This window comes from Flindersiella endophytica (genome assembly GCF_054779015.1).
The window spans coordinates 338,387-449,913 of sequence record NZ_BAAGYY010000013.1; the positions used below are offsets into that span (position 1 = coordinate 338,387).

Below are 111,527 nucleotides of genomic sequence, written 5' to 3' on the forward strand. Positions count from 1 at the left end.
CAGCCGCCGCAGTACGGGCGGCAACCGCAGCAGCAGCCCTACTACGGCCAGCAGGACGACCGTTACTGAGCGGCCACGTCGGCGACGCCGCCCACCTCGGCCACCGTCCTGCCGTTCTCCGGCCGGAACACCACCCGGATCGGGTCGCCCGCCCGGATCCTGCCGCCGGACACCACCGCGAGGTACGCTCCCGGCCGGCCGGCCGCCAGGAACCGCCGGTGGAACTTCGGGATGCCCATCCCGAACGCCAGGTTCGCACACGAGTCGCACGGCATCCGCACCTCGACCACCACGTCCCGGCCGATCCGCCAGCGCTCACCGATCCGAGCGCCGTTGACGTCCAGCCCGCTCGTCGTGAGGTTCTCGCCGAACCGCCCGGGTCCGATCTCCCGCCCCAGTTCGGCCGTCCACCACTCCAGGTCTTCGCTCGCGAACGCGTACAGCGCCTTGTCCACTCCCCCGTGCTGCTTGCTGCACTGCTTGTCCCCGGCCAGTCCGAGCCGACCGACCTCGACCGGCCCGTCGACCGGCCGCTTGTCGATCGCTGTGTAGCGGGACGGACCGCGCACGACCTCGTGTACGACATTGACGGCCAGCAGCCGCGCGCTCATGCGGGCTCGGCGATCCAGTGGATCGGATCCTCGTCGAGATCGCGGACGCCCGCGTCGTGCAGGGCGCCGGCCACCAGCGTCCGCCGGTGCGCGGCGTAGGTGATCACGTGCGCGATCATCCCGCCGTAGGTGTAGACGCCCGTCTCCTCCGGCGTGGCGCCCGGACACAGCACCATGTCCTCCAGCCGCGACTCCTCGCAGGCCCGGCGCACCTCGGCCACGAACCGCGGCCCGACCCCGGCCAGCCGCTGCCGCATCGAGGAGACACTTTCGCCTTGCTCCACAGCGAAGTCGTATGCCTGGCCGGCCATCATCGCCGTCCACATGTCGAGCTGACCGACCAAGCGGGACAGCAGTGAACGCAGCGTCGGGTCGTCGTCGACGCCTTCGACCGACAGCGAGATCGGCTCACCGAGTTGCGAGTCGCTCAACCCTGCGGCGCGCGAGAGCATCTGGTCGATCAGCCACACGTTGTGCTCGACGATCCTGACCACGAGGTCCATGGAGGTCACCTTTCGGCGGGCCGGCAGGCGCAACCCGCCGGGTGGGTGGAAGTGCACGTCGTTCGGTGCTTCCAGCTCGATCCGCGCGGGATGCCGGCGCCACTGCACCGGCGCCTCGCCGTACGCGCGGGCGAAGGCTCGGGTGAACGCCTCGTGCGAGGAGTACCCAGCCTCGACCGCCACGTCGAGGATCGTGCGGTCGCTCGTCGCCAGGCGATAGGCCGCCCGTTCGAGCAGCACCCGGCGCCGCAACCGGGCCGGCGGCTCACCGGCGGCGGAGGCGATCACCCGGTCGGCATGGAAGCGCGACAGGTGCAGCCGCCGCGCCAGCTCGGCCCCAGTCACGCAGGGGTCGTCGAGCACGTCGGCCAGAAGGTCGACGAAGGCGCTGAGCACGTCGGCTGTCTCGGTCATGACGTCATTGTGTGCCCTGGGCGCCGAGCCCCGTTTGATCGATTTTGCCGTCCCGCCCGAACGCCAGCGTCCGCAGCGCCGTGCTCTCGATGAAGAAACGGTCGTGGCTGACCAGGATCACCGCGCCCGGGAAGTGCAGCAGCGCACGCTCCATCACCTGCGTGCTCGTGATGTCGAGGTGGTTGGTCGGCTCGTCCAGGATGATCACGGACGCGCCGGACAGCAGGCACTGCGCCAGCGCGACTCTGGCCTGCTGGCCGCCCGACAGCGTGCCGAGCTTCTGCTGCAAGTCCATCTCGGAGAACCGGAACAGCCCGAGGAAACGGTTGACCTGCTTGCGCGGAGCGGCATAGGCCAGGCTGTCGGGCGGCAGCGCGTTCACCGAGTGGCTCACCGTGTCGTCGGGATCGAGCTCGGCCAGCACCTGGTTGTAGTACGCGAACCTCGCGCCCTTGCTCCAGACGATCCGGCCGGTGTCGGGTGTCTCCTGGCCGGTGAGGACGTCGAGCAACGTCGTCTTGCCCGAGCCGTTGGGCCCGACGATCGCGATCCTGTCGCCGCGATGCACGGAGAAACTCACGTCCTCGAAGAGCGGGTCGCCGCCGTACCCCTTGCCGATGCCCTCCACCCAGCACAGATCGCCCGGCACTTTGAGGTTCTGGTAGATGCCGGTGACGATCCGGTCGACCGGGCGTGGCGTCACGCTCTTCTTGATGTTGGCCAGCCGGCGGGAAAGCTTCCGTTCGGTGAGCGCCTCCTGCTCGTAGACCAGCAGCTCTTCCTCGTGGGCGAACTGCCGCTCGAGCGTCTTCAGCCGCAACTGCTTCTTGCGGACGTACTCGGAGTAGCCACCGTCGTACTCCTGCAGGTGGAAGTTCTCGACCTCGATCACACGGTTGACGACCATGTCGAGGAAGTGCCGGTCGTGCGACACGACCAGCAACGCGCCACGAAACTGCTGGAACCACTGTTCCAGCCAGCGCAGACCGGTGAGGTCGAGGTAGTTGGTCGGCTCGTCCATCAGCAGGACGTCCGGTTGCTGCAGCAGGATCCTGGCCAGCGCGGCGCGGTTGCGCCAGCCGCCGGACAGCTGCGCGACCGGCAGCTTGCGGTGCACGTCGTGGAAGCCGAGCTCGCTCAGCACGGTGTCGATCCGGTTCTGGTACGTCCAGCCGTCAACGGCGTCCATCCGCTCCAGCAGGGCGGCTTGCCTGTGCAGCAGCGCATCGTCGGCCGAACGTTCGAGCGCGCGGGCCACGTCGTCGAGCTCGTCCTCGATCGCCTTGATATCGGCGAACAACGCCGAAAGGATCTCCTCGATCGTCTCCTGGCCGTCCAGCTCGGAGAACTGCGAGAAGTACCCGATCGTGACGCCCTGTGTGATGTCGACCGTGCCGGCATCCGGCTGCTCGCGGCCGAGGATCAGGTTGAGCACCGTGGTCTTGCCGGCCCCGTTCTTCCCGATCAGACCCACCTTGTCGCCCGCCGACAGCCGCAGGAAGACCTCCCGCAGCACCGGACGACGGCCGAACCGTTTGTCGATGCCTGCCAGCCGCACGAAGCTCACGTTGCGTACTCCTCCCAGGTCGCCACGAATAGCCGACCAGCTCGCCACGACCGGTGCAAGCGAATTACGGCCCGGATACCCCGAAACATCTGAAGAGACACGCCATCTAGGGGTCCATCGGAATGTCGGTGCCCAGATGTAGTGTCTCTTCTCGCCGATGGTTCGTCCGGCCTGCCAGGCCGGACGAGGCAAGAGGGAACCCGGTGGGATTCCGGGACTGCCCCCGCAGCGGTGAGCGAGAACGAACGCCGTCACTGTCTGCTATCGACGTAGCCGCGCGCGAGGCTGCGACGAGAGCAGAGGGTCGAGCACTGGATGTGGACGCACGTCTGGGAAGCGACGGCAACTAGGTGGCTCAGCCAGGCCAGGCCGAGTGTGCTCGCGAGTCCGAAGACCTGCCCTCGGTACGCACGCGCCCGTGTGCGTCCCACACGCTTGAGCTCGCGAGGAGAGAGCACGTGTCCACATCATCTGTGTCATTTTCTGGGACTCAGCATGCCGTCCTACGCCGTGACGGCTCCACTTCACCGTTCGATCCCAGCAAGATCTCCGTCGCCCTGACCAAGGCCTTCCTGGCCGTCGAGGGCGACTCGGCGGAGACCTCCGCCCGGATCCATCAGACCGTCGCCGAGCTGACCGAGCAGGTCACCGGCTCGCTCACCCGGCACGCTCGCACCCTCCACATCGAAGACATCCAGGATCAGGTCGAGCTCGCGCTGATGCGCGGCGAGCACCACAGGGTCGCCCGGGCCTATGTGCTCTATCGCGACGAGCACGCCCGCGAACGCGAGCGCCAACGCGCCGCTGCCGAGTCGTCCGCCGCGCCGGTCCAGGAGCCCGTGATCCGGGTCAAGGGCGCCGGCGGCGAGCTGGCGCCACTCGACTCCGCCCGACTGCGGCGGGTCGTCGACGAGGCCTGCGAAGGGCTGGCCGGCGCCGCCGCCGGCACCGTGCTGGCCGAGATCCAGCGCAACCTCTACGACGGCATCAGCCTCGCCGAGCTCGAGCTCGCGCAGGTGATGGCCGCGCGCACGTTCGTCGAGACCGACCCCGACTACAGCCTGCTGTCGGCCCGGCTGCTGCTCGACAAGCTGCGCAGGGAGGCGTTGACGTTCCTCGCCGGCGCGCCCGACGAGGCGACGCAGCAGCAGATGACGCAGCGCTACGCCGACTACTTCCAGGCTTACGTCCACCGCGCGATCGAGGTCGAGCTGCTCGACCCGGAGCTCGCCACGTTCGATCTCGACCGGATCGGTGCGGCGTTGCTGCCCGAGCGCGATCTCGCGTTCCAGTTCCTCGGGCTGCAGACGCTCTACGACCGCTACTTCCTGCACTCCGACGGCGTTCGCTTCGAGCTGCCGCAGGCGTTCTTCATGCGGGTGGCGATGGGCCTTGCCATGCGCGAGGGCGACCGCGAAGCTCGCGCGATCGAGTTCTACCGGCTGCTGTCGTCGTTCGACTTCATGGCGTCCACGCCGACGCTGTTCAACGCCGGCACCACCCGCCCGCAGCTGTCGTCCTGCTTCCTCACCACCGTGAGCGACGATCTCGACGGCATCTTCCAGAGCATCAAGAACAACGCGCTGCTGGCGAAATACTCCGGTGGTCTCGGCAACGACTGGACCCCCGTCCGCGGCATGGGCGCCCACATCAAGGGCACCAACGGCAAGTCGCAGGGTCTCGTGCCGTTCCTGAAGGTCGCCAACGACACTGCCGTAGCCGTCAATCAGTGCTTCGCGCCTGAGACGCAGGTCTACACCGCTGACGGCGTCAAAGAGATCCAAGCCGTCGAGATCGGTGACCTCGTCCTTGGAATCAGCGGGAACTACCGCCAGGTAACCCAGACGTTCGTCTACGAGCAAGTCGACCCGATGGTCGAGATCAACGTCGAACACTCGATCGAGCCGGTCAGGGTCACGGCTGGCCATCCGTTCTACGCGATCCAAGGCGTTCCCATGGAACAGGATTGCGAGCGCACGTACGAATGGCTGGCGAAGAGCAAGGTTCGACCAGACTGGGTGGAGGCCGGGAAGCTCTGCAAGGGTGACTACATCGCACAGGTCGTGCCCAGGGAGGTCGTCCTGGTCCCTGGACTAAGTGTCGAGGACGCGCGGCTCTACGGGATCTTGCTGGGCGACGGCCATCTCTCGAAGGACGGGCTCGAGTGGGGCGTGTGCGGAAACCCGCAACGTGACACTCACCTGTCGTTCGTCCGTGCCTATCTCACCGATCGCGGCATCCACTTCTGGGAGGCGAGCCGCGACGACAGCTACGCGACCATCAGGTGGGCCTCCGGGCGAGGCGTACTGAAGGACCCGGCGACGGGCCGCATCACCGGACCGAACGAGCCAACCCTTCCGTTCGGCTACACCGACCTCTACGACGATGAGCACAACAAACACATCTCTCGTCGTCTCGCGCACCTTCCGCCTGAACAGACCCGTGCGCTGGTCCATGGATTGCTCGAGACCGACGGAGGCGTGTCCCGCGGAGTTGAGATCTACTTCACCACCACCTCGAAGACCTTGGCGGCGGGCATCCGCTACCAACTCCTGCGTCTGGGCATACCGACCGCTGGGCAGTATCGCGAGCGAGACACGAGCCATGTGGGTTATCGGTCGGATGGATCCGAGGTAACGTTCCGAGGGCTCACAAAGGCGTTCGACATCCGGGTCCCGGCCGTTCCCGGCATCGCCGAACTGGTCGGCGCCAAACCCATCCACAAACGCAACTGGCTTGAACACGCCGGGATGGTCTTCTCACGGATCCGTGACGTGCACGACTTCGCTCTCACACCAACCGTGTTCGACCTCGAGGTCGAGGGTGACGAGTCATATATGACGGTGGCCGGACTCGCACACAACGGCGGCCGCCGCAAGGGTGCCGCCTGCGCCTACCTCGAGACCTGGCACATCGACGTCGAGGAGTTCCTCGACCTGCGCAAGAACACCGGCGACGACCGGCGGCGCACCCACGACATGAACACCGCCAACTGGGTGCCCGACCTCTTCCTGCAGCGCGTCGAGGCCGACGCGCAGTGGACGTTGTTCTCGCCCGACGAGACCTCCGACCTGCACGACCTCTACGGCACGGCCTTCGCCGAGCGCTACGCCGACTACGAGGCGATGGCCGACCGCGGCGAGATCCGGGTCTTCCGGCGCGTGCGTGCTGTCGAGTTGTGGCGCCGGATGCTGACGATGCTGTTCGAGACCGGGCACCCGTGGATCACGTTCAAGGACCCGTGCAACCTGCGGTCGCCGCAGCAGCACATCGGTGTCGTGCACTCGTCCAACCTGTGCACGGAGATCACGCTCAACACCGACATCGAGGAAGTCGCGGTCTGCAACCTGGGTTCGGTCAACCTCGCCAACCACGTCGGGCCGGACGGGCTCGACCAGGAGCAGCTGGGCCGCACGATCAACACCGCGCTGCGGATGCTCGACAACGTGATCGACATCAACTTCTACACCATTCCGGAGGCGCGGCGGTCCAACCTGCGGCACCGGCCGGTCGGGCTCGGGCTGATGGGCTTCCAGGACGCGTTGTTCAAGTTGCGGATCCCCTTGTCGTCCGAGGCAGCGGTCGAGTTCGCCGATGCCAGCATGGAGGCGATCAGCTACCACGCGATCGCCGCATCGTCGGAGCTGGCGGCGGAGCGTGGGCCGTACGACAGCTTCGAGGGATCGCTTTGGAGCAACGGCGTGCTGCCGATCGACTCGATCAGCCTGGTCGGCGCGGCCCGCGGCGGTGACCTCACGATGGACACCACCACGCGGCTCGACTGGGACGGGCTGCGCGAGCGGGTGCTCACGGCCGGCATGCGCAACTCCAACGTGATGGCGATCGCGCCGACGGCCACGATCTCCAACATCTGTGGCGTCGGGCAGTCGATCGAGCCGCTCTACCGCAACCTTTATGTGAAGTCCAACATGTCGGGTGACTTCACCGTCATCAACCCCTACCTCGTGCGTGACCTGAAGCAGCGCGGCCTGTGGGACGAGGTGATGGTGAGCGACCTGAAATACTTCGACGGTGCGCTCGGCCCGATCGACCGGATTCCCGCCGATCTGAAGGCGTTGTACGCCACGGCGTTCGAGGTCGAGCCGGCGTGGCTCATCCAGGCTGCCTCCCGGCGGCAGAAGTGGATCGACCAGGCGCAGTCGCTCAACCTCTACGTCGCGGCACCGAGCGGCCGCAAGCTCGACGAGCTCTACCGGTTGGCGTGGCGCAGCGGCTTGAAGACCACTTACTACCTCCGTTCGTCCTCGGCGACGCACGTGGAGAAGAGCACGCTGCGCGGCACCGACGGCAAGCTCAACGCCGTCTCGCCGGTGGCGGTGGTCGCTGCCGAGCCCACGCCCGAACCCCAGATCGTCGAGGGCGCCGTGTGCTCGATCGACGACCCCGAATGCGAAGCCTGCCAGTAAAGGCCGATTGGAGACAGCTTTCATGAACGACACCACCGGCCTCGGCGAGATCGACCGCAACGCCTCGCGGGTTTCCGTCGACGACAAGGCGATGATCAACGCCCGTGCCGACGTCAACCAGCTGCTGCCGTTGAAATACCGCTGGGCCTGGGAGAAATACCTCGCGGGCTGCAACAACCACTGGATGCCGACCGAGGTCTCGATGCAGGCCGACATCGCGCTCTGGAAGTCACCCGACGGCCTGACCGCCGACGAACGGCTGATGCTGAAGCGCAACCTCGGCTTCTTCGCGACGTCGGAGTCGCTGGTCGCCAACAACATCGTGCTGGCGGTCTACCGGCACCTCACCAACCCCGAGTGCCGGCAGTATCTCCTGCGGCAGGCGTTCGAGGAAGCCGTGCACACGCACACGTTCGAGTACATCTGCGAGAGCCTCGGCCTCGACGAGGGCGAGCTGTTCAACATGTACCGCGAGGTTCCCTCGATCACCGACAAGGCGGCGTGGGCGCTCGAATACACCCAGCACCTGGAGGACCCGTCGTTCCGCACCGGCACGCCGGAGGCCGACCAGGCGTTCCTGCGTGACCTGGTGGCGTTCTACGTCATCTTCGAGGGCATGTGGTTCTACACCGGCTTCGCGCAGATCCTGTCGCTCGGGCGGCGCAACAAGATGGTCGGGATCGCCGAGCAGTACCAATACATCCTGCGCGACGAGTCGATCCACCTCAACTTCGGCATCGACACGATCAACCAGATCAAGCTGGAGAACCCGCAGCTTTGGAGCGAGTCGTTCCAGGCCGAGGTGCGCACGATGCTGGCCGAGGCGTGTGAGCTGGAGGTCGCCTACGGCCGCGACACCATGCCACGTGGGATCCTCGGGCTCAACTCCGAGCTCTGCGAGCAGTACATGCACGTCATCACCAACCGGCGATGCGCGCAGCTCGGGCTCGAGCCGGTCTTCCCGGCCGCCGAGAATCCGTTCCCGTGGATGTCGGAGATGATGGATCTGAAGAAGGAGAAGAACTTCTTCGAGACCCGCGTGATCGAATACCAGTCCGGCGGCGCGCTGTCCTGGGACTAACGCGTCTGCCCCGCGTCGCCGTTGATCCGGTCCAGGATCACGGCGGCGCGGTCCGGCAGGCCGGCGGGCGGGACGTCGACGAGCTCGTAGCCGAACTCCCGGTAGACGTCCTCGTGGGTGCGCTCGAACGTCAACGAGTCCTCGAAACTGATCCGCCGGGCGGCTGTCGGCTCGACGTAGCCGAGATTGCGGACGAAGAAGACCTCGCGGGCGTAGAACCGCTTCGTCTCGAGCCGTTCGATCTCGGCCGCCAGCGCGGCGGGGATCGGATAGCCGAGATGGACCGCGAGCGCGTACGTGCAGATCGGCGAGCGGTCGTAGAACTGCGTGAGCCCGGTTGCCCCGGCGGTGCGTTGGCGCTGCTGTTGCAGGGCGAGGATCTCCTCGACGAACAACGGTGAACGCCACGGCTCGATCTCGCCGAGCGCGTGCCGCAGGGCGATCGTCGCCGTCGCCGCCTCTTCGACGACTGGGAACCCCTCGTGCTCCAGGTACCTCAGCAGTGCGGTCTTGCCCGAGCCGGGCGTGCCGGTCAGCACATACCTCATGGCGATCTTCCTTACGACGTGCGGCGATCCAGCGATCCGGTGCGCCGCGGCGATCAGAATCCGAACGAGTTGTGTGGTTCGGCGTCGATGCGGAACAACCGGGCCAGCCGCCCGATCGCGCCTTCGGCGTGCGGAGTGATGTGGCCCGCGTACGCCAGGTCGCGCGCCGACATGCCACCGAGGTAGAGCGAGCTCAGCGCCGCCACGGCGATCGTCACATCCGCCCGTTGATCGGTGGGACCGCAGGTCACCGAGTCGCCGTCCGTTCGCAGCAGCCAGGTCCCGTTGTTCGCCGGGCACATCCGGTCATCGTCGATGCGGAACGTCAGCTCGCCGGGCACGTCGTACGAGCGTTGCGTCAGGGCGACCGGCACGTCGAGAAGCCGTGCCCACAGGTTGTCCGATTGACGGGTGACGCGCATCGCCCGCGGGTTGGCGAGCATCCACCGCAGCGGCTCGTCCCGAGGACGTCCAGCCGCCACGACTGTCTTGGTGAGATCGAAGTCGATGAGCAGACTCCACAACGCGCGGTAGGCAACCGGATGGCTGGCCTCCAGCGCCTCGACGACCAGCGTCCCGGCCGCTTGGGCGGTCGGCGACCACGGCAACCGGAAGTTGGCGACGCCCTCCACCTCACCGTGCTGGTTTCGATACACGAGATACCGCAACGGCCCGTTCGTGCCGTCCGCGTCGTCCGAGAGCCGGTCCCAGTGCCCAGGCCTGGGCGCGAGCTCGCCGACCCGATCGCGGCGGACCGCCGCGTGGACCACGGGCCACGCCTGCTTCGCCTCCGCGGCACCGGTCAGCTCCAGCGACCCCGGCTCGGACTCGACCGGACGCAGGACTGCCTCGTGCCGGGCCAGTTCCCACCGAGTCCGGTAGGTCGCCGGTGAGTACCCGAAGCGGCCGTAGATGCTGCCCTCGCTCGCGCTGAGCATCGCAAGCGGTTCGCCCCGCTCCAGGGCGGCGTCGAACATGGCCTGCATCATCCTGCGCAAGTAGCCGCGTCGCCGATGCGTCGCGATCACGCCGGTGGCGGTGACGCCGGCCATCGTCACCGTCCGCCCACCGGGGACCGTCACGTCGAAGGAGATGGTGGCCGACGCGCCGACACACCTGCCGTCGTCGAAGGTCGCGATCGGGTGGAAGGACTCGTCCCTGACGTCGGCCTCCGCCCACTTCTCCAGCTGCGCCAGAGTCGCCGGAGGGTTCTGCGGTGCCCATGGGCCGAGGCCGCCATGCCACGCGGCGTCCGCCGGCTCCCAGCTGGGCAGCCCGTTCGCGTACGGCAGCACTCTGTAGTAGCCGGCCATCTCGTCCGGACGCGGCGGACGAACCTCAGTCATCGTGCGGGACATTCTCGACCTCTCCGATCGGGGTTTGCGGCAACTGATGCCGGCGGCCAGGCACACCGGCTCAGTGCACAGCGCTCTGGAAGCCGGCTCGATACGCGGTGGGGCTGGTGCCGACGATGCGCCTGAACCGTTCGCGAAATGCGGTCGGTGAGCCGAAACCGACCTCGGCGGCGATCCGGTCGACGGGCTGGCTGGTCGCTTCGAGCAGCTGCTGGGCCCTCCGGATCCGAGCACGCAACAACCACTGTAGCGGTGTGCTGCCGGTCTGCTCGCGGAAGCGGCGATTCAACGTGCGAGTGCTGAGGCAGGCCTGCGCGGCGATGTCCTCCAGGCTGAGATCCTTCGCACAGTTGTCGTCGAGCCAGGCCAAGAGGGGTTCCAGCACCGAGCCGCGCGGGGTGGGAGGCGGGTCGGTGACGATGAACTGCGCCTGCCCGCCCTCGCGCTCCAGCGGCATCACCGACATCCGCGCGGCAGCGGCGGCCACCGTCGCGCCGTAGTCGCGGCGGACGAGGTGCAGGCACAGGTCCAGGCCGGCCGCGGCGCCGGCGGAGGTGAGGAACTGCCCGTTGTCGACGTAGAGCACGTTCGGATCGACGTCGATCCTGGGGTACAGCTCGGCCAAGCGGGCGGCCGCCATCCAGTGTGTCGTCGCGCACAGGCCGTCCAGCAGACCGGTCGCCGCGAGCGTGAACGCGCCCGAGCAGATCGATGCGATCCGCGTACCGCCGGCGGCGGCCTGTCGCAGCGCGTCGATCACCGCACGTGAGGTGGCCCGCGGTTCGGAAAGCCCAGGAACGATGATCGTGCCGGCCTCGGCGAGCAGCTCCAGTCCGGCCGGCGGATGCAGGGTGAACCTGCCGGCGTCGATGCTGCGCTTCGGCCCGCAGACCTCGACGCGGTAAGCGGGCCGGCCGTCGGCCAGCCGTACCCGGCTGAACACCTCGATCGGCGTCGCCAGATCGAACGGGATCACCTTGTCCAGTGCGAGGACCGCCACCGTGTGCACGGCGACCAGCATAGGAGCGAGCTGGCGAGAATCCGTCGGAAGGTGGCAATCCAGCCAGTTCCGGAACGAGCCCGCCGGCGAATAGCGTCGGCGCGTGACGAAGCTCCTGCTCTCCATCCATGTCCTCGCGGCGATCCTCGCCGTCGGCCCGGTGGCGGTGGCGGCCAGCATGTTCCCCGCCGCCCTGCGCCGAGCGGACTCGAGCCTCACCATCCCGCGTAGCCTGCACCGGATCTGCCGGGTCTACGCCACGGTCGGCGTGGCGGTGCCGGTGTTCGGGCTGGCGACCGCCAGCAGTCTCGGCGTGCTCACAGACGCGTGGTTGCTGATCTCGATCGGGCTCACGACAGCGGCTGCCGCTGTGCTCGGCCTGCTGGTGCTGCCCGGCCAGCGCAGCGCGCTCGCCGGCGGTCCCGCGGCCGCCGGGCGGCTGGCGATGTACACCGGCACGTTCAACCTGCTCTGGGCCGTCGTCACCGTGCTGATGATCATCCGGCCCGGCTCGACGACGGGAGCCTGACCGCGATGAGCCCTGCCAGGCAAGCGCTTCGCGTCGTGGCATTCGTCGAGCTGGCGACGCTGCTGCTCCTCCTGATCAACCTCGCCACTGTGCACTGGGAGCCGATCTCGTCCCTGGCCGGCCCGACGCACGGTTGCGCGTACCTGCTCGTCGTCATCCTCACCTGGCGGCAGCCCGGCGCCGACCCGCGAACCAAAGCCATCGCTGTGCTCCCCGCCGTGGGCGGGTTGCTCGTGCTCCGCCGGCTACCGGACGGGCTACCTAACGAGCCGAGCGATACGTCAGGCGACGCAGCAGCACCTCGAACGGACCTCTGAGCCCGCGCCGCCGCATCAGCTCGGCCAGCCCGACCGTCAACAGCCACGTGCACACGGCGACCACCGCCGTCAGCGCGACGCCGATCCGCGAGCCCAGCCCGAAGAGGTACGGCGGGACAGCACCGCCCACACCACCGACTGCGACAGGTAGCAGCTCATCGAGCGCTGTCCCACCGCCGAGACCGCCCGGACGCCAGCGTGCGGTCCTTCCAGCGCACCGCGCCGGCGAACATCACCGCCAGCACGCCGTACGCCGCGATGATGTCGCCGTAGAAGAGCAGGAGGCCGTGCAGGAACCCGAACACGATCATCCACCGGCCGCGCCGCCGCAGCAGCTTGCGCGGCGCCGGCCACTCGACGCCGCGGGCCTGCTGGCGTTGGAAGATCTGCACCAGGCCTACCCGAACAAGGCTCCGGCTTTCGGAGGAGGAATCCCTTAAGGGCTCTACGGTCGCAGCACCGCGGCGCCGTTGACCCGGTCGGCGGCGAGGTCGTCGAGCGCCTGGTCCGCGCGGCTCAGGTCGTACGGCGTGACCGCCAGCCGCAGCCCGTGCGCGGTCGCGGCAGCCAGGAACGCCCGGCCGTCGTCGCGCGTGTTGGCCGTGACGCTGCGGATGGTGCGCTCCTGGAACAGGTGCCTGTCGTAGTTCAGGCTCGGGATGTCGGAGAGGTAGATCCCGGCGATGCTCAACGTCCCACCGCGGTCCAGCGCCTCGAGCGCGACCGGCACCAGCGTGCCGACGGGTGCGAACAGGATCGCCGCGTCGAGCGGAACCGGTGGCGCGTCGTAGGCGCCACCGGCCGACGCGGCGCCCAGCTCGAGCGCCAGCGCCTGGGCCGCGGTCGATCGGGTCAGCACGTGCACCTCCGCGCCTTCGGCGATCGCCACCTGCGCGGCCAGGTGCGCCGAGGCGCCGAAACCGTAGACGCCGAGCCGGCCGCCGGCCGGCAGGTCCGCGCGGCGCAGTGCGCGGAAACCGATGATCCCGGCGCACAGCAGCGGCGCCAGCTCGAGGTCGGAGTAGCCGTCCGGCAGCGCATAGGCGTAGCCGGCCGGCACGGTGGCATACTCGGCGTACCCGCCGTCGGCGTCCCACCCGGTGTACTGCGACGAGGGACAGAGATTCTCCTGCGCACGCAGGCAGTACGCGCACGAGCCGCAGGTGTGCCGCAGCCACGCGATCCCCACCCGCGAGCCGACGACCGACGAGTCCGCGACCCCGGCGCCCGCGGCGACCACCTCGCCGACGACCTCGTGGCCAGGCACGACCGGCCGCTTGTGCGGCGGCAGCTCGTGGTCGCGTACGTGCAGGTCGGTCCTGCACACGCCGCACGCCAGCACGCGCACCAGTAGCTCACCCGGCCCTGGCTCGGGCACCGGCAGCTCCACGGCCTCCAGCCGCTTCGGCCGGTCGACGATCCACGCCCGCATGCCCGGAGTCTAGGCCGTCGCGCTCCGCATCGTGTGACGATGCGGTGGTGCGCCCAGCTGCCCTGGAACGACCACTCTGGTGGTCCCGGTCAGCCAGGTCCGGAACATGGTGGCGGACTGCTTGTTCTCGCGGACGACGGTGGCGCGGGCGCTGCGGAGTTCGCCGCCGGCTGCCGCTCCGTCGAGACTTCCGAAGCCCGGCTTCTCGTTGCTGTGCTGGACGATCAACGGATCAAAGGCCCGACGGCCCTGAGCCTTCCAAGCGCTGTTCGTGCAGACGCTCGGCATACTCAGGTGCCACGCAGACCGGGGCGAAGTGGCTTCCAGGAGTGACGACGGGACCGGCGCGCCCGCCTACGTTCGGCTGTCATGGAGCCTTCGCTTCTGGTCACCGTGCTGGCCGCACCGATCCGGACCTCGACCTGGCGGCGCGTGGCGTACGCGGTCGTCGCGTTGCCTGGTGTGTTCGTCGCTCCGGTGTGGTCGGCACGGAGGTTGCTGGACGCCTCGGCCGGCGGACCGGTGCCGTCGGGGCGGCGGATCCTGCACGCGGTGGCGAGCATTCCGCTGAACCTGGTGACTCTGGTCGTGACCGGCTACGTGCTGGCCGGCATCGTGCTCAACCTGGCGTACCCGATCCGCGTCCACGGCTTTCCCGGTGTGCTGGCGGATCCGCTGACTCCGTCCGGCGCGCTCGACGGTGCGTGGGGCGGGCCGACGCTCGCAGGCGCGTGGGCATTCCACGGCCTGGTTGGGGGCGTTGTGCTGTTCGGCATCGGCGGGGCGTGGCTGATCCGCGGGCTGACGTGGCTGCAGCGGCGGCTGTTCGAACGGATGTCGCGGACGTGAGCCCGGGCCGGTGCGTGATATGACCGTTGGGTGAGCACCGAACCTGTCGCGATCGTCGTGCCGTTCCATCTGCTCGACCGGATGCCGGAGTCGGAGTTCCCGGTCACGGGCGAGCGCCTTGTCGCGCCGGAGCTTCCGGCCGCGGGCGCACCCTGGGAACGGCTCGCCGTGCTGTACGAAGCGGTGGCCCAGCAGGTCGCCGACGCTTCGTCGCAGGGCTCCGCGGTCGCCGTCCTGTCCGGCGACTGCACCACCTCGCTCGGCACGGTTGCCGGGTTGCAGCGCAGCGGGCGGTTCGACTCGCTCGGCGTGGTCTGGTTCGACGCCCACGGCGACCTGCACACGCCGCGGAGCACGACGTCGGGCTATCTCGGCGGCATGCCGCTGCGGATGCTGATCGGCGACGGCGATCCGACGGTGGCCGAGCGGACCGGCCTACGTCCGCTCGGTGCCTCGAACGTCGTCCTGGCCGACGCGCGCGACCTGGATCCACCGGAACGTGAGTACCTCGCGCACTCCCCCGTACGTCACGTCCCGGTCGAGGCGGTCGCCAGCCAGGAGGTGCTGCCGGACGGACCGCTCTACCTCCACGTCGACCTGGACGTCCTGGATCCGTCGCACGTGCCGGGGCTGAGCATCCCGGCCGCCGGCGGCACCGACCCGGCGACGCTCGCCGACGCGCTCGCCGCGGTGCTGACGACCGGGCGGGTGGCCGGCCTGGGAATCGCGTGCACGTGGACGCCGGGCCGCGACGCCGTACCCGCGGTACGCGGTCTGGTTTCCGAACTGCTCTCCCAGCTCTAGCCCTACTGGGACAAGGCCAGCGCCAGCGACCCCACCGCCAGCAACAGAAACGGCGCCGGATAGCCCAGCTGGTGGTAGACGCGGGCCCGGACCAGGGCGCCCACCGCGCCGACGAAGTACAGCACCAGGCCGGTCGCCGCCGCGACGCCGATCCAGTGGATGCCGAGCAAACCCAGCAGCAGCCCGATCGCCCCCGCGAGCTTCAGCAGACCCAGCATGGGCAGCCACGACTCCGGGATCCCCGCCTCGGCACCGTTCTTCAGCAGGAACGCGGGACGGACGACGTCGACACCTGCCGCGAACAGGTTGGCGACGACCGTCGCGACGGTGACGGCGACATAGGCGGCGAACATCGGCAGCTCCTCGGCAGACGGCTCTTCTGAAAGCCTGTCCGTGGCCCTGCCGCCCGTCCAATACCTGCTTCTATAACCTGATCGCATGGATGTGCACACCCGGCTGTTGCGCTACTTCGTGGCCGTGGCCGAGGAGGGCAACCTGACCCGTGCTGCGGAACGGCTCTACGTGTCGCAGCCGGCGTTGACCAAGCAGATCAAGCAGCTGGAGCAGCAGCTCGGCATGTCACTGTTCACCCGTTCCCGCGAAGGTATGACGCTTACCGAACCCGGCGAGGCTCTGGCTGCCCGGGTCCCGGACCTGCTGGCCGGCTGGGACCGCGTTCTCGGCGCGACGAAGGCGGCGGCCGACCAAGCCGCTCGCGTGCTGCGGGTCGGCTATCTCGCCAGCGCGGCGAACGAGGCCACTCAGCCGATCATCGCCGGATTCTCGGCGCTCCGGCCGGGGTGGCGGGTCGACATGCGGCAGGCCGACTGGTCGAACCCGACCGCCGGCCTGGCCGGCGGCGACGTCGACGTCGCGCTGCTACGGCTGCCGTTCCCCGGCCAGGACGCCCTGCGCGTGGCGGAGCTGCTGACCGAGGACCGCTGCGTCGCGATGTCGGCGGCCCACCCACTGGCCACCCGTGAACGCATCGACTTCCGCGAGCTGTGGGACGAGCCGTTCGTCGCCGCTCCACCGGAGTTGGGCGAGTGGCGCGACTACTGGCTCGCCACGGACGCACGGGAAGGCCGCCCACCCCAGATCGGTGCCGTCACCGAGCAGCAGTTCGACTGGCTGAACGCGATCGCCAACGGCTACGGCGTCGCACTGGCACCCGAGTCGGCGGCCCGCTTCTACCCCTACCCCGGCATCACCTACGTTCCGGTCACCGGTGTCAGCCCGGTGCGGGTCGCCGTCGCGTGGACGCCCGCCGCCGAGCGCAACCCCGTCGTCCGCGACTTCATCCAGTGCTGCCTGTTGGAATGCAGGCCCTAGACTTTGGCGGCTGGGAGGTGCTTCAGCAGGAAGATCGCCGGCTCGTCGGTGACGTGCTGGGCACCCTGGTCGTCGAGGTAGTGCCAGGCACCGCGGTACTCCATGGCCGCGTGGTATCCCAGCCGCTCGTACAGGCGTGCCGCCCGGGAGTTGTCCAGGTCGACGCTGATCCCGACCCGTCGGAAGCCGCGCCTTTCCGCCCTGGCCTCGGCCTCCCGGACGAGTGCCGTACCGATTCCGCGGCCTCGAAGTCGGGGCTCGACATGCAGCCCGTAGATCTCCGGACAGTCCGGGAACGCCGCCCGGACCGCGGGGTCCGTGCAGCCCTGCCAGAGCACCGCACCAGAACCGGCTAGCCTGGCTTCGAGCCAGCCGAGCAGGTAGGTCTCCTCGCCGGCCAGCTGCCGTTCCAGCTTCCGCGCGTGCTCACGGTTCAGGCCACTGGGTGACAGCCGCTCCAGCGCCTCCAAGTCGCCGGCCGTGCACTCCCGGATCAGCATCCGGGCAACCTACATCTACGGGCGGCCGAGTAGGCAGTCGCCGCAGAGGCCGCCGCCCGGGAGGCGGTAGTAGAGGCAGCACGAGCGGCGGACGAAGCCGCGAGTGGTGAGGTCGCACGTGCCGGCCAGTGGTCCGGTGGCGAGCTGGGTGCGGGCCAGTTCGTCGCACCGTTGGGCGAGCCCGGGCCTGACACGGCTCAGGACCTTGAGCGTTCCGACCAGCGCCGAGGCCGCGTTGCCGCGCAGGATGTGGGCGGAGAGGCCGATCTCGGTACGGATCGTGGTGGCCAGCGGCTCGAGCAGGTCAGGCCACACGTCGGAGACGGTGCCGTCGATGGTCGGGTCGTCGGCGTAGCAGCCTTCGGTGGGATGCCACCACGTGCGTTCCGGCACGAGCCCGATGCCCGTCCCGAGCAGGTGTGCGGCGACGACTGGGGACCAGAGCCGGGCCGCCAGGCCCTGGAAGAAGATCGAGGCGGCGACCCGCCGATCGGCGGTCGAGAGTCGCTCGCCGACGTAGGCGACCGACTGCTCGAGCGCCGCGCCGCCCGACCGCAGCTCTGCGAGCGAGACCGCTCCGGACGCGCCCGGCCGGCCGGCTGACATCGAGAAGTAGCCGCCGATGGTGGCTATCTCCGCGAGCAGCTCGGCCGGCGAACGTTCCATGCCGCAAGTCCTATCACCGCCGGTTGACCCGGGTCGACCACAACCCCAGCAACAGCAGCAGGACGAGCGCGGAGACCAGCGCCTGCCGCTCGATGAGACCCAGCGGCAGTACGTCGGACAGTCGCCGCCCGGACAGCCGGAGCACGCCGTAGACCGTCATGAACGTCGTCAGCGAGCCGAGCACGCCCAGCGCGGCGATCCGTACCGCGCGCGCCATCGCCGCACACCCCGCGCGGACCCGATGGGTGCGCGCGACCGCCAGCGCGGCGATCGGCAGGCTCAGGAACCCAACCAGGACGGCGGTTCGGTGGATGTCGCCGCCCAGCGTCGGCGCGCTGCCGGACGGGTCCTGCTGCACGACCGCGATCACCAGCAGGCAGACGCTCCACAGCCCGAACAGCGTCGCCTGCACCGGATGCCGGGCCAGCCCCGACCGCACGAGCGCGACGGTCATCACGCCGGACGCGTACGCCGCCAGCATGATCGCCGTGGTGAACAGCCAGCCACCAGGGTGGTAGGCGTAGTCGCTCAGCATCTTCGTGACCGGATTCAGTCCGGTGGGCTGCAGATGCTGGATGGTCAGCAGGACGGCGGCCAGCGCGAACATGCCGTACGCCGTCAACACAAGCCTGGCACGCGGCGGACTGCTGGTCCTGGTCGTGACGGTCGCCTGTGGCGCAGCGACGGGCATGGCCTGCAACGTGGTCGCACTCATCGGATTCCCCTCGACACGGCTGGAACGAGCACAACCAGAACGTATGAGGAAACGGGCCTGGCCAGCCATGCTGCGGACCGCCGAATCCGTTGTAGGGATAGCCCTATCGGGGACAACCCCTAAGGCATCACCGGGCTGGGTTCAGCCGTACCGATGCTGGAGAAGGACCCGCATGACCGCACCAACGACCGCCTTAGGGGGTGAAGAGCTTCCAGCGACCCTCGGAGATGACGTCGACGGTGCCGTCGCTCACCTTGATGGCGGTTTCGTCGTCGATCGCGTACGTCGGAGCGGGAATCCGTGCCGCCCACTTCTCCGCGTTCGCCAGGGAGGCGTCGGGGTGGTCGGGGTGCTCCAGGTGTGGGATCACCCCGAAGTCGACGAGTCCGGCTCCCTGTCCCGTGACCAGCGTCCTGTCGACATCACCCTGGGGCGTGGTGAAGACGATGTCCTCCGACTTCAGCGGTTCATCGGTCCCGCGGGGCGGTTCGGTGTAGGTCTCGACGAAGGTGGAGGTGGCAGCGATGCTTCCGGCGCTCACGCCCACGTAGACCGCCTCGGAGCGCAGCGTCGGCAGGAGATCGGTCAGGCCGCTGCGCCGCATCCAGTTGGCCAGGAACAGGGGGTCACCGCCCCCAACCAGCAGCGCGTCGGCGTCCCGGACGGCCGGCACCCAGGCAGACTCCTCGATGCTCGGCAGCACCGACAGCTCCAGGACACCCAACGACTTCCAGTCCAGCGCGCACAACGGCGACGGACCCGTGCCGCAAATCGCCCGCCACGCCATGCCGGGCCCGCCGGGGAAGGGGTAGAGGGCGGTGGGGATGAAGAGGGCGTTGGACTCGGCAACCGGTTTGCCCAACAGGTCGACCAGCGCGCCGTGGATGCTCGCGTTCTGGATGCCGGAGGAAGTAAGAAGAAGCCTCATGTCGCCTTTCCCTTGATTGTCCGGTGAACAGCCTCCCGCACGGCCGCTCACCTGTGCAACGAACGGCCTCGCCCTGATCCGACACCGTCGCCCAAGATCTTCCACCCCGCCGGGATGTAGGACTATCGGCCGATAGCTCGCGGCGGGCAGCCTGGCATACCGTCGGAGGCATGACAGTGTGGATCTGCGCGACCTGCGCCGTTGAATACCCCGACACCGCCGAGCCGCCGCGGCAGTGTCCGATCTGCGAAGACGAGCGGCAGTACGTCCGCCCGTCCGGGCAGCTGTGGACGACGTTGGACGAGCTGGCGCCCGGCCGGCACACCGTGGTCAGCGAGGTGGAGCCGGGCCTGTACGGCGTCACCGTCGAGCCGGAGGTGGGGATCGGGCAGCGCGCGCTGCTGCTTACCACGCCGCACGGCAACCTGCTCTGGGATCCCAACGGATTCGTCGACCAGGCGGCCGTCGAGCGGATCAACGAGCTCGGCGGGCTGGCCGCGATCGCCGCCAGTCATCCGCACATGTTCGGTGTGCAGGTCGAGTGGAGCAAGGCGTTCGGCGGGGTGCCGGTCTATGTCGCCGAGGCCGACAAACGCTGGTTGCAGCGCTCCGACGAGTCCGTGCGCTACTGGTCCGGCGCGTTCGACCTGTTCCCCGGCGTCACGCTGGTCCAGTGCGGCGGCCACTTTCCCGGCAGCGGCGCCGTGCACTGGCCGGACGGTGCGGACGGCCGCGGTGTGCTGCTCACCGGCGACACGATCATGCCGTCGCCGGACCAGCAGTGGGCGTCGTTCATGCGCAGCTACCCCAACCGCATCCCGCTGTCGGCGGGCGCTGTCCGCAAGGTCGTCGCCGCGGTCGAGCCGTATGACTACGACCGGCTGTACGGCAACTTCTCCGGCCAGATCGCCAAGGACGCCAAGGCGGCCGTCCAACGTTCCGCTGACCGCTACATCGGCTGGATCAGCGGCGACTTCGACGCCGATACCTAAGCCCTAGGGTTACGGGCCGGTTCTCAGGTTTCTCACAGGTCCACCTCAGCGGTGCTTCAGGCCGGGCAGCGAGAGTACGAACCATGAACGCAGCAGTGCTTGCTCCGCTTCCCGGCCTCACCGACCTGAACGAACCGGCGGCGGTTCTGCTGCACGGCTCCTACGCGATGCCCGACGCCAGCAAGGGCTACACGGTCGTGCACGTCCAGCAGGGCGTGATCACGGCGTTCGACGACCAGACGACGACCGTCACGAGCCCGGACGGCTACACGAGGACCTATCCCCTGGGCCGGCTCGAACGCGACACCGCGATGCTCTCCCACCGCGTTCCGATCGACGCCGGCACCAGGGTGACCGTAATGACGGCCAAGGGCGTGCACCGCTTCCTCGCCGTGAACGGCGCCAGCCCCGACCACAGCATCGGCGACCCGGTGCCGCCGCCCCTTCTCACCGGAGGTCTGCCGGCAACAGCTCGTCTCTGAGCCGCATTCCCAGCTTGTCGTAGTAGGGCTTCAGCTCGCGCTCGATCGCGTCCGCCTCGCCCTCGCCCAGTACGACGGCAGGCGGCACGCGCAGCTCCGGATGTTCTGCCAGCTTGATGCGCAGGTGTGTCGGCGGGTGCGTGGCATCAGCCCTCGCCCGCCGCTTCGCCGCCCGCAGCAGCCGCTCGCGTTCGACGGCGGGGAACTCACGGACGTACTCCCGCTGGACCTCCCACAGGTCGCGCCTGCTGGAGCGGAGTGCCTCGGTGGAGAGCCGGTTCATCACCAGTGGAGCCGCGAGCGCCATGGCGAAACTGGAGGCGGTCGCGTCACTGCCGCCCAGCTTGGAGCCCAGCCTGTCGGCGACGTACTCAGCCCGCTGGCCGGCGCGCAAGGTGATCAGGATGAGTGCGGTGAACAGCAGGCGCGCGGTAGGCCGATCACGAGTACCTTGCGTCGCCGCAACCCCACGGCGGTCGCCCTCGCGTTGAAGTCCGTATCGATCCCGATCGCGGCGAGGCGGGGCGCGCCCACCTCGGCGCGCATCCGATCCACCAGCGCGTGCAGCGTCGGCGCGGACTTCCGGCTGATCAGTACGGTGTCGTCGTCCAGTCGCCCGAACCGCGGCCGCATCAGCAGCGCGATCGCGGGCAGCAGCAGAATAGCGACCCAGGCGATCGGGTTCCGCCAGGCCATGGAGGCGATCCAGCCCGCGAGCACGAGCAGGCTGACGGTGAACAGGTGCACGACGACCGCGATCGCGAACGCCGACATCTCGGTCAGCCTGCCGCCAGTCCGAACGTCCGGCCCGCCGGCCAGCCCGTTGTAGAGCGACTCGGCGAGCCGATCCTCGATCCGCTGGCGGAACCTCGCCACCCGTCCCGGCCGCTTCCTGCGCTGCTCGGCCGGATCGACGTTCCAGTCACAACCTCGGCACCAGGCGCTGAACCTGGGTTCGCTGCGCACAAGCGGTGCCTGGCATTCCGGGCAGCGTTCACCGGCCCGGACCTCCCCTCCCGACATACGGGAGATCCTAGAGTCAACCAGACCTTGCGGAAGCGAAATCCGGAAGCTGGTCCGGCCACCAGCTCAGGCCCAGCGCCCACGCCTGCCGGAACGCCGTGGCGAGGTCGTCCGGAGTGAGCCGTGGGGCGATCTGCGCCAGCTCCGCGACCGTCGGCGCCGAGAGGTCCTGCTCGGCCAGCCGGGACGGCGTGAGCCACCGCTCGGTCGCCGACTCGTGCAGGCGTGCCATCCACAGCAGGTGCCGCCGGACGTGCCCGAGCGCGTCGTACGCCCGTTCCAGCTCGCCCCGCCGCAGGACGTTCCAGCCCAGCGCCCACCAGTTGGCGAAGCGCCCGCAGACCTCGGCCACGTCGGGGATCGGCGGCGAGAGCGGCACCTGCGAGAGCTCCGGCGCCAGCCCGCCGTCGCGGTCGACGACGATCATGTCCTCGACCGGTACGCCTCGCGCCGGCCAGATCCGTACCGTCGCCCGGTCGGACGCCGGCCAGAAGTGCAGCTCGACGCGTACCAGGTCGTCGAAGATCGCGACGTGCGCGCCGAACTCGTTCAGCACGACGAGCAGCGGCGTCCCGACCTGGGCGATCCACTCCTCCGCCCGCCAGACCGCCAGCTCGGCGTCGGAGACGAACACCCAGTACTCCACGTCGGAGTACCGGTCCCCCAGCCCAGCGGGCCGCGAACCGTAGGTCAGCGCCGACACCACCCGCTCGTCTGCCTGCAGCAGCGAGCGAAACGCCTGGTCAAGCCGGTCTTGCTGGCTCAGGACAACCTCCGTCGAGGACTAGAGTGCACCTCGTGACCAAGCCGAACCAGCGCCTGATCGACGACGTACGCGAGCGACTGGCCAAGGCCGCCGATCCGGCCAAGGCGGGTCCGATGCAGGCGTACATGAAATCAGCCATGCCCTACCGCGGCGTACAGACGCCCGGCGTCAAGGCGATCTGCAAGGGAGTCTTCGCCGGCCACCCGATCGACGACCGCGCGCGCTGGGAGGCGACCGTCCGCGCGCTGTTCGACGGCGCGACGTTCCGCGAGGAGCGGTACGTCGCGATCGCGCTCACCGGTCACAAGGCGTACGCGAAGTGGCAGGACGTCGAGACGCTGCCGTTGTACGACCACCTCGTCGTCACCGGCGCCTGGTGGGACTTCGTCGACCCGATCGCGACCCAGCGCGTCGGACCGATCCTGTTCACCCACCGCGGGCACGTGGAGCCGATCCTGCTGCTCTGGGCGCGGGACAACGACCACTGGCGGCGCCGGACGGCGATCCTCGCCCAGCTCAAGGCGAAGACAGCCACCGACATCGACCTGCTCGAGGAGTGCATCCGCCCGAGCCTCGGCGAGCAGGACCCAGTCAACAGGAATTTCTTTGTGCGCAAGGGCATCGGCTGGGCGCTGCGGGAGTACGCCAAGACCGATCCGGACTGGGTACGCGCCTACGTCGCCGAGCATCGCGACCAGCTGTCCGGTTTGTCCGCTCGGGAGGCGCTCAAGCATTTCTGATTATGCGGCTCCGCCGCGTGGTCACTGAGGCCCCGTAGCGGGCTTTGTTACCGGCGAGTAGCATCGGCACCAAGACCGGCGACCGAGCTGGAGGACCAGTGCCCAGACAAGTCCGAGATGTCGTGTTCGTCGACGGCGTGCGTACGCCGTTCGGCAAGGCGGGCGGCATGTACGCCGAGACCCGCTCCGACGACCTGGTGATCAAGTGCATCCGCGAGCTCCTGCGCCGCAACCCGGGCCTCCCGCCCGAACGCGTGGACGACGTGGCGATCGCCGCGACCACGCAGATCGGTGACCAGGGCCTGACCATCGGCCGGACCGCCGCTCTGCTGGCCGGCCTGCCGAAGTCCGTGCCTGGCTACGCCATCGACCGGATGTGCGCCGGCGCGATGACCGCCGTCACCACCACCGCTTCCGGGATCGCGTTCGGCGCCTACGACATCGCGATCGCCGGCGGTGTCGAGCACATGGGGCACCACCCGATGGGTGAAGGCGTCGACCCCAACCCGCGGATCCTGGCCGAGAAGCTGGTCGACCCGTCCGCGCTCGTGATGGGCCAGACCGCGGAGAACGTCCACGACCGCTACCCCGGCCTCAGCAAGGAACGTGCCGACGTCTTCGCGGCCGCGAGCCAGCACAAGCTCGCCAAGGCCTACGCCGACGGCATCATCCAGAAAGACCTCGTGCCGGTCGCGACCCGCAGCGTCGACGAGGGCTGGGGCCTGGCGACGCAGGACGAGCCGCCGCGTCCCGACACCACGGTCGAAGGCCTGGCCGGGCTGCGCACGCCGTTCCGCCCGCACGGCAAGGTCACCGCCGGCAACTCCGCGGGCCTCAACGACGGCGCCACCGCGTGCGTGCTGGCCGCCGAGGATGTCGCCCGCGAGCTGGGCCTCACACCGAAGCTTCGCCTGGTCTCCTACGCCTTCGCCGGCGTCGAGCCCGAGGTGATGGGCGTCGGACCGATCCCCTCCACTGAGAAGGCCCTCGCCAAGGCTGGCTTGACGATCGGTGAGATCGGCGCGATCGAGATCAACGAGGCGTTCGCCGTTCAGGTGCTGGCGTTCTGCGAGCACTTCGGTCTCTCCGACGACGACCACCGGATCAACCCGTACGGCGGCGCGATCGCCGTCGGCCACCCGCTGGCGTCCAGTGGCGTCCGGCTGATGTTGCAGCTGGCCAGGCAGTTCGAGGCGCATCCCGAGGTCCGGTACGGCCTGACGACGATGTGCGTCGGCATCGGCATGGGCGGCAGCGTGGTCTGGGAGAACCCCAACTGGGAGGGCGACAAGTGAGTGACGCAACTTCGACGGCCGCGGACCTCTTCCCCGACGAGGTCGTGACGCACGCCCGCGTACGCGAGGTGGCGATGCCCTACGGCGCCGGCACACTCGCGCTGATCACGCTCGACAACGGCTTCGACCACACCAAGCCCAACTCCTTCGGCCCGCGCGGGCTGGCGGAGCTGGAAGCCGCGCTCGACTCCGTGCTCGACCGGCCCGACATCGCGGCGGTCGCCGTCACGGGCAAGCCGTTCATCCTGGCCGCCGGCGCCGACATCACCGGCATGCCGCAGATCACCAGCCGCGAGCAGGCCGTCGAGATCACACGGTACGGCCACCAGGTGTTCGGAAAGCTCGGCGACGGGCGCAAGCCGACGTTCGGCTTCATCAACGGTGTCGCGATCGGCGGCGGGCTCGAGGTCGTGCTCAACTGCACGTACCGCACGATCCTGCCCAGCACACCGGCGGTCGCGTTCAGCGAGTGCTTCCTCGGGATCCTGCCCGGCTGGGGCGGCGCCTGGCTGTTGCCGAACCTCGTCGGGGCCGACACCGCGGTCAAGGTGATCGTGGAGAACGCGCTCAACACCAACCGCATGCTGCGCGGGCCCGAGGTCCTGAAGCTCGGCCTCGCCGACGCTGCCTTCGAGGGCGCCGACTTCCTGGAACGTTCGATCGACTGGGCGGCCCAGGTGCTGACCGGGCGGATCACGGTCGAGCGGCCGGCGATCGACCGCGGCCAGGCGTGGGACGCCGCCGTGGCTCGTGGCCGGGCGTTCGCCGACGCCAAGGTCAACGGCGCCGCGCCGGCGGCGTACCGCGCGCTCGACCTGATCGCGGCGGCCAAGACCGCGACGAAGGAAGAGGGTTTCGCGGCCGAGGACGAGGCCGAGGGCGACCTCATCATGAGCGAGGAGTTCCGGGCAGGGCTCTACTCCTTCGACCTGGTGCAGCGACGCGTACGCAAGCCGGTCGGGGCACCGGACAAGTCACTGGCGCGGCCGGTGACGAAGGTCGGCATCGTGGGCGCGGGGCTGATGGCCTCGCAACTCGCGCTGCTGTTCGCCCGGCGCCTGCTCGTACCCGTCGTGCTGACCGACCTCGACGACGAGCGGGTCGGCAAGGGCGTCGCGTACGTCCACGGCGAGATCGACAAGCTGCTGGGCAAGGGCCGGATCAGCCAGGACCAGGCCAACCGGATCAAGGGCCTGGTGACCGGCTCGACCGACAAGAGCGTCTACGCCGACTGCGACTTCGTACTCGAGGCAGTCTTTGAGGAGATGAAGGTCAAACAGCAGGTCGTCGCCGAGCTGGAGAAGATCGTCACGCCGGAGTGCGTGCTCGCGACCAACACCTCCGCGCTGTCGGTCACGACGATGGCCTCGGAGCTGGCGCATCCTGAACGCGTCGTGGGCTTCCACTTCTTCAACCCGGTGGCGATCCTGCCGCTGCTGGAGGTCGTCCGGGGCGAGCAGACCGACGATCCTTCGCTGGCGACGGCGTTCGCGGTGGCCAAGGAGCTGAAGAAGTCCGCCGTACTCGTGAAGGACGCGCCCGCGTTCGTCGTCAACCGCATCCTGACGCGGTTCATGGCCGAGGTCACCAAGTGCGTCGACGAGGGCACCCCGCTGGAGCTCGCCGACCAGGCCGTACTCAAGCTCGGGCTGCCGATGTCGCCGTTCGTGCTGCTGCAGCTGGTGGGCCCGGCGATCGCGCTGCACGCCAACGAGACGCTGCACGAGGCGTTCCCGGAGCGCTTCTACATCTCCGACAACCTCCGGCGGCTGGTGGCGGCCGGCAAGCCCGGCATCTGGTCGTGGGACGCGCAGGGCAAGCCCTACCTCGACGACTCGACGAAGGAGCTCTTCGAGGTCGGGTCGTCGGCGTCGACGGCCGAGCAGGTACGCGAGCGCGCGATGTCGGCGGTGGCCGACGAGGTGCGCCGCATGCTCGACGAGGGCGTGGTCGCCGAGGCGCACGACATCGACACCGCGATGATCCTGGGCGCCGGGTGGCCGTTCCACCTGGGCGGCGTGACGCCCTACCTCGACCGCACCGGCCTGTCGGAGCAGGTGACCGGCAAGCGCTTCTTGCCGCGCGGAGTCGCCAGCCTGCGGGGTTGACGGTTCCCGGCGATGGCCTGAGCCACGGGCGAAGGCTCAGGTAGATCGGGCCATCGCCGGGTAAGCCGCCCCACATGGCTCTTCTGCGCACCAAACCGATCGAACGCGCGATCGCCGACACCGAGGAGCCCGAGCACCGTCTCAGCAAGCGGCTCGGCGCCTGGGACCTCACGGTGTTCGGCGTCGGCGTCACGATCGGCGGTGGGCTGTTCGTGCTGACCGGACGGGCGGCCGCCGTCTACGCCGGACCGTCGATCGTGCTGTCGTTCGTGCTCGCCGCGGTCGCCTGCGGCATGGCCGCACTCTGCTACGCCGAACTGGCCTCGACCGTGCCTGTCGCGGGCTCGGCGTACACGTTCTCCTATGTCGCGCTCGGTGAGATCGTGGCGTGGCTGATCGGCTGGGACCTGATCCTGGAACTCTTCGTCGCGGCGGCGGCCGTCGCGGGAGGCTGGTCGGGCTACCTGCAGAACGTGCTGGCCGGCACTCCGCTGGAGATACCGACCGCGGTCGCCAACACGACCGAGGGCGTGGTCAACCTGCCTGCCGCGCTGCTGATCCTCGCGCTGACCGCGGTCCTGATCGGCGGCATCAAGCTGTCCAGCCGGGTCAACCAGGTCGCCGTGGCCGCCAAGGTCACCGCGGCTGTGCTGTTCGTGGTCGTCGGGGTGTTCTTCGTCAAGGCGAGCAACCTGACGCCGTTCGTCCCGCCGTCCGAGCCGAGCGAACGGGCGACCGGCGGAGCGCAGCCGCTGATCCAGGCCGTGTTCGGCCTGCAGCCCTCGGCGTTCGGGCCGGCCGGCATCGCGGCGGGCGCGGCAGTGGTGTTCTTCGCGTTCATCGGCTTCGACATCGTGGCGACGACGGCCGAGGAGGCCCGGCGGCCGCAGCGCGACATCCCGCTCGGCATCCTCGGCTCGCTGGCGATCTGCACGACGCTGTACGTGCTGGTGAGCCTCGTCGTGACCGGGATCCAGAGCTACCAGGACATCGACCCGGCCGACCCGGCACCACTCGCGACCGCGCTGGTGAACGCCGGACACTCGGGCCTGGCCAGGCTGGTCGCCGTCGGCGCGGCCGTCGGCATCATCGTGGTGGTCATGATCCTGCTGCTCGGTCAGACCCGGGTGGCGTTCGCGATGGCCCGGGACGGGCTGCTGCCGGGCGTGTTCGCCAAGGTGCACCCGAAGTGGCGCACGCCGTACGTCACGACACTGGTCGTCGGTGGGGCCGCGGCTCTGCTGGCCACGTTCACCTCGATCGAGGTGCTGGCCGAGCTGGTCAACATCGGAACGCTGTCGGCGTTCGTGCTGGTGAGCATCGCCGTGCCGGTGCTGCGCCGCACCCGGCCCGACCTGCCGCGCGCGTTCCGTACGCCGTGGGTCCCGGTCGTGCCGATCCTGTCGGTGCTGATCTGCGGCTACCTCATGCTCAACCTGGCGATCGAGACCTGGCTGCGGTTCCTGATCTGGATGGTGGTCGGCTTCGTCGTCTACTTCACCTACGGCCGGCGCCACTCCAGGCTCGGCAACGATCCGGGCTAGCGGCCCGGCCAGGCCACGTCGTCGATCGCGAGCCAGGGCGCGGCCGCCACGGCCGAGGGCGTGAGCCCCGCGATCGAGCGGATCTCGCGGTGCAGGTGGGACTGGTCGGCGTAGCCGCACTCGGCGGCGACGTATGCGGCGGGCTGACCCGCTGCGAGCCGGTGAGCCGCGTGGTCGAAGCGCACCAGCTGTGCGGCGCGTTTCGGGGTGAGGCCGACCTGCGACCGGAACCGCGACCACAGCCGCTTGCGGCTCCAGCCGACCGCTTCCGCCAGGCCGTCGATGCGCACCCGGCCCCGGCTCGCCCGCGTACGCCGCCAGGTGTGGGCGACCTCCGGATCGACCGGCGGACGGGCGCCGAGCCGCCGGCCGAGAGCTTCCGCCGCGATCGTGAACCGTTCGTCCCAGGACGTGGCTGCCCGCAGGCTCTCCTCGAACTGCCCGGCTCCCCGGCCCCAGACGTCCTCGAGTGCTGCCACGGTCCCCGTGAGCTCGGTCGCCCCACGCAGCACAGCGGCAGCGACGACCGGCGACAACCGGATCTGCACGCACTCGCCTCTCCAACCGCCGGTCCGAACCCCGGTCGGAAGCAGGCCGGCGACGAAGCTGCCCTGCCACGGCCGGCCATCGGCGTCGTGGACGATGCACCCGCCTTCGCTCAGGTCGACGATCAACGTGACGGACGGGTGCGCGATCATCGCGATCTCCACCAGCGCGGGGACCCGCTGCCGGAACCCGGCCATGCTGACTCCCGGCAGCCGGACGTCCGGACGAGGCACCGCGACGTCGACCAGCGACCAGTCGACTCCAGTCCCGTGTGACGGCATGACACCAGGCTAGGCCGCCGTGGCGGTCAGGCGGCCGCGAAGTCCAGCAGGAGCCGGCTGGTTTCGTCCGGGGCCTCGATCATGGGCACATGTCCGACGCCAGAGAGCGTCTCCACCCGTGCGTTCGGCACCGCGTCGTACTGACGCACAGATGCCGACGGGTCCCAGCGCGGGTCGGCGGCACCGAAGATGACCAGCATCGAGACGTCGAGGGCACTGAGGCGCTCGGCCACACCCCGCTCCGCTACGTACGCGGAGTTCTCGCGCAGCACCTTCCGGAACGTGCGGTACGTGATGTCCTTCAGGTCCGCGATCGCGTCGTCCGGGATGTCCACGTGGCGAGCCATCGTCGCGCCGATTCCCTTGCGGATCATCGCGTCCGATCGTCGCGGCCACAGCAGCGGACCGAACGGAGGTGCCAGCAGCGCCCGGATGATGAACGGCTGCGGAAGGAGCGCGTCGAGGCTCGGGCCGGTGCTGACCAGTGCGAGCGACCCCACCAGGTCGGGCCGCCGCTCGGCGAGCGCGGTCGCGACGTAACCGCCGCTGGAGTGCCCCGCGATCGTGACGTCGCGAAGCCCGAGCTGGTCCAGCACTCCGGCTACCCGCGCCGCCTGCTCGGGCACGGCGTACGACGGTGCGGGCGCGGATCGTCCGCATCCGGGTAGGTCGACCCGGATCACGTGATGCGAGCCGGCCAGTGCCGGCACCATTGGGATCCAGCAGCTGCCCGAGGCCCCGGAGCCGTGGATCAGCACCAGCGGCGGCGCCTGTGGCAGGCCGTCCTGCACCACGTGAATTCCCTGCGACTGCTTGACATCGTGCTCAGCCATACGCGAGACGATGCCAAGCCGGCCGCCATCGGTATTGGACAAATGTCAGCGCAGTCAGTCGTCGGAGCCGGTCACGCCGGCCACCAGATCGGCGAACGACCAGCCCTCGGCGTCGGCCATCATCTCGTACATCGACTTGCCGTCGATGTGCTCGCGGATGATGTCGGCGTGGCCGGCGTGCCGGGCGAGCTCCTCGATCAGGTGCAGCAGCACCCAGCGCACCGACCAGCTCTCGACGTCCTTCGGGAACCACGGCGCCGGCGGAACCGGGACCGGCTGGTCGAGCGGAACGTCGCGCAGTCGCTCTTCGGTCTCGCGGGCGGCCTGCTCCGACTCGGCGAGCAGCTTCGCCACAGTTTCGCCGTCCGCGCGTACGAAGTCGTTGTGGTAGGCGGCCTCGTCCGCTTCGGTCGCCGGTTCCGGCTTGTGCTCCTGCAGCGCGGTGTCGATCCAGCCGCGCTCACAGGCCGTGACGTGCTTGAGCAGGCCGGCCAGGCTGAGGCCGCTCTTGGTCGGCGTGGACCAGGCCTCCTCCTCGGTGATGCCCTGGACGGCGTAACGCAGGCCGTCGCGCTGCTGGGCGAGGTAGGCGAACAGGCCGTCGCGCTCATCCTGAACTGGGCGGACCGTACCGGGCATCGTGTGCTCCTTGCTGGGTTGGGCTCTCTCGTTCGGAACACCAGCAGCATGACACCGCTTGCGGTCAAGTTCTGTCCTGAAATGGCGAACGGCCCGAAACAAGGTTGTTGATCGCTCCCGGTACGGTCAGCGGTGGAAGCGTTTCCATATTGACCGGACGTTGAAGACCTGAGAGTGAGGTGGGAGATGCCAGCACGCGTCCTCCTGACCGGTGGCGCCGGGCTGATCGGCACGCAGCTTCGAGCAGGCCTGACCGACTACCAGGTCAGGATCTCCGACCGAGATCTCTCGTCGGTCGAGCCGCGTGCCAACGAAGAGACCGCCGTAGCCGAGCTCGGCGACTTCGACGCCGTACGGAAAGCGGTTGATGGTTGCGACTATGTCGTCCACCTCGCCGCCGACCCGCGCGTCCACGCGCCCTGGAAGGACCTGCGCGTGCCGAACTTCGATGGCGTCTACCACGTCTTCGAGGCCGCCAAGCAGGCCGGCGTCCGCCGTGTCGTCTTCGCCAGCACCAACCACGTAACCGGCCTGCACGACCTCAACCAGCGCTGGCCGACGACTCCTGACGGCGACGTCGCACCCGACTCGCTCTACGGCGCCAGCAAGGCGTTCGGCGAGGCCTTGGGCCGGCTCTACTCCGAGACGTCGGACCTGTCGGTGCTCTGCCTGCGGATCGGCTGGGTCAACCACCACCAGCGGCCGCAGGACCCCGACTGGCTGCGCATGTGGCTCAGCTTCGACGACCTGCGGCAGCTGGTGCGCAAGTGCATCGAGGCCGACGACGGCTTGAAGTTCGGCATCTACTACGGCGTCTCCAACAACACGCCGATGCGCTACGACCTGTCCAACGCCGAGCGCGACCTCGGCTACGCACCGGCCGACGACTCCGCGAACGTGGCGGCGGCCGCAGCCGCTGCCAAGGACAGCTAGACGAGTGATTCCTAATTGATTTTGGTCGGCGTGGCTGGCCTGATCTGGGATGGGCGGAGGGTATTGATGTCGGTTTGTGAAGACTGACCTCAATACCCTCCTGACGGCACTGTACGTGTACGTCGATGACCATGTGCTTGGGGTGCGCCGAAGGCTGCCGGGGCGCCCGAAACGGCTGACCGATGCCGAACTGGTGTGCCTGGCTGTCGCCCAGGTCCTGCTGGGGTTCCCGTCTCAGCATCATTGGCTGCGGTTCTGCTCCACAGTGTTGGGTGGGATGTTCCCGTATCTGCCCAAGCAGCCGGGTTACTGCAAGCGTCTCAACGCCGCTGGGCCCTTGATCGCCCGGGTGCTGGCGGGTCTGGCGGCGCAGGTTTCGGCAGAGGCCGATGAGTTCCGGTTCATCGACGCGACCCCGATCCCCTGCGGTACCTCGGTCCCGACACGCAAACGCTCGGAACTGGCCGGCTTGGCCAATTACGGGTACTGCCGGGCGCTGTCACGCTGGTACTGGGGCGTCAAGCTGTACCTGATCACCACCGCGCACGGGATGCCGGTGGCCTGGTGCCTGGCCGATCCCAAGATCGGCGAGCGTGATGCCGCGATCGAGCTGATCGGGCATGCCCGCGATCACGGTCACCTCCCCACCGGGTGTGTGCTGATCGGTGACAAAGGCCTGGCCGGGCGGGAGTTCCAGTACCTGGCGGCGCTGGAAGATGTCACCTTCGTGCGTCCCGATCGCAAGAACGAACCCCGCCACACAGGCAACCTCGGCGGCATCCGCCAGCTCATCGAGTCCGTCTACGACACCCTCAAAGGCCAACTGTCCCTGGAACAGCACGGCGGACGAACCCCAGCCGGGCTCTACGCCCGCACCGCCCAACGCCTGCTCGCCCTCGCCACAGCCATCTGGCACAACCGCACCACCGGCACCCAGGTCGTCCGAACCCTGACCGCCTACGACCACCCATAAGGAATCACTCGCCTAGGCGTCCTCCCCCGCCGGATCCAGCGAGCCGTGGACGACGGTGCCACGGCTCAGCACCGCTTCCACGGTGAGCCGTTCCGACAGCACCACCAGGTCGGCGTCGAGGCCCGGCCGCAGGCTCCCGGTCCGGTCCCCCAGCCCGAGCAGCGTCGCGGGCGTGGTCGCCGCCGCGGTCGCGGCCTCCACCAGTGACAGCCCGACGCAGCGCACGGCGTGCCGCACCGTTGCGTCCATCGTGAGCGTGCTGCCCGCGAACGTGCCGTCGGCCAGCCGGACCTCGCCGCCGCGGGCGAACACCGGCACCGGCCCGAGCCGGAACTCGCCGTCGGTCATGCCGGCGGCGGGCGTGGCGTCGGTGATGAAGGCGATTCGATCCGGTCCTGCGGCGTTGACGGCGACGCGGACGGCCTCCTCGTGCACGTGGAAGCCGTCGTTGATCAGCTCACAGACCACGTTGTCGTCGGCCAGTGCGGCGCCCGCGGGCCCGGGATCACGGTGGTGGAACTGCCGCATGCCGTTGAACAGGTGGGTGGCCAGCCGCGCGCCGGCGGCGAACGCCGCCCTGGCCTCGTCGTAGCTCGCGTCCGTGTGGCCGACCGCGGCAATCACCCCGCGTGAGACCGCGTCGTGCACGAGGTCCAGCCCGCCCGGCAGCTCGGGCGCGAGCGTGACCACTCTGACGTGGCCGGAGCCCGCGTCCAGCAGGTGCCGCAGCCCCGGGCGGCTCGGCGCCAGCAAGTGGTCGCGATGGTGCGAGCCACGCTTGGCGGGGTTCAGGAACGGACCCTCGAGGTGGATGCCCGCGACCGAGTCCGCCCGGTCGTCACCGTCCATCAGCCCGGCGATCGTACGGACCGCGGCAGCCATCCTGTCGAGCTCGTCGGTGACCAGGCTCGCGAGCGTACGAGTCGTGCCGTGCCGGCGGTGGAACGCGATCGCCCGCAGGATCTCGTCCGGATCGGACGTCGTGATCTGGGCGCCGCCACCGCCGTGCATGTGGAGATCGACGAACCCCGGCAGGACATAACGCCCGGACAGGTCGAAAACGTCGCCGTCGACCGGAGGCACGTGGCCCGCGCCCACGGACACGATCCGCTGACCGGCGACCGTGAGCCAGCCGGGATCCAGCACTCGCCGCGGCGTCACGACGCGGGCGCCCACGAGTGCGTACACGATTGGAAAGTCTAGGAGTGGGTGTTGTCCAGCAGGCGGCGGAACAGGTTGGTCAGCCTGCCGGGCTTGCGCCCGTTGCCGTCGACCGGCCGCTCCCTGTGCTCGGACCCCTCGGCGTACGGCTGGAAACTGCCGCTGTGGGGGTACGGAACTTCGTGCTTCTCACGCGCGGTGGTGCTCATTTGAGATTGCCTCTCGGTGGTTCTGGCCCGACCCCCCGAGCGGTAAAACCCCAGTGTCTCCGCCCGGTTCGAACCGACCTCGAAGCATACGTACGGTGAACACCATCGCGCCAATAGCGGACGGCGAGCGTATGACTACGACCGCAAGGCGTTGGCGATCTCCTGCGCGATGCTCTCGGCACCCAGCCCGATCTCCTCGAGCAGCGCGGGCCGCTTGGCGTGGTGCAGGAAGCGCTGCGGGATGCCCAGCACGCGCAACGGCGTCGAGACGCTGCCGTCGGCCAGTGCGACCGCGAGCGCGGCGCCGCAGCCGCCCGTACGCCCGCTGTCCTCGACCGAGACCACCAGCTGGTAGCCGGCGGCCATGCGCACCAGTTCGGGGTTGACCGGCTTCACCCAGCGCGGGTCGACGACGGTGACGCCGATGCCCTGGTCGTCGAGCAGCTTGGCGACGTCGACGCCGGTGCGTGCGGTGGCGCCGTTGGCGACCAGCAGCACGTCCGCGGCGCCGTCACGGCTGAGGATGTCGACCCCGCCGACCTGCTCGACGGCGGCGATGTCGGCCTCGGCGGCGCCCTTCGGGAATCGCAGCACGGTCGGCCCGTCGGAGACCTGGACGGCCTCACGCAGCAACTCCTTCAGCCGCTCGCCGTCCCGCGGCGCGGCGACCCGCAGACCGGGCACGACCTGCAGGATCGACAGGTCCCACATGCCGTTGTGGCTTGGCCCGTCCTCGCCGGTGATACCGGCCCGGTCGAGTACGAACGTCGCCCGGCACCTGTGCAGCGCGACGTCCATCAGCAGCTGGTCGAACGCGCGGTTGAGGAACGTGGAGTAGATCGCGACCACCGGGTGCAGGCCGCCCATCGCGAGCCCGGCCGCGGAGGTCACGGCGTGCTGCTCGGCGATGCCGACGTCGAAGAACCGCTCCGGGAACTCCTCGGCGAAGGTGTTGAGCCCGGTCGGGAACTGCATCGCGGCCGTCACGGCCACCAGGTCCGGGCGCTCCCGGCCGATCTCGAGCAGCTCCTGGCTGAAGACGCTGGTCCAGGTGCCGGCGCGGTCGGAACGGATCTGGTGCAGACGGTCCTCCTCGTCGCGCTCGGCGACGTCGTAACCGCAGCCCTTCTTCGTCACGCAGTGCACCAGCACCGGCCCGCCGAATCCCTTCGCCTGCCGCAGCGCGTGCTCGACCGCGACCCGGTTGTGCCCGTCGATCGGGCCGATGTACTTCAGGCCGAGGTCCTCGAACAGGCCCTGCGGCGCCAGCATGTCCTTCAACCCGCGCTTGACGCCGTGCAGCACTTCGTAGACCGGCGGGCCGACCAGCGGCGTGCGGCCGAGCGAGGTCTTCACCAGGTCGAGCACCTGCTCGTAGCGGGGGTTGGTACGCAGGGCGTTGAGGTGCTCCGCGATGCCGCCGACGGTCGGGGTGTAGGACCAGCCGTTGTCGTTGATCACGATGACGAGCGGGCGGTCCTTGGCGGCGGCGATGTTGTTGAGCGCTTCCCAGGCCATGCCACCGGTGAGCGCCCCGTCGCCGACGACCGCGACGACGTTACGGTCCTCCTGGCGTAGTTCGTAGGCTTTTGCCAGGCCGTCGGCGTACGACAGCGCGGTCGAGGCGTGGGAGTTCTCGATCACGTCGTGCTCGGACTCGGCCCGGCTCGGATAACCCGAGATGCCGTCCTGCTGGCGCAGCGTGTCGAAGCTGTCGCGGCGGCCGGTGAGGATCTTGTGCACGTACGCCTGATGGCCGACGTCGAACAGGATCTTGTCGGTCGGCGACTCGAACACCCTGTGCAGAGCGATCGTCAACTCCACGACGCCGAGGTTAGGGCCGAGGTGCCCGCCGGTCCTCGAAACCGTGGCGACGAGCAGGTCGCGCACTTCCTGGGCGAGGTCGTCGAGCTCCTGGTCGGAAAGGTTGTCGAGGTCGCGTGGTCCGTCGATCCTGTTGAGCACACTCATGCTGTTGGACTCCTCCTCGTAACCGACGCGACAGATCCGAGTCTAAGTTGCCCGCGAGTAGGCCCGCCTACCGTGCTCAGTTTCGCCTCAGGTTCTCCACGGATCCGCCTCAAGTCCGTCACACTCCTGCCAGCTGTCCGAGCGGCCTCGCGCGTACGGCCGCCCAGCTTGGGCCTTCCCGTTTCGGCCGGTCAGGGCACCAGGCGTCAGACCGCTCTCATCATCGGACGGGCGCTGCCCAGGGTCTTTGCGGGCTCACCGCATGTGAGGAGTTTCACGAGCCAGATCCGGCCATCGCCGAGCACACACCCACGCTCGAGGCGAAATGAAGCCCTGAAAAACCCTTGGCAGCCGGCCCGCGGTCACGGGACCGGCTGCCAAAGCCAGGTTCACAGCGCTGATCCTATCCCTTCAGCGCGCCCGCCATCAGCCCGCGCATGAAGAACCGGCCAAGGATGATGTAGACCAGCAGCGTCGGCAGGGAGGCGAGGATCGCCGCCGCCATCTGCTGGCTGGGCTGGACCACCATCGAGCCGGCCAGGGTGTTCAGGGTCACCGTCGTCGGCCAGTTGTCGGAGTCGGTGAGGAAGACCGCGAACAGGAAGTCGTTCCACAGCGACGTGAACTGCCAGATCACCACGACCGCGAACGCCGGCGCGGAGTTCGGCAGGATGACCTGCGCGAACGTACGCAGCATCCCCGCACCGTCCACCCGCGCCGCCTCGATCAGCTCGTCGGGGATCGTCGCGAAGTAGTTGCGGAAGATGAGCGTGCAGATCGGGATGCCGTAGACCACGTGCGCCAGCATCAGGCCGTTGATGCTGCCGTAGAGATGCAGCGTCGTCATCACCTGCAACAACGGGATCATCACGGCCTGGTACGGAATGAACATCCCGAACAGGAACAGCGTGAACACCACGTCGGCGTACGGGAACCGCCACTTCGACAGCACGAAGCCGTTCAGCGACCCCAGCGCCGCCGAGATCAGCGATCCCGGAACCGCCAGCCGCACGCTGTTCCACAGGCCCGGCGCCAACGCGTCCCACGCGGCCTTCCAGGCCTCGGTCGTCCACGCGAGAGGGAGGTTCCACGCCCGCGTCGGGTCGTCGGACTCCACCAGTGGCTTGAAGCTCGTCACCAGCAGGACGTAGACCGGGATCAGGAAGACCACGACGAACGCCAGCAGCACCACGAGCTTCACGACCTGCGGTCGTTTTCCGGTACGGCGCGCACTCGCTTGCCCAGCTGGGCGTTCCAGGACTGCCGTCATGAGCGCCTCTCCGTCCGTACCGACCAGACGAGGTACGGGATGATGAACAACGCGACCGCCAGCAGGAGGTACGTGCCGATCGTCGCGCCCAGGGCGTCGTCGTGCCGGTCGAAGACCGCCTGCCACATGTAGACCGCGGGCACGTCGGCGACGATCTGCTGGCCCGCGACCGCCACGATCAGGTCGAAGACCTTCAGCGAGATGTGGCCGAGGATGATCAGCGCCGACAACGTGACCGGACGCAACTGCGGCAGGACGACGTAGCGGTAGACCTTCCACTCGCTGCAGCCGTCGACCCGCGCGGCCTCCCGCAACTCGTCCGGAACGCCGCGGAAGCCCGCCAGGAACAGCGCCATCACGTAGCCGGACATCTGCCAGATGGCGGGGATGGCCATCGCGGCCATCCCCCAGTCCTGGTTCTGCCACCAGTCGTTGGCCAGGAACCCCAAGCCCAGATGGCCGAACAGTGCGTTCAGTCCGACCGCACGCTCGGCCGGAGCCGGGTTCATCAGCCAGCGCCACACGATGCCGGTCGCGATGAACGAGATCGCCATCGGGAACAGGTAGATCGTGCGGAAGACGCCCTCGCCGTTGATTCCCTTGTCCATCAGGAGCGCGAGGAACCACCCGAGCAGGAGAGCGCCACCCACGAACACGACCGTGAACAGGACAGCGTGCTGGACGGCGAGGTTCCACCGCTGGTCCGACCACAACCCGGCGAAGTTGTCGAAGCCGACGAAGGTCGTCGGGTCGAGGTCGGAATGCTTGCCGGACAAGGCGACTCGGACGTTCCAGCCGATCAGGCCGTAGACGAACACGCCGATCAGGATGATCGACGGTGACACCAGCAACAGCCCGGGGATCCAGCTCCTCCAACGCCTTCGCCAGACCCCGGGTCGTGCTGTTGTCGTCGTGCTACGTCCCGCCGTGCTCTGCCGCCCGCTCACGTCGGTCTTGGACATGTCAGATCTGGCCGCTGTTCTGAGCCGCGGTGACCAGACCCTCCTGGAGCTTGGCCACGTCCTTGCTCTGCAGGAACAGGCCCAGCTGGCTGTCGATGTCGGTGTGCCAGCGGTTGTTGGCCGTCACCCCGTGCCAGTACGAGCCGGCGAGGTCGTCCTTCTTCCACTCGTCGAGCGCCCAGGCGAGGTAGTCCTTGTAGAGCGAGGTGTCGGCGTCCTTGCGAGCCGGGATCGAACCCTTCTTGGGGTTGAAGAGGTCCTGGCCTTCCTTGCTGCTGGCGACCTCGAGCCACTTGATCGTGCCGGCCCGGTTGGGCGCGCCCTTCGGCAGCGTGAAGCTGTCGGACAGCCACATGTACGTGCCATCGGTGCCCGGCGAGGCAACCCAGTCGAAGTCCTTCTTCGGGGTCTTCTTCAGGTCGCCGGTGAAGTAGCCGTAGGCCCAGTCACCCATGATGTTGAACGCGGCCTTGCCGTCGACGACGTTCTTCGCGGCGACCTGCCAGTCGGTCGAGGCGGCCTCGCTCTGCGCGTAGCCGACGATCGTGGCGTAGTTCTGCAGCGCCTTGGTGACCTCGGGGCTGCCCCAGTCGGCGCCCTTCTGCCACAGCTTGTTGTAGCCGTCGGTGCCGAGCGAGCCCAGCAGCACGCTCTCGAGCAGGTGGTCGGCGGTCCACTGCGCACCAAGCGAGATCGGGATCTTCTTGGTCTTCTGCTTGATGGTCTTGAGGTCCGCGACGAACTCGTCGACGGTGGTCGGCGGCGCGGCGATGCCGGCTTCCTTCAGCACGGCAGGGCTGTACCACAAGACGTTCGACCGGTGGATGTTGACGGGAACGGAGTAGACGTGCCCTTCGTAGGTGATCTGGTCGATCAGCTGCTGCGGGAATGCCTGGTTGAGCTTCTGGGTCTTGTAGAAGTCGTCGAGCGGCTCGAGCTTGCCGGACTTGATGTAGTCGAAGAGCTCGGCGCCGGCGTGACCCTGGAAGGAGTCCGGGGGCTTGTTGGCGCGCAGGCGGCCCGCGAGCACGTCCTGGGCATTGGTGCCCGACCCGCCCGCGACCGCGGAGTTCTTGATCTTCATGCCGCTGTTGTCGGCTTCGAACTTCTTGATCAGCTCGGCCAGACCGGCGCCTTCGCCACCTCCGGTCCACCAGGAGAAGATCTCCACCTGCTTGCTGTTCGCCTGGGTCTTCTGCCCGTCGTCACCACATGCGGCGAGCGTCATCAACCCCGCTACGGCCAGCAACGCTGCCAGCCGTCGACCCACGTTTCTACGCATTGACCTGCCCTTCCTTTAGGTCGGCATATTGTCTGCCGTCGGCAGGAGCTGGATCTGGATCTGGTTCGCCTTCGATTCCGCCTTCGAGATCCAGCCCGTCCGAGGGCAACGCGCCTCCGAGAACGGAGGAGGCGTTTCCGTGCACTTCTTCGGCCGCCAGCACCAGGGCTCCCAGTACCTCGGCCCGATCCGCGGTCTGTGCCGCGATCACTGGAGTCTTCGCCACCGAGATCACGGCGTACCGCGCCATCGCGGCACGCAGCGGCTCGATGAGCAGTTCGCCCGCGGCGGCGAGGTCGCCACCGACCACCACGCGCTCTGGGTTCACGACGTTGCACAGGTTGGCGGCGACGAAGCCGATGTGGCGGGCCGCGTCGGCCAGCACCCGCCGGCAGCCGCCGTCGCCTTCGACCGCGCGGGCCACGAGATCCTCGACCGTACGCAGGTCGGGGTGGCTGTGGCGGAGCAGCTCGAGGAGGTACGGCCCGCCGACCAGCGTCTCGAGGCAGCCGCGGTTGCCGCACGAGCAGATCGGCCCGGTCTCGTCGATCGTGAGGTGGCCGATCTCTCCGGCGCTGCCGGCGTGGCCGCGGTAGACCCGGCCGTCCATCACCAGGCCGGCGCCGAGGCCCGTCGCGGCCTTGATGTAGGCGAGGTTGCGGGCGCCTCTCCCGGCGCCGAACACGAGCTCGCCCCGGGCCCCGAGGTTGGCGTCGTTGTCGGCGTACACGGGTACTCCCAGTCGTTGACCTAGATCATGCCTGGGTTCGATGCTCGTCCAGCCAGGCAGGATCGGCCAAGAGTCCAACGCACTGCCGTCCACGGGCAGAGGGGCCGGAAGTCCGACGCCGGCCGCGCGGATGTCCTTGCGGACGCGGCCGATCTCCGCGAGCAGCTCGTCGACCAGGCTTTCGGCGGCGGCGAACGCCTCGCTGGAGGCCGCGCCGACGTCGCAGCGTTGCTTGCGTTCGGCCAGCACGGTGTAGCGCAGGTCGGCGATCGCGGCGCGAATGTGGCGGTGGCCGAAGTCGAGGCCGAGTACCAGGCCGTTGTCGGGCCGGATGCGTACCTCCTGGGCCCGGCGGCCGCCGCGTACGCCTGGTGCGACCTCGACAGCGCCGAGCGCGCAGAGGTGCTTGACGATGTTGGAGACCGAGGCTGGTGACAGGCCGGTGGCGCGCGCGATCTCCGCCTGGCTGAGGACGCCACGTTCTCGGACAGCGTGGAGAACTCGCTCGACATTCGCCGCGCGCAACGAGGCCTGGGAACCGGGTCGCGGATGCACCCTCGTAGGCAACTACCGACACATAGTTGTCGTCAAGAGTTTACGAAAAAAGAGCTGAAACGACTTACCATGCGTTCACGCTCTGAAGGTTGCGTTTCTGTCGGTGCTGGCTTCTATGCTGTCCGCCGTGACCACCACACCTGCCCCCACCCCGGGCGTGCACCGCGTCCCCGGTTGTCTCTTCTGCGAGATCGCGGACGGTGCGCGGCCGGCTCATGTCGTGTTGGACGAGCCAGAGCTGCTGGGGTTCCTCGATGTCCGGCCGGTGTTCAAGGGGCACGTGCTGCTGATCCCGCGTTCCCACGTCGACACACTGCTCGACCTGCCCGCGGGGTTGCGGTCGCCGTTCCTGGAAGCGACCCAGCGGCTGGCGCTGGCGATGGAAGACGGACTTGGCGCCAAGGGCTCGTTCGTGGCGACCAACACCAAGGTGAGCCAGAGCGTTCCGCACTTCCACATGCACGTGGTCCCGCGTACAAAAGGGGATGGATTGCGCGGTTTCTTCTGGCCACGTACGAAATACTCCGGCGATTCCGAGGCCGCTGACTATGCCAAACGGATCGGTGAAGCCTTAAGCTGACGTTGTGTCACTGTTTGGCCGGAACCGGACCAAGCCGTGATCGAAACGTGAACCTCGCACGGGGGTATCGATAGCGTCTGCGACCGAACTACACACACGACGCAGAACCCGGACTTCCGACAGCGAAGGGTGGCCAGTCGTCATGGGCCAGGTCCGTCCCAGAGCAGCGGTGCTCTCCACCATCGGCGCAGCGGGGATCGGCGCCAGCGCATACTTCGTGTGGCTGACCAGCCGCACACCAGAACAGATACCGCTGCGGAAGCTACTGTTCGTCGGCGACGTGACGGGAGACGCGACCTCCTACTGGCAGTCGATGGCCGCGCCTCTGGTCGTCATCAGTGCCCTCTGCCTGATCGGTGCCCTCGCCCTGTCGCGGCTGGTGCTCCTGATCGGCCTCCTCCTCGGCGCGACCACCGTGGGGCTGTGGGTCGCCACCGACCTGCTCGACGTCGAAGGCGGACTACAGCTCAACAGCATCGGGCGCACCGTGGGCGTGGGCGCCTGGGTATGCCTGGGCGCATTGGTAGTCCTCCTGATCGGCCTGGTGTCCCTACGCAGGCGCGGTGACGAAGAGGACGAGGAATACGACGAAGAAGAGGACGAGGGCCTCACCCGCCCTGTGCCCCCACGCACCACCGACCTCGCCCCCAGCGCGACGCCGTTCAGCCCGCTCCCGAAGTCGTACCAGAACGACGACTAGGGGTGTCCTGTAAGTGTCGGCGGATAGCGAGGACGCCCGGCGACACTTACAGGACACCCCCTAGCACCACCGGATCCGCGGAAGCGGCCTCGGAACTGCACCGTCGCCGGGCGGCTGGGTAGGAGCAGCCGGCCGGCGACGGCACGTTCGAATCGCGGCGGTTACGCCATCAGCGGTCGCTCGGTGGGCGGGATCGGGGCCGGCAGTGCCGTCTCGCCGCCGCGGAGCCAGGCGTCGACGCCGGCCGCGCAGGCACGGCCTTCGGCGATCGCCCACACGATCAGGGACTGGCCGCGGCCCGCGTCGCCGGCGACGAAGACCCCGGGAACGCTGGTCTCGTAGGACGACGAACGCTTGATGTTGCCCCGCTGGTCCAACTCGACCGCGAGCTGCTCGAGCAGCCCGGTCCGCTGCGGACCCACGAAGCCCATCGCGAACAGCACCAGCTCGGCTGGGATCTCCCGCTCGGTGCCCGGCACCGGCTCGAACTTCCCGTTGGCGAACTTCACCTCTGCCAGCCGCAGCGCGCGCACGTTGCCCGAGGAGTCTCCGAGGAACTCGGTCGTCGACACGGCGTAGATCCGGTCACCGCCTTCCTCGTGGGCGGACGACACCTTGAACGTCATCGGGTACGTCGGCCATGGCTGGTGCCCCGGCCGGTCCTCCGACGGCCGCGGCATGATCTCCAGCTGCGTCACCGACGCCGCACCCTGCCGGTGGGCCGTGCCCAGGCAGTCCGCCCCGGTGTCACCGCCACCGATGATGACGACGTGCTTGCCGGTCGCGGTGATCTGGTCGGCGACCGTCTCGCCCGCGGCCACGCGGTTCGCTTGCGGCAGGTAGTCCATCGCCTGGTGGATCCCACCCAGCTCGCGGCCGGTCACCGGCAGGTCGCGCGCCACCGTCGAGCCGATCGCCAGCACGACCGCGTCGTACCGCTCGCGCAGCTCCGCGCCGGTCAGGGCGGACCCGTCGAAGTCGCCGCCGGCGGTGCCGCCCACGTCGACGCCGGGCCGGAACACCGTGCCCTCCGCCTCCATCTGCGCCAGCCGCCGCTCGAGGTACTTCTTCTCCATCTTGAACTCGGGGATGCCGTAGCGCAGCAGCCCACCGATCTTGTCGGCCCGCTCGTAGACCGCCACCGTGTGCCCTGCCCGCGTCAGCTGCTGCGCCGCCGCCAGACCCGACGGCCCGGACCCGACGACGGCCACCGTCTTGCCGGTGAGCCACTGCGGAGACGACGGCCGGACCCAGCCCTCGTCCCACGCGCGGTCGATGATCGAGACCTCGACGTTCTTGATCGTGACCGCGCCGCCGGTGGTCTTCTCGTCGATCGCGAGTACGCAGGCGGTCTCGCACGGTGCCGGGCACAGCCGCCCGGTAAACTCCGGGAAGTTGTTGGTCGCGTGCAGCCGTTCGATCGCCGCCTGCCAGTCGTCGCGCCAGACCAGGTCGTTCCACTCCGGGATGAGGTTGCCCAGCGGGCAGCCCTGATGGCAGAACGGGATGCCGCAGTCCATGCAGCGGCCCGCCTGCTTGGAGATGATCGGCAGCAACGACCGGCCGATCCCGCCTGCGGGGTAGACCTCGTTCCAGTCCCGCACCCGCTCGTCGACCGGCCTGCGGTGGGCACCCTCTTTCGGGGTGGTCAGGAAGCCCTTCGGGTCAGCCATGCGCGGCCTCCATGATCGCCTCGTTGACGTCGCGCCCCTCGGCCTGCGCCTTCGCGGTTGCCTGGAGTACGCGCTTGTAGTCCTGCGGCATCACCTTGCCGAACCGCTCCACCGCCGACGACCAGTCGGCGAGCAGCGCGGCGGCCACCGGCGATTCCGTCTCCTCGTGATGCTGGGTGACCAGCCGGTGCAGCAGCTCGCGGTCCTCGTCGGTCAGCGGGTCGAGGTCGACCATCTCGGGGTTGACCCGCCGCGAGTCCAGGTCGAGGACGTACGCGACGCCGCCCGACATGCCGGCCGCGAAGTTGCGCCCGGTCCGCCCGAGCACCACCACCGTGCCGCCGGTCATGTACTCGCAGCCGTGGTCGCCCACGCCTTCGACGACCGCCGTCACGCCGGAGTTACGGACGCAGAACCGCTCGCCCACCAGGCCCCGGATGAACAGCGAGCCGCCGGTGGCGCCGTAGGCGATCACGTTGCCCGCGATGATGTTCTGCTCCGCGGCGAACGTCGCCGACCGGTGCGGCCGCACCACGACGTGCCCGCCGGACAAGCCCTTGGCGAGGTAGTCGTTGGTGTCGCCCTCCAGCCGCAGCGTAATCCCGTGCGGCACGAACGCGCCGAACGACTGTCCCGCCGAGCCGGTGAACGTCAGGTCGATGGTCCCCTCCGGCAGGCCTTCGCCGCCGTACTTCTTGGTGACCTCGTGCCCGAGCGTGGTGCCGACCGTGCGGTTGACGTTGCGGATCTCGAGCGAAGCCCGCACCGCCTCGCCGCTCTCCAGTGCGTCGTGGCAGAGCTGGATCAGGTGGTTGTCGAGCGCCTTCTCCAGGCCGTGGTCCTGCTCGGTGACGCAGCGCCGGGCGGCGCCCTGCGGCAGGTCCGGGACGACGAAGATCGGCGAAAGGTCGAGCCCGCTGGCCTTCCAGTGCTCGATCGCGTCGGTGACGTCGAGCATCTCGGCGTGCCCGACCGCCTCGTCGAGCGTACGGAAGCCCAGCTCGGCGAGGTATTCGCGGACCTCCTCGGCGATGAACTCGAAGAAGTTGACGACGAACTCCGGCTTGCCGTTGAACCGCTTGCGCAGCTCGGGGTTCTGCGTCGCGACACCGACCGGGCAGGTGTCGAGGTGACACACCCGCATCATGACGCAGCCGGAAACCACCAGCGGCGCGGTCGCGAACCCGAACTCCTCCGCGCCCAGCAACGCCGCGATCACGACGTCGCGGCCGGTCTTGAGCTGGCCGTCGGTCTGGACCACGATCCGCTCGCGCAGGCCGTTGAGCAGCAGCGTCTGCTGGGTCTCGGCCAGGCCGAGCTCCCACGGACCGCCGGCGTGCTTCAGCGACGTCAGCGGAGCAGCGCCGGTGCCACCGTCGTGACCGGAGATCAGTACGACGTCGGCGTGCGCCTTGGACACGCCGGCCGCGACCGTCCCGACCCCGACCTCGGCGACGAGCTTCACGTGCACTCGCGCGGCGGGGTTGGAGTTCTTCAGGTCGTGGATCAGCTGTGCGAGGTCCTCGATGGAGTAGATGTCGTGGTGCGGCGGCGGCGAGATCAGCCCGACACCCGGCGTGGAGTGCCGCGTGCGAGCGATCCATGGGTAGATCTTGTTGCCGGGCAGCTGGCCACCCTCGCCGGGCTTGGCACCCTGCGCCATCTTGATCTGCAGGTCGGTGGAGTGCGTGAGGTACTCCGCCGTGACGCCGAACCGCCCGCTCGCGACCTGCTTGATCGCGCTGCGCCGCTCCGGGTCGTGCAGCCGCTCCGGGTCTTCGCCGCCCTCACCGGTGTTGGATCGCGCGCCGAGCCGGTTCATCGCGATGGCCAGCGTCTGGTGCGCCTCCATCGAGATCGAGCCGTACGACATCGCGCCCGTCGAGAACTTCTTCACGATGCTCTCGACCGGCTCGACCTCGTCGATCGAGATCGGCTCGCGCAGGCCGTTGTTGAGCCTGAACAGCCCGCGCAGCGTCATCAGGCGCTGCGACTGCTCGTCGACGCGCGAGGTGTACTGCTTGAAGATGTCGTAGCGCCGCTCCCGCGTGGAGTGCTGCAGCCGGAACACCGTCTCGGGGTCGAACAGGTGCGGCTCGCCCTCGCGCCGCCATTGGTATTCGCCGCCGATCGCGAGCCGCCGGTGCGCCGGAACGGCGCCGTCGAGCGGGTACGCCACCCGGTGCCGCTTGCGGACCTCCTCGGCCAGCTGGTCGACGCTGACGCCACCGAGCCGTGACGTCGTACCGGTGAAGTACTTGTCGACGACATCGGAGCCGAGCCCGATCGCCTCGAAGATCTGGGCACCGGTGTAGGACGCGACCGTGGACACGCCCATCTTGCTCATGACCTTGAGCACGCCCTTGCCGAGCGCCTTCACCAGGTTGCGGACGGCCTTGTCGGGCCCCACGCCGTTGAGGAAGACACCCTCACGGGCGAGGTCCTCGACGCTCTCCATCGCGAGGTACGGGTTGACCGCCGCGGCGCCGTATCCGACGAGCAGCGCGACGTGGTGCACCTCGCGGACGTCGCCGGCCTCGACCACGAGACCGACCCGGGTGCGGGTCTTCTCGCGGATCAGGTGATGGTGGACCGCGCCGGTCAGCAGCAGCGACGGGATCGGCGCCAGCTCGGAGTTGGAGTGGCGGTCGGACAGGACGATGATCCGCGAGCCGTTGGCGATCGCGTTCGACACCTCGGCGCAGATCGCGTCCAGCCGGGCGGCCAGCGCCTCTCCCCCGCCGTCGACCTTGTAGAGGCCCTGGACGACGTGTGGTTGGAAGCCCGGGAGGTTGCCGTCCCTGTTGACGTGCAGGATCTTGGCCAGCTCGTCGTTGTCGATCACCGGGAACGGCAGCACGATCTGCCGGCACGACGACGCGCCGGCCGACAGGAGGTTGCCCTCCGGCCCGATCGTGCCGCGCAGCGAGGTGACCAGCTCCTCGCGGATCGCGTCCAGCGGCGGGTTGGTGACCTGTGCGAACAGCTGGATGAAGTAGTCGAACAGCAGCCGCGAACGGTCCGACAGCACGGCGACCGGCGTGTCACTGCCCATCGAGCCGATCGGCTCGGCGCCCTTCAGCGCCATCGGCGCGAGCAGCACGCGCAGCTCTTCCTCGGTGTAGCCGAACGTCTGCTGCCGGCGGCCGACCGAGGCGTGCGTGTGGACGACGTGCTCCCGCGGCGGGAGCTTGTCGAGGCTCAGCAGGCCAGCGTGCAGCCACTCTTCGTAAGGCTGCTCGCCCGCCAGCGTCTGCTTGATCTCCTCGTCCTCGATGATGCGGTGCTCCGCGGTGTCGACCAGGAACATCCGGCCGGGCTCGAGGCGGCCCTTGCGAACGATCGACGCCGGGTCGAGGTCGAGCACGCCGACCTCGGACGCCATCACGACCAGGCCGTCGTCGGTGACCCAGTAGCGGCTGGGACGCAGGCCGTTGCGGTCGAGGACGGCGCCGATCTGGGTGCCGTCGGTGAACGCGACCGAGGCCGGTCCGTCCCACGGCTCCATCAGGCAGGAGTGGAACTCGTAGAACGCGCGCCGCAGCGGGTCCATCTCGGCGTGGTTCTCCCACGCCTCGGGGATCATCATCAGCACGGAGTGCGGCAGCGAGCGACCGCCCATCTGCAGCAGCTCGAGCACCTCGTCGAACGTGGCCGAGTCGCTCGCGCCCGGCGTGCAGATCGGGTAGAGGCGCTTGAGGTCGCCGGGGATCAGGTCGCTTTCCAGCAAGGCTTCCCGGGCGCGCATCCAGTTGCGGTTGCCCATCACCGTGTTGATCTCGCCGTTGTGAGCGATGAAGCGGTACGGGTGGGCCAGCGGCCAGGACGGGAACGTGTTGGTCGAGAACCGCGAGTGCACCAGGGCGATCGCGCTGGCGACCCGGCTGTCGGACAGGTCCGGGAAGAACGGCTCGAGCTGACTCGTGGTCAGCATTCCCTTGTAGACGATCGTTCTCGACGAGAAGGACGGGAAGTACGCCGGCGTCTCGTGCTCCGCGCGCTTGCGCAGCGCGAACGCCTTGCGGTCCAGAGCGAGTCCGGACGTACCCGCGGGGTCGCTGACGAAGACCTGCTTGAACCTCGGGAGGACGGCTCGCGACGTCTTGCCCAGCAACTCCGGAACGACGGGGACCTCGCGCCAACCGGCGACGGTCAGGTCCTCCTCGGCGGCCAGCGCCTCGATCCGGGCGATGACGTCGGCTTCTGCCTCGTCGTCGTCGGGCAGGAAGGCCGTGCCGACGGCGTAGTGACCGGCCGGCGGCAAGTCGAACGGAGCGACGGCACGCAGGAACGCATCGGGCACCTGGAGCAACATGCCGGCACCGTCACCGGAGTCGGGCTCGGCGCCGGAAGCACCACGGTGGTCGAGATTGCGCAGGGCGGTGAAGGCGTGCTCGACGATCTGGTGGCTCGCTTGGCCACTCAGCGTCGCGACGAACGCGACACCGCATGCGTCGTGCTCGAACCTCGGGTCGTAAAGGCCTTGCTGGGTCGGCTGGGGGATGCCCTGCGGCGGGGGTATTCCGGGCATGGAGAACTCCCGTCGTCTGTTTGCATTTGGGGTGCACAAGGGACGACGTTGACCCCGGCGGTTTCGACGAGGCTATCAGACGCCGAACGATCATCCCACATAATGAGATGATTTCCGGTCTGGGCTGTCTCGTACCGTGGATTCTCTCTTAACGACCGGGAAATCTCCAAGGGTCTTGGGACCCTACTCAGGTTTCTCGGATTTGACCTCCGCATTAACTTTCTCGCCGTCGGCGGCCTCGGCCTCGTCGTCGGCCACCGGATCGGCCCGCTCACGGTCCGGGTCGGCGGCGGTGTCGCCGGGTTCGGCCTTCTCCTCGGAGCCGCCCTCGGACTTGTCGGAGTCGTCCGGCTCGGCCGCTTCAGCAGCGGCCTTCTCGGCTTCGCCGGGCGCCGTCGGCCGGGGCGGCTCGACGTCGGTCTCCACTCCCGGCCGCAGCAAGCCGGAGATGACGAGGTAGACGACCCCAGCGACGAACAGCACCATCGACGTCCACACGTTGAACCGCAGTCCAAGGATGTGATTGTGGACCTCGTCGATCCGCATGTACTCGATCCAGCCGCGACCGAGCGTGTACAGCGAGACGTACAACGCGAACCCACGGCCGTGCCCCAGCTTGAACCGCTTGATCGCCCAGAGCAGGACCAGGCAGACGCCGACGTCCCACAGGAACTCGTACAGGAACGTCGGGTGGAACGTGGCGTACTTCTCGTAGCCTTCAGGGCGGAAGCTCGGTGCGATCTCCAGGCCCCACGGCAGCGTGGTGGGCCTGCCCATCAGCTCCTGGTTGAACCAGTTGCCCCAGCGGCCGATCCCCTGCGCCAGCACGATGAACGGCACGACCGTGTCGGCCATCGCGGCCAGCGAGATCTTCTTGGTCCGGCAGCCGATCCAGGCACCGAGCGCGCCGAGCGCGACACCGCCCCAGATCCCGAGGCCGCCCTCCCAGACGTAGAAGGCCCGCCACGGGTTGGCGCCTTCGGCGAAGTAGAGCTGCCAGTCGGTGGCGACGTGGTAGAGCCGCGCACCCACCAGGCCGAACGGGACGGCCCAGATCGTGATGTCGTAGACCGTGCCGTGCTGGCCGCCGCGCTTCACCCACGCCCGGTTGCCCAGGACTGCCGCGACGATGACGCCGACGATGATGCAGAGCGCGTACGCCCGGATCGGGAGCGGGCCGAGGTGCCACACACCTTGCGACGGGCTGGGGATGAAGGCGAGGTTCACGCGGCAGACCTTACCGGGTTCGGCCGGCCCGCGTGGCCGGTGTCGGCCCTGCGTCAAGCCCTGCGTGAGACCCGGGGTGAGCCTCCAGACAGGCCACCGTCACTTCGCCTCCTGGACGAGCGTCCGGATGTCCTCCTCGAGGTCGCCCACCGGCGTGCCCTCGGGCCAGATCACCCGCCGCTGCTGGGCGGCGTCGAAACCGATCAGCTGGGCCCCGTGCCCGATCTCGTACCCCTCGCCGGTGTCCCGCCTCCCGGTGAGCGCGACACCGAGCGCACCGGTCACGTCGCGAAGCGTGGTGTCCGATCCGACCAGCCCGACGAACGCCGGGTCGAAACGGTCGAGGTAGCGCCGCAGCGTCGAGGGCTCGTCGCGTTCGGGGTCGACCGTCACGAACAGCACGCGGACGTGCCTGCGAACCTCCGGACCGACCCGGCGCAACGCCTGCGCGAGGTCGGCGACGACGGTCGAGCACACTTCGGGACAGTGGGTGTAGCCGAAGAACACCACGGTGACCGTCGAGCCCTTGGCCGCCGCCCGCAGCCGGAACGGACGGCCGGCGGTGTCGGTGAACGTCGCGTCGGGCAAGGCGACCTGCTCGGAGGGCACGCTCCCCCTCAGCTCGATCGTGGCAGCAGACTGCGCACCGACGGGCCGGGTAGCGGGCGCTGTGCATGCGGCGGCACCGAGCACCACCAGCACGCCGAGCACACCAATCCGTACAGCGAAGCCGGTCACGCAGGGAAAACCTCCGGGCACCCGCCCGAAGTTCCCCGCCACTCCGCCCCTGGCCCGCGAATGACCACGTTAACCACGCATTTAGCTGGTTAACCACGCCCCGGAGCGTGGCGAAGGTCCGCCTAGCGTGGTTAACGTGGTCATTCGCGGATCCGCCACACGTTGGCCCACGCGGCAGCGCCGCAAGAGGCACTGCGCCACGCTAGTAGGTGCCTCGCCACGGCCCGGGGCGTGGTTAACCCGCCAATTACGTGGTTAACGTGGTCATTCGCGGGGTTCTCGGGGTCGCGGGGGTGGCGGGAGCTCGGGCGGGCGGGTGGTCAGCGGCGGCGAACGCCCTCGGCGAGGTCGCGGGCCAGCTCGCCCACCGCCGCGGCCGCACCGGCCTCGTCGGAGGCGTCCAGGACACGCCGGACGAACGCCGATCCCACGATCACGGCGTCGGCGTAGGTAGCCACCTCGGCCGCCTGGTCGCCGTTGGACACCCCGAGCCCGACGCCGACCGGCAGTCCGGACACCGCACGCACCCGTTCCACCAGGTGCGGCGCGCCGGAGCTGGTCTGGGTCCGGGTGCCCGTCACGCCCATCACCGAGGCGGCGTAGATGAACCCGCGGCACGCCTCCGCCGTCAGCCGGATCCGCTCATCGGTCGACGACAGTGCCACTAGGAACACTTTGTCGAGTCCGTGCTGGTCGGCTGCGGCGAGCCACTCACCGGCCTCCTCCGGGATGAGGTCGGGCGTGATCAGCCCGGCACCGCCGGCCGAGGCCAGCTGCGAGGCGAACCGCTCGACGCCGTACCGCTCGATCGGGTTCCAGTACGTCATGACGAGCGTCGGCACGCCGAGCTTGGCGATCGCCTCGACGGTCCGCAGCACGTCAACGGTACGAGTGCCGGCGCGCAGGGCGCGGTCGGCGGCCTCCTGGATGGTCGGCCCGTCGATGACCGGGTCGGAGTAGGGCAGGCCGAGCTCGATGACGTCGACGCCGCCCTCGACCATCGCGCGCAGCGCGGAGATCGCGCCTTCGTACGACGGGTACCCGGCGGGCAGGTAGCCCACCAGTGCGGAACGCCCGTCCGCGCGCGCCTTCTCGATCGCCGCTCCTGCGCTCAAGAGGCGCTCCCCTCAGCGGGACCGGCTGCGTGCCGGCCTTCCGACGAACCGTTCGGCAGCAGGCCGAACCACCGGGCTGCGGTGTCCATGTCCTTGTCCCCGCGCCCGGAGAGGTTGACGATGATGATCGCCTCGGGCCCCAGCTGCTTGGCCAGCCGCAGCGCGCCCGCGACGCCGTGCGCCGACTCGATCGCCGGGATGATCCCCTCGGTACGGGTCAGCAGCTGGAACGCGTCCATCGCCTCGGCGTCGGTGACAGGCTCGTAGACCGCGCGACCGGAGGCCGAGAGGTAAGCGTGCTCCGGCCCGACGGCCGGATAGTCGAGCCCGGCCGAGATCGAGTGCGACTCCTTGGTCTGCCCGTCGTCGTCCTGCAGGACGTAGGTGCGGGCGCCGTGCAGCACGCCGATCTGGCCCTCGGTGATCGCGGCGGCGTGCCGGCCGGTGTCGACGCCGTCGCCGGCCGCTTCGTAGCCGTACAGCCCGACCGACTCGTCGCCGACGAACGCGGTGAACATGCCCATGGCGTTGGAGCCGCCGCCGACGCACGCGCAGACCGCGTCGGGCAGCCGGCCGAGCAGCTCCAGTGCCTGCGCCCGCGTCTCGTCCCCGATGCCGCGGCAGAAGTCGCGGACGATCACGGGGAACGGGTGCGGCCCGCCGACCGAGCCGATGAGGTAGTGCGTGTGGTCGACCGTGGCCACCCAGTCGCGTAACGCCTCGTTCATGGCATCCTTCAGCGTGCGGCTGCCGGTCTTCACCGGCACCACCTCGGCACCCAGCATGCGCATCCGCGCGACGTTGAGTGCCTGCCGCCTGGTGTCCTCCTCGCCCATGTAGACGAGGCATTCCAGGCCGAGGTAGGTCGCGGCCGTCGCGGCGGCGACACCGTGCTGACCGGCGCCGGTCTCGGCGATCACGCGCCGCTTGCCCATTCGCTTGGTCAGCAGCGCCTGGCCGAGCACGTTGCGAATCTTGTGTGCGCCGGTGTGGTTGAGGTCCTCGCGCTTGAGCAGGATCCGCGCGCCCGCGACCTCGGACAGCCGGGTGGCGTCGTAGAGCAGGCTCGGCAGGTTGCCGTACTCGCGCCCCATCCGGGCGAGCTCCGCGGTGAACGTCTCGTCCTGCTTGGCGTCGAGGTAGGCCTGCTCGAGCTCGTTGAGCGCGGCGACCAGAGCTTCGGGAATGAAGCGGCCGCCGAACGGACCCCAGTGCCCACTCGTATCCGGCCCGGCGAGACCCGCCGGGAGTGTGTCAGTCATGTGCCAGCTCTTACTCAGTCGTGTCGCAGCGCCGGATGCGCACCGGCCGCCACGAGGTCGGCCACGGCCGCGCGCGGGTTCTTCCCGGTCACCAGGCTCTCGCCGACGAGCACGGCATCGGCGCCGGCCCGGGCATATTCGATCACGTCGTGCGGCCCGCGGATACCGGATTCGGCGATCTTCACGATCCCCGCCGGAATCCTCGGAGCCAGCCTCGCGAACACTCCACGCTCGACCTCGAGCGTCTTCAGGTTACGCGCGTTGACGCCGATCAGCTTGGCGCCCGCATCGACCGCCCGCTCGACCTCTTCTTCGGTATGGCACTCGACCAGCGGGGTCAGGCCGATCGACTCGGCCCGCTCGACCAGCCCGATCAAGGCGTTCTGGTCCAGCGCCGCGACGATCAGCAGCACGAGGTCGGCGCCGTGCGCGCGAGCCTCCCACAGCTGGTAGCTCGTGACGATGAAGTCCTTGCGCAGAACGGGAACCTCGACCGCGGCCCGCACCGAGCGCAGGTCCTCGATCGTCCCGCCGAACCGGCGCTGCTCGGTCAGCACGCTGATGCACGCGGCACCGCCGGCTTGGTAGTCGGCGGCCAGCGAGGCCGGATCCGCGATCGCCGCCAGCGCGCCCTTGCTCGGGCTCGAACGCTTCACCTCGGCGATCACCGCGACACCATCAGCGCGGAACCGGGGCATCGGATCGATCGCGTAACCCTGCTGCCCAGCAGCTAACTTGAGGTCCTCGATCGAGACACGCTGCTGGCGGTCCGCGAGATCGGCGCGGACGCCATCGAGGATCTCATCGAGTACGCTCACGCGGTCGATCCTTCCTGCGCGGCTACGGGCGCGTGAGAAGGTTTCGCAGCCTGCGTAGCCGTACTGCCCTGTCGTACGACCGCCCTCACCCACGCCCACGGGGACAGTCGTCAGGGTAACGACGACCATGGGAACTCTTGACACCGGCCGGTCGTTTGGCGCGGTTCGAGGCTCGCGACCCTCTCCTGAACCAGCCCTGAAATGGCAAGACCCCGTGGCCGGAGCCACGGGGTCCCACTCGGCGACGTGGGGTCGGCACGTCGCGGAAGAGCGTTTACTGCGGAGTCTTGATCACCAGGGTCTTGATGATCTTGTCGGCGAACGTCTGCTTCTTGGCGTCCCACAGCGGCCAGAGGAAACCGATCGGGAAGCAGCCGAGGCCGGCGTCGAGCGCGTGGCAGATCGCGCGCACGAACGTCATGCCGGCGCCCAGAATCTGACCGTCGTCCTCGCGGACGAGCTTGATCTTCATCACGCCCTTGCCGATGGTCTGGCCGGTGCTGCCCTGCTTGAACACGACGTTCCACAGGTTGATGATGGCCGACGCGAGGTAGAGCACGCCCGCGATGATCATCACCACCGCACTCGGGCTACCGCTGGACGCGGTGACCATGACCAGGATGTACCCGATGATTGCCGGGATGCCGCCGATCAGGCCGTCGATGAGGTAGCCACCGGCGCGCAGCGGCCAGCTCGCGAGCTCCGGCGTTCCGCCGTAGCCGTACTGCTGGCCATAGGCCTGAGCGCCGTACTGGCCGTACTGCTGAGGCTGCTGGCCATAGCCCTGCTGCCCGTAGCCCTGCTGGCCTGGCTGGCCGTAACCCTGCTGACCGTAACCCTGCTGCTGGCCATATCCCTGCTGGCCGTATCCCTGCTGACCTTGCTGGCCCGGCTGGCCTTGCTGGCCGTAACCCGGCTGGCCTTGGCCGTATCCTTGCTGGCCCGGTTGACCCTGCTGGCCATAGCCCGGCTGACCCTGCCCGTAGCCCTGGCCACCCTGGCCGTAGGGCTGCTGGGGCTGCTGACCCTGCTGGCCGTAGCCCGGCTGGCCCTGTCCGTAGCCTTGCTGCGGGTCGTAGCCCCCAGGCGGCTGAGGCGTACTCACAACCGTCTCCTTCGTTGCAGTCAGCGAACTCCCGGCACGATAGCGAGCCTCCCCATGCAAGGGAATGCGTCACGCCAGGTGTTCGCACATTTTTTAGTGGAGATCACGCGTGAGTTACTGTGGGCGCATGTCCCGCTTCGCCGAGCCCACTGCAGGGTCGGGCCAGAGCCCTGGTCCGCAGCCTGGCGAGGCGCCGCGCGATCTTCCGTCCGACGTCACGCTACGCGGAATCGCGCTTGCCGGTGTCGGCGGCCTTGGATTGGCAGTTTGCTACAGCGTGTTCGACGTCGGAGTTCCCTGCCCGGTGCGCACACTCACCGGCTTCGACTGCCCCGGATGTGGCGCCACCAGAATGGCCTCGGCACTGCTGCACGGCGACTTCGGCGCGGCTCTCCACTACAACGCTCCGGTGCTGGTCGGCGGCCTCGTGGTCGGCTATCTCTGGCTCGCCTGGATGCTGCAGCGCTTCGGTATCGTCCGGCTCCCCCGGCCGCGGCTCGGCCCGCGGGCGCAGAAGGCGCTGTTGCCGGTTCTCGTCACGCTCGGCGTGCTCTGGGGAATTGTCCGGAACCTGCCGTGGGCGCCGTTCACGTCCCTCTACGTCTAGTCGCCCGGGTAGACAGGTCCGCATGAATACTTTGCGGATCGGCGTTGTCGGCGCCGGGTCCATCGTGCGGTCCCGGCACGTTCCCGGCTTCGCGAAACTTTCCGGCGTACGCCTCGAGGCGGTCGCCAACACCACCGAGGAGTCCAGCCGGCGGGCGGCCGAGGAGTTCGGCTTCGCGCGCACCCACCGGCACTGGCGCGACCTGGTGGCCGATCCCGACATCGACGCGGTTGTGATCGGCACCTGGCCGTACCTCCACGAGCCGATCTTCCTGGCGGCGCTCGACGACGGCAAACACGTCCTCACCCAGGCCAGGCTCGCGATGAACGCCGCCGAAGGCCGCACCATGCTGGCCGCCGCGCTGCGCCGGCCCGACCTGGTGTCGATGGTGGTGCCGTCGCCGTTCAGCCTGTGGGCCGACGCGTGCGTGCGCCGGCTGCTGACGTCGGGCGAGCTCGGCGAGCTGCGGCTGGTCCGGGCGTTCTGGGGTGGCGGCAACGGCGGGCTGGAGCCGGGCCCGGCGTGGCGCCTGGACCGGCGCTACAGCGGCAACAACGTCCTGTCGCTCGGAATCCTGTACGAGGGCATGGCGCGCTGGGTCGGGCACACGACGTGGGTGCAGGCCGCCGAGCAGAACGTCGCCGGCGCCGGCTCCACCCACTCCGCCACACCCGGAATCCCCGCCGATGTACCCGACCTGCTGTCGGTGATCGGTGAGCTGCCGGGAGGAGCGCGGCTGAGCCTCGACATGAGCCCGCACGCACGGTTCGGCGAGTCGAACGGCGTCTGGCTGTACGGCTCGGCCGGCTCGCTGTTCGTCGACCTGGCCGGCCAGGTGCTCACACTCCGGCGGGAGGGCGAGCAGGCCGCCGCCGAGGTGACGCCGGCCGCTGGCGAGCGCGGCGACTGGCGGGTCGAGGCGGAGTTCGTCGGCGCGATCCGCGGCGAGGAGCAGGTCCGCCTGACCGACGTCGCCACAGCCGTGCGCTACATGGAGTTCACCGACGCGGTTCGCCTCTCCGCCGCGACCGGTCACCGCGTCTCACTCGCCGAGGTCTAGGTCTGGGCGGAGCCGGACAGACGTAGGCCCAGGAGGCGCGGTAGTTACCTCCTGGGCCCGGTTGCTCGGCTTGTCAGCCCTGGCGAGCCTTCATGCGCGGATGGTTGCGGTTGAGGACGAGCACCCTCTTGCCGCGGCGTACGACCTGCGCTCCAGGCATCGACTTCAGCGACCGAAGCGAACTGCGAACCTTCACTGGTGGCTCCCTTCGCACTCGCCTTCGTCAACACCTGAAGGGGTTGCGGCATTCCGGCGGCCACGACCCCTAGCCGGCGACCACGCCGAGGTCGGCGCTGGTGAGGTGGGCGCGCACCTCGTCGGCGGCGGGATGGTCGAGATCGTCCAGGATCGACACGGCCCGCCGCCAGGCCGCGCGGGCGAGCCGCGTGCTGCCCATGCTGTGGTGGGTGTCACCGAGGCGGGTGAGCGTCTCGGCCTCGTGAAAGCGGTCGCCCAGGTCCAGGAACAGGTCGAACTCTGCCGCCATCGTCCCCCCACCGTCGTCCAGCGGACTCGAGATCCACGCAGGTTTCGTCCACGCCGAACGTGGCGGCACAACCGTGTCACGGAACCGCGTCCAATGATCTCAGTTCGGGGAGGAAGACTCCGCTCGCCGATTTGCTCTAGCGGCGCCCGCGCAGCACCTCGGCGAGTTGCTCGACCGCCCACTCCAGGTCGGCCGCCTCGACGACCAGTGGTGGCGCCAGCCGGATCGTCGAGCCGTGGGTGTCTTTCGCGAGTACGCCGCGTTCGGCCAGCGCGGCACAGACCTCGCGGCCGGAGCCGAGCGCCGGATCGATGTCGAGACCGGCCCACAGGCCGACGCCGCGAACCTCGAGCAGGCCCTGGCCGACGAGCGCACCGAGCCGGGCGTGCAGCAGGTCGCCGAGGCGCGCCGCCCTGGCCTGGTAGGTGCCCTGCCGCAGCAGTCCGACGACCTGACGGCCGACCGCGCACGCCAGCGGGTTGCCGCCGAACGTACTGCCGTGCTGGCCCGGCTGGACGACGCCGAGCACCTCGGGGTTGCCCACGACGGCCGACACGGGTACGACGCCGCCGCCGAGCGCCTTGCCGAGCACGATCAGGTCGGGCACGACACCGGAGTGTTCGCAGGCGAACGTCTTGCCCGTACGCCCGAGCCCGGACTGGATCTCGTCGGCGACGAACAGCACGCGGTTGTCGGCGCACAACTGGCGGACCTCACGCAGGTAGCCGGGTGGCGGCACGATCACGCCCGCCTCCCCCTGGATCGGCTCCAGCAGGACCGCGACCGTGTCGTCGTCGATGGCCGCGGCGATCGCGCCGGCGTCGCCGTAGGGCACGGTGACGAAGCCCGGCGTGTAGGGGCCGTAGTGGTCGTGCGCGTCCGGGTCGTCGGAGAAGCTCACGATCGTGATCGTGCGGCCGTGGAAGTTTCCGCCTGCGACGATGATCTTCGCGCGGCCGTCGGGCACGCCCTTGCGCTCGTAACCCCACTTGCGGGCGAGCTTCAGCGCGGTCTCGACCGCCTCCGCGCCGGTGTTCATCGGCAGCACCATCGGCGCCTCGACGCTCTGTCCGTTTCCGGGGGCCATCTTCGCGACGAGGTCCGACAGCTCCGCGACGAACGGGCCGAACTGGTCGTGGTGGAACGCGCGGCTGGTCAGCGTCAGCCGGTCCAGCTGGTCGCGCGCCGCCGCGACGATCTGCGGGTGGCGGTGGCCGAAGTTGAGCGCGGAGTAGCCCGCGAGGCAGTCGAGGTAACGGCGGCCCTGTACGTCGGTCACCCAGGCGCCCTCGGCCTCGGCGACGACGACCGGCAGCGGGTGGTAGTTGTGCGCGGCGTACTTCTCGGCCAGCTCGATGTGCTGGGCCGGCGTGATGCGGTGTTCCAGCGACGGTGGCAGCGTGGACGTCATCGGACTGGTCCTCTCACTTCGAGCGTGCAGCACTTCGGACCGCCGCCGGCCTTGCGTAGCTCCGACAGGTCGACGGTGATCGGCTCGAAACCGCGCTGGGAGTACTGCTCGGCGAGCTTGACGGCCTGCTCCGGCAGCACGACGTGCCTGCCGTCGGAGACCGCGTTCAGCCCGAACACCGCCGCGTCGTCGGCGCCGGCCTCGATCGCGTCCGGGAACAGCTGGCGCAGCCGCTTGCGGCTGCTCGGCGCGAACGCCCCGGGGAGGTAGGCGACCGTGCCGCGCTCCTCGTCGAGGACCGTGAGCGCGGTGTCGAGGTGGTAGTAGCGCGGGTCGATCAGCCGCAGCGTGACCACCGGACGGTCGATCAGCTTGGCCAGCTCGTTGTGCGCTTCGAGGTCGGAACGGAAGCCCGTGCCGGCCAGGACGTAGTCGTCGGTGACCAGGAAGTCGCCCTCGCCCTCGGCGATCGCCCTTGGGCGATGGACGGTGAAGCCGTCGCGGGCCTCGAACCAGCCTGCGTACGCCTCCTCTTCGGCCCGGCGCTGCGGATGCCGGAAGCGCGTCCCGAACACAACGCTGCGGTCGTCCATTCCGACGACCACCGCGCCGTTGGCGGCGAACACCATGTCGGGCAGGCCGGGCAGCGGGTCGATCAGGCTGACCCGGTGGCCCAGGTCGAGGTAGACCTGCCGCAGGTTCTCCCACTGCGCGACCGCGAGGCCGGGATCGACCGGCTTCTCGGGGTGCATCCAGGGGTTGATCGCGTACGTCACGGCGAAGTAGTCCGGACGACACATGAGGTAATGCCGTTGCTGCGCCATGAGGAAAGGCTAGAAACGGCGAGGCGCAAGCCCAAGCTGTCAAGCTTGCGCGTCAGCGACGATTCGTTGCGCAAATCCGGGCTTGCGCGGCTATTCGTTGTGCGCCACGATGCCGGGCCGCTCGAACAGCCTGGACAGCACCAGACCGCTCTTCGTGCGTACGACATACGGCTCGGAGTTGATCCGTTCCAGGACCTCCTCGAAGTGCTGGATGTCGGCCGCGCGGATGTGGACCAGCGCGTCGGCGTCGCCGGTCATCGTGCAGGCCGACACCACCTCGGGGAACGCGGCCATGCCGTCCCGGATGATCTTCGGCGAGGTGTGGCCCTGGCAGTAGAGCTCGACGTAGGCCTCGGTCGTCCAGCCCAGCTCGTGGGGGTCGACCTGCGCGGTGAAGCCCGTGATCACGCCGTCCTGCCGCAGCCGGTCCACGCGTCGCTTCACCGCGGGCGCGGACAGCCCGATCCGGGCGCCGATGTCGGCGAAGCTGGCCCGCCCGTCCTCCATCAGGCAGGCGAGGATTTTGTCGTCGAGCCGGTCCATGGTGGAAAGCGTAAGCTCTCCGGCCATGCATCCTGACCATCTCGTGGTCCTGGTCAATGGCATGCCGGCGGCCGGCAAGTCGACTTTGGCACCGCCGCTGGCCGCGGAGCTGGGGCTGCCGTTGTTCAGCAAGGACGTGATCAAGGAGACCCACGCCGACGTGTTCGGTGCCTCACCACCCGACGGCCGGTCGCAACGGGAGTGGAACCGGCTGTTCGGCCGGGCGGCGTCGGAGACGCTGTGGTCCCTGCTGGCGTACGCGTCGCGGGGTGCGGTGCTGGAGAGCTCGTGGCGCGCGGACGTCCGCCCGTTCGCCGCCGACGGCTTGGCCCGCGCCGGCGCGACGCGAGTGATCGAAGTCTGGTGCGACGTACCGCAGGAGCTCGCCTGGCAACGCTTCCGCGACCGCCGGCCGACCCGCCACCCCATCCACGGCGCCCCCATGACCGACGACGAGATGACCGAGATGGAGGGACACGCCGAACCCCTCGCCTTCGGCCCGGTGATCCGAGTCGACACCACCAAGCCGATCGACGTGCCAGCACTGGCCGCCCGGATCGCGAGTTGCTGACGCGGGCGGTGTCGTCGACGGCAACGAGACCCTGACAGCGCCCGCCGACCCGGCCGACGGGGACCCGAGGCGGGTGGCCTAGACGGCGGTCGCCTCGGTGATCTCAGCGGCCTCGGTGGACTCGGAGTGCTTGGCCCCGAGACCGGCCGCCGCCATGATCTTGCCGACGATCAGCGAGAGCACGACGCCGCCCCCGCCGCCGATGCCGAACAGCCACCAGTTGCCCAGCACGACCGCCACGCCTCCGACACACGAGGCGATGATCAGCAGGATCACCGTCGTCCACGCGGCAGGCGTCTTGCCCTCGTTGTCGTGGTGCTCGTTGTTCGACTCGCTAGCCATCAGCCTGCCAATCCCCTTCTGACATGTCTCGCGCCTATTCTGTCGCCGTCGTAGGAAGCTCAGACGGTCGGGTCCTCGCCGCGGTCGAGGGCGGCCCACGGATCGTCTTCCTTGGCCTGCTTGCGGGCCGGCGCGTCGTAGCGGGAGCCCATCGCGGGCCAGTGGGGGGAACGGATGGCCGCGAGCAGGCCGCCGGCGAGGAGGAGGACGCCGCCGGCCACCGAGATCCAGCTCCAGAACGTACGGTCCATCGCCGCGTTCGTGGCGCCGAGGAGGGCAGGGGGTTCGGCGGACCAGAAGACGCTGAGCCCGCACACGGCGAGCCCGGCCAGCGCCAGCAGCACGCCCACCACCCGGCGGCCAGCCCGCCGGGTCGCGAGCAGCGCGACGATTCCCGCCAGCCCGACGAGTCCGAGCGCCCGCGCACCAGGCGAGATCGCCGAGCCCTTCAGTGCGGCTTCTACCGACGACGGCACCGTCGCGTTCGCGCCCGGCACCGACGCCCAGGGCTGGGTTCCGGCGAGCAGCACCAAAGCCGAGCCTGCCAGCACCACCGCGAGCCCGACGATCAGCTCCCGGCGGCCGGTCATGGCCCCGGTCGTGGCCCCGGTCATGGCTGTGGCACGGAGAACGTCTCCGCGATCGCGATCGCCCGTAGTGCGGCAGCGGCCTTGTTACGGGTCTCCAGGTCCTCGGCCTCCGGGTCGGAGTCGGCGACGATGCCGCCGCCCGCCTGGACGTACGCCACGCCGTCGCGCAGCAAAGCGGTACGGATGGCGATCGCGGCGTCGAGGTCGCCGGCGAAGTCGAGGTAGCCCACCACGCCGCCGTAGAGTCCGCGCCGGGTCGGCTCGAGCGACTCGATGATCTCCATCGCCCGCGGCTTCGGCGCGCCCGACAGCGTGCCGGCCGGGAAACAGGCGCACAGCGCGTCGAACGCGGTCTGGTCCGGCGACAACCGCCCGACCACGGTCGACTCGAGGTGCATCACGTGGCTGTAGCGGCGTACGACCATGAAGTCGACCACCTCGACCGTGCCGGGCACGCTGACCCGGCCGAGGTCGTTGCGTCCGAGGTCGACCAGCATCAGGTGCTCGGCGCGTTCCTTCTCGTCGTCCAGCAGCTCCTGCTCCAGCGCGTGGTCGGTCTCCGGCGTCGAGCCGCGCGGCCGGGTGCCGGCGATCGGGTGGGTCATCACGTGGTCGCCGGTGACCGTGACCAGCGCCTCGGGCGAGGAGCCCACGATGTCGAAGTCGTCGAAGCGCAGGAGGTACATGTACGGGCTCGGGTTGGACAGCCGCAGCACGCGGTAGACGTCGAACGCACGCGCGCTCGTCTGCCGCTCGAACCGCTGCGACACCACGACCTGGAACGCCTCGCCGGCCCGAATCTCCTCCTTGGCCTGCTCGACCGCGGCCATGTGTTCGGCTTGCGTCCGCCGACGCTCGTACGCGGGCGGTGCCGCCAGGTCGACGCCGGTCACGAACGACGGCGTGGGCTCGCCGAGCGCCGCCGTCATCGTGTCGAGCCGGCGTACGGCGTCGGCCCAGGCCTCGTCGACGCGCTCGTCGCTGTCGTCCCAGTTGACGGCGTTCGCGATGAGCAGGACGGTGCCGTCGGAGTGGTCGAGCACCGCGATGTCGGTCGCGAACATCAGCGCCAGCTCTGGCAGGTGCAGGTCGTCGGTCGCGAGCGACGGCAGCCGCTCCAGCCGGCGTACGGAGTCGTAGCCGATGTAGCCGACCAGCCCGCTGGTCAGCGGTGGCAGGTCAGGGAAGCGCTCCGTGTGCAGCAACGCGAGAGACTCGCGGACGGCCGCCAGTGGATCCCCGCCGGACGGCAACCCGACCGGTGGCTTGCCGAGCCAGTGGGCCACGCCATCCCGCTCCACCAGCGTCGCGGCCGAGCGGACGCCGATGAAGGAGTAGCGCCCCCACACGCCGTGCTCCGCCGACTCGAACAGGAACGTCCCGGGCTCGTCGCGCGCCAGCTTGGCGTAGACGCCGAGCGGCGTCTCCGCGTCGGCGAGCAGGCGCCGGGTCACCGGGATCACGCGCCGGCTCTTGGCCAGCTCCCGGAACTCCTCCAGCGCGGGCGTGGTCGCGCCCAGCAGGCTCACGCGGCGGTCCCTTCCAGCAGTCCGGCGTCGAAGCAGGTGCGGTCTCCGGTGTGGCAGGCAGGGCCCTCCTGCTCGACCTCGAGCAGCAGCGCGTCGCCGTCGCAGTCGAGCCGGACCTCCTTGACCCACTGCCGGTTTCCGGACGTCTCGCCCTTCACCCAGTACTCCTGCCGGCTGCGGCTCCAGTACGTCGCCCGGCCGGTGGTCAGCGTGCGATGCAGCGCCTCGTCGTCCATCCAGCCGACCATCAGGACCTCTTTCGTGTCGTGCTGTTGGACGACGGCGACGACGAGGCCCTGGCTGTCGCGCTTCAGCCGTTCGGCGATCTTGGGGTCGAGGGAGCTCGCAGGCATGGGCCCAATTGTCCCGCGAGCCGCCAAGTGGCCTCAGCCGACCCGATAGACCAGCACCTGGCGGTCCGGTGTGCCGTAGACCTGCTTCCAGTCGGCCGGCACGCGCACCGGCTTTCCGTAGATCTGCTGGATGTAGAGCCGGCAGTGCGTACAAGGCGACGGGCTGTCGTTCTGCGCGCCGTAGACGAGCACGTAGTCGCCGGTTCGCGGCCGCGGCCCGTCGGGGTCCAGCTCCGCAAGCCGGCCCGTCCACACCGGCCGGCCGAACGGGTCGTTGACGAAGATCTGCAGCACCCGCAGCGTCCGGTCGTCGCCCCACAACGTCCGCACGTCGCCGCGGTGCTCACCCAGCCAGTCCCGGAACCCGCTGATGTGGTTGAACCCGACCACGCGATAGCCGACCGGAACGCCCCAGCGTGGCGCCGCCAGCCCGAGCGGCACGGCCGCGACGAGGAGCGTCGCCAGCGCGGCGACCAGCGCGACCCGCTGTTCCGGAACCAACTTCACCTTGCTGAGGACGTACTTCGCGCCGAGCCAGACGCAGGCGACCGAGGCCAGGATGATGGCCGGCACCAGCGGGAACCAGTAGCGCATCATGAACAGCCGCAGCTTCGGCGCGCCGGGGTCGACCAGCCCGCCCAGCAGCACCAGCGGCACGTACACCAGCGCGGCCCACACCAGGAAGATCCCCAGCCGGCGCCAGGCCACGATTCCGGCGGCGAACGTGGTGCCGAGCGCCGCCTGCAGCCAGGCCCCTTCAGGTACGGCACCGAGCCCGACGAGCACCCGGTCGAGGTACCACCGCCGGGGCTTGTTCTGGTACGTCGCCCGTGCCTCCTCGCGCAACGGGACGTTGCCGTGCCCGAGGATCGCCTTCACCCTCGTGAGCGGGTCGCCGTAGGCCAGCCCGCTCACGACCAGCTCGAGGACGACGTACGCGCCGATCGGTGCGGCCACCAGCAGCAAACCACGCCAGCCGACCCGCCGGAACAGGATCAGCCCCACCAGCGGCCAGACGAAGACGAGGTACTCGCGGACGGCATAGCTCCATGCCAGCAGCACGCCGACGCCGAGCAGCGCCAGGACCAGCCGCCGCCTGCTCCCCCACACCGCCGGCCGCCGTTGCCGGATCGCGATCGCCAGGGCCAGCGCCCAGCACAGCAGCGACGTGCCGAAGACGTCCGGCAGCAACTGCAGCAGGTCGCCGAGGATGACGTTGTTGCCGACGGTCAGCACCGCGGCCGCCAGACCGACGCCGCGGGCGAACAGCAGCGTGCCGATCGCGTAGACCGACAGCGCCAGCGACAGTCCGGCCAGCACGCTGAAGGAGTAGTAGGCGACCTGGCCGTACCCGAAGATCTCGATCAGCGCGCGCAGCGGGAACAGCAACCCGTATCTGGTGATCTGATGCAGGAAGTAGCCGTCGGTGGACGTCGGGAAGTCGCGCGCGACCTGGAAGTACTGGATCTGGTCGGACGGCACGGGCGAGGGCAGCAGCCGCAGCTCGAACACCACCACGGCGACCGCGAGCAGCCCGCCGACGGCGAGCGTCCAGGGCACCCGCCGTCGCCGCGGACGCCCCTGCAGGGCTTTCCGCATCACACCTTCTGTACGCACAAGATCACTGGCGGTGAGCACGGATCATTGTGACATGACCTCTCTGTGGCAGACGGCCAGGACATACCTGGATCTGGGCGCGAATCCGTTCATCGGGTTACAGCGGATGTACGAAAGACACGGCCAGGTCTGCCGGCTGGGTGCCGGAAAGGTCCGGGTCACCTACCTCCTCGGGCCGGAGGCGAACCGGTTCGTGCTCGCCAACTCCGGCCTGTTCCGGTGGCGGGAGGCGTTCGAGGCGGTGATCCCGGCGGGCGGAGAGTCGGCCCTGATCGTGAGCGACGGCGAGGACCACAAGCGGCGCCGGCGGCTGGTGCAGCCGGCCTTCCATCACAAGCGGGTCGCGGGTTATACCGACACGTTTCGCGCCAACGCCGACCGCGCGATCGACGAGCTTCGCGACGGCAACGTGCTGGACATCTATCAGGTGTTCCGGCGGGCGATCCGGCGCAGCACGATCCAGGCGCTGTTCGGCGACCGGCTGGCGGCCGACGAGGCCTACCTCGGTGCGCGGCTGCAGGTCGCGCTGGACCTGATCGACGGCTCGATCTGGCACGCGGTACGGCGGCTCGGCACGCCGGCCTGGAAGCGCGGGATGCGCGCTCGGGCCGACGTCGACAAGGTGGTCTTCGCCGAGATCGAGCGCCGCCGGGCGGATCCCTCGGCCGGCGACACCGACGTACTCGGCGCACTGATCGAGGCGGCCGACGAGGACGGCTCGCGGCTCACCGACGCCGAGGTACGCGACCAGGTCGTCAGCCTGATCGCCGCCGGCTACGAGACCACGTCGGCCGCGATGGCCTGGGCGATCCACGCGCTGCTGACGGCCGACGGTGAGTGGGCCAAGCTGCGTGCGGCGCTCGAGGCCGACCCGGCGGCGCCGTACCTCGAGGCCGTCGTCCAGGAGACCTTGCGGCTCTACCCGCCGGCAGTGGTCAGCGCGCGCTGGGTGGTCGAGCCGTTCGAGTACGCCGGCCACCAGATCCCGGCGGAGTCGTACGTCATCTTCAGCCCGTACGTCACCCACCGGCTCGCCGACGTGTGGGGACCCGAGCCCGAACGCTTCGACCCGGCACGCTGGCTTCCGGAGGACCCGCGGTACTTCAAGCCCGGACCGCACGAGTACCTCCCGTTCAGCGGCGGGCCGCACCGCTGCATCGGCGCCGGCTTCGCGACGACCGAACTGCGCGCCATGCTCGGCCGGCTGGTCACGCGAACCCAGCTCGAGCCGCTCCCCCGGCCGATCCGGCCGACCAGCCTGGCGGCGATGCGCCCGCGCGACGGCTTGTTCGTCCGGGTGACCGATATCCGGCCATAGGGTTGGCGCTGTGCTCACTCGGCTCGCGCGTCGCGACCTGCTGGTCGTGCTGGTGCTGGTGGCCTACGCCTGGATCGGGTCCGGTTTCGCGTCGATGACCTGGCCGGCGACGGTCGCCGTCGCGGTGCCCGCGGCACTGGTAGCGGTCGCGGTGCTGCGCCGGCCGGCAGGCGAACGCACCGGGCTAGGCACCGCGCTCCGGCGCACGACAATCGCCTGGGCGGTGCTGATCGGCGTCGGCCTCCTGTGGGAGGCGTGGGCGTTCTTCCACCAGCCCGCGCCGACCGTCAGCAGCTGGCACTACCCCACGCTGTCCGCGCTGCTCGATCCCGTACTCGACCACCGCGTGCTGCGGTTCGCGGGGTGGCTGATCTGGCTACAGGCCGGGCGCCGGCTGCTGGAAGGCCTGCGATGACCCGGGCGATTCAGATCTTGGGCTTCGTGGCGCTGTTCGCCGTCGCGGGCGTGCTCAGCCTGCTTGCCTGGCTGCGTCCGGAGGGCTGGGTGAGGTTCCGCGAGTCGGTCAGTGCCACCTGCCGTACCCGCTGGGCCCGTGCGGTCGTGCTGTTCGTGTGGGCCTGGCTCGGCTGGCACTTCCTGGCCAGATGAGTAAACAAACCTTCCGGCTGGCTTGACGAGTGGGTATCCGGTCGCCTACGAAGAGACGTGATCCGACCTCGCTTGATCGCCGCGGCACTGGTCATGGCAGTCTCCACATCTATGGCCGGACCCTTGATTGATCCGTTGACGGAGCCCGCCGAGGCCGCACCACAGGCGGACTTCTCTTCCTCGTTCGAAGCCGACGACCCCCAGCCGACCTGGACCAACACCGTCGAGATCGGTGGTGACGGCCGCAAGAAGACGGCCGGAGTCGGCGGGGTGTACGCACCCGGCATCCCCGGCAACGTCACCGACCAGGTGACGGAGGTGACGGCCAGCGGCGAGTACACCGAAGCCGGCGAGGTCAAGGAGAACCTGATCGACGGGGAGGCCTCCACCAAGTGGCTGGTGTTCGAGAACAGCGGCTGGGTGGTGTTCGAGCTGGCCGAGCCGGTCGCCGTCGTGCACTACGCGCTCACCTCCGCCAACGACGCGCCCGAGCGTGACCCTCGCGACTGGACGTTGCGGGGCTCGGCTGACGGTGAGGCATGGACCGACCTGGATCAGCAGACCGGGCAGGAGTGGAGCGAGCGGTTCCAGACCAAGGAGTACCGCTTCGAGAACACCCAGGCGTACAAGTTCTACCGGCTGGACATCGCCAGCGTGCAGAGCGGCGACATCCTGCAGCTGGCCGACGTGCAGCTGTCGAACGGCGACACCACACCGCCGCCCGCGTCCGACATGAAGAGCCTCGTCGACCGCGGGCCGTCCGCGTCGCCGACGGCCAAGGCCCGGGTGGGCTTCACCGGCGTACGCGCGTTCAAGTACTCCGGCCGGCACCTGTCGGAAAGCCGCGGATACTCCTACAACAAGGTGTTCGAGGTCGACGTCCCGGTCACGGCCGACACCGAGCTGTCGTACCTCGTGTTCCCGCAGCTGCCGGTGAACGACCTGACGTACGCCAGCACCTACACCGCGATCGACCTCGCGTTCGACGACGGCACGTACCTCTCGGAGCTCAGTGCGGTCGACCAGCACGGTGTGCGGCTCAACCCGCAGGCGCAGGGCAGGTCCAAGACCCTGTCGGTGAACCAGTGGAACCACAAGTCGTCGCGGATCGGCGCGGTGGCCGCGGGCAAGCGGATCCAGCGGATCCTGGTGGCGTACGACAACCCGGACGGGCCGCGGGTCTTCCAGGGCTGGTACGACGACATCCGGGTCGGTGCGGCCGCCGAGGTCTCCGGCGACACCCGGCTGTCGGACTACGTGCTCACGACGCGCGGCACCAACTCCACCGGCGGGTTCTCGCGCGGCAACAACATCCCGGCAACGGCCGTGCCGCATGGCTTCAACTTCTGGACGCCGATGACCAACGCCGGCTCGCAGAGCTGGCTGTATGAGTACCAGCGGGCGAACAACGCCGACAACCTGCCGGCCCTGCAGGCGTTCACCGTGTCGCACGAGCCGAGCCCGTGGATGGGCGACCGGCAGACGTTCCAGGTGATGCCGTCGGTGGCTGCCGGCAGGCCGACCGCGGACCGGGCCGAGCGCGCGCTGGCGTTCCGGCACGCGAACGAGGTTGCCCGGCCGTACTACTACGGCGTGCGGTTCGAGAACGGCCTGCGCACCGAGATCGCGCCGACCGACCACGCGGCGATCTTCCGGTTCCAGTTCCCCGGTGACGACGCCTCGCTGGTGTTCGACAACGTCAACAACAACGGCGGCGTCACGCTGGACGCGTCTGGTGGCGTGGTGACGGGCTACTCCGATGTCAAGAGCGGCTTGTCGACGGGCGCGACGCGGTTGTTCGTGTACGCGACGTTCTCCCGTCCGGTCACGGCGAGCGGCGCACCGGCGGACGCGTCCGGGCGTTCGAACGTCACGGGTTACCTGCGGTTCGACGCGGGCGCCGAGCGGACGGTCGAGATGCGGATCGCGACCTCGCTGCTGAGCGTCGAGCAGGCCAGGCGCAACCTCGAGCTCGAGATCGCCGCCGGCGACAGCTTCGACGAGGTGAAGCAGCGCGCACAGGCACAGTGGGACGACAAGCTCGGCGTCATCGAGATCGAGGGTGCGACCCACGACCAGTTCGTGACGTTCTACTCCAACCTCTACCGGCTGTTCCTCTATCCCAACTCGGGTTTCGAGAACACCGGCACCGCGGACGCCCCCGCCTACAAGTACGCCAGCCCGGTGTCGCCGAAAGCAGGCGACGACACTCCCACCCAGACCGGCGCGGAGATCGTCGACGGCAAGGTCTATGTGAACAACGGGTTCTGGGACACCTACCGCACGACCTGGCCGGCGTACGCGCTGCTCACGCCGTCGATGGCGGGCGAGCTGGTCGACGGCTTCGTCCAGCAGTACCGCGACGGTGGCTGGATCTCGCGCTGGTCCTCACCCGGCTACGCCAACCTGATGGTCGGCACCAGCTCCGACGTGGCGTTCGCCGACGCGTACCTCAAGGGCGTCGGCGGGTTCGACGTCAAAGCCGCCTACGACGCGGCGGTGAAGAACGCCAGCGTCGCGCCGCCGACGCCGAACGTCGGGCGGAAGGGCCTGTCGACCTCGGTCTTCCTCGGCTACACCACGACCGACACCGGCGAGGGCATGTCGTGGGCGATGGACGGCTACATCAACGACTTCGGCATCGCGAACCTGGCCAAGGCGTTGTCGGAGTCCCCCGACGCCAAGGCCGCGGATCGTAAGCGGTACAAGGAGGAAGCGGAGTACTTCCGCAACCGGGCGCGCAACTACGTCAACCTGTTCGACAAGTCGGTCGGGTTCTTCCAGGGGCGCAAGCCGGACGGCTCGTGGCGGCTGCCCACGTCGGAGTTCGACCCGGTGATCTGGGGCTACGACTACACCGAGACCAACGCGTGGAACATGGCCTTCCACGTGCCGCACGACGGGCAGGGCCTGGCGAACCTCTATGGCGGCAAGCCGAAACTGGCCGCGAAGCTCGACGCGTTCTTCAGTACGCCCGAGACCGGCTCGGCCGACATCGTGGGTTCCTACGGCGGCGTCATCCACGAGATGACCGAGGCGCGCGACGTACGGATGGGGATGTTCGGGTTCTCCAACCAGCCGGCGCACCACATCGCCTACATGTACGACTACGCCGGCCAGCCCTGGAAGGCGCAGGAGAAGGTGCGCGAGGTGCTGTCGCGGCTGTATCTCGGCAGCGAGATCGGCCAGGGCTACCCGGGCGACGAGGACAACGGCGAGATGTCGGCGTGGCAGGTGTTCTCCGCGCTGGGGTTCTATCCGCTGCAGATGGGCAGTCCTTACTACGCGGTCGGCTCGCCGCTGTTCAAGCAGGCGACTGTGCACTTGGAGAACGGCCGGTCGCTGGTGATCAAGGCGCCGTCGAACAGTGCACGGAACGTCTACGTGCAGGGCCTGAAGGTCAACGGCAAGCGTTACGGCAAGACGTACCTGCCGCACGACCTGCTGGCGCGCGGTGGAGTGCTCGAGTTCGACCTGGGCTCGTCGCCGTCGCGCTGGGGAACGGGCACGGGCAGCGCGCCGCCCTCACTGACGTCGGGCAGCCGGGTGCCCCGCCCACTCGCCGACCTGACGGGCGTGGGCTCCGGCACCCCGGCGACGCCGGAGGTGGCGCAGCTGTTCGACAACACCTCGGCGTCGCACCGGACCTTCGACGGCTCTTCGTTCGACATCGGCTACGTGCTGGACAAGCCGGGCAAGGCGACGTTCTACACACTGACGTCGAGCTCCGACGCGGGCGATCCGCGCGACTGGGCGCTGGAAGGCTCCACCGACGGCAAGAAGTGGACGACGCTGGACCGCCGCGAGGGCGAGACCTTCACCTGGCGGCTGCAGACCCGTCCGTTCAAGGTGGAGAAGCCGGGGACGTTCAGCCACTACCGCATCCGCGTGACGAACAACACCGGCGAGCCGACGACGTCACTGGCGGAGGTCGAGCTACTCGGTACCGGCTGACGACCGAGATGCTTCGGTCGGATGAGGGGGTCACCGAACGCGTGCGACGAACAACACAGTTGGCCGGGGGCGCGATGTCGCAGTCGGCGGTTGGGCGGGTCGCACCGTAGGGTGAGGAAGGTGACAGGAGACAGCACAGCGAACGGCACCGACTATTTCGCGCGCATGGAGCGGGCCGCGCTGGCGGACCTGTTCGACGAGCTCGGGCCGGAGGCTCCGACGCTCTGCGACGGCTGGCAGACCGCCGACCTCGCGGCTCACCTGGTCATTCGTGAGAACGAACCGATCGCCGCGGCCGGGATCATGGTGCCGGCGCTCGCGCAGCGCACTCGCGTCGCGATGAATCGGTTGTTGCATCACAGCGGTTATGCCACCGTCGTCGACATGTTCCGGAAGGGGCCGCAGCGCAAGTTCGCGCCGACTCGGCTGCCGTCCGTCGACAAGGGTGCCAACAGCGTCGAGTTCTTCATCCACCACGAGGACGTGCGGCGGGCCCAGCCCGACTGGAAGCCCCGCGTGCTGCCGGCCACCGCCGAGGCGCTGCTGTGGCGGCGGCTGTCGACGGCGGGGCGGGTGATGTTCCGCAAGAGCGTCGTCGGCGTCCTGCTGGCGTGGCCCGACGCCGCGACCATCCGGGCACGCAAGGGCGAGCCGACCGCGGTCGTCGAAGGGCAGCCGGGCGAGCTCACGTTGTACGCCACCGGCCGGCAACGGGTGGCCCGGGTCGAACTGCGGGGTCCGGCTGCGGCCACCGAAGCGCTTAGCCAAACCGCGCTCGGCTTGTAGGATCGGGCACGTACACACATAGAGACGACAGGGGAGCGCGAGAGCGCTGAGAGTGCGGCACCCGCCGCAGACCCTCGAACCTGATCTGGGTAATGCCAGCGCAGGGAGTCGGTCCGACCTTTGTCGTCGTCGAAGCTGCCCTGGGAGGGTGATTTCGATGGCGCCTGAAAATGACGCTGCGTTCGTTCCGTCCAATCCACCCAGCCTGCGCTGGCGTACGGTCGACATCGTGGTCGCGGCCGTGCTCGGTGTCGCGTTCGGTGTGGTCTTCGTCGCATGGAACAGCCTCTGGTCCGCGCTCAGCCCGGCGTTCGGGTGGTTCCCGCCGGCCCAGGCGATCATGTACGGCATGTGGCTGCTGCCGGGCGTGCTCGGCGGGCTGGTGGTCCGTAAACCCGGTGCCGCGGTCTTCACCGAGACCATCGCCGCGCTGGTGTCGATGTTCTTCGGCGCGGGCACCATCGTCCTCCTCTACGGCCTGGGGCAGGGACTGGCCGCCGAGCTCGGATTCGCGCTGTTCCGGTACCGCCGCTGGACACTTCCGGTGGCGCTGCTGTCCGGCGCGATCGCGGGTCTGGTGCCGGCGATCGCCGACCCGCTGTACTACTACGGCGACTGGAACGTCTCGTTCAAGCTCAGCTACGGCGTGATCGTCGTCGTGAGCACGATCGCGATCGCGGGACTGGGCAGCTGGGCGCTGGTACGGTCGCTGGCTCGCACCGGTGTGCTGGCGCCGTTCGCGTCCGGTCGCGAACAACGAGTCGCGTGAGTGCCGCCGCTGTCGAGGTTGCCGGGTGGGGCTTTCGGCATGCGGGGCGCAGGGCCTGGGCTCTGCGCAACCTCGACTTGACGATCGCGCCCGGCGAGCACGTGCTGCTGGCCGGGCCGTCGGGCGCGGGCAAGAGTACGTTGCTGGCCGCGCTCGCAGGACTGCTCGACCCCGACCACTCGGGGTCGCAGGAAGGCACGCTTTCGGTCGACGGGCCGGCCGGGATGATGTTCCAGGACCCCGAGACGCAGCTCGTGATGGCGCGGGCCGGCGACGACGTGGCGTTCGGGCTGGAGAACCACGCGGTACCGGCCGCGGAGATCTGGCCGCGGGTCGACGAGGCACTGGCGCTGGCCGGCTTCCCGTACGGTCGCGACCATCCGACCGGGCGGCTGTCGGGCGGCGAGAAGCAGCGCCTCGTCCTGGCCGGGGTGATGGCGCTGCGCCCGCGCGTCCTGCTGCTGGACGAGCCGACGGCGAACCTCGATCCGGCCGGCGCGGCGCTGGTTCGGGCGGCGGTCCGGGAGGTGCTCGAACGTACGGGCGCGACGCTGATCCTCGTCGAGCACCGGGTCGAGGAGTGGCTGCCGCTCATCGACCGGATGGTCGTGCTGGAGCCGGGTGGTGCCGTGGTGGCCGACGACGTCCCGGCGAAGCTGTTCGCGACGGCCGGCGGCGATCTGGCCGCGGCCGGCGTGTGGGTTCCGGGCTACGGCGTGGCCGGGCAGCGGCGGACGACCGCACCGCCGGGTGCTGACGTGCTGGCCGGGAGCGGGCTGTCGTACACCTATCCCGGCGCTCGTACGCCAGCGGTGGCCGATGCGTCGGTCGAGCTGGCGGCCGGTGAGGTGCTGGCGGTGACCGGGGCGAACGGGTCGGGAAAGTCGACGCTGGCGCTGCTGCTGTCGGGGCTGCTGAAGCCGGGCGCCGGCGCGGTCACGGCGGACGGCTCGGTGCGGCCGCTGCACAAGTGGCGGGCGCGCGAGCTGGTCCGGACCGTGGGATCGGTGTTCCAGGATCCGGAGCACCAGTTCCTGACGGCGTCGGTCGAGGCGGAGTTGGGGCTCGGGCCGCAGCGGGTGGGGCTGTCGCCGGCCGAGGTCCGCGGGCGGGTCGGTGAGCTGCTGGAACGGCTACGCCTGGCGCACCTGGCGGCCGCCAACCCGTTCACGTTGTCGGGTGGTGAGAAGCGCCGCCTGTCGGTGGCGACCGCCCTGGCGACGCAACCCGGTGTGCTGGTGCTCGACGAACCGACGTTCGGCCAGGACCTGCGCACCTGGACCGAGCTCCTCGACCTCCTCTCCACCCTCCGCGACGCCGGCCACGCCATCTGCTGCGTGAGCCACGACGAGCCGTTCGTCGCCGCGATCGCCGACCGCGAGCTCGCCGTCGCGGCGGGCCGCCTGCCGGCCGGAAGGAGGGCGGCGTGAGCGCGCTCGCCACTCCCCTCGTCGTCGACGCCGGCTCGGCTGTGCACCGGCTGAATCCGGTGACCAAGCTGGCGGCCACGCTGCTCGCCATGGTCGGCCTGCTGATCGCCGGCGATGTGGTGACGCCGTCCGTCGTCCTGGTCGCGGAGCTCGTGCTGGTCGCGGCGGCCGGGATCGGGTGGCGGACGCTGCTCCTGCGTACCGCTCCCCTCGTGCTCGGGTCGTTCGGGCTGCTCGTCTCCACGTTGCTGTTCGCCCAGAAGGCCGGTGGCACCCTCCTCGCCGAGGTCGGGCCGATCGAGGTGACCTCCGGCGGACTGGCCGCCGCGGCGGCGGTGTCGGTGCGGATCCTCGCGATCGCCCTGCCCGGCATCGTCGCGTTCGCCACGACGGATCCGACCGAGCTCGGGGACGCCCTGGTGCAGCACCTGCACGCGCCGCCGCGATTTACGTTCGGGGCGCTGGCGGCGTTCCGGCTGCTGCCACTGCTCGGCGACGAGTGGCAGCTGCTGTCGCTGGCGCGCCGGGCGCGCGGCATCGACGCCGGGCGCTCGCCCTTCAGCGCGATCCGGCTGTTCTTCTCCGCGGTGTTCGGGCTGCTGGTCGCCGCGATCCGGAAGGCGGTCAGGCTGGCCACGGCGATGGAGGCGCGGGGCTTCGGCCGTCGCGCGGACCGTACGCTGGCCAGGCCCAGCCCGCTGCGCGCCTCCGACGCGCTGTTCCTGGCGGCGACGGTCGCGGTGCTGGTGGGCGCCAACCTGATCAGTGTCGCTCTGGGTACGTGGTCACTCCTGTTCTGGTGAGCAAGCGTGCTCGCTCATGCAACACAATGGACACATTTGAGCAACAGGCAGGCAATCGGCCTTTGACAACCTGGTGGACGAACCTGACCAGGCGACCTCAAGGACTGCTGCCCGTGAGCTACAAGGCCGAATACATCTGGATCGACGGGACCGCGCCGACCGCGAAGCTGCGTTCGAAGACGAAGATCCTGTCCGATGGCGCTCCCCTGCCGATCTGGGGATTCGACGGTTCGAGCACGAACCAGGCCGAGGGCTCGGCGTCGGACTGCGTGCTCAAGCCGGTCTTCTCCTGTCCTGACCCGATCCGCGGTGGCGACAACGTCCTCGTACTCTGCGAGGTACTCGACACCGACATGACGCCGCACCCGTCCAACACGCGGGCGAAGCTCACGGCGATCGCCGAGCAGTACGCGGACCAGGAGTCGTGGTTCGGCATCGAGCAGGAGTACACCTTCTTCAACGGCGAGCGCCCGCTCGGCTTCCCGGCGGTCGGTTTCCCGGCTCCGCAGGGCGGCTACTACTGCGGTGTCGGCGCCGACGAGATCTACGGCCGCGACATCGTTGAGAAGCACCTCGACAACTGCCTGACCGCCGGCCTGACGATCTCCGGCATCAACGCCGAGGTCATGCCCGGCCAGTGGGAGTTCCAGGTCGGCCCGCTCGGACCGGTCGAGGTCGCCGACCAGCTCTGGGTCGCCCGGTGGCTGCTCTACCGTACGGCCGAGGACTTCGGCGTCTCCGCGACGCTCGACCCGAAGCCGGTGAAGGGCGACTGGAACGGCGCCGGCGCGCACACGAACTTCTCCACCAAGGCGATGCGCGAGTCGTACGACGCGATCATCACCGCGTGTGAGGCGCTGGGCGAGAAGGCGCTCGAGCACGTCGAGAACTACGGCGCCGGCATCGATGACCGCCTCACCGGCCTGCACGAGACCGCGCCGTGGAACGAGTTCAGCTATGGCGTGTCCAACCGTGGCGCGTCCGTCCGGATCCCGTGGCAGGTTGAGGTCGACCAGAAGGGCTACATCGAGGACCGTCGCCCGAACGCCAACTGCGACCCGTACCTCGTCACGCGGATGATCGTCAGCACCTGCTGCAACGCCCTGGAGAAGGCCGAGCAGGTCTAGGCACCAACCACCTCCTTCTTCACCACGGCGCTCGGCCGGCACCTGCCGGCCGGGCGCCGTGTCGTGTCTCGGTCACGCCGCCCGCCTCTGCTGGTCCGGGCCATCGACCTCGAGCGGGAAGAGCGGGTCCTGCCAAGCCAGCGGGCGGGCGCGTCGGCGCCCTCCGATCGGGCCGGGAGACTGGCCGGAGCGGCGGATCGGGAAGTCGGAGCCGTTGATCGGGCGTTGGTAGCCGGCCGGGGCGTAGTGGACCCAGAGCTTCGCGGAGCAGTTGTAGCAGTCGGTGTGCAGGTGCCAGTCGGGCGTGACGGCGAGCACGACGGCGTCGGCCGGAATGTAGGCACCGCAGACCGTGCGGGCACCGGTCAGGCTGACGTGGATCTTGCTGGACCGCTCGCCGGGCGCCGGGCCGCCACCGCCGCTGTCCGGCCCATGGCGTGACCGGCTCCAGCGCACGATGGTGAGCTCCCGCCGGCGGCCGGCCCGCGCGGCGGGTCTGCGTGGACCCGGCATCGTGCTCGCGTCGGCGTAGAGCTCGGTGCGCCAGCTGTCTTCCTCGAACGTCTTGCGCAGCCAGCCCGAGGGCCCGGCATCCGGCTTGGGCCGCCGGCCGTCGGCCCGCAGTTGCGCCACCGTGCGCAGGTGCACAGGCGGCAGGTTGTCGTAGATCGGAACGTGGGTACTCATGGTGATCGTCTCCTCCCGTTGTGGTGACGGTCCAAGCATGAGGCAGACCACCGACATTCGCCGTCCGGCCCGAATCCCCCACGTCAAGCCGAGAGGAATCCCCGCACCAGCTCGCGATAGCGCTCCGGAACCTCCAGGTCCGGGAAGTGCCCGACGCCCGGCAACGCGGCCCGGACGAGGGTGCCGATCTCGCCATGCTCCGCCCGCGCGGCGCCGATCAACGTCCAGCTCGAGTGGCCCCAGTGGTCCCGGAGCTGGTCCAGGTCCTCGATCCGCTCGCTCCAGTGTGAACGGCGGCTGGCAGGACGGCGCCGTCGGCCAGGGAGACGTACTCCTCGCGGGTCACCGCTGGTCGGGCGGGGGCCAGGCGAGCTCCGGCAGGTTGACCACGATCGCCTCCTGGGTGGTGCGGGCGATCACCACGACCGCCTCCTCCGAGGGGTCGGGGTTCTCCTCGCGGTGTGGCACGTACGGCGGTACGAAGATGTAGTCACCCGGCCCGGCGGCGATCCGCCGTTCGACCGGCTCGTCGGCTTCGAGGTCCAGGAACACGAAGCACGGATGCCCGCTCACCACGTAGATCGCCGTCTCCGACTCGCCGTGATGGTGGTTCGCCGATGCGGTCGACGCCGCCACGTGGGTCTGACCCATCCACAGGTTGCGCGCGCCCACGCTCTTGCCCGAGATCGCCTCCAGCCGTCGCATTCCCGTGCTCTGCGCCGTGTCGCCCGTCAGCCCGGCGGGCATCACATGGTGCAGCTTGCGATGGAACGGATCCCACAGTTCACCCATGCCGCTCACCATAGAACGAGCGACTCCTCGAACACCCGGGTCAGCTCATCCGCACCGATCGGGACCGGCGCCGTCGACAGCAGCCGCTGCTGCTTCAGCGCCCCCTCCACCAAGTCGCCGATATCCGACGCCGAATAGCCCACGGCAGACAGCCCGTTCGGCATCCCGAGGTCACGCATCAGCCGCCGCAGCGCCTCCGGCAGCCGGTCCGGCTCCGGCAGCGACGACGTGTCCGGATCCAGCACCGAAGCGGCCCACAGCTGCCGCGAAGGCACCGCTTCGTACGTCAGGCGAAACGCCGCCGGCGCCGTCAGCACCACCGCCATCCCGTGCGGCACCATCGCCTCGTCCTGCGGATAGTCCGCCGGCCGGTACGACCGCACCCGCCCGGCGATCGGGTACGCACACGCGTGCGGCACGTGCACGCCGGCGTTCCCGAACCCCATCCCGGCGTACAGCGCCGCCTGGTGCATCGCCGACCGCGCCGAGACGTCCGACCCCGACAGCACCGCCGTACGGAACGACCGGGCCAGCAGTGGCACCGTGTGCTCGATCCACAGGTCGGAGATCGGGTTCGCTCCGCAGTACGCCACCCGCTGCTCCGGCCGCCGCGCGGGATAGGAGTCCCACGGCCGGGCGGTGTACGACTCCAGCGCGTGACACAGCACGTCGAACCCCGACGACGCCGTGACCAGCGGCGGCAGGCTCACCGTCACCGACGGGTCGACGATCGCGAGTACGGGACGTAGCCGTGCGTGCGAGATGCCTGTCTTCACCTTCAGGTCCAGCAGGTCCATCACGGCGACCGTCGTGCACTCCGCGCCGGTGCCCGCCGTCGTCGGCACGGCCACCAGGGGCCGCAGCGGCCCGGGCGGCGCCTGCCCGCCGCCAACCGGTTGGTTGATGTAGTCGAGCAACGTGCCACCGTGGGTGGTCAGCAGGTTCACGACCTTGCCCGTGTCGATCGTCGAACCGCCTCCGACCGGAACGAAACCGTCGAACGGGCCGTGCTCACGGGCGAACGAGATCGCCGCGTTCATGCTCACGTCGGTGGGCTCCACGTGCACCGAGTCGAACACCACCGACTCCACGCCGTGTGCCGCCAGCGAGTCGACCACCCGCTTCGGTGCACCCGTCGAGGCCACACCCGGATCGGTCAGCACGAGGACACGCCGGGCGCCCAACTGCGCGACGTCGTACCCGATCTCGTCGAGTGCGCCGTTACCGAACTTCACCGCCGGCGCGGCCCACGTGAACACCGTCTCTACAGCCGTCATAGGAAAACACCCTCCCAGATAACGTTTTGCGCTCCAGAATGCGTCGCTCTGGTCTAGATCCGAACAATTCCGGCAGTTGGCTCAGCCCGACTCGGTACGGTCGGAGAACGTGGCTACTTCCTCACTAGGTTCGCTTCGATCCTTGGACGCCGACGCCGTCCTGCTCGACCTCGACGGCACCCTCGTCGATTCTTCTCCAGCACTCCTGCGCTGCTGGTCGACCTGGGCGGCCGAATACGGCATCGGCAAGGACGAGTTCGGCGCCGTCGTCGGGCACGGCCTCACCTCGGCGGCGATCGTTCGCGCGCTCGTGCCCGCTGACCAGGCCGTTTCTGCGCAGCGCCGGATCGACGAGCTGGAAGCCACCGACCTGACCGACATCCAGGCCCTTCCCGGTGCTCGCGAGTTCACCAGCGCGCTGCCCTCGGGGCGGTGGGCGATCGTCACGTCGGGCAACGCCGCCGTGGCCACCGCGCGCGCCAAGGCAGCCGGCATCTCTCACGAGGTCATGGTCACCGCCGACGACGTACGCGAGGGCAAGCCGCACCCCGAGCCCTACCTCCTCGGCGCCAAGCTGCTCGGCGTTCCCCCTGCACGCTGCGTGGTCGTCGAAGACGCTCCGGCCGGCCTGACCGCCGCCAGGGCTGCCGGCATGCGCGGCATCGCCGTGACCACCCATCACGCGGCGAGCGAGCTCGACGCCGACCTCGTTGTGGAGGGCCTCCACAAACTTCGCGTAACGGTTGACGGCCAGGCCCTTCGCATTCAGGCGGTGAAGCGGGCATGATCAATCCGTGCTCACTGTGTCGAATTTGCGGCCCCGCCGCGGGGTGTTCACGGCAGCGCTCGCACTTGTTCTGCTAGCGGTCGGATCGATCGGATCGGCCTGCTCGGCGGGCAGCACGGGCAACCAGTCCAGCGACAAGGGGACGACGCCCGGCAAGGAGCTGTCGGTCGGGTTCGCCGCCGAGCCGCTGAGCCTCGACTTCACCTCCGACAACGGCGCCGCGATCCCGCAGGCGTTGCTCGTCAACGTTTACGAGGGTCTGGTCAATCTCGACGCGAACGGCGACATCAAGCCGTTGCTCGCCAAGGACTGGGCGGTGAGCGCGGACCGCAAGACCTACACGTTCCACCTGCGCGAGGGTGTGAAGTTCTCCGACGGCAAGCCGTTCACCGCCGAGGACGCCGCGTTCAGCATCAACCGCGTGAAGACCGACTGGAAGATCGACATCAAGTCGGCGATGGAAGTGGTTGACAGCGCGAAGGCGGTCGACCCCACCACGTTGGAGGTCGTGCTCAAGCAGCCGAGCAACCTGTGGCTGTTCAAGATGACCACCCGGATCGGCGCGATGTTCTCGCGCACGGGCGTGTCCGGGCTGAAGACCAAGGCGATCGGCACCGGGCCGTACATCGTCCAGCGCTGGACCCGTGGCACGTCGATCGTGCTGGCCCGCAACCCCGGCTACTGGGGCCCGAAGCCGGCGCTCGACAAGGTGACGCTGAAGTACTACAAGGACCCCAACGCGATGAACAACGCGTTGCGCACCGGCGGCCTCGACGTCGTCAGCACGCTGCAGGCGCCCGAGAGCCTGTCCCAGTTCTCCGACAAGAGCAAGTACCAAGTGATCGAGGGCACGACCAACGGCGAGGTCGTGCTGTCGTTCAACAACGCCAGGCCGCCGTTCACCGACAAGCGGGTCCGGCAGGCGATCCGGTACGCCCTTGACCACAAGGCGATTCTCGACACCGCGTGGGCCGGGCACGGCGAGCTGATCGGCTCGATGGTGCCGCCGACCGACCCGTGGTACGAAGACCTCACCGGTCTCTATCCGCACGATCCGGCCAAGGCCCGCGCTCTGCTGCGGGCCGCCGGCAAGCCGAAGCTGACACTGCGGCTGCGGATCCCCAACCTGCCCTACGCCGTCTCGACCGCGCAGGTCGTGAAGTCGCAGCTGGCCGACGTCGGGATCACGGCGAAGATCGAGCCGCTGGAGTTCCCCGCGGTGTGGCTGGACGAGGTGTTCAAGAAGGCCGACTACGACATGTCGATCATCGCCCACGTCGAGCCGCGCGACATCACCAGCTGGGGCATTCCGGCGTACTACTGGAAGTACGACAGCAAGCCGTTCCAGGAGCTGCTGGCCAAGGCCGACGCCGGCACCGAGCAGGAGCAGGTCACCTACATGAAGCAGGCGGCCCGGCTGCTGTCGGAGGATGCCGCGGGCGACTTCCTGTTCCTGTTCCCGAACCTCATGGTCGCGACGCCGCAGGTGAAGGGGCTCCCCAAGAACGCCGTCTCGGAGGCGTTCGACCTGACCACGGTCTCCAAGGGCTGACCCGAGGTCACCGTGGTCCTGCGGCTGCTGAGGCGTACCGGCGTGTTCGTCGCGACATTGTTCGCGGCGACGCTGCTCGTGTTCGGCTTCATGGCCGTGCTGCCCGGCGATCCCGCCGAGGTGGTGCTGGGCACCAACGCCACGCCGGAGGCGGTCGAACAGCTGCGCGGCGAGTTCGGCACCGACCGGCCGCTCCTCGTGCGCTATCTCGACTGGGTCGGCGGGCTGCTCACCGGCGACTTCGGGCGGTCGTACGTCACCGGTGACCTGATCGGCCCGCAGGTCGTCGACCGGCTCGGGGTCACGGCGTGGGTCGTGGTCACCGCGATGGTGCTGGCGCTGGTGATCGCCGTCCCGATGGGCACCGTAATGGCGGTACGACACCGGCACCCGTCGGGGGCGGTGCTGTCGGTGCTGAGCCAGCTGGGCATCGCCGTACCCGCGTTCCTGACCGGGCTGCTGGCCGTGGCGTTCTTCGCGGTGAGGCTGTCCTGGCTGCCGTCGGGCGGCTGGGTCGCGCCTGTCGACGGGTTCGGGCAGTTCGTCCGGCACCTGGTGCTGCCGGTGGCGGCGCTCGGGCTGGCCCAGGCGGCGGTGCTGGCGCGGTACGTCCGCTCGGCTGTGCTCGACGTGCAGCGCGAGGACTACCTCCGAACGGCCCGGGCGAAAGGCCTGACGCCTTACCGCGCGCTGTTGCGGCACGGCCTGCGCAACGCCGCGATCCCCGTCGGCACCGTGCTCGGGCTGCAGCTGGCTACGTTGCTGGTGGGCGCGATCGTGGTCGAGCAGGTCTTCGTCATCCCCGGTCTCGGCAGCCTGCTGCTCGACGGAGTGGCCAACCGCGACCTGCTGCTCGTGCAGGGCGTGGTGATGGTACTCGTGGTCGCGGTGCTCGTCGTCAACTACCTCGTCGACATCTTCTACACCCTCGTCGACCCACGGCTGCGAACGGCTGGGCCAGGAAGAGGCACAGCATGAGGCTCCTGGTGAACAGACGGCTGAGCCCGTCGCTCGTCGCCGGCGGCGTGCTGGTCGCGCTGGTGTTGCTGGCCGCGCTCGTCTCGTTCGTGTGGACGCCGGGCGACCCCTTCCGCGTCGACTCCTCGGCCCGGCTGCTCGGTCCGGGCGCCGGGCACTGGCTCGGCACCGACAAGTTCGGCCGTGACGAGGCCAGTCGGATCCTGATCGGCGCGCGTACGACGCTGTTCGTGGGCGTGGTCGCCGTCGGTGTGGCCGCGCTGCTCGGCACGCCGCTCGGCATCCTCGCCGGCATGTCGCGCGGCCGGCTCGGCGGCTTCGTGATGCGAGCGGTGGATCTCGCGCTGGCGTTCCCGGCGCTGCTGCTGGCCATCATGTTCGGCGCGGTGTTCGGCGCGAGCACGCTCACGGCGATGGTCGCGATCGGGCTGGCGACCGCGCCGGCGTTCGCGCGGATCGTCCGGGCCGGAACTCTGCAGGTGATGAGCACGGAGTACGTCCTGGCGGCGCGCTCGGCCGGGCGACGGCCGTGGGGGATCGCCGTCAAGCACGTACTGCCGAACGTCACCGGGCTGGTGATCGTGCAGTCGTCGGTGAGCTTCGCGATCGCCGTGCTGGCCGAGGCCGGGCTGTCGTTCCTCGGCTTCGGCACCGCTCCCCCGACGCCTTCCTGGGGCCGGATGCTGCAGGAAGCGCAGGAGCTGGTGTTCGACCACCCGCTGCTGGCGGTCTGGCCGGGCGTCGCGATCGCGCTCGCGGTGCTCGGCTTCAACCTCGCCGGCGACGGGTTGCGCGACATCTACGACCCGCGGCTGGACTCACGATGACAGATTCGGGACCAGTGCTTTCGGTTGCCGGGCTGGGCGTCCAGCTGACCGGCGGGACGTCGCTCGTACGCGACGTCTCGTTCGACCTCGCGGCCGGTGACCGGGTCGGCCTGATCGGCGAGTCCGGCTCGGGCAAGTCGCTGACCGCGCTCGCGCTGATGGGTCTGCTGGCCGACGGGCTGGCCGCCTCCGGCGACGTCGAGCTGGCCGGTACGCCGGGAAACCTGCTCACGCTGCCGGAACGGGCCCGGGCTCGGCTGCGCGGCAGTCAGCTGGGCATGGTGTTCCAGGAGCCGTTGTCCGCCCTGAACCCCGTGATGCGGGTCGGCGACCAGGTGGCCGAGGCACTGCGCGTGCACGACACCGTGCGCGGCCGATCGGCCGCGGCCCGGCGCGCGGTCGAGCTGCTCGACCAGGTGCGGCTGCCCGACCCGGAGCGCTCGGCCCGCGCGTACCCCCACCAGCTGTCCGGCGGCCAGCGGCAACGCGTGATGATCGCGATGGCGCTGGCCAACGACCCGGCGGTGCTGATCTGCGACGAGCCGACCAGCGCGCTCGACGTCACCGTGCAGGCCCAGATCCTCGAGCTGGTCACGGCCGCGACCGCCGAACGCGACACCGGACTGCTGTTCATCACCCACGACCTCGCGGTCGTCGCGACCGTGTGTACGCGGGTCCTGGTGATGCGGGACGGTGAGGTCGTGGAGTCCGGCCCGGTCGGCGACGTCTTCCGCGACCCGAGGCATCCGTACACGCGGGCGCTGGTGTCGGCGGTCGACCTGTCGGCGGCCGCGCCCGCGCAGGCGTCGGCCGAGGCCGGGCGGCCACAGATCCGGCTGTCGGGCGTCACCCGTACCTACAAACGCCGGCGGGCCTCGCTGTTCGACGCGGCGCCGGAGATCCACGCGCTGCGTGGCATCGACCTCGACATCCCGGCGGGTGGACGGTTCGGCATCGTCGGCGAGTCCGGGTCCGGCAAGTCCACGCTCGTCCGCCTGATCGCCGCGCTCGACCGGCCGACCGCCGGCTCCATCCAGCTCGACGGCCGCGAGGTCGCCGGGCTGCCGGAGCGCAAGGTGCGCTTCGTCCGCGAGAACCTACAGATGGTCTTCCAGGACCCGACAGGCTCGCTCGACCCGCGGCTGAAGGTCCGCGAGATCGTGGCTGAGCCCTTGATCGCCCTGAAGCACGAGAACATCGTGCCGACTGTCAACGAGCTGCTGTCGGCCGTCGGGCTGCCGGCCGACGCCGCCGATCGCTATCCCCACCAGTTCTCCGGCGGGCAGCGGCAGCGGATCTCGATCGCGCGGGCACTGGCACCGCGCCCGAAGGTCCTGCTCGCCGACGAGCCGGTGAGCGCGCTGGACGCGCCCATCCGCGCGCAGATCCTCGACCTGCTGCTCCGGCTGGCCGACGAGTACGAGCTCACGCTGGTGCTGGTCTCCCACGACCTCGCGGTGATCCGGCACGTCTGTTCGCACGTCGCGGTGCTGCACGAGGGCGGTGTGGTCGAGTTCGGTCCGGCGCGGGAGGTGTACGACAACCCGCGGCATCCGTACACGCGGCGCCTGCTCACCGCCGTACCCACGCTGGACAAGGCGCTGGCCGGTGTCACCGCCGCGGAGCTGATCCTGGAGGCGAACGACGGTGGAGGCTGACGGCATCGACCCAGCCGGCGTGGTCGCGTTCACGCGCGAGCTGGTACGCGTCCGGAGCGTCCACGAGCCCGAGACGGGTTCGGCGGAGGCGCCGGCGGCTGCCCTGGTCGAGGCGAAGATGCGGGAGTTCGGCTGGTCGCCGGTCCTCACCGAGGTCGCGCCGGGCCGGCCGAACGTCGTCGCGGTGCTCGAAGGCGAGGGCGGGCCGGGACCGACGCTGCTGTTCGAGGGACACACCGACGTCGTCACCGAAGGCGACGCGGCCGACTGGACCGTGCCGCCGTACGAGGGCCGGGTCGCCGGCGGCAGGTTGTACGGACGCGGGGCCGCCGACATGAAGAGCGGGCTGGCCGCGGTCATCTTCGCCGCGCGGGCGGTGCAGCTCGCCGGGCCGTTCCGCGGTCGCATCGTCGTGGCCGCGCTCGCCGACGAGGAAGGCATGATGCTGGGCGCGAAGGCGTTCGCGGCCGATCCGCTGGCAGCCGAGATCGACGGCGCGATCATCGCCGAGCCCGAGGCCGGCGAGATCTGCGCGGTGGCCAAGGGATCGCTGCGCCTGCGGATCGACCTGCACGGAACGATGGCGCACGGTGCGATGCCCGAGCAGGGACGCAACCCGATCGTCGCCACCGGGCGGATCCTCGCCGGCCTGGACCGGCTGCAGGCCGAGCTGCGAGCCGCGCATGGCCGGCACCCTCACCTGGGGCAGGTGCACCTCACACCGACCGTGCTGCGGGCCGGCGACACCGACCAGCTGAACGTGATCCCGGCCCACTGCCTGCTTGGCGTCGACGTGCGTACCGTGCCGGGCGTCGACCACACCGAACTGACCGCGCGCGTGGCCGGGCTGGCCGAACGAGCCGGCGCGGAGGTGGGCGTACGTACGGCCGTGTCGGTGATCGACGACCGGCCGGCGGTCGACACCCCGGCCGACCACCCGGTGATCGCGGCCCTGGCCGAGGCCCACCTGCACGTCACCGGCCAACCACCGGTGTTCGGCGGCGTGCCCGGCGCCACCGACGGCACCATCCTCACCCGCGACGCCGGGATCCCCACCGTGGTCTACGGACCGGGCGGCAAGTGGATCGCCCACCAGGCCGACGAGTACGTCGAGATCGACGAGATCGTCTCGTGCACAAGGGTGTTCGCCCAAGCCGCCAGGATCTTCCTCGGCCAGGAGATCTAGGCGAAGGCAGCCTCGGTGAGGCCGTCCTCCTGGCCGGGCGGCCACTCGACCAGCTCGATGCGGTAGCCGTCCGGGTCGGTGATCCAGGCTGTCTTCGGGCCGTCCGGGCCGCCGGGGAGCTCCATCGGGCCAGGCTCCAGCCCGGCTGCGGTCAGCGACTCGAGGATGTCGGCCAGCACGTCGTACTGGATCGCGAGGTGGTCGAAGCCGGTGCCCACGTCCACCGGGCCGTCGGCCGGACGGTGGACCAGCTCGAGCGACACCGACGGCTCGTCGGGGAGCTTGAGCATCGTGAGCTGGGAGCCGTCGTCGAACGGGACCACGCCGAGCGCCTTGTATCCCAGCGCGGTGTAGAACGCGAGTGACTTCTCGAGGTCGGTGACTCGCAGGCCGATGAGGATCGTCTTCTGCATAAGGACAAGGATCCAACCGCTCCAGCCCGGCGGCGTCAAGCACCCGTTGTCCCGCTCGTCGCGTATTTCGGCCCGGCGGGCGCCGTCGAGACAGTAGGCTCCACGTGCCATGAGAAGCCTGCAGGACCAGATCAGCGGAGTCGTGCTCACACCGGATGCGCCGGCTTACGACCAGGCGCGCACCGTGTGGAACGCGATGGTCGACCGCAAGCCCCGGCTGATCGTGCGCTGTGCCGATCCTGCCGACGTGGCCTCCGCGATCCGGTACGCGCGCGAGAACGAGCTCGAGATCGGCGTCCGCTGCGGCGGCCACAGCGTCATCGGGCACGCGATTCCCGACGACGGGCTGGTCATCGACCTGGCGATGCTGAACGACGTCCGGATCGACCCGATCCGGCGCCGTGCCCGGGTGCGGGGTGGTGCACTGCTGGGCTCCCTGGACCGCGCCGGTGAGCCGCACGGGCTGGCCACGACGGCCGGCAACGTCTCGCACACCGGCGTCGGCGGCCTCACGCTCGGTGGCGGGATGGGCTGGCTGGCCCGCCAGTACGGCCTGACCTGCGACAACGTCCTCTCGTTCGAGGTGGTGACGGCGGAGGGCCACACCGTGCGCGCCAGTGCCACGGAGAATCCCGGGCTGTACTGGGGGCTTCGCGGTGGCGGCGGAAACTTCGGAGTCGTCACCGAGTTCGAGTTCCAGCTGCACCAGGTCACCGGACCGGCCACGGTGGCGAACCTCCTGTTCCCACTCGACGCGGCTGTCGAAGCACTCCGCGGCTGGCGCGAGCTGGCGGCGGCCGCCCCCAGGCAGGCGACGCTGACCGCCTGGGTCGGCGAGGTCGCGGGCGAACCGCGGGTGGGCCTGGGTTTCGTCTACGTGGGCGAGCACCCTCACGACCTGCTGGCCGGGCTGCGTGCCCTCGGCCGGCCGGTCGACGAGCAGGTGCGGCAGCTGTCGTACGTCGAGCTGCAACGGATGGACGACGACATCGAGGGCCACGCCTTTCGCCGCTACTGGAAGGGCCACTACTTCCGCGACCTGCCTGACGCCGCGATCGAGGCGTTCGTCCTGCGGGGCACCCCGGACGGCCGCGGAACGGGCCTGCCGAATGCCAGCTTGCAGGTCTACGGCGGCGCCATCGCCGACGTCCCGGACGATGCCACGGCGTTCAGCCATCGCGACACGTTCGTGGAGTTCGTGTCCGCCTCGAAATGGACGGACCCGGCCGAGGACGACCTGCGGATAGCCGCCGCGCGGCAGTACGGCACCTCACTCGCGCCCTACGCCAGCGGAGCGTACGTCAACGCCCTCACCGACGAAGGAGCCGGCGGAGTGCGGCGCGCCTACAGCCCCGAGAAGCTGGCGAAGCTCGCCGCGCTGAAAGCCACCTGGGATCCCGGCAACGTGTTCCACCTCAACCACAACATCGTGCCCAGCCCGCCCGGCACGCCCGGCTAGACGAGCGTGTACGTCAGTCCCGAGCCGTTCTGCACCTCCACCGCGCGGCTGTTCACCTGGTCGTGGATCGTGCCGAGGTTGCCGGACTGCGTGCCGTACGCCCCTACGATCCAGCCCGTTGCCGTCGCCTGGTCGTCGACGACGTAGAGATGCGTGCCCGCGACGACCGCGTTGCGCTCGAAGTCGAACGCCCGGTGCAGCGTCGCCGTCTTCGAGGTACGCCGGGCGGTGAGCGTGCCGTACTGCAGCCGGGTCGCGTCCGACACGAAGTAGCCCAGGTCGTCGGTGTCGGTCGCCTGTAGCAGATCCAGCAGGAACGTGCCGCCCTGCAGGTTGAAGCCGGCCGACGGCGCGTTGGTCACGACGACATCGGTCAGGTGCACCGTGGCCGACGCGTTGCTCGACACGCCACGTGAGCCCGGCCGGTCGACGTCGACGTTGCTGAAGAACACCTCGCCGGCACTGTCGATCTCGATGCCGAACGTGTTGCCGGACTGGCCCCCTGCCAGCGCGCCGCCGTTGTAGACGAAGCCGTTCTGGAAGCGCACGTTGGTCGGAACGCGCGTGTTGTAACTGCTCTCGTAGCCCACCTTGAGGCCGCTGACCGCGCTCCAGTTCACGCCGAAGTGGTCGATCGTGACATCGCTCTGCCCGATCACCGTGATGCCACGGGCCTTGGAACTCTCGACCGTGATGTCGCTGGCGAAGCCGCCGGTGTAGGCCGGACCACCGGCGTAGTTGACGAACGCCAGCCCGTCGTCTCCCGTGTTGGTGGTCCACACCTCGTCCGCATAACCGTCCTGGCAGTTGGCGAAGTGCAGGCCGTCGGCCATCGTGTTGGTGATCCGGATGTTCGTGGCACGCGGCCGTGCGCAGTGATAGAACAACAGGCCCGCACCGGCCGAGCCGTTGATGTTCGCGCCGTTCACCTGGGTGTCGGTGGTCTCGAGGAAGATGACGATCTCCTGCGAGTCCGGCTGGCGCACGGTCGGCAGCGTGGTGAACGTCGCGACCAGGTTGCTGAAGACCGCACCCGTTCCGCCCTGGAAGTTCAGCCCGCGCCTGGTGGGATCGGTGAAGACCAGCCGGGCGCCGGCCTGCATCGTCCACTGGCCGGTGTAGTTCAGCAGCACGATGAACGAGCCGCTGTTGTCGATCCGGTAGTCGCCGGGCGGGAACGTCACCGCCTGGCCGGAGCTGTTGCCGAGCGCGCCGATCAGGTTCACGCGGTTGGTCTGCGGGCTGTTCCCCGGCGCGATGCCGAGGTCGGGCGCGGGCACCGGGTCCGCGGCCTCGGCCGGTGCCGGCCGCGAGAGCCCGTACCCCGCCAGGCCCGCCACACCCATCGTGCCGAGCGTCAGGAAAGCCTTGCGTGAGATCGCTGCCATGCTGGTTGCTCCCGCCTACTCGATGACGAGCTCCTGGATGAGTGCGCGCTGCTGGTCGTCGATCGCGATGCCGGTCGCGCCGACGCCGCTGAACGTGTTGCCGGACACCACCAGCCGGTCGAGCACGCTGTAGTCGGCGCTCACCGGCGTGGGGCCGCCGACCCAGACACCGGCGTACGGCGTCCCGCTGATCGTGTTGCCCGTGATGGCGAGGTCGCCGCTGGTCCTGCCCTCCGACAGGCCGTGCACGGCGATCGCGCCCGGCAGGTAGCTGAGCCGGCCGCCGTTGACGCCGGTCAGCGTGTTGCCGGTGAGCTCGATCCGCTTGGGCGGGTAGTGCGAGCAGCGCTCGTAGACATAGAGCCCGGCGAGGTACGTCGAGCGAACGTCGTTGCCGTCGACCACCACGTGGTGCCCGCCGACCACACCGATGCCGGCGCCCTCGCGCGTGCCGTCGACGCGGTTGCCGCTGATCCGGACGTACTGCGGCTCGACCTCGATGCTGCCGACCCACGAGGTCTCGATCGCGTTGTCGCGGCTCTGCCGGACGTCGCAGCCCTCCACGACGGTCTGCCGGCAGGCGGCCAGCTCGATGCCGTACGTTCCCGCCTGCTCGACCCGGCAGCCGGAGACCCGCACACCTCGCGAGGAGTCGATCCGGATGCCCGGACCACTGGACCGGACGGCGGTCACGCCCGACACGACCGACGAACGGGCGGCGGAGAACTCCAGCAGCGCACGGTTCCGGCGCACCGTCGGCTGCGAGCGTAGCTCGAGTCGCAGCCCGCTGACCGAGCAGTTCTCGACGTCGACGAACCGCAGACCCTGGTGGTCGGCGCTGCCGAAGACCAGCACGGAGTTGTCGCCGTCGCCCCTGACGTGGACGTTGCTCCGGCCCGCGACCAGCAGGTGGTGCCGGATCCGGGTGAAGGCGAGCGAGTCCTTTCCAGGCAACGGATCCAGCCGGTAACGCCCGGCCGGCACACGCAGCACGCCACCCGTCGCCGGAAGGCTCGCCAGGGCTTTAGCGAACGCCTGCAGGTCGTTGGCACGTCCGTCACCACGGGCACCGAACGACCGGACGTCGACGGTGCGGGGCAGCGTCGCCGGGAGCGCCGGCGGCTCCTCCCAGCCGGTCTCGTCACCGGCCCGGCGGAACTCCCGGTACACGTCGCGGTACGACGGTCTGACGTCCTTCACGGTGAACCCGTCGAAATCTCCGGCGACCGAACCGTTGACCACCGGAGGCGTCGACACGAGATTGCCGTCGCTGGTGGCCGCGGTGAGGTCGCCGTCGACCAGCACGCTCGCCGTGCCCGTGTCGAGAATCTTGTTGTCCTCCAGGACGATCCCGTCGATCGTGCTGCGACCCTCGACGTGGATGCCGGACTCGGTCGTGTCCTGCACGTCGTTGTCACGGACGACGAAGTCCGTGCCGGTGACGGGATACCAGCCGTCGAACCCGAACGTCATGCCGTGGACCTCGGAACCGTAGACCCGGTTGCGTTCGAGCGTGAGGCCGCGTACCTCCATCATCACCGCCAGAGCGGCCTGGAAGCCGCCGGTGCCGAACCGGTAGAACGCGTTGTCCTCCCGCTGCGCGAGGTTGCCGCGGATCACGACGTTGTCGCGTACGAAGCTGTCGTACAACGGCGCCGGCGGCCAGTCGGCGAACCCGCCGACGGTGGAGAAGATGCCCGCGTTCCCGGCCGCCTCGACCCAGTTGTGCTCGGTGACCTGCCCGGCGCCGCCGAGCGTCACTCCCCTGCCCCACGGCACGAAGACGACGGTGTTGTGGACGAACCGGACGCCGGTGAGGATCGACGGGTCGGGCGTCGACCGGGTGTTGGTGACGTTGCCGACGCAGTCGTCGTAGCAGTTCTCCACCCAGTTGTAGGCCGCCACCGAGTCCGAGCAGCTCTCGAAGTGGATGGCGTCGGCGGCGACGTTGCGCAGCACGCAGTCGACGACCCAGTAGCCCTTGCCCTGGTTCATCCAGATGCCGGGCTGTCCCTGGTCGACGGTCACGCCGACGAACTGCGCACGGTCCTGCTGGGAGAACGACAACGTGTAGTGCGGCTTGGAGTTGCGCGCCAGGTAGTACGGCGTCCAGCTGAACGAGAGCGCGCGGAACGAGAGCTCGGCCGAGTTGCCGAGCGACCAGCCCTGCACGTGACCGTAGTCGCCGCCTCCGATCGCGGGCTGCTCGAAGACGATCGCCGAGTCCTCGCCCTCGCCGACGAAGTGGATGTTGTGCAGCGTGCGCCGCCAGTGGTACGGCGTGGGAGCGGCCGGTGGCGGGAAGACGTAGCGGCCCGGCGGGACGTAGACGATGCCGCCACCCTGGGCGTCCAGGGCGTCTACGGCACGGTCGAACGCGGCGCGCTCGGGCGTGTGGCCGTCACCGGTGGCGCCGTAGTCGCGGACGTTCACGACCGGCATCGAGGCGTAGTCGATGCGCGGCATGCCCTCCAGGCCGGGCCGGGCGTAGAAACTGTCCGGGAGGTTGGCCACGCGGCGGGTCCCGGCGAGCGCCTGGCGGGCGGGCAGCAGACCGGCGGCGGCCGCACCAGCGGTCACCAGGCCGGTGCGACGAAGGAACGTGCGCCGATCAGAGTGTGCTGTCATGGCCCGGAACGTAGGCTTCACGCTTTAATGTGTCAATGGCACGACAACGTCCGAAGGAGGCCGTCGCCGATGAGCCCGGACCGAGACGACGCGGTGCCGCTGTATCACCGCATCAGGGAAGAGCTGCGGGCCGCGATCGAGCGCCGGGAGTACGCGCCCAGCACGCCGTTCATCACGCAGCGCGAGCTGTGTGATCGTTACGGCGTCAGCTCGACGACGGCGATTCGTGCGTTAAACGATCTGGTTGCCGAGGGCATCCTGGTCCGGCGGCGCGGGCAGGGCACGTTCGTGGCCGAGCAGCCGGAGCCGGGCGCGGCACCACCGCACCGCGTCCGTACGGAGGGCGCGACGATCGGGTGCCTCGTCCACGGCCTGGAGGGTCCGCACGGCACCCGGGTGGTGTCCGGCGTGGAGACGATGTGCGCGGAGCTCGGCTACCGCATGCTGCTCGTCGACTCCTACGGCTCGGCTGAGCGCGAGGCGAAGGCGCTGGAGGAGTTCGCCCGGGCCGGCGTCGCCGGGGTGGTCGCGTACCCCGCGCAGGGCCGCGTCAACACGGCGGCGTACAGCGAACTGAACGCCCGGATCCCGCTGGTGCTGACCGACCGTTATCTGCCGGAGCTCGCCACCGATGTGGTCATGCCCGACCACTTCGCGGTCGGCTACCAGGTGACGACCCATCTGATCGCGCTCGGCCACACGCGGATCGCGACGCTGTGGAGCGAGACCGACTGCACCAGCGTCCAGGACCGGCTCACCGGGCACAAGCAGGCGCTGCGGGAGCACAGCCTGCCGGTACGGCCCGAGCTGACGGTCGTACGCCGGTTCTGGAGCCAGGCGGACGGCACCGACCAGTCCGTGCTGCGCGACCTGCTCGACGGACCGGAGCCGCCGTCTGTGCTGTTGTGCGCCAACGGGTTCGTGCTCGCGGCCGCGGCGTACGACCTCGTCCGGCTCGGCGTGGAGTTCCCGGACCGGATCGAGCTGGCCGGCATGGACAACGCGGGCCCGCTCGAACCACTGCCGATCACCACGGTCGCGGCCGTGCTCCCGTCGAAGGAGATGGGCCGCGAGGCGATGCGCCTGCTGGCCTCCCGGATCGCAAGCGGCGAACGGCATCCGCAGCAGCACGTCGTGCTGCCGATCTCCCTGAGCACCCGCGCGGCCGCGGTCGGATACCTGCGGGCCGTTGTGGGCGGGCAGCACCAGGAAGCCGTGCCGTTGTGGCGGCAGCGGCTATAACTCGTCGTGGCCGGTAGGTTCGACGGGTGGACTACTCGACGATGTTCCGGCTGGACGGGCGTAAGGCTGTCGTTGTCGGCGCGGGCAGCGGGATCGGGCGGGAGGCGGCGCTGGCGCTCGCGGCGCAGGGTGCCTCCGTGGTGTGCTCCGACCGCGACCCGGCCGCGGCGGGTTCGACCGCCTCGGCGATCGGCGGCGACGCGAGCCCTTATCCGCTTGACGTTCTGGACCGCTCGGCGGTGGCCCGGGCCCCTGACGAGCTCGGCGAGGTGGACGTGCTCGTGTTCACGCCGGCGACGAACGTACGCAAGCGGCTGCTGGACTACCAGCCCGAGGAGTACGACCAGGTGGTGAACCTCAACCTGCGTGGGGCGTTCGACCTGGTGCGCGCGTTCGGCCGGGGCATGGTGGAGCGCCGGCGCGGCAGCATCATCGGCTGCTCCTCGATCCGCAGCGTCAACGTCGAACCCGGGCAGGGCGTCTACGCCGCCACGAAGTCGGGGCTGGTGCAGTTGCTGCGTACGGCCGCGGCGGAGTTCGGGCCGTCGGGTGTCCGCGCCAACGCGATCGCGCCGGGTGTGGTCGACACACCGCTGACCGCCCAGATCAAGGCCAACGGCCCGTGGTACCAGGCCTACGCCGACAAGAGCGCGCTCGGCCGGTGGGCGTCGCCGTCTGAGATGGCGGGCGCGATCGTCTTCCTGGCTTCGGATGCGGCCAGCTACGTCACCGGGACGGTGCTGTTCGTCGACGGCGGCTGGACCGCGGTCGACGGGCGCTTCGACCCGCCCTCCTGATGCCGGTTTCCGGCGGGCCGCCGCGGTTGCGTGCCCTCGGCGGGTTCGGTGCGTTCGGGCTGTTCTGGGGTGCCTGGGGTGCGATCCTCCCCGCGGTGAAGAGCGAAGCCGGCGTGACCGAGGCGCAGCTCGGGCTGGCCCTGGTGATGATCGGCCTCGGTGCGCTGGTGTCGATGCGCTTCACCGGCTATCTGATCGACCGGTACGGCGGCGTGGTGCTGCCCGCGGCGATGGTGCTGTTCGGACTGTGCGGGCTGCTGCCGGCGTTCGCGGGCTCCGTGGTCACGCTCAGCCTCGCGCTGTTCCTGCTCGGCGCGACGTCGGGTGCCGCGGACGTGGCGATCAACGCCGCCTGCTCGCGCGCCGAGCTGCTCACCGGACGGCCGGTGATGAACCTCGCCCACGGCTGCTTCTCGATCGCCGTCGTGGTGGCGAGCTTGGGTACGGCCGGTTTGCGTGCTGCGGGCGCCGGCTCGCTTCCGGTGCTCGGGCTGGCGTTCGCCGTGATCGTGCTGGTCGTCGTGTTCCTGCTGGCTCCAGGCGCCCGGGCACCGCTGGCCGCTCCCGGCGAGACGCCCGGAGCGAGACCGCGGCGCAGGCTGGAGCCTGCCCTGCTCGTCTTCGGCGGGCTGTGCGCACTCGCGTACCTGGTGGAGAACGCCTGGCAGAGCTGGAGCGCCGTCCACCTGGACGCCTCGCTGGGCGCGGCTCCCGCGCTGGCGTCCAGCGCCCCGGCCGTCTTCGCCGCCGCGGCCGCTGCCGGGCGGTTCGGCGGGAACGCCCTGCTGCGTAAGGTCCAGCCGGTCCAGCTCCTGGTCGCCGGTGGTGGCATCGCGGCGGCCGGATCCGCGCTGGCCGCGTTCGCCGGCAACCCGTGGCTCGCGCTGGCTGGCATCGGTGCCGCCGGGCTCGGGACCTCGGTCTGCGCTCCGACGATCATCGGCATGGCCGGCACGTGGGCCGGGCCCAACGGGCAGGCCGGTGCGATCTCGACGGTGACCACGATCGCGTACCTCGGGTTCCTCCTCGGGCCTGGTGCGGTGGGAGCCATGTCCGGCGTGTGGTCGTTGCCGATCGCTCTCGGCGCGGTCGCGGCGCTGGCCGTCCTGGTCGCCGCGTTCGCGCCAGTGGCCGCACGCTCCGGAGCGAACCAACGGGCCTGAGCGGCCGGCGCCGCCACGAGATCCTCCGCGACAGGCGAGGCGAGACCTCCAGCCCCCGGCGACGCCTGGACGTCCTCGCGCCGGTGCCGGCCGCGGCGGACACCAGCAGCATCGCTCCCGACGCCGCTCGCTGCGCGACCGTGGCCCGGGCAGGGTACCGGTGCCGCACGATCGGGTCGGGCGCTGCGGGTTCTCCGTTCTGACAGATTGTGGAGCTAGGCAAGCCTTGCCTAAGTTATGCTTCAGCCACCATCTCGCTGAAGGACACCCTCTGCCATGAGCAAACGCTTCCCCATGGTCACCGCGGCCTTGCTGACCGTCGCATTGGTTGGTGCGGTGACGGCATGTGGCTCCGGCACGCAGCAGACCGGCACGACGGAGAACAGCCGGCCGTTCTCCTACAAGTCAGGCAATGGCCAGGTCGTCAAGCTCGACAAGACGCCGAAGCGGATCATCGCCCACTCTTATGCCGCCGCGGCGCTGATGGAGTTCGGCATCATGCCGATCGCGGTCTGGACCGACGGTGCGGTCAAGGACGACGTCGGGCTGCAGAACGCCAACCTCGACGGCGTCGAGGTGATCGGCCACGAGTGGGGCAAGATCGACGTCGAACGGGCTGCCGCGCTCGAGCCCGACCTGATCGTCGGTGACTGGTGGCCGGCCGAGAAGGCGTACTCCGGCATGGAAGCCGGCGTCGAGGAGCGCAGCAAGCAGATCGGCACGCTCGCGCCGGTGGTCGGTCCCGCGCAGGGCGACTCGATCGTCGACCTGATCGAGGGGTACGAGCGGCTCGCGAAAGCCCTCGGCGCGAACGTCGACACCGGCAAGGCCGCCAAGGCGAAGGCGAACTTCGCGCGCGCCCGCAATGACTTCACCGAAGCCGCCAGGGCCAAGCCCGGCCTGACCGCGCTGGCGATCAGCCCGTACGACGACAAGTACGCCGTCGCCGTCCCGAAGTACGCGCCCGAGCTGCTGGACTTCCAGAAGTGGGGCCTGGACGTGACCGACCCGGCCAAGCCCGACCCGGAGTTTCCGTACTGGCAGACGCTCAGCTTCGAGAACGCCGACACCTACCAGCCCGACCTGCTGTTGTTCGACGACCGCAACTATCCGGCGAACTTCGACCTGCTGAAGAAGCAGCCGATCGCCAAGAGCATCAAGGCGTACGCCGCCGGCGCGTACGTCAAGTGGCCGGCCTACTGGCTGCACACCTACACCGACTACGCCCAGCAGCTCGACAAGCTGACCGCCGCGATCGAGAAAGCGGACCCGTCGCTCACATGATCGGTAGGAACGACGCGGGCCGGATCGCCGGTCTGGTCGGCCTCGCCGGCGTCCTGCTCGTCGTGTGCTTCTTCAGCATCACGATGGGCTCCCGCTCGATCACGCTCGCCACGATCTGGGACGCGTTCGTACACTTCGATCCCGGTTCGGCGGCCGAGACCGTCGTCCGGCAGATGCGCGTGCCGCGGACGCTGATCGGCCTGATCGCCGGCGCAGCACTCGGCGTCAGCGGCGCGATCTTGCAGGGCGTGACGCGTAACCCGCTCGCCGATCCCGGAATCCTGGGGATCAACGCGGGCGCCGCTGCGTTCATCGTGTTCTCGATCATGGTGCTTGGGACGCAGAGCGTCAGCATCCACATCTGGCTCGGCTTCCTCGGTGCCGGTGCGGCGACAGTGCTGGTCTACGGCATCGCGTCGTTCGGGCGCGAAGGCGCCACGCCGGTCAAGCTCGCGCTGGCCGGCGCCGCGGTGACAGCCGGGCTCTCGTCGATCACCGCCGCGATCGTGATGACCAACATCGAGGCGCTGAACGCCTTGCGTTTCTGGCAGGTCGGCTCGCTGGCCGGCCGATACCTGCCGGTGTTGTGGCAGACGGCTCCCTTCATGCTGCTCGGACTGATCGTCGCCCTCGGCGCCGGGCGTGCGCTGAACGGGCTCGCGCTCGGCGAGGACGTCGCCGTCGCCCTCGGCCAGCGCGTACGCCGGACCCGCGCGGTGCTGTTCGTCACGGTCACGGTGTTGTGCGGCGCGGCCACCGCCGCGTGCGGGCCGATCACGTTCCTCGGCCTGGTCGTGCCGCACCTGGCTCGGCTGATCTGCGGTGCGGACTACCGCTGGATCCTGCCGTACTCGATCCTGCTGACGCCGATCGTATTGCTGGCCGCCGACATCACCGGCCGAGTCGTGCTGGCACCCGACGAGCTGCAGGTCGGCGTCGTGCTCGGGGTGCTCGGCGCGCCCGCGTTCGTCGCGCTCGTCCGCTTCCGGGACCTGGTGAAGCTGTGAGGACGACCATCACCGACGCCGCTCCCCTGGTCCGCGCGCACCGCATGCGGCGGCGGCGCCGGGTCGTGCTCGTGACCGTCGTGCTGGCGGCGATCGCGTTCGGCCTGTTCGTGCTGACCATGATGATCGGCAGCTTCCCGCTCACCGCGTGGGAAGTCGTCGCGTCGACGTTCCGGCTGCGCGAGGATCCGTCGGTCGACTTCATCGTGCACGACCTGCGGCTGCCGGTCGCCGCCGCGGCGCTCGGCGTCGGGCTCGCACTGGGCGCGGCCGGCTCGACGTTCCAGAAACTCCTGGCCAACCCGCTCGCCTCGCCGGACTTCGTAGGGATCTCGTCCGGCGCGAGCCTGTTCGCGGTGGCGTCGATCATCCTGTTCCACGCGAGCAGCGCGTGGATCTCGGGCTCGGCGCTGGCCGGCGCGCTGCTGAGCTCGGCGCTGATCTACCTGCTGGCGTGGAAGGACGGCATCTCCGGCTACCGCTTCATCCTGATCGGCATCGGGGTGTCGGAGTTCCTGCTGTCGATCGCGGCCTACCTGATCGCACGCGCCGACCTGTACGACGCGCGCGAGGCGATGACCTGGCTGGTGGGCTCGGTCGGGCAGGCCGGGCCCGGCGAGCTGCGTACGTTGCTGGTGACGCTGGTCGTCCTCTTGCCCGCGGCGATGCTGCTGGACCGCCCGCTGCGCGCGCTGGAGCTCGGAGACGACGCGGCCAAGGCACTCGGCACCAGGGTGGAGCCGGCGCGGCTCGGCCTGATCGCGGTGGCGATCGTGCTGGTGGCGTTCGCGACGGCGGTCGCCGGACCGATCATGTTCGTCGCGCTGGTGTCCGGGCCGATCGCACGGCGGCTGCTCGGCCCGACGTCCGGCGGGTTGCCGGCGTCCGCGTTCGTCGGCGCGATCGTGGTCCTCGGCGCGGACCTGGTGACGCAGCACCTGCTGCCCGTCGCACTGCCGACAGGAGTCGTCACCGGCGCGATCGGTGCGCCGTACCTGATCTGGCTGCTGATCACCGTCAACCGGGAAGGACGCGGCGGATGACCGCACATGACCTGCGTGCCCGCTCACTGAGCCTGGGGTACGCCGAGGCGGACGTCATCCGCGACCTGTCCGTCGAGATCCCCGACGGCAAGATCACCGCGATCGTCGGGGCGAACGCGAGCGGGAAGTCCACGTTGCTACGCGGGCTGGCGCGGCTGCTGTCTCCGAGGGCCGGCGAGGTGCTGCTGGACGGCACCTCGGTCCAGGCGATGCGCAGCGTCGAGGTGGCGAAGGTGCTCGGGCTGCTGCCGCAGTCGCCGGTCGCACCGGACGGCATCACGGTCGGCGACCTGGTGGGGCGCGGACGCTATCCGCACCAGGGCTGGTTCCGCCGCTGGAACGGCTCCGACGACGCGGCCGTGTCCTCTGCGCTGGCCGCGACCGACACCGCCGAGCTGATCGACCGGCCGCTGTCGTCGTTGTCGGGCGGGCAGCGGCAACGCGTGTGGGTGGCGATGGCGCTGGCCCAGGACACCGACATCCTGCTGCTGGACGAACCGACGACGTTCCTCGACATCTGCCACCAGGTGGACCTGCTCGACCTGCTGACCGACCTGAACCGTGCGTCCGCCAAGACGATCGTGCTGGTCCTGCACGACCTGAACCTCGCCTGCCGCTACGCCGACCACCTCCTGGCGATGAAAGCCGGCGAGATCGTCGCCGAAGGTCCGCCGTCAGACGTCATCACCGCGGCCACAGTGACCGACGTCTTCGGGCTGGCCTGCGTAGTGGTCGACGACCCGATCAGCGCCACCCCGATGGTCGTCCCCCGCGGCCGCCATCGATCCGTCGGCGAAAACGAGCGGCGCCCACACCACCCGGCGCACTAGAGTCGACCGCGATCCGTCCGTCGAGCAGAAGGTAGCACCGGTTTTGTTGGACTCCACGCTCCGCACCAGCCCGGCCACGAGGGCCTGAGCTCGATCAGAGCACGCCCTCGGAGGGACGCGTAACGCCCTCCGGCACTGCTGGTGTGTCGTGGCGCAGGCCACGGGTCCAGCGCTGGCGAACAGCGCTTCACTCGAGCGGTCCCGGAGTCCTTCATGCCCTTGTTCGCGCGGGTGTTCGCCCGCGACTTCAACCCTGACTACCGTCGCCTGTGGCTGGCATCGGCCACCACCAACCTCGGCGACGGCGTGCTGGGAGCGACCGGTCCGCTTCTCGTCGCTTCCCTGACCTCCGAGCCAGGCCTGGTCGGCCTGGCCGTACTCGTTCAGCAGCTGCCCTGGCTGCTGTTCGGCCTGCTCAGCGGCGCCCTGGTCGACCGGTGGGATCGACGGCGGCTGATCGCGGTCGTCGACGTCTGCCGGGCGGTGGCGATGGCCGTGCTCACGCTCACCATCGTCACCGGCCAGGTGAATCTCGTCGTGGCCTACGTGGCGCTGTTCCTGCTCGGCGCCGGTGAGACGCTGGCCGACGGCGCCGTCGGTGGGCTCGTGGTGCTGACCGTGCCGGCGGAACGGCTCGGCGACGCCAACGCGCGGCTGATGGCGACCACGATCATCGGCAACCAGCTGGCCGGGCCGCCGCTCGGCGCGTTCCTGTTCGCACTCGGCCACGCGTACCCTTCGGCGTTCCAGGCGATCACGTACGCCGCGACCGCGATTCTGCTGGCCAGGCTCACGGTTCGGCAACCGCGGGCCGGCCGATCGCCGGCCGGGAAGACCAGCGTGTGGGCCGACATCATTGCGGGCCTGCGATGGCTGAACCGCCGGCCCGCACTGAGGCTGCTGGTCGCCACGGGCGGCGTGATGAACCTGACGTTCATGCTCGGGTTCGCCACCTGGGTGCTCTACGCCACCGAGGTGCTGGGCCTCAGCGCGTTCGGGTTCGGGCTGCTGGCGACCTGTTCGGCCGTCGGTGGGCTGGCCGGGCCGTGGGTCTATCGCCGCATCGAACCGATCCTGGGCGCGGTCGGCGTGCTGCGGATCGGCCTGTGCTTCGAGGCGATCGTCCACCTCGTGCTGGCGGCGCATCCCGGTGGCGTGTGGGTCGTCGCACCGACGATGGCCTTGTTCGGCACGCACTCCATCATGTTCGGCGCGGCCGAAACGACCGTGAGCCAACGGGTGACGCCGTTCGAGCTGCTCGGCCGGGTGAACAGCGTGCGCCAGTTCGTCTCCCTCGGCGTCGTCCCGATCGGAGGAGCCCTGGGCGCGCTGATCGCCCAAAAACTCAACCTCACAACGGGATTCTGGATCGCGGGCGCGGCGATGCTCGTCGTCGCCGCCGTCGCCTGGCGGCCGCTCGCGGTGCTGCGTCCAGACTGACCGGCAGGTGACTCCTGGCGGTTATCGCAGGAGGGCGTGGAGGCGGAGGAGGTTGTCGCGGTCCATCAGGTAGTCGATACCGGCCTGCGTGTCGGGCCAGTCGAAGCGTTGACCGGTCCGCAGGGTGGCGCCCGCTCGCCAGACGGCCATCAGCAGATCGTAGACGCTGGCCCGGGCCTCGTCGGGCGCTCCTCCGTACCCCTCGTAGAAGGCCGGCGGGACCAGGCCCGCCGGCCGGAAGTCGAGCTTCATGACGTCCCACCACGGATCGCCAGCGCGGGCGTCGTCCCAGTCCAGCCATCCCGCGCACGACCATGAACCGTCCTCGCCCCGGCTGAGGATGGCGTTGTGAGGCAGCGGATCGTTGTGGAGCAGCCGGGATCCGGCAGTCAGCGAGACGGCGTGGCCGGCCGCCTCCGCGAGCTCGTCGAGCACCGGATCGTCGATGTGGTCGCCAACCTGCCCAAGGATCGTCTCGAGGTCGGATGCCAGGCTGGCGGTCGCCCACCGTCCCCAGCTCTGCGAGAAGGGCACCACTCGGTCGCCGACGATCTCGCCGGCTGCGGGCAGCTCGATCTCGTGGATGCGCCGCAGGGTGGCGCCGAACGCGCGCCAGGCAGCCCTCTGCTCGGTGGGCGAGCACTCGACCAGGACCCGCTCCAGCGTCACGCCTTCGACCCACGGCAGCAAGGTCCCGGAGCGGCCCTCGCAGGACGCCGCCGCCAGGATCGGCGGCGCGGGGACGTCGTGCCTGCGAAGCAGCGCATGCAGCCAGGTCTCCTTGAGCAACCTGCCGGGATCCTCGCCGCCGCCGTGAACGCGGGCAACGAACCGTTGGCCGCCCTCGGACTCGACGACGAACACGTCGTTGGACGACACCCGGAACAAGTCGACCCGGCAACTGCAAGGCAGCCCGGCATCGGCCACCAGACGCGCGAGAAGCGGTTCCGGCGACGCGGATTCTCCCGACATCCTCCGATCATCTACGCAGGAGGTCGGACATCGCCAGCGAGTTTGCGCGCCCGCGACACTTCGAGCTCCGCCGGGCTACGCCGCCGGCCCGGCGGAGCTCCAGTGCCGCAAGGGCCTACGGCTGCAGGTAGACCCGGCTGTAGTCGAACTCGTAGTACGTTCCGCTCAGTGCCGAGGCCGGCAGCGAGTGGTTGACAGACGCCACCTGTGTGTGGCCCCAGCCCGCGTCGATCAGGAAGCTCATGTTGATCGGGGTGCCGCCGGCGGTGCCGTGGACCGTCCAGTTGATCGTGCCGTGCTGGACCTCGTGGCCGTCCATGTAGACGCTGAACGTGTTGTCCTTGCGGTACAGCCATTGCCAGGTGTGGTACTGCGTCGCGTCGAAGCTGGTGACGCCGCCGGCCGCCATTCCGTCCGGCCAGGAGGAGTAGTTGATGGCGTCGGAGCCGCAGACGCTGTTGGAGTGCCACAACCGGCCGTCGTAGTTGGTGAAACCGCCGCCGTTGTCGAAGCCGAACGACTCGACGACGTCCATCTCGGCACCGCAGTCCCAGATGTTGCCGGACGTCCAGAGCGCGAACCAGAAGTACGGCGGCGTGACCATCCGCACCCTGGTCTCCCAGAGAATGTCCTGTCCCAGCAGGGATCCGCCGTTCGGCAGCGTCCACTTGGCCTGGATCGAGCCGTTGCCGACGTTGTGCTGGGTCGGCGTGACCGTCGTCGCGCCGTCCAGGGGGATGAGGAGCGTCTTCATGGAGGTGGAGGTGTACTGGCGGACAGGATTGGCCGGATCCTCGACCGGCTGTCCCGACAGTGCCGTGGCTGCGGTGGGCGCCACGATCTTCGAGCCGTAGTTGGTGCCGTTCATGATCGTGCCGAACTGGTCGTGGAACTGGAACTCTCCGGCCAGCGCCGTGTTGTCGCCGATGTTGCCGGACGTTCCGAAGTCCCAGTTCTTCGTCAGCGTGAACGCCTCGTCCTTGAACGCGCCCGCTGGGCGCGGCGCCGGCGCGTGCCTGGCGGACTCGGTGCCGGCAGCCGATGCCGCCGCCGGAACGGCTGCCGCCGCGCCTGTGCCGCTCCACACGGCCGCCGCGACGGTGAGCAGGGCCAGTGGGCCCGTGAGTCGGATGCTTCGCGTCACTCTCTTCTTCGTCATCGTGCAGAACCTCTTGGTCGATTTGGTCTCTGCGTGCTGGGCTGGAGGAACCATTACTGTTAGCGCTAACAGACGTTCACAGGCTAGGACTGCTCATCAGCCGCGTCAACGGACTACGGTTACGGAAGAAGAGCACGAGGAAGGTTTCACCGATGCCGGGCAGGGTCGACCGCCAGAACCCCACGCTCGCCGACGTCGCCGCGCTTGCAGGCGTCTCGCACATGACGGTGTCGCGGGTGATCAACAAGGCGCCGCACGTCAGCGAGCACACCAGGCAGCTGGTCGAGCAGGCGATCGCACAGACCGGCTACGTCGCGCACCACGCCGGCCGCAGCCTGGTGACCCGGCGGACCAACTCCGTCGCGTTCGTCGTCGCCGAGTCGCAGCAACGCTTCTTCGACGACCCCGTCTTCGGCGCGATGATGCTCGGCGCCAACGAACGCCTCGCCGCCGAAGGCATGCAGCTGGTGTCGATCGTCTGCACGACCGAGGCCGACCACGCGCGGGCGTCGCAGTACATCCGGGGCGGGCACGTCGACGGCGCGCTGCTCGCCTCGTTCCGGCGAGGCGACCCACTGCTCTACGACCTCGCGACCGCACACGTCCCGGTCGTGATGGCAGGGCGGCCGCCACGGTCGCGGCGGATCCCGTACGTCGACGTCGACAATCGGCAGGCCGCGCGCGACATCGTGAAGCACCTCGCCGTCACGGGGTCCAGGCGGATCGCCACGATCACCGGGCCGCTGGACATGAGCTCCGGAAAGCACCGCCTGCAAGGCTTTCTCGACCTGCTGGAGCTCGAGTCCTCATCGGAGCTGGTGGCCCGCGGCGAGTACACCCGTGCGTCCGGCCACGCGGCGATGCTCGAGCTGCTGGGTCGGGTGCCCGACCTCGACGCGGTGTTCGCCGCCAACGACTCGATGGCCGCGGGCGCGCTGGACGCCCTGCGCGCGGCCGGCCGCCGAGTGCCGGACGACGTACGGGTCGCCGGCTTCGACGACTCCCCCATCGCGACAGCCACCCGACCGCAGCTGACGACCGTACGCCAGCCGCTGGACGAGATCGGCCGGAACATGGCCGACCTGATCGTCCGTCAGATCGCCGGCTCCACCGACGTCGGCCCGGTCATCCTCCCCACCAGCCTCATCATCCGCGAGTCCGCCTAGCCGTCCATCGTCTCGCCGACCCCTGCCAGCCTCGGGAGCCCAAGCGTGCCCGGGCCGAACATGACCGAGCCGACACCGGTCAGCCCTGAGCTGAGGATCGCGCGCAGGACGTGCACGGCTCCGTCGCCCCCGTTCTCGGAGTCCGCGGCGATCGCGAGCTCGGCACGGCGATCCCGGTTGAAGTCCCGGAACGCCAGCTCCGATCCGAACCTGTCGTACGCCTCCGCGGCACCGGGCAAGCCGGCGGTGTCCTGGTGGAACAGCAGGACATGCCCGAAGTCGAGCCCCGCGCTTCCGCTCGCACTGAACAGTGCGAGCAAACGTGGTTTCATGACGCTCGCTTCAGTCCAAGCCGCCGAACACGGCCTGCGAAGGAGTGATGCCGAGCTGACGTGGACCGAACATGACCGACCCCTGGCCGGTCAGGCCTGTGCTGGTGGACTTGAGCACGAACACAGCACCCTCGTCCTCGACGGTCCCGTCCTCGAGGGCGGCACTGGCGATCAGGTTCGCCCGCCCGTCGGTCACTTTGTCCAACTCGCGAAACAGCAGGTCGAGTCCGAGATTGTCGCCCGCTTCCACCGCGTCCGGTACACCTGCCGAGTTCTGGGTGAAGTGGTTCGTCCGGCCGAAGTCCAGGCCGCCCCCGCCGCCGTAGATGACGGTGATCGTGCCGGCGTCCAGCCCAGCGGCGGTGGTCCCGACATCTTCACCGCCGCACCCAATCGCCAGCTCGGCGAAACCGTCGCCGTCGGCGTCGCCGATGGCCAGCTTGACGCCGAACCGGTCGTCTGGCTCGGCCGTGTCAGGCACACCGGCCGTGTCCTGCGTGATCAGGGTGAAGCCGCGACCAGTATCCAAACCCCCGCTCGACCCGTACCAGAGCCGCGCGAGGCCTGCGCTCCTGATGCCCGAAGGCCCAACCGTGGTGTTGGCCGCGGCGACATCGGCGAAACCGTCACCGTCGACGTCGCCTACAGCGGTCTGGGATGATCCGGGAGTGGTGACTCGCTGAGCGGGAGTCGCCACGAGGCCCTCAGCCGAGCCGGTATACAGGGTGAGCCCACCCGTCGAGCCGTTGAACTCGGCTCCAACCAACAGGTCGCTGAATCCGTCGCCGGTGACGTCACCTGCCGATAGCTCACCTGGGACAGCGGTATGCGTTATCCACGTGATGTCGAGTTTGCTGCGGAAGCCCGCGCCAGGACCACCGGCTATGACCTGGAGCGGTGCCGGGTCGTACTGGCCAGACCCGACCACGATGTCGGCGTAGCCGTCGTTGTCGAAGTCGGCGGACACGACGTCACGGCAGTACGCACTGATCGGTTGTGCCGTGGGCGGCACCAGCTCGTAGCCACGGTTCAACCCGGTCGCGCTTCCGAACGCCAGCATCAACACGCCGGTCTCATACGGTGCCCGGCGCTCGTCTGGCGCACAGATCGCGATGTCGGAGTATCCGTCACGTTGAAGTCACCTGAGGTGTGGTTGGCACCGAAGAACTCCAGGCGCGCTGCCGTTCCGGGCACCCAGCTGATGCCCTGCTGCAGTCGCTGGCGTTTCGTGGTATCCAGACCGGTTGTGCCGCCGTAGACGATCGCCACGACACCGGCGGCGACGAGGTCGTTCACGGTCGCGTTGGCCGCGCTAACCGCGAGGTCCGGATAGCCGTCGCCGTTGTAGTCGCCTGGCTTGGCAGGCGTGGCGGCGGCCGTTCCAGGCACGGAGACGAACAAGGTGCCCGCTGCTACGCCACAGGCAGCGAGCAGCGTGAGGACACGACGGGACAAGCTCACGGTGGTTTCCCCCCACAGGAAAGCGATAGCCGAAGTCGCCACGGCATAAGCCCATCGCGTACGCTCCGACCACGTGAACCGAGGTTTTGAGTTGCTGATCCTGGACAACGACGGTGTGCTCGTCGACAGCGAGCCCATCGCCAACCGGGTGTTGTCGAGCCTGCTGACGGAGTACGGCGACCCGACGACGTTCGAGGAGACGGTCGAGCGCTACATGGGCACCAGCCTCGCCCACACCCGGGAGGTCGTGGAGGCCAGGCTCGGCCGCCCGCTGCCCGCCGATCTCGAGGATCGCTACCACCAGGAGCTGTTCGAGCGCATGCGTGCCGAGCTGCGGCCGATCAACGGCATCGAGGCGGCGCTCGACGCGATCGATCTGCCGACCTGTGTGGCGTCCAGCGGCACCCATGAGCGCATCGAGTACGCCCTGAAGACGACCGGCCTCTATCCCCGGTTCGCCGGCCGGATCTTCAGCGCGCAGGACGTCGAACGCGGCAAGCCGTTCCCCGACCTCTTCCTGTACGCCGCCGAGCACCTTGGTGCCGACCCCAGGGCGTGCGTCGTCGTCGAGGACAGCCCGTACGGCGTGCAGGCCGCCAAGGCCGCCGGCATGACCGTCATCGGCTACGCCGCGATGACTCCGGCCGAGCGGCTCATCGAGGCCGACACGCTGATCACGACGATGGCCGACCTGCCGGCGGCTCTGCTCGCCTGATCATGCCTGTCGCCATCATGCGCGGCTGGTCGCCACAGTTCGGCGCCGCACAGTGGAACGTGTCGCAGTGCATCATGAACACGTCACCTGCCTGACCGCACAGCTCCACCACACGCAGCGGTACGCCATCGGCCTCGCCGCCTTCGTCGAGGTACCGTCGCACGCGGTCCACGCCTGGCGCGGCGTCGCGTTCCCACAGCGCCCGCAGCCACGGATGCTCCGCACCCAGCTTCTGCCGGAGCCGCTTCGGGTGCGGGCCGTCGTCGCCGGCATCGGCGTAGTCACGCAGCAGCCGATGCGAGCCGGTCAGGACGAGCGTCGCCCCACCGCTGGGCTCGATGTCGTTCAGCAGCGCGAAATACTGCACGGCCCGCACTCCGGAAGCGCCGTCGAACCAGGTGAAGTCGTTGTGCCACGCGGTCGTCGGCACGTCCCACGGCTCGCCGTCTCGCCGGGGGAACGTGACGAGCAGCCCGGCCCAGCGCCTGGGCTCCTCCCACTCCCCCAGCAGATCGTTCAGCGCCGAACGCACCGTCAGGCTGCCGATCCGGGCGAACTCGTGCCGCCGGGCGAGCTTCTGCAGGCCGGACAGGCGTTGCTCGACCAGCCAGGTGTCGGGATCGGCCGGCTTCATCCCGTGCGCCTCTGCCGCGTGCTCCCAGATCCGGTCGCACATCAGCGCGGTGTCGGCGGTCCGGATCGCGCCCGGCAGTCGCAGCAGCCCGCAGCGTTCGAACTCCTCATGTTGCTCCGTCGTCAGCATGCGGTCTCCTTCCTCGAAAGCGCCCCGGAAAAGAGAACGCCCGGGAGCCAGGGAGATCCGATGCGCGAATCTCCCTGACTCCCGGGCGTTGGAAGTCGAGTCTCCCCCGGGAGCAGGTCAGTCGTCGTCTACGACTGTAGGCCGGTGGCGTGCCGCACGCGAGCGATTTAACGCACGGCGTAGCCGGCCGCGCGCAGAGCGGCCTTCACCTCACCGATCCGCAGGTCGCCGAAGTGGAAGACGCTCGCGGCCAGCACCGCGTCGGCGCCGGCGGCGATCGCCGGCGGGAAGTGCTCGGGCTTGCCGGCTCCCCCGCTCGCGATCAGCGGAACGTCGACCACCTTGCGCACCGCCGCGATCATCTCCAGGTCGAAGCCGTTCTTGGTGCCGTCGGCGTCCATCGAGTTGAGCAGGATCTCGCCCGCACCCAGCCCGGCGCCACGCTTGGCCCACTCGACCGCGTCGATGCCGGTGCCCTTGCGCCCGCCGTGGGTGGTGACTTCGTAGCCGGACGGCGTGGGCTTGACGTGGTCGGGCAGCCGCCGGGCGTCGACGGACAGCACCAGCACCTGCGACCCGAACCGCTGCGCGATCTCGTGGACGACCTCGGGCCGCGCGATCGCGGCGGTGTTGACCGCCACCTTGTCGGCGCCGAGACGCAGCAGCCGGTCGACGTCCTCGACCGTACGCACCCCGCCACCGACGGTCAGCGGGATGAAGACCTGCTCCGCCGTCCGGCGTACGACGTCGAACGTGGTGTCACGCGCCTCCAGCGAGGCCGACACGTCGAGGAACGTCAACTCGTCGGCGCTCTCGGCGTCGTAGAGCTTCGCGAGCTCGACAGGGTCGCCGGCGTCGCGCAGGTCGGCGAAGTTGACGCCCTTCACCACCCTGCCGGCGTCGACGTCGAGGCAAGGGATCACGCGTACGGCTAGGCTCACAAATCCCGAGGATATCGGGAGCGAACTCGCGCGAACTCAGCCGAGCCTGCGGCGATAAGCGGTGCGAAGACGCAAGGAGGCATCGATGACGGTGCACCGGCCACGCACCGACGCCGCACTGGCCGCCGAGATCCGCGACGATCCCGACCATACGTTCGGCCTGCTGTTCGAGCACTACAGCCCGCTGATCTACAACTACGCGTTCCGGCAGACCGCTTCCTGGGACCTCGCCGAGGAGATCACCTCGACGGTGTTCCTCGAAGCCTGGCGCAGTCGCCACCGGCTGCGCGTCGAGAACGACTCGGTTCTGCCGTGGTTGTACGGCATCGCGACCAACGTGTGCCGTCGCCAGCGGCGCACGCTGTTCCGCCGCGGGCACGCCATCCGCCGGCTGCCACCAGTGCTCGACGAGCCCGACCACGCCGATGACGTGGCGGGCCGGCTCGACGACGAGCGGCGGATGGCGGACGTACTGGCCGTCATCGACCGGTTGCCAACGGTCGAACGGGATGTGGTCGTCCTGGTGGTCTGGGAAGAGCTGGACTACCGGTCCGCCGCTGTCGCACTCGGCGTCCCCATCGGCACTGTCCGGTCCCGGCTGAACCGGGCCCGGCGGCGCTTGTCGACCTCCCTTGCCGCACCACATGTCCAGGAGCAGCAATGAACGATCTATCGCCACCGCCACGGCGGTCGATCCCGGAGTACCGGAGGATCCGCATGCGCGACGAGCTCGACAACGAGATGCACAGCATCGGCAGGCGAGACAGCCGGCTGCGTAGGTTCGGCGTTCCGATCGTGGCGGCCGCGGCCGTCGTAGGCCTGGCGGCCGGCGGGTACGCCCTGTTCGGGGGCAACGGCCGCGAGATCAACCCTGCCGGCGACCGGTCCACAGCGTCGGCGACGCCCACAACGACCCCCACCACGCCCACCACGACGAGTCCGCCGAAGACCCAGCATCCGACTCCGAACCGGCCACCTACCAAGCAGACCGATCCGGACCAGCCCACCAAGTCCCTGCCCGCATCCGACGCGAACCGGGCGTACCGGATCTGCATCGGGCTCGCCCGCGACCACGGCGATGTCATGGGTGAGCCGGTCAGTGGACTGTCCGGCAAGCTCGCGATCGAGAACGACGAGGGCATCACGGCAGTCGTCGCGAACAGCACCGACGCCTACACCTGCAACGTCAAGCCCGACACCGCGGTCTCCCCTCCGCGTCCGCTGGACTCGGCGGTATCTCCGGAGACGTTCGCCATCGCCAACAACGTCACCAGCAACGTGCTGCCGGGCGATCGTGGTGACATGTTCTGGGGCGGCGGTGGCCTCCCCAACGGTGTCAACAGCATCACCTACACCTTCGCCGACGGCCACCACGAGCAGGCGACCGTCAAGAACGGTTTCTGGGCGATGCAGTACTTCTCCGCCGGACCGATGAACGGCGCCTCGTCGGATCCGGTCAAGGTGAGCGTGGACGGCCCGGGCGGCCAGCGAGAGCTGACGCTGCGGTGGGGCGACCACACGTGCAACCAGGTCAGCCACGGCTGCTGACCCCGCCATTCGCCACAGGCCAGTGCCGGTCATCGCCATCTGGTGTTCGAGCACCGTTGGTGTTTCTCAGCCAGGGTGATGACCATGAAGTCGCAACGAGTTCTGCGCCGTGCCGCAATCGCTGTCGCGGCGACCGCCACACTGCTCCTGGCCGGACCGGCCGCCTCCGGTTCCGGCCTGAGCGGTGACGACGTTCGGATGAACCAGATCCAGTTCATGGGTGCGCACAACGCCTACCACCGCGAGATGCAGCTGCCCGAGGTCACCGAGTCGCTGAAGATCGACCCCGGCCTGCCGTCGTGGGCGTACTACTCGCACGCCTCGATCCCGACCCAGCTGCAGCGCCAGCACGTCCGGCACGTCGAGATCGACATCTATCCCGACCCGGACGGCGGGCTCTACTCCAACCCGCTGCCTCGCCAGCGGCTCGGCCTGCCGCCGCTGGAAGGCATGTCGGAGCCGGGGTTCAAGGTGATGCACGTCGCCGACGTCGACTACAACACCAGCTGCCGTACGTTCGTCGTCTGCATGCGGCAGGTACGGGACTGGTCGCGGGCGCACGAGTCGCACGTTCCGATCGTCATCCAGATCGAGCTGAAGCAGACCGACGACCGCTGGGAGCAGCTCGGTGGCGCGGTCGCCCCGCCCTGGGACGCCAAGCTGCTCGACGACGTGGACAAGGAGATCCGCTCGGTCTTCACCGAGCAGGAGCTGATCACGCCGGACGACCTGCTGAAGCCGGGCCTCACGCTGGAGCAGTCGGTGCTGACGTACGGCTGGCCGAAGCTGTCGTGGGCGCGCGGCAAGGTGATGTTCTTCTTCGACAACGTGGGCACGGGCGGGTCGTACCTGCCGATGTACCTCGACGGGCATCCGAACCTCACCGGCCGTGCGGTGTTCGCGCAGGGCGGCCCGGGCGACCCGTACGCCGCGGTGATGCAGGTCAACGACCCGCGCGGCGACAACTCCGCGAAGATCGCCGACCTCGTGCGGCGCGGCTACTTCGTTCGTACACGCTCGGACGAGGGCCAGAAGACGATCCGCGACAACGACCTCACGCGGAACGACGTCGCGCTGGGATCGGGTGCGCAGTTGCTGACCACGGACTACCCGTCGGTGGGGATGACGGCGAGGTGGAACAGCGACTTCGTGGCCGAGTTGCCGGGCGGAATCCCGGTGCGCTGCAACCCGGTGAACGCACCCCGCGGCTGCAAGGCGTCGACGCTCGAGCCCTGACCCGCCGAACACCGGTGGAGTTTCGTATGAAGGGCACCCCCATGGGCGTGCCCTTCATACGAGGAAGATCAGCCGGCGGACGGCAGGCGCTTCGTCACGAGGTCCCAGATGCGGTGGGACAGGGCGAGCTTCGACCCCTGCGGTACGGGCGTCTCGGAGCCGTCGGCGCCGAGGATCACGGCTTCGTTGTCGGCCGACTCGAAGCCCTTGGCGGCGCCTACCTCGTTGACCACGAGGAGGTCGCAGCCCTTGCGCGCGAGCTTGGCGCGGCCGTAGTCGAGCACGCTCGACGTCTCGTCGCCGGTCTCCGCGCCGAACCCGACGACCACCAGTCCGGCGTGCGGACGGTCGTGTGACAGCTCGGCGAGGATGTCGGGGTTCTGCACCAGCTCGACCACGGGCGCGGAGCCGTCGTCGGCCTTCTTGATCTTGTGCTGAACGACGTCGGCCGGGCGGAAGTCGGCCGGCGCGGCCGCCATCACCACGGCGTCGGCATCGGCGGCCGCGGCCAGGACGGCCTCCCGCAGGTCGCGAGTCGACACGACCGGCACGAGCTTGATGCCCGCGGGCTCCGGTAGCGAGACGTTGGCCGCCACCAGCGTCACCTCGGCGCCACGTGCGACCGCGGCCTGGGCCAGGGCGTACCCCTGCCGTCCGGACGAGCGGTTGCCGAGGTAGCGCACGGGGTCCAGGAACTCACGGGTGCCGCCGGCGCTCACGACGACCCGGCGCCCGGCCAGGTCCTGTGGGAGGCCGGCGCCGCGGGCCAGCACCGTCGTGGCCAGCTCGAACAGCTGTTCCGGCTCCGGGAGCCGGCCCTTGCCGGTGTCGGATCCGGTGAGCCGCCCGCTCGCCGGTTCGACGACGAGCACACCGCGCGAACGCAGCGTGGCGACGTTGGCCTGGGTGGCGGCGTGCTCCCACATCTCGGTGTGCATCGCCGGCGCCATCACGACCGGACAGCGGGCGGTCAGCAAGGTCGAGGTCAGCAGGTCGTCGGCCTGGCCGTGGGCCGCCCGCGCCAGCAGGTCGGCCGTCGCCGGCACGACGAGCACCAGGTCGGCCTGCTGCCCGAGGCGTACGTGCGGGACCTCGTGCACGTCGTCCCAGACCTCGGTGTGCACCGGCTGGTGCGACAGCGCGGCCCAGGTGGCGGCGCCAACGAACTGCAGCGCACTATCCGTGGGTACGACCCGGACCTCGTGCCCGGCCTCGACCAGGAGGCGCAGCAGCGTGCAGGCCTTGTACGCAGCGATGCCGCCCGATACACCCAGCACCACCCGGCGGGCGGCGCTGGAGTCGGACGGCATCGGCTGGAGCTTCTGGTGAACTCAGAGCGACTCAGGAAGCCGGCGGAACATCGGGCGTCGGCTCGATGTCCTCGCAGGTCAGCAGCCCTTCGTCGATCTCGCGCATGGCGATCGAGAGCGGCTTCTCCTGCACG

111 protein-coding genes and 2 riboswitches (2 of these 113 running past the window's edge) are annotated in these 111,527 nt (G+C 69.5%); of the genes, 49 read left to right on the forward strand and 62 right to left on the reverse strand.

The genetic code is table 11. From position 1 onward, the window contains the following. Positions 1-69, forward strand: the 3' portion of a protein-coding gene (locus ACYVF6_RS13835) for a hypothetical protein (RefSeq protein WP_460520982.1). Its footprint begins 1,008 nt before the window's first position; only the last 69 of its 1,077 coding nucleotides appear in the window; its start codon lies off the left edge, out of view; the stop codon is at positions 67-69. Here ACYVF6_RS13835 and ACYVF6_RS13840 read toward each other — a convergent pair. Genes ACYVF6_RS13840 through ACYVF6_RS13850 form a run of 3 tightly spaced genes read right to left on the reverse strand, consistent with a single transcriptional unit; the run spans position 63 to position 3,095 of the window. Beyond that, the gene (locus tag ACYVF6_RS13840) at positions 63-611 is read right to left on the reverse strand and encodes an MOSC domain-containing protein (protein ID WP_460520984.1); all 549 of its coding nucleotides are present in this window, start codon (positions 609-611) and stop codon (positions 63-65) included. The genes ACYVF6_RS13835 and ACYVF6_RS13840 overlap by 7 nt on opposite strands. Beyond that, entirely contained in the window at positions 608-1,528 is a 921-nt protein-coding gene (locus ACYVF6_RS13845; protein WP_460520986.1) for a helix-turn-helix domain-containing protein, read from the reverse strand. The genes ACYVF6_RS13840 and ACYVF6_RS13845 overlap by 4 nt, the downstream gene beginning before the upstream one ends. Before the next feature lie 4 nt (positions 1,529-1,532). Beyond that, positions 1,533-3,095, reverse strand: a complete 1,563-nt coding sequence (locus ACYVF6_RS13850; RefSeq protein WP_460520988.1) for an ABC-F family ATP-binding cassette domain-containing protein — start codon at positions 3,093-3,095, stop codon at positions 1,533-1,535. Between the two features lie 141 nt (positions 3,096-3,236). Next, positions 3,237-3,512, forward strand: a riboswitch (cobalamin riboswitch). Positions 3,513-3,553: 41 nt separating this feature from the next. On the opposite strand from ACYVF6_RS13850, the gene ACYVF6_RS13855 reads away from it, so the two are divergent. Both ACYVF6_RS13855 and ACYVF6_RS13860 read left to right on the forward strand, forming a co-directional pair. After that, entirely contained in the window at positions 3,554-7,522 is a 3,969-nt protein-coding gene (locus tag ACYVF6_RS13855; RefSeq protein ID WP_460520990.1) for a ribonucleoside-diphosphate reductase subunit alpha, read from the forward strand. 7 nt (positions 7,523-7,529) lie between these two features. Beyond that, positions 7,530-8,603, forward strand: coding sequence for a ribonucleotide-diphosphate reductase subunit beta (locus ACYVF6_RS13860; RefSeq protein WP_460520992.1), 1,074 nt, complete (start codon positions 7,530-7,532; stop codon positions 8,601-8,603). Here the strand turns inward: ACYVF6_RS13860 and ACYVF6_RS13865 are convergent. From ACYVF6_RS13865 to ACYVF6_RS13875, 3 genes are all read right to left on the reverse strand, one after another. After that, positions 8,600-9,151 carry an AAA family ATPase gene (locus ACYVF6_RS13865; RefSeq protein ID WP_460520994.1) on the reverse strand — a complete coding sequence of 184 codons (552 nt, stop codon included), beginning with the start codon at positions 9,149-9,151 and terminating at the stop codon, positions 8,600-8,602. The two genes, ACYVF6_RS13860 and ACYVF6_RS13865, sit on opposite strands and share 4 nt — an antisense overlap. 53 nt (positions 9,152-9,204) lie before the next feature. Continuing rightward, positions 9,205-10,497, reverse strand: a complete 1,293-nt coding sequence (locus ACYVF6_RS13870; protein WP_460520996.1) for a GNAT family N-acetyltransferase — start codon at positions 10,495-10,497, stop codon at positions 9,205-9,207. A gap of 70 nt (positions 10,498-10,567) precedes the next feature. Continuing rightward, positions 10,568-11,515, reverse strand: a complete 948-nt coding sequence (locus ACYVF6_RS13875) for a GlxA family transcriptional regulator (protein ID WP_460520998.1) — start codon at positions 11,513-11,515, stop codon at positions 10,568-10,570. Positions 11,516-11,609: 94 nt separating this feature from the next. Between ACYVF6_RS13875 and ACYVF6_RS13880 the strand changes: the two genes are divergently transcribed. After that, positions 11,610-12,035, forward strand: a complete 426-nt coding sequence (locus tag ACYVF6_RS13880) for a hypothetical protein (protein ID WP_460521000.1) — start codon at positions 11,610-11,612, stop codon at positions 12,033-12,035. A 261-nt stretch (positions 12,036-12,296) separates the two neighbouring features. On the opposite strand, the gene ACYVF6_RS13885 is transcribed toward ACYVF6_RS13880, so the two are convergent. Genes ACYVF6_RS13885 through ACYVF6_RS13900 form a run of 4 tightly spaced genes read right to left on the reverse strand, consistent with a single transcriptional unit; the run spans position 12,297 to position 14,012 of the window. Beyond that, the gene (locus tag ACYVF6_RS13885; protein WP_460521002.1) at positions 12,297-12,482 is read right to left on the reverse strand and encodes a DUF418 domain-containing protein; all 186 of its coding nucleotides are present in this window, start codon (positions 12,480-12,482) and stop codon (positions 12,297-12,299) included. A gap of 25 nt (positions 12,483-12,507) precedes the next feature. Continuing rightward, complete coding sequence (locus ACYVF6_RS13890) at positions 12,508-12,744, reverse strand: hypothetical protein (RefSeq protein WP_460521004.1); 237 nt, start codon at positions 12,742-12,744, stop codon at positions 12,508-12,510. Between the two features lie 53 nt (positions 12,745-12,797). Continuing rightward, positions 12,798-13,784, reverse strand: a complete 987-nt coding sequence (locus ACYVF6_RS13895) for a zinc-dependent alcohol dehydrogenase family protein (protein ID WP_460521006.1) — start codon at positions 13,782-13,784, stop codon at positions 12,798-12,800. Positions 13,785-13,793: 9 nt separating this feature from the next. Then, positions 13,794-14,012, reverse strand: coding sequence for a hypothetical protein (locus ACYVF6_RS13900; RefSeq protein ID WP_460521007.1), 219 nt, complete (start codon positions 14,010-14,012; stop codon positions 13,794-13,796). A 141-nt stretch (positions 14,013-14,153) separates the two neighbouring features. Here ACYVF6_RS13900 and ACYVF6_RS13905 point away from each other — a divergent pair, with 141 nt between their 5' ends. Together ACYVF6_RS13905 and ACYVF6_RS13910 are read left to right on the forward strand one after the other, a co-directional pair. Next, entirely contained in the window at positions 14,154-14,633 is a 480-nt protein-coding gene (locus ACYVF6_RS13905; protein WP_460521009.1) for a hypothetical protein, read from the forward strand. Positions 14,634-14,663: 30 nt separating this feature from the next. After that, a complete protein-coding gene (locus ACYVF6_RS13910) occupies positions 14,664-15,437 on the forward strand; it encodes an arginase family protein (protein ID WP_460521011.1) in 774 nt (257 codons plus the stop codon). A 2-nt stretch (positions 15,438-15,439) separates the two neighbouring features. On the opposite strand, the gene ACYVF6_RS13915 is transcribed toward ACYVF6_RS13910, so the two are convergent. Then, positions 15,440-15,790 carry a DoxX family protein gene (locus ACYVF6_RS13915; RefSeq protein WP_460521013.1) on the reverse strand — a complete coding sequence of 117 codons (351 nt, stop codon included), beginning with the start codon at positions 15,788-15,790 and terminating at the stop codon, positions 15,440-15,442. Positions 15,791-15,875: 85 nt separating this feature from the next. Here ACYVF6_RS13915 and ACYVF6_RS13920 point away from each other — a divergent pair, with 85 nt between their 5' ends. Next, a complete protein-coding gene (locus ACYVF6_RS13920; RefSeq protein WP_460521015.1) occupies positions 15,876-16,769 on the forward strand; it encodes a LysR family transcriptional regulator in 894 nt (297 codons plus the stop codon). Here the strand turns inward: ACYVF6_RS13920 and ACYVF6_RS13925 are convergent. The 4 genes from ACYVF6_RS13925 to ACYVF6_RS13940 form a co-directional block, all read right to left on the reverse strand. Next, a complete protein-coding gene (locus tag ACYVF6_RS13925; RefSeq protein WP_460521017.1) occupies positions 16,766-17,269 on the reverse strand; it encodes a GNAT family N-acetyltransferase in 504 nt (167 codons plus the stop codon). The genes ACYVF6_RS13920 and ACYVF6_RS13925 overlap by 4 nt on opposite strands. Before the next feature lie 15 nt (positions 17,270-17,284). Continuing rightward, entirely contained in the window at positions 17,285-17,935 is a 651-nt protein-coding gene (locus tag ACYVF6_RS13930) for a (2Fe-2S)-binding protein (RefSeq protein WP_460521019.1), read from the reverse strand. A 13-nt stretch (positions 17,936-17,948) separates the two neighbouring features. Continuing rightward, positions 17,949-18,650, reverse strand: coding sequence for a DUF998 domain-containing protein (locus tag ACYVF6_RS13935; protein ID WP_460521021.1), 702 nt, complete (start codon positions 18,648-18,650; stop codon positions 17,949-17,951). A 193-nt stretch (positions 18,651-18,843) separates the two neighbouring features. Beyond that, positions 18,844-19,578 carry a Type 1 glutamine amidotransferase-like domain-containing protein gene (locus ACYVF6_RS13940; RefSeq protein WP_460521023.1) on the reverse strand — a complete coding sequence of 245 codons (735 nt, stop codon included), beginning with the start codon at positions 19,576-19,578 and terminating at the stop codon, positions 18,844-18,846. A gap of 170 nt (positions 19,579-19,748) precedes the next feature. On the opposite strand from ACYVF6_RS13940, the gene ACYVF6_RS13945 reads away from it, so the two are divergent. Both ACYVF6_RS13945 and ACYVF6_RS13950 read left to right on the forward strand, forming a co-directional pair. Continuing rightward, complete coding sequence (locus ACYVF6_RS13945; RefSeq protein WP_460521025.1) at positions 19,749-20,570, forward strand: MBL fold metallo-hydrolase; 822 nt, start codon at positions 19,749-19,751, stop codon at positions 20,568-20,570. Between the two features lie 83 nt (positions 20,571-20,653). After that, positions 20,654-21,052 (forward strand): hypothetical protein, encoded by a 399-nt coding sequence (locus ACYVF6_RS13950; RefSeq protein WP_460521027.1) that lies wholly within the window; start codon positions 20,654-20,656, stop codon positions 21,050-21,052. Here the strand turns inward: ACYVF6_RS13950 and ACYVF6_RS13955 are convergent. Genes ACYVF6_RS13955 through ACYVF6_RS13965 form a run of 3 tightly spaced genes read right to left on the reverse strand, consistent with a single transcriptional unit; the run spans position 21,018 to position 22,778 of the window. Continuing rightward, entirely contained in the window at positions 21,018-21,446 is a 429-nt protein-coding gene (locus ACYVF6_RS13955; RefSeq protein ID WP_460521029.1) for a hypothetical protein, read from the reverse strand. The genes ACYVF6_RS13950 and ACYVF6_RS13955 overlap by 35 nt on opposite strands. Positions 21,447-21,451: 5 nt before the next feature. Then, entirely contained in the window at positions 21,452-22,075 is a 624-nt protein-coding gene (locus ACYVF6_RS13960; RefSeq protein WP_460521031.1) for a M48 family metallopeptidase, read from the reverse strand. A gap of 16 nt (positions 22,076-22,091) precedes the next feature. Continuing rightward, positions 22,092-22,778 (reverse strand): hypothetical protein, encoded by a 687-nt coding sequence (locus ACYVF6_RS13965; protein ID WP_460521033.1) that lies wholly within the window; start codon positions 22,776-22,778, stop codon positions 22,092-22,094. A 95-nt stretch (positions 22,779-22,873) separates the two neighbouring features. Between ACYVF6_RS13965 and ACYVF6_RS13970 the strand changes: the two genes are divergently transcribed. The 4 genes from ACYVF6_RS13970 to ACYVF6_RS13985 all read left to right on the forward strand — a co-directional run bounded on the left by ACYVF6_RS13970 (position 22,874) and on the right by ACYVF6_RS13985 (position 28,528). Further along, positions 22,874-23,581, forward strand: a complete 708-nt coding sequence (locus ACYVF6_RS13970; protein WP_460521035.1) for a DNA alkylation repair protein — start codon at positions 22,874-22,876, stop codon at positions 23,579-23,581. A 98-nt stretch (positions 23,582-23,679) separates the two neighbouring features. Then, a complete protein-coding gene (locus tag ACYVF6_RS13975) occupies positions 23,680-24,876 on the forward strand; it encodes a thiolase family protein (protein ID WP_460521037.1) in 1,197 nt (398 codons plus the stop codon). Further along, a complete protein-coding gene (locus ACYVF6_RS13980; protein ID WP_460521039.1) occupies positions 24,873-26,984 on the forward strand; it encodes a fatty acid beta-oxidation multifunctional protein in 2,112 nt (703 codons plus the stop codon). Before ACYVF6_RS13975 ends, ACYVF6_RS13980 begins: the two co-directional genes overlap by 4 nt. A 74-nt stretch (positions 26,985-27,058) precedes the next feature. Continuing rightward, positions 27,059-28,528: an amino acid permease gene (locus ACYVF6_RS13985; RefSeq protein ID WP_460521041.1), complete on the forward strand. Its 1,470-nt coding sequence runs from the start codon at positions 27,059-27,061 to the stop codon at positions 28,526-28,528. Here the strand turns inward: ACYVF6_RS13985 and ACYVF6_RS13990 are convergent. From ACYVF6_RS13990 to ACYVF6_RS14000, 3 genes are read right to left on the reverse strand one after another with little or no spacing between them, the layout of a single operon-like run. Continuing rightward, positions 28,525-29,355 carry a helix-turn-helix domain-containing protein gene (locus ACYVF6_RS13990; RefSeq protein ID WP_460521043.1) on the reverse strand — a complete coding sequence of 277 codons (831 nt, stop codon included), beginning with the start codon at positions 29,353-29,355 and terminating at the stop codon, positions 28,525-28,527. The genes ACYVF6_RS13985 and ACYVF6_RS13990 overlap by 4 nt on opposite strands. 26 nt (positions 29,356-29,381) lie before the next feature. Next, positions 29,382-30,188, reverse strand: a complete 807-nt coding sequence (locus ACYVF6_RS13995) for an alpha/beta fold hydrolase (RefSeq protein ID WP_460521045.1) — start codon at positions 30,186-30,188, stop codon at positions 29,382-29,384. A gap of 54 nt (positions 30,189-30,242) precedes the next feature. Then, complete coding sequence (locus ACYVF6_RS14000; RefSeq protein WP_460521047.1) at positions 30,243-30,827, reverse strand: DinB family protein; 585 nt, start codon at positions 30,825-30,827, stop codon at positions 30,243-30,245. Between the two features lie 186 nt (positions 30,828-31,013). Between ACYVF6_RS14000 and ACYVF6_RS14005 the strand changes: the two genes are divergently transcribed. Next, a complete protein-coding gene (locus ACYVF6_RS14005) occupies positions 31,014-31,760 on the forward strand; it encodes an NAD-dependent epimerase/dehydratase family protein (RefSeq protein WP_460521049.1) in 747 nt (248 codons plus the stop codon). A 76-nt stretch (positions 31,761-31,836) separates the two neighbouring features. Further along, positions 31,837-32,733 carry an IS982 family transposase gene (locus ACYVF6_RS14010; protein WP_460521051.1) on the forward strand — a complete coding sequence of 299 codons (897 nt, stop codon included), beginning with the start codon at positions 31,837-31,839 and terminating at the stop codon, positions 32,731-32,733. Between the two features lie 12 nt (positions 32,734-32,745). Here ACYVF6_RS14010 and nagA read toward each other — a convergent pair whose 3' ends face one another. The 7 genes from nagA to ACYVF6_RS14045 all read right to left on the reverse strand — a co-directional run bounded on the left by nagA (position 32,746) and on the right by ACYVF6_RS14045 (position 40,873). Beyond that, positions 32,746-33,921, reverse strand: a complete 1,176-nt coding sequence (nagA, locus tag ACYVF6_RS14015; RefSeq protein ID WP_460521053.1) for an N-acetylglucosamine-6-phosphate deacetylase — start codon at positions 33,919-33,921, stop codon at positions 32,746-32,748. Between the two features lie 11 nt (positions 33,922-33,932). Next, positions 33,933-34,103, reverse strand: a complete 171-nt coding sequence (locus ACYVF6_RS14020) for a hypothetical protein (RefSeq protein ID WP_460521055.1) — start codon at positions 34,101-34,103, stop codon at positions 33,933-33,935. A 135-nt stretch (positions 34,104-34,238) separates the two neighbouring features. Then, a complete protein-coding gene (gene dxs, locus ACYVF6_RS14025; protein WP_460521057.1) occupies positions 34,239-36,074 on the reverse strand; it encodes a 1-deoxy-D-xylulose-5-phosphate synthase in 1,836 nt (611 codons plus the stop codon). 403 nt (positions 36,075-36,477) lie between these two features. Further along, positions 36,478-37,344 (reverse strand): carbohydrate ABC transporter permease, encoded by an 867-nt coding sequence (locus tag ACYVF6_RS14030; RefSeq protein ID WP_460521059.1) that lies wholly within the window; start codon positions 37,342-37,344, stop codon positions 36,478-36,480. Continuing rightward, complete coding sequence (locus ACYVF6_RS14035; protein WP_460521061.1) at positions 37,341-38,189, reverse strand: carbohydrate ABC transporter permease; 849 nt, start codon at positions 38,187-38,189, stop codon at positions 37,341-37,343. Before ACYVF6_RS14035 ends, ACYVF6_RS14030 begins: the two co-directional genes overlap by 4 nt. Before the next feature lie 118 nt (positions 38,190-38,307). After that, positions 38,308-39,588, reverse strand: coding sequence for an ABC transporter substrate-binding protein (locus ACYVF6_RS14040; protein WP_460521063.1), 1,281 nt, complete (start codon positions 39,586-39,588; stop codon positions 38,308-38,310). After that, the gene (locus tag ACYVF6_RS14045; RefSeq protein WP_460521065.1) at positions 39,581-40,873 is read right to left on the reverse strand and encodes an ROK family transcriptional regulator; all 1,293 of its coding nucleotides are present in this window, start codon (positions 40,871-40,873) and stop codon (positions 39,581-39,583) included. The genes ACYVF6_RS14040 and ACYVF6_RS14045 overlap by 8 nt, the downstream gene beginning before the upstream one ends. Positions 40,874-41,000: 127 nt before the next feature. Between ACYVF6_RS14045 and ACYVF6_RS14050 the strand changes: the two genes are divergently transcribed. Both ACYVF6_RS14050 and ACYVF6_RS14055 read left to right on the forward strand, forming a co-directional pair. Next, complete coding sequence (locus ACYVF6_RS14050) at positions 41,001-41,453, forward strand: HIT family protein (protein WP_460521067.1); 453 nt, start codon at positions 41,001-41,003, stop codon at positions 41,451-41,453. A 142-nt stretch (positions 41,454-41,595) separates the two neighbouring features. After that, on the forward strand, positions 41,596-42,153 hold the full coding sequence (locus tag ACYVF6_RS14055; protein WP_460521069.1) for a hypothetical protein: 558 nt from the start codon (positions 41,596-41,598) through the stop codon (positions 42,151-42,153). Positions 42,154-42,314: 161 nt separating this feature from the next. Here the strand turns inward: ACYVF6_RS14055 and ACYVF6_RS14060 are convergent, their stop codons facing one another. From ACYVF6_RS14060 to ACYVF6_RS14095, 8 genes are all read right to left on the reverse strand, one after another. Next, complete coding sequence (locus tag ACYVF6_RS14060) at positions 42,315-43,826, reverse strand: glutamate synthase subunit beta (RefSeq protein WP_460521071.1); 1,512 nt, start codon at positions 43,824-43,826, stop codon at positions 42,315-42,317. After that, positions 43,819-48,357 carry a glutamate synthase family protein gene (gene gltB / locus ACYVF6_RS14065; RefSeq protein ID WP_460521073.1) on the reverse strand — a complete coding sequence of 1,513 codons (4,539 nt, stop codon included), beginning with the start codon at positions 48,355-48,357 and terminating at the stop codon, positions 43,819-43,821. The genes ACYVF6_RS14060 and gltB overlap by 8 nt, the downstream gene beginning before the upstream one ends. 183 nt (positions 48,358-48,540) lie before the next feature. Beyond that, positions 48,541-49,584 (reverse strand): prolipoprotein diacylglyceryl transferase, encoded by a 1,044-nt coding sequence (lgt, locus tag ACYVF6_RS14070; RefSeq protein WP_460521075.1) that lies wholly within the window; start codon positions 49,582-49,584, stop codon positions 48,541-48,543. A gap of 99 nt (positions 49,585-49,683) precedes the next feature. Next, positions 49,684-50,322 carry an SCO family protein gene (locus ACYVF6_RS14075; RefSeq protein WP_460521077.1) on the reverse strand — a complete coding sequence of 213 codons (639 nt, stop codon included), beginning with the start codon at positions 50,320-50,322 and terminating at the stop codon, positions 49,684-49,686. 320 nt (positions 50,323-50,642) lie between these two features. Next, on the reverse strand, positions 50,643-51,437 hold the full coding sequence (gene trpA / locus ACYVF6_RS14080; RefSeq protein ID WP_460521079.1) for a tryptophan synthase subunit alpha: 795 nt from the start codon (positions 51,435-51,437) through the stop codon (positions 50,643-50,645). Beyond that, positions 51,434-52,699 (reverse strand): tryptophan synthase subunit beta, encoded by a 1,266-nt coding sequence (gene trpB / locus ACYVF6_RS14085; protein WP_460521081.1) that lies wholly within the window; start codon positions 52,697-52,699, stop codon positions 51,434-51,436. Before trpB ends, trpA begins: the two co-directional genes overlap by 4 nt. 14 nt (positions 52,700-52,713) lie before the next feature. Further along, positions 52,714-53,517: an indole-3-glycerol phosphate synthase TrpC gene (gene trpC / locus ACYVF6_RS14090; protein WP_460521083.1), complete on the reverse strand. Its 804-nt coding sequence runs from the start codon at positions 53,515-53,517 to the stop codon at positions 52,714-52,716. Between the two features lie 274 nt (positions 53,518-53,791). Next, positions 53,792-54,622 (reverse strand): RDD family protein, encoded by an 831-nt coding sequence (locus ACYVF6_RS14095; protein WP_460521085.1) that lies wholly within the window; start codon positions 54,620-54,622, stop codon positions 53,792-53,794. Positions 54,623-54,749: 127 nt separating this feature from the next. Here ACYVF6_RS14095 and ACYVF6_RS14100 point away from each other — a divergent pair, with 127 nt between their 5' ends. Further along, positions 54,750-55,229, forward strand: a complete 480-nt coding sequence (locus tag ACYVF6_RS14100) for a DUF2752 domain-containing protein (RefSeq protein WP_460521087.1) — start codon at positions 54,750-54,752, stop codon at positions 55,227-55,229. Positions 55,230-55,251: 22 nt separating this feature from the next. Continuing rightward, positions 55,252-56,289: a Gfo/Idh/MocA family protein gene (locus ACYVF6_RS14105; RefSeq protein ID WP_460521089.1), complete on the forward strand. Its 1,038-nt coding sequence runs from the start codon at positions 55,252-55,254 to the stop codon at positions 56,287-56,289. Between the two features lie 73 nt (positions 56,290-56,362). Here ACYVF6_RS14105 and ACYVF6_RS14110 read toward each other — a convergent pair whose 3' ends face one another. The 5 genes from ACYVF6_RS14110 to ACYVF6_RS14130 form a co-directional block, all read right to left on the reverse strand. Next, a complete protein-coding gene (locus ACYVF6_RS14110; RefSeq protein WP_460521091.1) occupies positions 56,363-56,485 on the reverse strand; it encodes a 50S ribosomal protein L36 in 123 nt (40 codons plus the stop codon). Between the two features lie 69 nt (positions 56,486-56,554). Next, on the reverse strand, positions 56,555-56,776 hold the full coding sequence (locus tag ACYVF6_RS14115; RefSeq protein ID WP_460521093.1) for a hypothetical protein: 222 nt from the start codon (positions 56,774-56,776) through the stop codon (positions 56,555-56,557). 136 nt (positions 56,777-56,912) lie between these two features. Then, positions 56,913-58,187, reverse strand: a complete 1,275-nt coding sequence (gene rocD / locus ACYVF6_RS14120) for an aspartate aminotransferase family protein (protein ID WP_460521095.1) — start codon at positions 58,185-58,187, stop codon at positions 56,913-56,915. Then, positions 58,184-59,011 (reverse strand): dimethylarginine dimethylaminohydrolase family protein, encoded by an 828-nt coding sequence (ddaH, locus tag ACYVF6_RS14125; RefSeq protein ID WP_460521097.1) that lies wholly within the window; start codon positions 59,009-59,011, stop codon positions 58,184-58,186. The genes rocD and ddaH overlap by 4 nt, the downstream gene beginning before the upstream one ends. Before the next feature lie 90 nt (positions 59,012-59,101). Further along, a complete protein-coding gene (locus ACYVF6_RS14130; RefSeq protein ID WP_460521099.1) occupies positions 59,102-59,554 on the reverse strand; it encodes an Lrp/AsnC family transcriptional regulator in 453 nt (150 codons plus the stop codon). A 25-nt stretch (positions 59,555-59,579) separates the two neighbouring features. Here ACYVF6_RS14130 and ACYVF6_RS14135 point away from each other — a divergent pair, with 25 nt between their 5' ends. After that, on the forward strand, positions 59,580-60,125 hold the full coding sequence (locus ACYVF6_RS14135) for a P-loop nucleotide/nucleoside kinase family protein (RefSeq protein WP_460521101.1): 546 nt from the start codon (positions 59,580-59,582) through the stop codon (positions 60,123-60,125). Between the two features lie 78 nt (positions 60,126-60,203). On the opposite strand, the gene ACYVF6_RS14140 is transcribed toward ACYVF6_RS14135, so the two are convergent. Genes ACYVF6_RS14140 through ACYVF6_RS14160 form a run of 5 tightly spaced genes read right to left on the reverse strand, consistent with a single transcriptional unit; the run spans position 60,204 to position 64,538 of the window. Continuing rightward, positions 60,204-60,467, reverse strand: coding sequence for an HGxxPAAW family protein (locus ACYVF6_RS14140; RefSeq protein WP_460521103.1), 264 nt, complete (start codon positions 60,465-60,467; stop codon positions 60,204-60,206). 59 nt (positions 60,468-60,526) lie between these two features. Then, positions 60,527-61,057, reverse strand: coding sequence for a Trp biosynthesis-associated membrane protein (locus tag ACYVF6_RS14145; RefSeq protein ID WP_460521105.1), 531 nt, complete (start codon positions 61,055-61,057; stop codon positions 60,527-60,529). 20 nt (positions 61,058-61,077) lie between these two features. Continuing rightward, positions 61,078-62,586: an anthranilate synthase component I gene (locus ACYVF6_RS14150; RefSeq protein ID WP_460521107.1), complete on the reverse strand. Its 1,509-nt coding sequence runs from the start codon at positions 62,584-62,586 to the stop codon at positions 61,078-61,080. Further along, on the reverse strand, positions 62,583-62,939 hold the full coding sequence (gene hisI / locus ACYVF6_RS14155) for a phosphoribosyl-AMP cyclohydrolase (protein ID WP_460521109.1): 357 nt from the start codon (positions 62,937-62,939) through the stop codon (positions 62,583-62,585). Before hisI ends, ACYVF6_RS14150 begins: the two co-directional genes overlap by 4 nt. A 33-nt stretch (positions 62,940-62,972) precedes the next feature. After that, on the reverse strand, positions 62,973-64,538 hold the full coding sequence (locus ACYVF6_RS14160; protein ID WP_460521111.1) for a hypothetical protein: 1,566 nt from the start codon (positions 64,536-64,538) through the stop codon (positions 62,973-62,975). Positions 64,539-64,590: 52 nt separating this feature from the next. Here ACYVF6_RS14160 and ACYVF6_RS14165 point away from each other — a divergent pair, with 52 nt between their 5' ends. From ACYVF6_RS14165 to glnII, 9 genes are all read left to right on the forward strand, one after another. Next, positions 64,591-65,874: a cytochrome P450 family protein gene (locus ACYVF6_RS14165; RefSeq protein WP_460521113.1), complete on the forward strand. Its 1,284-nt coding sequence runs from the start codon at positions 64,591-64,593 to the stop codon at positions 65,872-65,874. 10 nt (positions 65,875-65,884) lie between these two features. Then, positions 65,885-66,289 carry a hypothetical protein gene (locus ACYVF6_RS14170; RefSeq protein ID WP_460521115.1) on the forward strand — a complete coding sequence of 135 codons (405 nt, stop codon included), beginning with the start codon at positions 65,885-65,887 and terminating at the stop codon, positions 66,287-66,289. After that, positions 66,286-66,483, forward strand: a complete 198-nt coding sequence (locus tag ACYVF6_RS14175) for a DUF6186 family protein (protein WP_460521117.1) — start codon at positions 66,286-66,288, stop codon at positions 66,481-66,483. The genes ACYVF6_RS14170 and ACYVF6_RS14175 overlap by 4 nt, the downstream gene beginning before the upstream one ends. Before the next feature lie 111 nt (positions 66,484-66,594). Continuing rightward, the gene (locus ACYVF6_RS14180) at positions 66,595-70,437 is read left to right on the forward strand and encodes a GH92 family glycosyl hydrolase (protein WP_460521119.1); all 3,843 of its coding nucleotides are present in this window, start codon (positions 66,595-66,597) and stop codon (positions 70,435-70,437) included. A gap of 120 nt (positions 70,438-70,557) precedes the next feature. Continuing rightward, positions 70,558-71,223: a TIGR03085 family metal-binding protein gene (locus tag ACYVF6_RS14185; protein WP_460521121.1), complete on the forward strand. Its 666-nt coding sequence runs from the start codon at positions 70,558-70,560 to the stop codon at positions 71,221-71,223. 19 nt (positions 71,224-71,242) lie between these two features. After that, positions 71,243-71,347, forward strand: a riboswitch (TPP riboswitch). A 33-nt stretch (positions 71,348-71,380) separates the two neighbouring features. After that, positions 71,381-71,992, forward strand: coding sequence for an ECF transporter S component (locus tag ACYVF6_RS14190; protein WP_460521123.1), 612 nt, complete (start codon positions 71,381-71,383; stop codon positions 71,990-71,992). Further along, complete coding sequence (locus tag ACYVF6_RS14195) at positions 71,989-73,422, forward strand: ABC transporter ATP-binding protein (protein ID WP_460521125.1); 1,434 nt, start codon at positions 71,989-71,991, stop codon at positions 73,420-73,422. The genes ACYVF6_RS14190 and ACYVF6_RS14195 overlap by 4 nt, the downstream gene beginning before the upstream one ends. Continuing rightward, on the forward strand, positions 73,419-74,225 hold the full coding sequence (locus ACYVF6_RS14200; RefSeq protein WP_460521127.1) for an energy-coupling factor transporter transmembrane component T family protein: 807 nt from the start codon (positions 73,419-73,421) through the stop codon (positions 74,223-74,225). The genes ACYVF6_RS14195 and ACYVF6_RS14200 overlap by 4 nt, the downstream gene beginning before the upstream one ends. A gap of 113 nt (positions 74,226-74,338) precedes the next feature. After that, positions 74,339-75,352: a glutamine synthetase gene (gene glnII, locus ACYVF6_RS14205; protein ID WP_460521129.1), complete on the forward strand. Its 1,014-nt coding sequence runs from the start codon at positions 74,339-74,341 to the stop codon at positions 75,350-75,352. A 72-nt stretch (positions 75,353-75,424) separates the two neighbouring features. Here glnII and ACYVF6_RS14210 read toward each other — a convergent pair whose 3' ends face one another. The 4 genes from ACYVF6_RS14210 to ACYVF6_RS14225 form a co-directional block, all read right to left on the reverse strand. Continuing rightward, positions 75,425-76,039, reverse strand: coding sequence for a hypothetical protein (locus tag ACYVF6_RS14210; RefSeq protein WP_460521131.1), 615 nt, complete (start codon positions 76,037-76,039; stop codon positions 75,425-75,427). 83 nt (positions 76,040-76,122) lie between these two features. Then, positions 76,123-76,260 (reverse strand): hypothetical protein, encoded by a 138-nt coding sequence (locus ACYVF6_RS14215; RefSeq protein ID WP_460521133.1) that lies wholly within the window; start codon positions 76,258-76,260, stop codon positions 76,123-76,125. A 121-nt stretch (positions 76,261-76,381) separates the two neighbouring features. Next, positions 76,382-76,831 (reverse strand): cupin domain-containing protein, encoded by a 450-nt coding sequence (locus tag ACYVF6_RS14220; RefSeq protein ID WP_460521135.1) that lies wholly within the window; start codon positions 76,829-76,831, stop codon positions 76,382-76,384. A gap of 5 nt (positions 76,832-76,836) precedes the next feature. After that, entirely contained in the window at positions 76,837-78,108 is a 1,272-nt protein-coding gene (locus ACYVF6_RS14225) for a hydroxyacid-oxoacid transhydrogenase (RefSeq protein WP_460521137.1), read from the reverse strand. A gap of 142 nt (positions 78,109-78,250) precedes the next feature. Between ACYVF6_RS14225 and ACYVF6_RS14230 the strand changes: the two genes are divergently transcribed. From ACYVF6_RS14230 to ACYVF6_RS14255, 6 genes are read left to right on the forward strand one after another with little or no spacing between them, the layout of a single operon-like run. Continuing rightward, positions 78,251-78,895, forward strand: coding sequence for an HAD family hydrolase (locus tag ACYVF6_RS14230; protein ID WP_460521139.1), 645 nt, complete (start codon positions 78,251-78,253; stop codon positions 78,893-78,895). 7 nt (positions 78,896-78,902) lie between these two features. Continuing rightward, entirely contained in the window at positions 78,903-80,447 is a 1,545-nt protein-coding gene (locus ACYVF6_RS14235; protein ID WP_460521141.1) for an ABC transporter substrate-binding protein, read from the forward strand. 12 nt (positions 80,448-80,459) lie between these two features. After that, positions 80,460-81,425 carry an ABC transporter permease gene (locus ACYVF6_RS14240; RefSeq protein WP_460521143.1) on the forward strand — a complete coding sequence of 322 codons (966 nt, stop codon included), beginning with the start codon at positions 80,460-80,462 and terminating at the stop codon, positions 81,423-81,425. Continuing rightward, positions 81,422-82,252: an ABC transporter permease gene (locus ACYVF6_RS14245; protein WP_460521145.1), complete on the forward strand. Its 831-nt coding sequence runs from the start codon at positions 81,422-81,424 to the stop codon at positions 82,250-82,252. The genes ACYVF6_RS14240 and ACYVF6_RS14245 overlap by 4 nt, the downstream gene beginning before the upstream one ends. Next, positions 82,249-83,910: a dipeptide ABC transporter ATP-binding protein gene (locus ACYVF6_RS14250; RefSeq protein ID WP_460521147.1), complete on the forward strand. Its 1,662-nt coding sequence runs from the start codon at positions 82,249-82,251 to the stop codon at positions 83,908-83,910. Before ACYVF6_RS14245 ends, ACYVF6_RS14250 begins: the two co-directional genes overlap by 4 nt. Next, positions 83,900-85,096 carry a M20 family metallopeptidase gene (locus ACYVF6_RS14255; protein WP_460521149.1) on the forward strand — a complete coding sequence of 399 codons (1,197 nt, stop codon included), beginning with the start codon at positions 83,900-83,902 and terminating at the stop codon, positions 85,094-85,096. The genes ACYVF6_RS14250 and ACYVF6_RS14255 overlap by 11 nt, the downstream gene beginning before the upstream one ends. Here the strand turns inward: ACYVF6_RS14255 and ACYVF6_RS14260 are convergent. After that, positions 85,093-85,509 (reverse strand): VOC family protein, encoded by a 417-nt coding sequence (locus tag ACYVF6_RS14260; protein ID WP_460521152.1) that lies wholly within the window; start codon positions 85,507-85,509, stop codon positions 85,093-85,095. The two genes, ACYVF6_RS14255 and ACYVF6_RS14260, sit on opposite strands and share 4 nt — an antisense overlap. Positions 85,510-85,618: 109 nt before the next feature. Here ACYVF6_RS14260 and ACYVF6_RS14265 point away from each other — a divergent pair, with 109 nt between their 5' ends. Next, positions 85,619-86,968 (forward strand): FAD-binding oxidoreductase, encoded by a 1,350-nt coding sequence (locus ACYVF6_RS14265; RefSeq protein WP_460521154.1) that lies wholly within the window; start codon positions 85,619-85,621, stop codon positions 86,966-86,968. Here the strand turns inward: ACYVF6_RS14265 and ACYVF6_RS14270 are convergent. Together ACYVF6_RS14270 and ACYVF6_RS14275 are read right to left on the reverse strand one after the other, a co-directional pair. Beyond that, positions 86,965-88,356: a hypothetical protein gene (locus ACYVF6_RS14270; RefSeq protein WP_460521156.1), complete on the reverse strand. Its 1,392-nt coding sequence runs from the start codon at positions 88,354-88,356 to the stop codon at positions 86,965-86,967. The two genes, ACYVF6_RS14265 and ACYVF6_RS14270, sit on opposite strands and share 4 nt — an antisense overlap. 15 nt (positions 88,357-88,371) lie before the next feature. Then, positions 88,372-90,984 (reverse strand): right-handed parallel beta-helix repeat-containing protein, encoded by a 2,613-nt coding sequence (locus ACYVF6_RS14275; RefSeq protein WP_460521158.1) that lies wholly within the window; start codon positions 90,982-90,984, stop codon positions 88,372-88,374. Between the two features lie 69 nt (positions 90,985-91,053). Here ACYVF6_RS14275 and ACYVF6_RS14280 point away from each other — a divergent pair, with 69 nt between their 5' ends. The 8 genes from ACYVF6_RS14280 to ACYVF6_RS14315 all read left to right on the forward strand — a co-directional run bounded on the left by ACYVF6_RS14280 (position 91,054) and on the right by ACYVF6_RS14315 (position 99,790). Further along, positions 91,054-92,226: a GntR family transcriptional regulator gene (locus tag ACYVF6_RS14280; RefSeq protein ID WP_460521160.1), complete on the forward strand. Its 1,173-nt coding sequence runs from the start codon at positions 91,054-91,056 to the stop codon at positions 92,224-92,226. 26 nt (positions 92,227-92,252) lie between these two features. Beyond that, positions 92,253-93,023, forward strand: coding sequence for an SDR family NAD(P)-dependent oxidoreductase (locus tag ACYVF6_RS14285; protein ID WP_460521162.1), 771 nt, complete (start codon positions 92,253-92,255; stop codon positions 93,021-93,023). Next, positions 93,023-94,186, forward strand: a complete 1,164-nt coding sequence (locus ACYVF6_RS14290) for an MFS transporter (RefSeq protein ID WP_460521164.1) — start codon at positions 93,023-93,025, stop codon at positions 94,184-94,186. The genes ACYVF6_RS14285 and ACYVF6_RS14290 overlap by 1 nt, the downstream gene beginning before the upstream one ends. A gap of 276 nt (positions 94,187-94,462) precedes the next feature. After that, entirely contained in the window at positions 94,463-95,470 is a 1,008-nt protein-coding gene (locus ACYVF6_RS14295) for a TroA family protein (RefSeq protein WP_460521166.1), read from the forward strand. Further along, positions 95,467-96,477: a FecCD family ABC transporter permease gene (locus tag ACYVF6_RS14300; RefSeq protein ID WP_460521168.1), complete on the forward strand. Its 1,011-nt coding sequence runs from the start codon at positions 95,467-95,469 to the stop codon at positions 96,475-96,477. The genes ACYVF6_RS14295 and ACYVF6_RS14300 overlap by 4 nt, the downstream gene beginning before the upstream one ends. Then, the gene (locus ACYVF6_RS14305) at positions 96,474-97,520 is read left to right on the forward strand and encodes a FecCD family ABC transporter permease (RefSeq protein WP_460521170.1); all 1,047 of its coding nucleotides are present in this window, start codon (positions 96,474-96,476) and stop codon (positions 97,518-97,520) included. The genes ACYVF6_RS14300 and ACYVF6_RS14305 overlap by 4 nt, the downstream gene beginning before the upstream one ends. Continuing rightward, entirely contained in the window at positions 97,517-98,350 is an 834-nt protein-coding gene (locus ACYVF6_RS14310; protein WP_460521173.1) for an ABC transporter ATP-binding protein, read from the forward strand. Before ACYVF6_RS14305 ends, ACYVF6_RS14310 begins: the two co-directional genes overlap by 4 nt. A gap of 213 nt (positions 98,351-98,563) precedes the next feature. Next, positions 98,564-99,790, forward strand: a complete 1,227-nt coding sequence (locus ACYVF6_RS14315; protein ID WP_460521175.1) for an MFS transporter — start codon at positions 98,564-98,566, stop codon at positions 99,788-99,790. Between the two features lie 21 nt (positions 99,791-99,811). On the opposite strand, the gene ACYVF6_RS14320 is transcribed toward ACYVF6_RS14315, so the two are convergent. Together ACYVF6_RS14320 and ACYVF6_RS14325 are read right to left on the reverse strand one after the other, a co-directional pair. Next, positions 99,812-100,762 carry a phosphotransferase family protein gene (locus ACYVF6_RS14320; RefSeq protein WP_460521177.1) on the reverse strand — a complete coding sequence of 317 codons (951 nt, stop codon included), beginning with the start codon at positions 100,760-100,762 and terminating at the stop codon, positions 99,812-99,814. Positions 100,763-100,877: 115 nt separating this feature from the next. After that, positions 100,878-101,921 carry a LamG domain-containing protein gene (locus ACYVF6_RS14325; protein WP_460521179.1) on the reverse strand — a complete coding sequence of 348 codons (1,044 nt, stop codon included), beginning with the start codon at positions 101,919-101,921 and terminating at the stop codon, positions 100,878-100,880. Between the two features lie 152 nt (positions 101,922-102,073). Here ACYVF6_RS14325 and ACYVF6_RS14330 point away from each other — a divergent pair, with 152 nt between their 5' ends. Then, a complete protein-coding gene (locus ACYVF6_RS14330; RefSeq protein WP_460521181.1) occupies positions 102,074-103,087 on the forward strand; it encodes a LacI family DNA-binding transcriptional regulator in 1,014 nt (337 codons plus the stop codon). Here ACYVF6_RS14330 and ACYVF6_RS14335 read toward each other — a convergent pair. From ACYVF6_RS14335 to ACYVF6_RS14345, 3 genes are read right to left on the reverse strand one after another with little or no spacing between them, the layout of a single operon-like run. Next, positions 103,084-103,419 carry an FG-GAP repeat protein gene (locus ACYVF6_RS14335; RefSeq protein WP_460521183.1) on the reverse strand — a complete coding sequence of 112 codons (336 nt, stop codon included), beginning with the start codon at positions 103,417-103,419 and terminating at the stop codon, positions 103,084-103,086. The two genes, ACYVF6_RS14330 and ACYVF6_RS14335, sit on opposite strands and share 4 nt — an antisense overlap. 10 nt (positions 103,420-103,429) lie before the next feature. Next, the gene (locus ACYVF6_RS14340) at positions 103,430-104,479 is read right to left on the reverse strand and encodes an FG-GAP repeat domain-containing protein (RefSeq protein ID WP_460521634.1); all 1,050 of its coding nucleotides are present in this window, start codon (positions 104,477-104,479) and stop codon (positions 103,430-103,432) included. Further along, on the reverse strand, positions 104,479-104,880 hold the full coding sequence (locus ACYVF6_RS14345) for an integrin alpha (RefSeq protein ID WP_460521185.1): 402 nt from the start codon (positions 104,878-104,880) through the stop codon (positions 104,479-104,481). Before ACYVF6_RS14345 ends, ACYVF6_RS14340 begins: the two co-directional genes overlap by 1 nt. Positions 104,881-104,953: 73 nt before the next feature. Here ACYVF6_RS14345 and ACYVF6_RS14350 point away from each other — a divergent pair, with 73 nt between their 5' ends. Beyond that, the gene (locus ACYVF6_RS14350) at positions 104,954-105,595 is read left to right on the forward strand and encodes an HAD family hydrolase (protein ID WP_460521188.1); all 642 of its coding nucleotides are present in this window, start codon (positions 104,954-104,956) and stop codon (positions 105,593-105,595) included. On the opposite strand, the gene ACYVF6_RS14355 is transcribed toward ACYVF6_RS14350, so the two are convergent. Both ACYVF6_RS14355 and hisF read right to left on the reverse strand, forming a co-directional pair. Then, entirely contained in the window at positions 105,555-106,358 is an 804-nt protein-coding gene (locus ACYVF6_RS14355; RefSeq protein ID WP_460521190.1) for a phytanoyl-CoA dioxygenase family protein, read from the reverse strand. The genes ACYVF6_RS14350 and ACYVF6_RS14355 overlap by 41 nt on opposite strands. Positions 106,359-106,525: 167 nt before the next feature. Then, the gene (hisF, locus tag ACYVF6_RS14360; RefSeq protein WP_460521192.1) at positions 106,526-107,299 is read right to left on the reverse strand and encodes an imidazole glycerol phosphate synthase subunit HisF; all 774 of its coding nucleotides are present in this window, start codon (positions 107,297-107,299) and stop codon (positions 106,526-106,528) included. An 85-nt stretch (positions 107,300-107,384) separates the two neighbouring features. On the opposite strand from hisF, the gene ACYVF6_RS14365 reads away from it, so the two are divergent. From ACYVF6_RS14365 to ACYVF6_RS14375, 3 genes are all read left to right on the forward strand, one after another. Continuing rightward, positions 107,385-107,963 carry an RNA polymerase sigma factor gene (locus ACYVF6_RS14365; RefSeq protein ID WP_460521194.1) on the forward strand — a complete coding sequence of 193 codons (579 nt, stop codon included), beginning with the start codon at positions 107,385-107,387 and terminating at the stop codon, positions 107,961-107,963. Further along, entirely contained in the window at positions 107,960-108,847 is an 888-nt protein-coding gene (locus ACYVF6_RS14370) for a hypothetical protein (RefSeq protein WP_460521196.1), read from the forward strand. Before ACYVF6_RS14365 ends, ACYVF6_RS14370 begins: the two co-directional genes overlap by 4 nt. A gap of 84 nt (positions 108,848-108,931) precedes the next feature. Next, on the forward strand, positions 108,932-110,083 hold the full coding sequence (locus ACYVF6_RS14375; protein WP_460521198.1) for a phosphatidylinositol-specific phospholipase C1-like protein: 1,152 nt from the start codon (positions 108,932-108,934) through the stop codon (positions 110,081-110,083). Positions 110,084-110,151: 68 nt separating this feature from the next. On the opposite strand, the gene coaBC is transcribed toward ACYVF6_RS14375, so the two are convergent. Both coaBC and rpoZ read right to left on the reverse strand, forming a co-directional pair. Next, complete coding sequence (gene coaBC / locus ACYVF6_RS14380; RefSeq protein WP_460521200.1) at positions 110,152-111,393, reverse strand: bifunctional phosphopantothenoylcysteine decarboxylase/phosphopantothenate synthase; 1,242 nt, start codon at positions 111,391-111,393, stop codon at positions 110,152-110,154. 31 nt (positions 111,394-111,424) lie between these two features. Further along, on the reverse strand, positions 111,425-111,527 hold the final stretch of the coding sequence (gene rpoZ, locus ACYVF6_RS14385; protein ID WP_460521202.1) for a DNA-directed RNA polymerase subunit omega. 185 nt of this gene lie beyond the right edge of the window; the window shows 103 of its 288 coding nt (coding positions 186-288); its start codon lies off the right edge, out of view — the gene reads right to left on this strand; it ends in the stop codon at positions 111,425-111,427.

What these genes read in the sequence shown, in the direction of transcription:
- ACYVF6_RS13840 (WP_460520984.1), bottom strand. Translation starts at nt 611, where the DNA reads ATGAGCGCGCGGCTGCTGGCCGTCAATGTCGTACACGAGGTCGTGCGC.
- ACYVF6_RS13845 (WP_460520986.1), bottom strand. Translation starts at nt 1,528, where the DNA reads ATGACCGAGACAGCCGACGTGCTCAGCGCCTTCGTCGACCTTCTGGCC.
- ACYVF6_RS13865 (WP_460520994.1), bottom strand. Translation starts at nt 9,151, where the DNA reads ATGAGGTATGTGCTGACCGGCACGCCCGGCTCGGGCAAGACCGCACTG.
- ACYVF6_RS13870 (WP_460520996.1), bottom strand. Translation starts at nt 10,497, where the DNA reads ATGACTGAGGTTCGTCCGCCGCGTCCGGACGAGATGGCCGGCTACTAC.
- ACYVF6_RS13895 (WP_460521006.1), bottom strand. Translation starts at nt 13,784, where the DNA reads ATGCGGGCGTGGATCGTCGACCGGCCGAAGCGGCTGGAGGCCGTGGAG.
- ACYVF6_RS13905 (WP_460521009.1), top strand. Translation starts at nt 14,154, where the DNA reads ATGGAGCCTTCGCTTCTGGTCACCGTGCTGGCCGCACCGATCCGGACC.
- ACYVF6_RS13915 (WP_460521013.1), bottom strand. Translation starts at nt 15,790, where the DNA reads ATGTTCGCCGCCTATGTCGCCGTCACCGTCGCGACGGTCGTCGCCAAC.
- ACYVF6_RS13920 (WP_460521015.1), top strand. Translation starts at nt 15,876, where the DNA reads ATGGATGTGCACACCCGGCTGTTGCGCTACTTCGTGGCCGTGGCCGAG.
- ACYVF6_RS13925 (WP_460521017.1), bottom strand. Translation starts at nt 17,269, where the DNA reads ATGCTGATCCGGGAGTGCACGGCCGGCGACTTGGAGGCGCTGGAGCGG.
- ACYVF6_RS13930 (WP_460521019.1), bottom strand. Translation starts at nt 17,935, where the DNA reads ATGGAACGTTCGCCGGCCGAGCTGCTCGCGGAGATAGCCACCATCGGC.
- ACYVF6_RS13935 (WP_460521021.1), bottom strand. Translation starts at nt 18,650, where the DNA reads ATGAGTGCGACCACGTTGCAGGCCATGCCCGTCGCTGCGCCACAGGCG.
- ACYVF6_RS13940 (WP_460521023.1), bottom strand. Translation starts at nt 19,578, where the DNA reads ATGAGGCTTCTTCTTACTTCCTCCGGCATCCAGAACGCGAGCATCCAC.
- ACYVF6_RS13945 (WP_460521025.1), top strand. Translation starts at nt 19,749, where the DNA reads ATGACAGTGTGGATCTGCGCGACCTGCGCCGTTGAATACCCCGACACC.
- ACYVF6_RS13950 (WP_460521027.1), top strand. Translation starts at nt 20,654, where the DNA reads ATGAACGCAGCAGTGCTTGCTCCGCTTCCCGGCCTCACCGACCTGAAC.
- ACYVF6_RS13960 (WP_460521031.1), bottom strand. Translation starts at nt 22,075, where the DNA reads ATGTCGGGAGGGGAGGTCCGGGCCGGTGAACGCTGCCCGGAATGCCAG.
- ACYVF6_RS13985 (WP_460521041.1), top strand. Translation starts at nt 27,059, where the DNA reads ATGGCTCTTCTGCGCACCAAACCGATCGAACGCGCGATCGCCGACACC.
- ACYVF6_RS13990 (WP_460521043.1), bottom strand. Translation starts at nt 29,355, where the DNA reads ATGCCGTCACACGGGACTGGAGTCGACTGGTCGCTGGTCGACGTCGCG.
- ACYVF6_RS13995 (WP_460521045.1), bottom strand. Translation starts at nt 30,188, where the DNA reads ATGGCTGAGCACGATGTCAAGCAGTCGCAGGGAATTCACGTGGTGCAG.
- ACYVF6_RS14000 (WP_460521047.1), bottom strand. Translation starts at nt 30,827, where the DNA reads ATGCCCGGTACGGTCCGCCCAGTTCAGGATGAGCGCGACGGCCTGTTC.
- ACYVF6_RS14005 (WP_460521049.1), top strand. Translation starts at nt 31,014, where the DNA reads ATGCCAGCACGCGTCCTCCTGACCGGTGGCGCCGGGCTGATCGGCACG.
- ACYVF6_RS14020 (WP_460521055.1), bottom strand. Translation starts at nt 34,103, where the DNA reads ATGAGCACCACCGCGCGTGAGAAGCACGAAGTTCCGTACCCCCACAGC.
- dxs (WP_460521057.1), bottom strand. Translation starts at nt 36,074, where the DNA reads ATGAGTGTGCTCAACAGGATCGACGGACCACGCGACCTCGACAACCTT.
- ACYVF6_RS14030 (WP_460521059.1), bottom strand. Translation starts at nt 37,344, where the DNA reads ATGACGGCAGTCCTGGAACGCCCAGCTGGGCAAGCGAGTGCGCGCCGT.
- ACYVF6_RS14040 (WP_460521063.1), bottom strand. Translation starts at nt 39,588, where the DNA reads ATGCGTAGAAACGTGGGTCGACGGCTGGCAGCGTTGCTGGCCGTAGCG.
- ACYVF6_RS14055 (WP_460521069.1), top strand. Translation starts at nt 41,596, where the DNA reads ATGGGCCAGGTCCGTCCCAGAGCAGCGGTGCTCTCCACCATCGGCGCA.
- ACYVF6_RS14060 (WP_460521071.1), bottom strand. Translation starts at nt 43,826, where the DNA reads ATGGCTGACCCGAAGGGCTTCCTGACCACCCCGAAAGAGGGTGCCCAC.
- gltB (WP_460521073.1), bottom strand. Translation starts at nt 48,357, where the DNA reads ATGCCCGGAATACCCCCGCCGCAGGGCATCCCCCAGCCGACCCAGCAA.
- trpB (WP_460521081.1), bottom strand. Translation starts at nt 52,699, where the DNA reads ATGACTGACACACTCCCGGCGGGTCTCGCCGGGCCGGATACGAGTGGG.
- ACYVF6_RS14100 (WP_460521087.1), top strand. Translation starts at nt 54,750, where the DNA reads ATGTCCCGCTTCGCCGAGCCCACTGCAGGGTCGGGCCAGAGCCCTGGT.
- ACYVF6_RS14105 (WP_460521089.1), top strand. Translation starts at nt 55,252, where the DNA reads ATGAATACTTTGCGGATCGGCGTTGTCGGCGCCGGGTCCATCGTGCGG.
- ACYVF6_RS14115 (WP_460521093.1), bottom strand. Translation starts at nt 56,776, where the DNA reads ATGGCGGCAGAGTTCGACCTGTTCCTGGACCTGGGCGACCGCTTTCAC.
- rocD (WP_460521095.1), bottom strand. Translation starts at nt 58,187, where the DNA reads ATGACGTCCACGCTGCCACCGTCGCTGGAACACCGCATCACGCCGGCC.
- ddaH (WP_460521097.1), bottom strand. Translation starts at nt 59,011, where the DNA reads ATGGCGCAGCAACGGCATTACCTCATGTGTCGTCCGGACTACTTCGCC.
- ACYVF6_RS14130 (WP_460521099.1), bottom strand. Translation starts at nt 59,554, where the DNA reads ATGGACCGGCTCGACGACAAAATCCTCGCCTGCCTGATGGAGGACGGG.
- ACYVF6_RS14135 (WP_460521101.1), top strand. Translation starts at nt 59,580, where the DNA reads ATGCATCCTGACCATCTCGTGGTCCTGGTCAATGGCATGCCGGCGGCC.
- ACYVF6_RS14140 (WP_460521103.1), bottom strand. Translation starts at nt 60,467, where the DNA reads ATGGCTAGCGAGTCGAACAACGAGCACCACGACAACGAGGGCAAGACG.
- ACYVF6_RS14145 (WP_460521105.1), bottom strand. Translation starts at nt 61,057, where the DNA reads ATGACCGGCCGCCGGGAGCTGATCGTCGGGCTCGCGGTGGTGCTGGCA.
- hisI (WP_460521109.1), bottom strand. Translation starts at nt 62,939, where the DNA reads ATGCCTGCGAGCTCCCTCGACCCCAAGATCGCCGAACGGCTGAAGCGC.
- ACYVF6_RS14160 (WP_460521111.1), bottom strand. Translation starts at nt 64,538, where the DNA reads ATGCGGAAAGCCCTGCAGGGGCGTCCGCGGCGACGGCGGGTGCCCTGG.
- ACYVF6_RS14165 (WP_460521113.1), top strand. Translation starts at nt 64,591, where the DNA reads ATGACCTCTCTGTGGCAGACGGCCAGGACATACCTGGATCTGGGCGCG.
- ACYVF6_RS14175 (WP_460521117.1), top strand. Translation starts at nt 66,286, where the DNA reads ATGACCCGGGCGATTCAGATCTTGGGCTTCGTGGCGCTGTTCGCCGTC.
- ACYVF6_RS14180 (WP_460521119.1), top strand. Translation starts at nt 66,595, where the DNA reads ATGGCCGGACCCTTGATTGATCCGTTGACGGAGCCCGCCGAGGCCGCA.
- ACYVF6_RS14190 (WP_460521123.1), top strand. Translation starts at nt 71,381, where the DNA reads ATGGCGCCTGAAAATGACGCTGCGTTCGTTCCGTCCAATCCACCCAGC.
- ACYVF6_RS14210 (WP_460521131.1), bottom strand. Translation starts at nt 76,039, where the DNA reads ATGAGTACCCACGTTCCGATCTACGACAACCTGCCGCCTGTGCACCTG.
- ACYVF6_RS14220 (WP_460521135.1), bottom strand. Translation starts at nt 76,831, where the DNA reads ATGGGTGAACTGTGGGATCCGTTCCATCGCAAGCTGCACCATGTGATG.
- ACYVF6_RS14225 (WP_460521137.1), bottom strand. Translation starts at nt 78,108, where the DNA reads ATGACGGCTGTAGAGACGGTGTTCACGTGGGCCGCGCCGGCGGTGAAG.
- ACYVF6_RS14245 (WP_460521145.1), top strand. Translation starts at nt 81,422, where the DNA reads ATGAGGCTCCTGGTGAACAGACGGCTGAGCCCGTCGCTCGTCGCCGGC.
- ACYVF6_RS14250 (WP_460521147.1), top strand. Translation starts at nt 82,249, where the DNA reads ATGACAGATTCGGGACCAGTGCTTTCGGTTGCCGGGCTGGGCGTCCAG.
- ACYVF6_RS14260 (WP_460521152.1), bottom strand. Translation starts at nt 85,509, where the DNA reads ATGCAGAAGACGATCCTCATCGGCCTGCGAGTCACCGACCTCGAGAAG.
- ACYVF6_RS14265 (WP_460521154.1), top strand. Translation starts at nt 85,619, where the DNA reads ATGAGAAGCCTGCAGGACCAGATCAGCGGAGTCGTGCTCACACCGGAT.
- ACYVF6_RS14270 (WP_460521156.1), bottom strand. Translation starts at nt 88,356, where the DNA reads ATGGCAGCGATCTCACGCAAGGCTTTCCTGACGCTCGGCACGATGGGT.
- ACYVF6_RS14275 (WP_460521158.1), bottom strand. Translation starts at nt 90,984, where the DNA reads ATGACAGCACACTCTGATCGGCGCACGTTCCTTCGTCGCACCGGCCTG.
- ACYVF6_RS14280 (WP_460521160.1), top strand. Translation starts at nt 91,054, where the DNA reads ATGAGCCCGGACCGAGACGACGCGGTGCCGCTGTATCACCGCATCAGG.
- ACYVF6_RS14290 (WP_460521164.1), top strand. Translation starts at nt 93,023, where the DNA reads ATGCCGGTTTCCGGCGGGCCGCCGCGGTTGCGTGCCCTCGGCGGGTTC.
- ACYVF6_RS14295 (WP_460521166.1), top strand. Translation starts at nt 94,463, where the DNA reads ATGAGCAAACGCTTCCCCATGGTCACCGCGGCCTTGCTGACCGTCGCA.
- ACYVF6_RS14300 (WP_460521168.1), top strand. Translation starts at nt 95,467, where the DNA reads ATGATCGGTAGGAACGACGCGGGCCGGATCGCCGGTCTGGTCGGCCTC.
- ACYVF6_RS14310 (WP_460521173.1), top strand. Translation starts at nt 97,517, where the DNA reads ATGACCGCACATGACCTGCGTGCCCGCTCACTGAGCCTGGGGTACGCC.
- ACYVF6_RS14315 (WP_460521175.1), top strand. Translation starts at nt 98,564, where the DNA reads ATGCCCTTGTTCGCGCGGGTGTTCGCCCGCGACTTCAACCCTGACTAC.
- ACYVF6_RS14320 (WP_460521177.1), bottom strand. Translation starts at nt 100,762, where the DNA reads ATGTCGGGAGAATCCGCGTCGCCGGAACCGCTTCTCGCGCGTCTGGTG.
- ACYVF6_RS14325 (WP_460521179.1), bottom strand. Translation starts at nt 101,921, where the DNA reads ATGACGAAGAAGAGAGTGACGCGAAGCATCCGACTCACGGGCCCACTG.
- ACYVF6_RS14330 (WP_460521181.1), top strand. Translation starts at nt 102,074, where the DNA reads ATGCCGGGCAGGGTCGACCGCCAGAACCCCACGCTCGCCGACGTCGCC.
- ACYVF6_RS14335 (WP_460521183.1), bottom strand. Translation starts at nt 103,419, where the DNA reads ATGAAACCACGTTTGCTCGCACTGTTCAGTGCGAGCGGAAGCGCGGGG.
- ACYVF6_RS14340 (WP_460521634.1), bottom strand. Translation starts at nt 104,479, where the DNA reads ATGCTGGCGTTCGGAAGCGCGACCGGGTTGAACCGTGGCTACGAGCTG.
- ACYVF6_RS14355 (WP_460521190.1), bottom strand. Translation starts at nt 106,358, where the DNA reads ATGCTGACGACGGAGCAACATGAGGAGTTCGAACGCTGCGGGCTGCTG.
- ACYVF6_RS14365 (WP_460521194.1), top strand. Translation starts at nt 107,385, where the DNA reads ATGACGGTGCACCGGCCACGCACCGACGCCGCACTGGCCGCCGAGATC.
- ACYVF6_RS14370 (WP_460521196.1), top strand. Translation starts at nt 107,960, where the DNA reads ATGAACGATCTATCGCCACCGCCACGGCGGTCGATCCCGGAGTACCGG.
- ACYVF6_RS14375 (WP_460521198.1), top strand. Translation starts at nt 108,932, where the DNA reads ATGAAGTCGCAACGAGTTCTGCGCCGTGCCGCAATCGCTGTCGCGGCG.
- coaBC (WP_460521200.1), bottom strand. Translation starts at nt 111,393, where the DNA reads ATGCCGTCCGACTCCAGCGCCGCCCGCCGGGTGGTGCTGGGTGTATCG.